Source organism: Pseudonocardia alaniniphila, assembly GCF_022524485.1.
Classification (GTDB): domain Bacteria; phylum Actinomycetota; class Actinomycetes; order Mycobacteriales; family Pseudonocardiaceae; genus Pseudonocardia; species Pseudonocardia alaniniphila.
In genome coordinates, this window is the sequence record NZ_JAKXMK010000032.1 from 1 (window position 1) to 114171 (window position 114171).

The window sequence follows — 114171 nt, forward strand, 5'->3', positions numbered from 1 at the left end:
AACTGGGATGCGAAGAACACCGAGAACGTGGCGTAGACGTTCCAGTCATACCATTCGAACGCATTTCCCACGCCGATCGTGGCCAGCAGGGCGAGTGTGTGTTGTGACCGGCACGTCCGATTCTCACGGACCTTCACAAATTCCTCCTCACGAATGACTGCCGGCAAGTGTAGGTCAGGTCCGCACTCCGGTGGACATGAGGAAATCCGGTCCAAGGCTTCGCTGATCATTCGTTATGGCCTGAATCTCGGTGTACGCGCAGCCGGTGCGCGTCGGGCTCGAAGAGCCACCGGAGCAGCGGATACCTGCTGGACCGAGCCTTGCGCGCGGCACCGCACGTGTGCGGCCGCGCTCAGTTGACACGGGCTGAACCACCGGAAATCGATCACCGTTCCGGTGTGCTGTAGCGCACTGGAACATCCGATTTCGACTGCATTTCGGGAGTGGCGGGATTTGCTCTACCGCTCCTTCCGCGGGGTTGTGTGCCAGGGTTTCATTCGTGACTGTCGCCGGTTTTTCGACATTCTTCGGCCGCTTCCCGTTGGGTATGGGGCGATCTATCCGAGCGGACCTGCCGGGAGGCCGGCGAGCGGCACCACTTCGGCCACGTGACCTCATCCCGCGCCCCGGCATGGGAACTGATGGCCGCGGACCGGGTCCGCAGTCGTCTGAACCGTCCGTCGGGTGCGCGGCGGCCGGTCGTCCTCCGGTGGGTTGAACTGGGGTTTCTATCGAATGATTGCTGTGGCGCGGCTCGATCGCATGCGCAGGCTCGTGATTAGCGTGCTCGTCCTACACCTGATCGCGGGCGTGCACCGTCTGCACGACCCCTGGAACTGAAAGACGGTCCTTCATGCGCGCTCGTCGATTCCTGGCTGGGACGGTGGTGATGGGCGGGGTGTTGGTGGGCCTGCCCGCGACCGCGGCGGCACAGACTCTGGTGCCGTGCAATGCGGCCGCGCTGCAAAGCGCGGTCGCCGCCGCCGACACGGCAGGCGGCGGCACGCTGAATCTCAGCCCTGGATGCACCTACTCGCTCACCACACCGGACAGCGGCGAGACCGGTCTGGCGGCCATCACCACGCCGATTCGCATCAACGGCAACAGGGCGACGATCACCCGTTCGTCCGCCACCCCCTTTCGGTTCTTCAACATCGGGGGAACGGGCGACCTCACCCTGAACGCTCTGACACTGAGCGGCGGCCTCGCCACCAACGGCGGTGCGATCTTCGTCAGCACCGGCGGCCGCCTGAGCCTCTTTGCCAGCACCATCACCGGCAACACCGCCACCTCCGTGGGCGGCGGCGGGATCCTCAACCAGGGCAGCACCGTCGTGATCGACAGCAGCACCCTCAGCAACAACACCGGCGGCCAAGGGGGTGCCTTCAACAACCAAGGAAATGGCACAGCCACCTTCACCAACAGCGTTCTGACCGGCAATCACGCGACCGGCGGGATCGCCACATCTGCGGGCGGCGGAATCGTCATCCTCAACGGGTCGGTCACGCTGAACGGGACGCGTCTCGACGGCAACGACGCGACCGGCCCGAACGCGTTCGGCGGGGCGCTCACGAACGCCGGCACCCTGAACCTGACCGGCAGTCCGGTCCTCAACAACATCGTCAACGGCTCGAACTCGAGCGGTGGCGGGTTGTGGAGCAGCGGCACGCTGAACGTCACCAACAGCCAGGTCCTGGGTAATACCGCAACCGGAACGAACGCCCGTGGCGGCGGCATCCTCAGTGGGGGCACCACGACCCTGCAGGGAGTCGCGGTGATCACCAACCGAGCAGTGGGAACCGGCGCCGACGGCGGCGGCATCGTCCGGACCGGCGGCACGGTCACACTCACCAGCAGCACCGTGGCGGCCAACCAGCCCAACAACTGCAGCAACGTGGCCGGCTGCTCCTGAGGCCGTGCACCTGAAAATGCGACGGTGATCAGCCCGAAAGGCTCGGCTCCGGGGCGCGACCCGTAGCCGTCGCGCAGACGAGAAAGCCCCTGCCGGGGCGGTCATCCCGGCAGGGGCCTTCTGCGCTCATCAACGACCGTGCGGTCAGAGCGTCGTGCTTGCGAGACAACGCCGCCGACCTACCGAAACGGCAGGTCGGCGGCGGTTCGATCGAGTGTGTCAGTCCAGGTAGTCGCGCAGCACCTGCGAACGCGAGGGGTGGCGCAGCTTCGACATCGTCTTCGACTCGATCTGCCGGATCCGCTCGCGGGTGACCCCGTAGACCTGACCGATCTCGTCGAGGGTGCGCGGCTGGCCGTCGGTGAGACCGAACCGCAGCCGGACGACACCCGCCTCGCGCTCGGAGAGCGTGGCGAGCACCGACTGGAGCTGGTCCTGCAGCAGCGTGAAGCTCACCGCGTCGACCGCGACGACCGCCTCGGAGTCCTCGATGAAGTCGCCGAGCTGGCTGTCGCCCTCGTCGCCGATGGTTTGGTCCAGCGAGATGGGCTCCCGGGCGTACTGCTGGATCTCCAGCACCTTCTCCGGGGTGATGTCCATCTCCTTGGCCAGCTCCTCCGGGGTGGGCTCGCGGCCCAGATCCTGGAGCAGCTCACGCTGGATGCGGCCGAGCTTGTTGATGACCTCGACCATGTGCACCGGGATGCGGATGGTGCGGGCCTGGTCGGCCATGGCGCGGGTGATGGCCTGCCGGATCCACCAGGTGGCGTACGTGGAGAACTTGTAGCCCTTGGTGTAGTCGAACTTCTCGACCGCGCGGATCAGACCGAGGTTGCCCTCCTGGATGAGGTCCAGGAACGCCATGCCGCGGCCGGTGTAGCGCTTGGCCAGCGAGACGACGAGTCGCAGGTTGGCCTCGAGCAGGTGGTTCTTGGCGCGCTCGCCGTCGCGGACGATCCAGCGTAGATCACGGCGCAGCTGAGGGGAGACCTTCTCGCCTGCGTCGATGGAGCGGCGCATGCGCTCGGCGGCGTAGAGGCCGGCCTCGATGCGCTTGGCGAGCTCCACCTCCTCCTCCGCGTTGAGCAGAGCGACCTTGCCGATCTGCTTCAGGTACGCGCGCACCGAGTCGGCGGAGGCGGTGAGCTCGGCGTCCTTGCGGGCCTGCCGCAGGGCCTCCGACTCCTCCTCGTCCCAGACGAAGTCGCCCGACTTCTGGGGGGTGGAGGACCGCTCCCGCTGGGCAGGGCTACGACGGTTGGCGCCGGTGTTGGCGACCTCTTCGTCGTCGTCCTCGTCGTCGTCCTCGTCGTCGTCCGCCGCGGCGTCACCGCCCTCGGCCACGTCGCCGACCAGGTCGGCGTCGAGCTCGACGTCGACCTCCTCGAGGTCGGTGGGCTCGCCGTCGAGTTCGACGTCGGCGCCCTCGAGGTCGGTGGGCTCGCCCTCGCCCGCGGGATCGCCGGCCGCCTTTCGGGCGGGGCCCCCGTTCTTTTTCGCCGGGGTACCCGTGCGTGACCGCGGCGACTTCGTCGCGGTCTTGGCGGACGCGCCCGTCCGTGAACGGGTACGTGCGGGTGCGGGACTCGTCGTCTCAACTGACGAGTCGATGCGGGTTGCGGAGTCTGCGGCTGCCACTAGGCCCTCTCGCTACGGTGCGCTCTGCGGTGCGCCGGGACGCGTATGAGATCCGGCTGCAGGTCGAGATGTTGTCGGATACCGCGCCGGATCGCCGTCCTGGTGCTTCTTGGAGGCCATCCCGCATCGGGGTACCGCGTCATTGTAACTGCGTGTGCTCCGGACGTCCGCGCCTCGCCACGCGAATCGTCAACGATCCGTGTCTGCCCGGGTACAACCACGTCACTCTGACGTGCCGTGTGGTCGGATGATGTCCGTGAACGAGGCCCGTCCGACCGCACCGATCGATCCCGGAACGACGTCCGCCGACGACCCGGAAGAGTTGCGCCGCATCGCCGAGCGCCTCGTCCGGGAGGCGGCGCAACACCTACGTGGGTTGCCCCGTCCGTGGGACGAGGACGGTTTCGAGGGGTCGGAGCGGAGTGTTTCCACGAAGAGCACGCCCACAGACGTGGTCACGGCGTCCGACCATGCCTTGGAGACCCTGATCCGGGACCGGGTCGCGCAGCTGCGGCCCGGCGACGCGGTGATGGGCGAGGAGCACGGCGGCGGCACTGCCGACGGCTCGCGGACGCTCTGGGTCGTCGACCCCATCGACGGCACCGTCAACTTCCTCTACGGCATGCCCTGGTACGCGGTGTCGGTTGCGGCGGTGCGCGACGGCGAGTCCCTCGCCGGGGCCGTGATCGAGCCGGCGTCGGGGCGCCTGTGGAGCGCGGCGGTCGGCGGCGGTGCCACCTGCGACGGAAAGCCGCTGCGGGTCTCCGGCGCGTCCGACGTCTCGCTCTCGCTGCTCGCCACCGGCTTCTCCTACCGCGCCGAACGCAGGGTGCGCCAGGTGCGCATGATCGGTGAGCTGCTGCCGCTCGTGCGCGACGTGCGGCGCACCGGCTCGGCGGCGCTCGACCTGTGCGCCGTGGCGGCCGGCTGGGCGGATGCGTATCTCGAGCACGGGTGCAACTGGTGGGACTGGGCGGCGGGCGCGCTCATCGCTACCGAGGCGGGCGCTGTGGTGCGCACCCCGGGCCCGACCGGCAGCGTCCCGCCCGACGACGGGCTCGGTGCCGATGCCCTCTTCGCCGCGACCCCGGGGATCGCCGAAGAACTCGCCGCGCTGGTCCGCAAGCACGGAGCGGCGTCGGTCTGACGTCACTCGGACCCGGCCCGAGGAGCGCGTTCCTAGCAGCTGGCGCTGCGGGCTTCCTCGAGCAGCGTGGGGTCCACCTGCGGCGCCGGAGGCGCGTCCGCCGCGTTCGGGTCGGCGTTCGGGTCGGCGTTGGCGGAGCCGTCCGTGCCCCCGGTCGGGGCCACCGCCAACTGGTCCAGCACGTCCTGTGCCTGCGTACTGGGGTTGATGTCGCCGAACGCGGTGCCGACCGCGACGTCGACGGTGTTCTCGGTGCGCCCGTCGCGCACCATCTCGGCGCACGGCAGCACCAGCGCCAGCGTGCTGGCCGCAGCCTCGCCGGTGGGGCCGAAGCGCAGCTGAGCGCTGCACTCCAGGTTCTCGTCCGGATAGAAGGGGTCGTTGGCGGGCGGCGCGGCCTCTCCGAAACCGAGGTCGCCCAGCTGCGCGGCCACCAGGTTGGCCTGACCCCGCTGCCCGCCCGCGTTCAGCACCCGCACGTGAACGGACGCCGGCGGGACGGGCGGAATGGCGATGATCTCGTCGGACGACACGACCTGGCCGGGAAGCGGGCCGGTCGCCGGCACCGGGCACTGCGCGGTGCCCGCCGGACCGGAGGCGTTCACCAGGACCGTGGTCCACACGACCACCGCGGCGACCGCGAGCACCGACACCACGATCACGACGGGACCGCGTCTGCGTCGCTGGTAGGGCCGCAGGCGGCGCGCCGTTCCGCCCGTCATCACGTCAGACCCTCCGCGAGCACGTGGTGTCCCAGCGCCACCAGGGGGTCGACGCTGCCTTCCAGCCCGGCACCCATGGACACCGGCACCATCCCCGCGCGCACCCGCGCCAGGATCCCGGCCAGCACGACCGCCAACTTGAACGCGCCGAACGCCACGTACCAGGGCAGCGGTTCCAGATCGAGGCCCGATCCCGCGGCGTATGCGCGCGCGACGTCGGAGCGATCCAGGAACCCTGGCAGCTGAGTAGGGCTGGGAATGTGCCGCGACGCCTGCCAGATCGGGTGCTCGTCGGCATCCCGCCAGTAGACGAGGAGCAACCCGAGGTCGGCGAGGGGGTCGCCGAGCGTCGACAGCTCCCAGTCGAGCACGGCCCGGATCCGACCGGGGTCGGCGGCGTCGAACAGGCAGTTGTCGATGCGGTAGTCGCCGTGCACGATCGTGTGACGTTGGGTGGCGGGCAGTGCGGCGGCCAGGGCGTCGGCGAGCCTGGTGAGCTCCGCGACCGTCTCCTCGGTCACCGGGATCCCGGCGGACCGGGCCTGCTCCCACTGGGTGTTCCAGCGCCGCACCTGGCGGGCCATGAAGCCCTCCGGCCTGCCGAAGTCACCCAGCCCCACCGCGTTGTGGTCCACGGCGTGCAGCGCGACCAGCACGTCGACCAGCGCCTGGCTCGCGCGCCTGCGCTCGTCCTCTGTGGTGGCCCAGCCCGGCGGCAGCTCGCCGAGCGGGACGATCCCGTCCACGAGCTCCATCACGAAACACGGCGCGTCCACCGGCGGCCCGCCCGCCGAGGTCGCGAGCACCCGGGGGACGGGAACGGGCGTGCCCGCCAGCGAGGAGATCACGCGCTGCTCACGACCCATGTCGTGGGCTGTGGCAGCAACCTCTCCGACGGGCGGGCGGCGCAGCACCACCGCGCCCGCCGGGCTGTCGACACGATAGGTGAGGTTCGACCGGCCGGCACCGATCGGGCTCAGGCTGCTCTGCAGCCACGCGGAGTCGCCGAGGTGTTCGGCCAGCCAGGCGCCGACGACAGCCGCGTCTGCTCCGGGATGGGCGTCGGGGACGGACCGCGTGCCGCCGGTGACGCCGCGGTCGGAGGGGAGTGCCACGACGGGCACCCTAATGGCCCTGCGTGTGCACGGCGGGGCAGCGGGCGCGTGTCGACACCCTGGGCTACCCTCTGCGCCCCGGGGCAGTCCGAGCACTTGACGGCGTTATATCCGATCCAGTCATGGCCCGGGTTCAGCTGAGACGCGCGTCACTCCAATGCTGGGCACAAAGCTCAGCGCTGCCGCGTTGTCCAGCCGCACGAAGACGACAGGTGTGTTAAGAGGGTGGGAACGATGGCGACCGACTATGACGCGCCCAGGCGCAACGAGACCGACGATCTGGCCGAGGACTCTCTCGACGAGCTGAAGGCCCGTCGCAACGAGGCCCAGTCGTCCGTGGTCGATGTCGACGAGTCGGACACGGCGGAGAGCTTCGAGCTGCCCGGCGCCGACCTGTCCGGCGAGGAGCTCACGGTCAAGGTGCTGCCCAAGCAGGCGGACGAGTTCACCTGCGCAAGCTGCTTCCTGGTGCACCACCGCAGCAGGCTGGCCGAGAGCAACGGCTCGCAGTACATCTGCCGCGACTGCGCCGCCTGACGAACTGGGCCGCCCGACGATTCGGGCTGTCTGATGACTCAGGCTGCGTGACGACGAGGCACAGCGTCCGCTCGACGGGCTTCGACGGCCCGATGTAGTGGCGCCGGTCGACCCGGCGCTCAACGGGCGGCGCCACGACACCGGCGCCGCCCGACCGACACGGCCCCGAACCGGAACTCCGGTCCGGGGCAGCGTCGTTTCAGGGGCAGCGTCGTTTCGGGGGTGGCGTTGCGATGCCGGACGCAGCGCGTCCGCACCTCGTCTCACCGCTGGAGTGCCGCGACCAGGGCCTCCGGGTTGCGGACGCTGAAGACCCAGTACGGGGTGGCGTCGTCCGGATCGGTGACCTCGACCCGCACGACGGGAGCCACCCAGGCGCGGAGCATGAGGAACGCGGCGGGATCCAGCTCCGGTCCGAGCGCCATCTGCTTACGGTCCTTCGGGACGATCTCGATGCGGCCGATGGAACGCAGCGGGAGCCGCGCATCGCCCACCTGCAGTTCGGTGTCCGTCACCCGCAGCCGGATCCGGCCGAGCCAGAACAGCGCGATCACGAACAGCGGGATGAAGATCGCGTAGCCGATCCACGACCGGATGCCCGGGTATCCCATGTGGATCTCGGCGCCCAGCAGGATCGCCACGCCGATCGCCGGCAGGTACCACCACAGCGGCACCGACAACCGCTCGTCGAACCGGAAAGTGCCGGACGTCGCAGGCGCGCCCGGCGACGGATGCTCGTTCACGGGAGCCGAGGGTAGCCTCGCCCGTCGTGCCCGGCCCCGTCGATGCTCCCCAGCACGAGCCGCCCACCGCATCGCCGGCAGCATCGCTGCCCGGGTGTCCGGTCGAGGTGCTGCTCACCCGGCTGGACCCTGCTCTCCCGGTGCCCTCCTACGCACGTGCGGGCGATGCCGGAGTCGATCTGCGGTGTACGACCGACGTCGTCCTCCCGCCCGGCGAGCGCGCGGTCGTCGGCACCGGCGTCGCGATCGCGCTGCCGATGGGCTTCGCCGGGTTCGTGCATCCGCGGTCCGGGCTCGCGGCACGCACAGGGCTGTCGATCGTCAATGCACCGGGCACTGTCGACGCCGGATACCGGGGCGAGATCCTGGTATGCGTGATCAACCACGATCCCCGCGAGGAACTGCGGCTGCGCCGCGGTGACCGGATCGCACAGCTCGTCGTGCAGAAGGTCGAGCACGTGCGGTTCGTCGAGGTGGAGGAGCTGCCCGCCTCCGAACGCGGGACGGGCGGGCACGGGTCCACGGGAGGACACGAGCGGCTGGGCGTCGGAGAGGCGCGCTAGTGGCGCGCCGGAACCGGTTGGCCGTCGCCACCGAGCAGGCTCTCGACGAGCCGCGCGGCGGTGGGGCGCTCGCCCTCGACCAGCGCGAGGACGGCGTCGACGACGTTGACGACATGTCGCCGGGCGTAGGCCCGTACGACGGCGACGACCTCGACCCGGAGGCGACCGACGCGAGCGGCGTCGTGGACTTCGGCGCGGTGCAGGTGCCGGTGCCGAAGCGCGGCACCGTGGCCGTCGAGCCCACGGCCAACGGGCGTATGCAGGCCGTGCACGTCGCACTGCCCGAGGGCCGGCTGTCGGTCAGCGCGCTTGCGGCGCCGAAGTCGTCCAAGCTGTGGCCCGAACTGGCCCGCGAGATCGACACGTCGCTGCGCGAAGGCGGGGCCACGGTCCGGTCGTTCCCGGGCCCGTGGGGCCGGGAGCTGCACGCCAACTCCGGTGGGGCGAAGTCCGTGTTCATCGGCGTGGACGGGCCACGCTGGATGCTCTACGGCGTCGCCACCGGGCCGGCCGACCACGCCGAGACGCTCGACTTCGAGCTGCGCCGGATGCTGCGTGCCACGGTCGTGGTGCGCGGGAGAGCGCCCTATCCGGTGCGCACGGTGCTGCCACTGGTGGTGCCCGAGCCGCTCGCCGAGGCCATGGCTGCCGCGGCAGCCGCCAAGGCAGAGGCGGAGGCCGCGCAGGCGCAGGAGGAGGCCGCGGCTGCTGCGTCCCCGCCGACAGCCGCCTCCGCGCCGTCCGGCGCTGCCGCCGTACCGTCCAGCGCTGCGGAACGTCCGGTGCAAGCGCAGGCGCCGGCTCCGCCGGCCACCGAGCAGTCCGGCGCTGTCCGGCTCGGCGAGCAGTCCGGTGCGGTCCGGCCGGCTCCCCGCCCGCGGCAGCCCGGCCGGCCCGGTCCCGCTCCACGCGAGGTTGCTCAGCCGGCCGCCTGGAACCAGAACGGTTACGCCCCCCAGCCGGATGCGGAGATCGCTCCGGCACCGGGGCGCGATCGCAACGGGCAGGCGCCGCGGCCGGACGGCGGGGCCGGCGCTCCGCTGTGGGCAGATCCGGTCCAGCGCATCGCCGACGTGGGCGACGGCGTCGCCGCCGGCCGCGAGCCGGACGACTTCGCCGACGCCCCCACCGAGATCTGGGGCCCGCTGCCCCCCGACCCGGCCGAGCAGGCCACGGCGGACCGGGCCGGTACGGGCTCCTGGCGGGCGGCCGGGCGGCCGGACCGGGTGCAGGAGTCGGGCGGCCACAAGCGCACGCCCGGGTCCGTGTCAGGCGGCTTCCCGACCCAGCCCTGGGCGCTCGACCCGCGCGTGGACGACGCTCCGGAGTCGTGGGCGGCCCGGAGCGACCGGCCCGAGCTCGCGCGGGGTCGTGCATCCGACCCCGGGATGGACGCGCCGACCGACCCCTGGCCGCTCGCGGACGGCTACCACGCGGGTCCTGTGGCCGACGGGCCGGCGGAGGCGTCGCGGTCCCGCGGCAGGAACGGCCACGTCGACGGCGACGTGGCCGCGCCCCGGCGGCGGGCCGCGGAGAGCGAGCAGTCCCGCCCCGACCTGCGGGCCGTCCCCGAGCCGGTCGACCCGGCGCCGTCAAGCGGCGGGCGCCGGGCGCTCCGCGAGGATCGCCTCGTCGAGACGGGCGAGTACGCCGCACCGTCCTCCTCCGGCTACTACGAGACGCCGGGATCCGAGGCGCGGTCCGAGTACGGCGCATCCCGTGGGCACGGCGATCGGCCGGAGTACGCCGGGTCGCCCGGGTACGGCGAGCAGCCCGACCCGACCGGGCAGCGCGAGTACGGCAGGTCGTCCGGCTACGCCGCGGAGTCCGAGTACGCGGCGCCGTCGAACAGTGGCAGGTGGCGGGCCGTCGAGCCCTCCGACGACGTCGTGGACGGCGCAGCAGGCGGCGAGTGGCACACGGAGGTGCGCGAGGCTCCGTTCACCCAGGAGTTCTCGTTCGTCACGGACGCCGATCCGCCTGCGGCCTCGGCCGAGTTCGCCCGTCCCGGTCGGGGCAGGCATGCCGCCCCGGAGGCGGGCGACGGCACGCCGGTGACCATGCCGCTGAAGGTCTTCGTGCCGCCTGCCGACCCGGACCGACCCAGCGGTCGGCACCGCAGGCCCGACTAGGAGCGTTCAGCGCGCTCCTGCGCCCCGCCGTGGGCCGCGCGCAGATATCCGAGCACGGCGGCGCGGCCGAGCACGGCGGGGTCGGCGCCGAACGCCGCGAGTGGCGCGCTCACCAGCGCCGCGCGCGGCATCTGAGCGCACCAGTGCTCGGCCACCGAGAGCGGGTGCACCGGGTCGTCGACGAGCGCGGCGATCCCGGCGGGGACGGTGAGCGAGCGCAGGCCGGCCGCGTCGGGCGCCGGCTCGCTCGCCGCCGCATCGAGCGCGTCGGCGAGCCCCGTGCCGTAGCGCGGCCATGCCCTGGCCAGCTCTGCCGCCAGCCACGGCGGCGAACCTGCACGGGCCGCAGCCACCGCGGCCTCCACCCCGCCGGCGCGGGCGTATGCCGCGGTGGCCCGGGCGGTCAGCGCTGCCGGGGCGTCGCGTGGTGGCCCGGTCCAGGCCGGCAGTGCGAGAAGCAGGCCCGCGGGTCCGGCGCCTGAGGACTGTTCGGTCGCCCACACCGCGGCCACGTGCGCGCCGAGTGAGATACCACCCACCAGGACGGGTCCGGGACCGGCCAGTGCGGCGTCCAGCTCGGCCCGGTAGCCGGCGACCACGTCGCCCCCGGGACGTGGAGCCACGGTCTGCAGGTCAATGCCGAGCGCGCGCAGCGGTGCGGCGAAAACAGCCCGGACGAACACCTCGTCCGAGCCGGATCCGGGCAGCACGACGGCCCGCGCGGGGCCCCCATGATCAGCGCGGGGACGCGGGGGCCGATACGGTGATTCAGCGCAGGGCTCGGACACGTCGCGAATGTTTCTCGGGGGTTACTCTGATGACGTTAGCGGCGCCCGACGATGGGTACCGACCGAGCTGGGGGAGACATGGCCAGCAACGATGGTGGAGCGTTCCGCCGCATGCTGCGCAAGTTGACGAGCGACGTCGAGGTTCTCGACGCCGTGGACCTGTCCGAGGACGCGGAGAAGTCCGGGGCGCATCGCGCGTCGGAGTGCGCCCGCGGCCAGGAGGTCACCATGTTGGGTAGGTTGCGGAGCGTCGAGTTCTGCCCCCAGGATGCGGAGGCATCCCTTCAGGCGGAGCTCTTCGACGGCACCGAGGGCGTCACCTTGATCTGGCTCGGTCGCCGGCGCATCGCGGGCATCGAGCCGGGCCGCACGATGCGTGTGCGGGGCCGGATCGCCGTGCGCGACGGGCACAAGGTGCTCTACAACCCGTACTACGAGATCTGCCAGGCCCAATGACCGTAGGAGCCCGATGACCCTGGAAGCGCAGTGACCGCAGGTCCACCGCCGGAGCAGGAGCCCGGCGCAGACAGGCCGCAGCGCGAGTTCCCCACCCTGCTCGAGCAGATGGGGGGCGTGCAGGGCATCGTGGCCTCCACGATCCCGGTCGCCGTCTTCGTCGTCGTCAACCTGCTGTTCGCGCTGCAGGCTGCGCTGATCGCGGCGCTGGCGGCCGGTGTCGCCATCGCGATCTGGCGCGTCGCCCGCAAGCAGGCGCTGCAGCCGGCCGTGTCGGGGCTCTTCGCCGTGGGCGTCGCCGCGTTCATCGCCTACCGCACCGGGGAGGCGCGCGCCTTCTACCTGCCGGGCCTGCTCTTCAGCGCGGCGCTCGGCCTCGCGTTCCTGGTGTCGGTGCTGGTGCGCTGGCCGCTCGCGGGCGTGATCTGGCACGGAATCAACGGCGACGGTCAGTCCTGGCGCCGCGACCGGCGCCTGCTACGGGCCTACACGCTCGCGAGCCTGCTGTGGACCCTGGTCTTCGTCGCCCGGGTGGTGGTGCAGGGCCTGCTCTACAACGCCGACGAGGAGACCTGGCTCGGCGTCGCCCGGCTGGCGATGGGCTACCCGCTCGTCGGGGTGGCGCTGCTCGGCACGTTCTGGGCGGTGCGCCGCGCGCGTCGCGCCCCGGAGCCCTCTACGCCCTGACCGACCTCGCCGGCACTAGTAGCCCAGCGCCGCGCGGATGTCCTCCTCCACCGCGGACGTGGCCACGAACAGCAGTTCGTCGCCCCCCTCCAGCGCATCGTCGGCCTGCGGCACGATCACGCGGCCGCCGCGCAGGATCACCACCAGGGCCGAGTCGGGGGGCAGCTTCAACGACCGCACCGGCTGGCCTGCCAGTGGCGTGTCCGGGGTGAGCGTGACCTCCACCAGGTTGGCCTGCCCCTGGCGGAACGTGAGCAGCCGCACGAGGTCGCCGACCGCCACCGCCTCCTCCACCAGCGCGGCCAGCAGGCGCGGGGTGGACACGGCGACGTCGACGCCCCAGTTGTCGCTGAACAGCCACTCGTTACGAGGGTCGTTCACCCTGGCGACGACCCTGCGCACGGCGAACTCGGTCTTCGCGAGCAGCGAGACCACCACGTTGACCTTGTCGTCACCGGTGGCGGCGATCACGACGTCGCAGCTCTCCAGGCCTGCCTCTTCGAGGGAGGCGAGCTCGCACGCGTCGGCGTGCACCCACTCGGCACCTTCGACGGACTCGGGCTCGATGTTGGCGAGCTCGCGCTCGATGAGCATCACCTGGTGCTTGCTCTCCAGCAGTTCCAGGGCGATCGAACGGCCGACGGCGCCGGCTCCCGCAATCGCGATGCGCATCGTCCTCATACCTCCTGCGGCGGAGCAGCCGCAGCCGCCGTGACGTCGCTGACCGTGCCGGAGACGGCGGCGACGTAGACCGTGTCCTCAGCCTGCACCGCCGTGTCCCCCTTCGGGAGCACTCCCGTGCCGAAGCGCACGATGAAGGCCACGCGGGACCCGGTGGCCGCTTCGAGCTCGCGTACCGGCCTGCCGACCCAGTCCTCGTGGACGGGCAGGGGCAGGATCGCGACGGTGCCGGTGGGCTCGCGCCACGCCGACGCCACGCCGTCGGGAAGCAGCATCCGCATCAACCGGTCGGTGCTCCACGGGACCGTGGCCACGGTGGGGATGCCCAGCCGTTCGTAGACGGCGGCCCGCTTGGCGTCGTAGATACGGGCGACCACGCGCTCGATCCCGAACGTCTCGCGGGCCACGCGCGCGGAGATGATGTTGGAGTTGTCCCCGCTGGACACCGCCGCGAACGCGTCGGCCCGCTCCACCCCTGCCTGGATGAGGACGTCGCGGTGGTAGCCCTCGCCGACCACCTGCTTGCCACGGAAGTCGGGGCTGAGCCGGCGGAACGCCTGACGGTCGTGGTCGATCACCGCGACCTCGTGCCCGAGGCGTTCGAGCCCGTTCGACAGCGAGGACCCGACGCGACCGCACCCCATGATGACGACGTACAACGCAAGCCTCCCCGGATCGCGGAAGGAACGCTATCGCGTGGCCGCGTGGTCCACCGCATAGGCTTTGTACGTGTCCAAGCTCGGCGTCGCCGTCAAGCGCGTCCTTGTCGGGAGGCCGCAGCGCAGCGACCGCCTTGCCCATACGCTCCTACCGAAGCGCATCGCGCTGCCCGTCTTCGCCTCCGACGCCATGTCATCGGTCGCGTACGCGCCGGAAGAGATCTTCCTGACGTTGTCCGCGGCGGGTGTCGCCGCGTACGCCTTCGCCCCCTGGGTCGGCCTCGCCGTCGTCGTCGTCCTGCTCACCGTCGTCACGAGCTACCGGCAGAACGTGCACGCCTATCCGTCGGGCGGCGGCGACTACGAGGTGGCCACGGTCAACCTCGGGCCCAAGGCCGGGCTGACGGTGGCGAGCGCCCTGCTCGTCGACTACACGCTCACGGTGGCGGTGTCGATCTCGTCGGCAGCGGCGAACATCGGCGCACTCGTGCCGTTCGTGGGCGAACACAGGGTGCAGTTCGCCGTGGTGGCGATCCTGATCCTCACGGCCGTCAACCTGAGAGGCGTCCGGGAGTCCGGGGCGGCCTTCGCGATCCCCACCTACGCCTTCATCTTCGGCGTCGGCGCGATGATCATCTGGGGGCTGACGCGGATCCTGCTGCTCGGGGAGAACCTGGAAGCCCCCAGCGCGAACCTGCACCTGGTGGCGGAGGGCGATGCGTTCACGGGCCTCGCGCTCGTGCTCCTGGTGCTGCGCTCCTTCACCCAGGGCGCCGCGGCGCTCACCGGAGTGGAGGCGATCAGCAACGGCGTGCCCGCGTTCCGCAAGCCGAAGTCGCGCAACGCCGCCACCACCCTGCTGCTCCTCGGCACCATCTCGGTGGCCATGTTCTCCGGCATCATCGCGCTCGCGGTGCTCACCCACGCGAAGATCGCCGAGTTCCCCGCCACACAGTTCGCCGACGCGCCGCCCGGCTACACCCAGGAGACGCTGGTCGCGCAGCTCGCCGAGGTGGTGTTCAGCAACTTCGCTCCCGGGTTCTTCTTCGTGGTCCTCGTCACCGCACTGATCCTCGTGCTGGCTGCCAACACCGCCTACAACGGCTTCCCCGTGCTGGGCTCGATCCTGTCGCAGGACCGCTACCTGCCGCGGCAGCTGCACACCCGCGGCGACCGGCTCGCGTTCTCCAACGGCATCCTGGTGCTGGCGGGCGTCGCGATCGTGCTGGTCGTCGGGTTCCAGGCCGACGTCACCCGGCTGATCGCGCTCTACACGGTGGGCGTCTTCACCTCGTTCACCCTCAGCCAGTTCGGGATGCTGCGGCACTGGAACCGGCTGCTCGCCACCGAGACCGAGCCCGCGATGCGCCGCAAGATGCGTCGCTCGCAGGCCATCAACGGGTTCGGTGCGGCGATGACCGGCACGGTGCTCGTGATCGTGCTCATCACGAAGTTCACCCGTGGCGCCTGGATCGCGATCGCGGGCATGGCCGTGTTCTTCGTTCTGATGCAGGCCATCCGACGCCACTACGACCGGGTCTCCGAGGAGCTCCAGGCAGGCGAGACCGACGCCGTGCTGCCCTCGCGCAACCACGCCATCGTGCTGGTCTCCACGCTGCACAAGCCCACGCTGCGGGCCGTCGCCTACGCGCGGGCCACCCGGCCCGACGTGCTGGAGGCGGTCACCGTCAACGTCGACGACAGCGATACGAAGAAGCTGATGCGCGACTGGGAGAAACGCAAGTTGCCGGTGCCGCTCAAGGTGGTCGAGTCGCCCTATCGCGAGATCACCAAGCCCGTGCTCGACTACGTCAAGCGGATCCGCTCGGACAACCCGCGCGACGTGGTCACCGTCTACATCCCCGAGTACGTGGTGGGGCACTGGTGGGAGCAGATCCTGCACAACCAGAGCGCGCTCCGGCTCAAGGGCAGGCTGCTGTTCCAGCCCGGGGTGATGGTCACGAGCGTGCCGTGGCAGCTGGAGTCCTCCGAGCGCGTCAAGCGCCGTCCCGAGACACCGCCCGGCTCCACCCGGCGCGGCTACGTGGCCGTGCCGCCGAGCGACGACACCCCGTCGGCCGCGTCGCCCGCGACGCTGCCCGAGCCCGCCGCGCCCTCCGCACCCGCGGAGCCGGCTCGTCGACGCCTATGAGCAGCGCGACGGCGCTCGGGACGGACTGGACCGACCGCATCCTCGAACTCGAAGTGGGACCGATCGCCCACGGCGGCCACTGCGTCGCGCGTTCGGACGGCCGTGTGGTGTTCGTCCGGCATGCGCTGCCGGGAGAGCGCGTGCTGGCCGTGGTGAACGAGGACGGTGGCGGCTCGTTCTGCCGCGCGGACGTCGTGGAGGTGCTGGAGGCGTCGCCGTTCCGCGTCGAGGCCCCGTGCTCGTGGGCCCGTGCCGGTGGGTGCGGCGGGTGCGACCTGCAGCACGCCGACCCCGCCGCGCAACGCTCCCTCAAGGCCGACGTCCTGGCCGAGCAGCTGCGCCGGCTCGCCGGCATCGAGCGGCGGGTCCCCGTCGAGGAGCTACCCGGGGGGCCGCTGGGCTGGCGGCACCGGGTCCGCCTCGCCGTCGACGAGCAGGGGCGGGCCGGGCTGCGCGCGCACCGCAGCCACGACGTGCTGCCCATCGCGGACTGCCCGCTCACACCGCCCGGAACCCTGCCGCCCGTGCTCGAGCACGGCTTCGAACCGGCCACAGAGGTCGAGGTCGCGGTGGACGCCGACGGGCTGGTCCACGCCGGGGACGACGGTCCGGTGATCCAGCGGGCCGCAGGCCGGCGCTGGGAGCTCTCGCCCGGCGTGTTCTGGCAGGTCCACCCGGCGCTCCCGGACACCCTCGCCGCCGTGGTGGGCGAGTGGGCGCACGCGCCGCGGGGCGGCATCGCATGGGACCTCTACGGCGGCGTCGGGCTCTTCGCCTCCGTGCTGGCCGATCAGGTCGGACCCAACGGCATGGTCACGGTGGTGGAGTCCTCACGGCAGGCCGTCGCCGACGGGAAGGCTGCTCTCGCCGACCTGCCCCAGGTGGGATGGCGGGTGGGCCGGGTCGAGCGGGTCCTGGGCAGCCTGGGGCCGCGTCCGGACGTCGTGGTCGCCGACCCGCCGCGCCGCGGGCTCGGCCGTGAGCTGGTCGACGCGCTGTGCGCCCGGGCTCCCGACCGTGTGGTGCACGTGGCATGCGATCCCGCCGCGCTGGCCCGGGACGTGGCGCTCTTCGCCGAGCGCGGATTCCGCCTTGCGGAGCTGCGCGCGTTCGACGCGTTTCCGATGACGCACCACTTCGAGTGCGTGGCGCTGCTGGTGCGCGACTGACTCTTTCCTCGGCCGTCGTGTCCGGCTCGCCGCGATCACGTGGGTGGCCCGCTCGGCGGCCGATCGGCGAGGATCGGGACGTGGACCTCGCTGAGCACCTGACCGGATGGGCGCCCGAGCCCGTCGAGACCACGGCGCGCATCGACGCCTGGCCCTCCGAGGCGTTCGCCGCCCTGCTGGACCAGCCGATCCCCGTGGGCAAGGCCGGTGACCCACTGCCTCCGCTGTGGCACGGGTTCCACCTGCTCGACCACCCCGCGCAGGCCGACCTCGGCGAGGACGGTCACCCTGCTCACGGCCGGTTCCTGCCGCCGTTGCCGCACCGCCGCCGCATGTTCGCGGGCGGCCGGCTGGACGTGCGGGAGCCGCTGCGCGTCGACGACGTGGTCACCCGCCGGTCGTCCCTGGTGTCGGCCGTCCCCAAGAGCGGGCGCAGCGGGGAGATGGTCTTCGTGACGGTGCGCCACGAGTTCGAGCGCGACGGTGCGCTCGCGCTGGTGGAGGAGCAGGACTTCGCCTACCGCTCCCAAGCGGCCGGTGAGGCCCGCGGGCTGCCGGAGAAGGCCCCGGCCGCGAGCGAGGCCGCTGATGCCCCGCCGGAGGGCCGGCGGCTGCGGGTGGACCCGGACGAGGCGATGCTCTTCCGCTTCAGCGCGTTGACCTACAACACCCACCGCATCCACTACGACCACCCCTACGTCACCGGGGTCGAGGGCTACCCCGGCCTCGTCGTGCACGGGCCCCTGCTCGCGCTGCTCCTGCTGGAACTGCCCCGGCGATTCGCCCCGGAACGGCAGGTCAGGACGTTCTCCTACCGGCTGCAGCGGCCCGCGTTCGCCGGCACGCCCGTGGTCGCCGACAGCACGCCGGACGGAACGCAGCTGACCGCCGGGGTGGCGGGGCAGCCGCCGTCCGCCTCGGGCACGGTCACCTTCGCCTGACGGGGCGGGCCGCGACATGGACACGTGTCGCTGTCCGACGGCCCGGGGTTGAGCGAGGTGTGTCCATGTCGCGCAGGTGGAGTGCCCCCGGTCAGGCCCCGCGGAGGAAGGAGCGCACCACGTCTGCGACGAGGGTGGGCGCGGTGGCATGGGCGAAGTGCTCCTGGCCGGGAAGCTCGACGAGCGTGGCGTGGGGCAGGCGTTCGGTGAGGAACCGCGTGGCATCGACGTGGTGCTGTGCCGTGTCGGAGCCGAGCAGCAGCAAGGTGGGCTGCCGGATCGTCGTGAACCTGTCGACGTCGCCTGCCAGCCCGTCGACGACCCGCAGTTCGCGCTCCAGCGTGGGGGCGAGCGCGACCATCTCGGCCCACATCGTGGTCTGCCGCAAGGCATCGACGTCGGCCTCCGGCGTGTGCACGATGTCGGTCAGCATGATCGACAGCACCCGCTCGTTCTCACCGGCCGCGACAGCCGCGGCGAGAGGAGCGAGCGCGGTGCCGAGGAACGACCCGTTCACCGGCAGCGGGGGCTCGTACAGCACCAGCGCCGAGACACCGGCCCCCGCCGCGACGGTCGCCGCCGCGGTGATCGCGCCGTAGGAGTGCCCGAGCACCGTGGCCCCGGGCCCGGCCACGGCGAGGACGGCCTCGAGGTCGGCCACCTCGGTGCTCAGGTCGTAAGCCTCGGCGTCACCGCTCAGGCCGCGGCCCCGGCGGTCGACGAGCAGCATCGTGTACTCGTCGGCGAGAGCGTGGGCGACGGGAAGCCACTGCTCGCCGGTGGCGATCGCGCCGTGCATGACGACGATCGCAGGACCGCTGCCGAGCTGCCGCCACCCGATGGTGGTGCCGTCGGAGGACGTGGCGTGCCTGATCGTGATCGTTGCCGGCGCGTCCTGTGCCATGACCGCGACGCTAACCCCGCCCCCGGCGCCGGGGACCCGCGAAGTCGCCCCGGTCACGTGCCTTCGAGTCACAGGTCGCGGCCCTGCCGTCGCCGAGTGCCCCCGCGCTCTCGCCCGGGGACACTCGGCGGTGGCTGGTCAGCTGTGGCAGTGGGGCGTGGTCGGCGGGAGGTCCAGGGCGGGGTTGCCGTCGAAGAACCCGGTGGGCTTGAGCATGAAGCCCACCGTGCTGACCGGCATCACCGGCCAGTCCTCCGGTCGCACGACGTGGTGGGCCCCGAACGTGTACCAGACCACCACGTCCGTGCCCTCCAGCGGACGGTCGCCCGCCCCGTACACGGGCAGTCCCTGGCCGCCCGGGTGCTGGGCGGGGTAGTCGCCCGCAGCGAAGCGCTGCGAGTCGTCGTGGGCGGTGACCCACAGCTGGTGCTCCGTGAACCCGGACCGCGGGGCGTAGAGCGCGTCGGGCGAGTACATCGGGGGCACGTTCGATCCCGGCATCAGCGCGTAGGCCGTGGGCGCGCCGAGAGCGGAGGTCTTCTCGGCGCTCTCGATCCGCCAGTGCCGCGCCCGCGCCGCGTCGGTGTCGCGTTTCGCGACCGACTCGCTCGCGAGCACGGTGCGCTGCACCTCCCAGGCGTTGCCGTGCGGGTTGTCCGGGCCTGGTGGGCTCGGTGCCGAGTCGATCTCGACCACGGTGTTGGCGCGCCCGTCCACGCTCATGTCGAGCCGCACGCAGAAGAAGTGCTGGTGGTTCGGCCCGTAGAGGCCCGGGGCGACGAGCGTGCCGTGCTTGGGTGTCTCGCCCGGCGCGATGGCCCCCGTGGAGATGACGCCACTGAGCTTGATCTCGTACTCGATCAGCCCGTCGTTGTAGAGGTACCAGAAGTACCCGTACTCGTAGTTCCCGACGGTGACGATCGTGGAGATCACCAGGCGCCGCCTGCGCCGCACCTGCACCGCGCCGGTGCGGAAGTCGGTGTGCTTCCAGGCGATGCCCGCGTCCTCCTCGTGCATGCAGACGGCGTTGTTGATCGTGACCGGGGCGCCGTCGTTGTCGTTGACGACCGCGTCGAAGTACTCGATGTGCCCCACGCAGTCGCAGCCGAGCGTCAGCTGGTTCGCCAGCCAGCCCACGCCGTACTCGCCCTGGTCGAACACGTTCTTGAAGCGGTGCGTCGGTGCCGGGTCCCCGTAGGGCACGTACATCTCGGCGAGCGAGGCCCGGTAGACGATCGGTCGTCCGTCATAGCCGACCTGGTGCAGCACCAGTCCCTCGCGCGGGGTGAAGCCGATCCGCAGCTGCCATTTCTGCCAGGCGACCGCGTGCCCGTCCACCGTGAAGCTCGGGCCCTCCGGCTGCGTGATCTCGATCGGCTTGACGTCGTCGCGGTAAGCCTCGACAGCGGGGACGTTGCCCGGCTCGAAGATCCACGGCTCCTCGTAGTTGCCCGGCGCCTCGGGGATCGGGACGACGCCGTGGTCGTTGACCTCGATCACCTCGCCTGCGTCGAGGTCCACCACCACGACCAGGCCCTCGACGGGCCGGGCGTACCCGTGCTCGCCCGGCGCCGAGCGCACCCAGGTCAGCGGACGCGCGATCCGGCGCACGGACGGGTGGTCCTGCGGGCCCGTCCAGCTCGACGCCCACGGGTCGATCATGGTGAGCGAGAAGTCCTCGACGCCGCGCAGCCGCATGGCCTCCTGCCAGCGCGGGTCGGCCTGCACGATCTTCTCGCAGGACTCGAACTCCTCCGCCATCATCGGCGCCTGCACGCCCTCGATGGCCTCGAAGGACAGGACCGCCTCGTCGGTGAGCGAGACGACCGCCTCGTACGTGGTGCGTTCGCCGCGCTCGTAGAGCACGATGTGCGCTTCCCGTGGTAGCGGCTCGTCGCCGGGAGACCAGTCGAACACCGCGGCCTTCGACGGTTCGTGCAGCGTGACGAACACGAACCTGGTCGTCCCCGTCATCCCCCTGGCGCTGCGCAGCACCTGGACGGCGGCAGTGACTTCGTCGCCGGTGAGCGGCTCCAGCGGATGGCCCGTGCTGGTTGGGGCGACGGTATGGTCCTCGACGGCGGTCATGCTGTGGCTCCCTGCGGTGTGTCGGATGGGGCGTCCACGCTTTCGGCGACCTCGAACTGGCCGATCCGGGAGTACCTCGTGGGATAGCGGCTGCGCAAGACCACGGCCACTGCCATTCCCGCGAGGAATACCGCGAGCACCACCCACGGCAGCAGCCTGATGTAGGTGGCGTCGCCCGCGCCGGCCAGGTCATAGCGGTTGACGACGAGCAGTACGCACGCCCCCGCCATGGCCGTGAAACCGAGTATCGGGGCGACGAGCGTGGACCACCAGCGGAACTCGGAACGGGCGGCGGTGAGGAAGTAGCGGATGATCGCGATGGAGACCAGCGCCTGCACCGCGAGGATCCCCAGCACACCGAGCAGGGGCGACCACGTGCCGAGCTTGAGCAGCGCACCCTCGTTGCTGGGGTCGTAGATCACGAACGCGAGGCAGTAGAGCCCGACGAGCACCGTCACGGTCATCGCGGCGATCACGGGGCTGCGCCGCGAGGACGTACGGGCGAGAGCGCTCGGCAGCACCCCCTCGCGGCCGAGCGCGAACAGGTAGCGGGCGCTGGTGTTGTAGAAGGCCATCGCGCAGGCGAACGAGCCGGTGACGATGAGGATCTCCATGAGCACGGTGGCCCACGACCCGACGTAGCGGTCGGTGAGCGGGTAGAACGCCGACGCCGTCTCGCCCGCGTACTGCGCCTTGATCGCCTCGGCCGAGCCGTTCAGGCCCCAGCCGGTGACGAACACGTAGGAGATGACGGTGTAGAACACGCCGAGCCCGATGACCGACCCGTACGTCGCGGCCTTCGCGATCCGGTGCGGGTCGCGGGTCTCCTCGGCGTAGTTCGGGGCCATCTCGAAGCCCACCCACGACCAGAACGCCGCGAACAGCGCGACGCCGGCGGCGCCGGTGCCGAAGACCTGGATCGCCGCGGAGTTGCCGAAGATGTTCACCGGGTTCAGCGGGGCGACCGAGAACCCCTCGGCGCCACCGGCGGCGAACACTCCGACGGCCAGCACGATCAGCACCAGCAGCTCGGCGATGAGCGCCACACCGAGCACCTTGGCCGTCAGCTCGATGTGGAAGACGGCGAAGAGACTCATCAGCGCGAGCCCGACGATCATGTAGGCCCAGGCCGGGAGGGCCACTCCGGTGAGGCTCTCGACCGTGGTGGAGGCGAAGTAGCCCATGGTCCCGGTCACCGCGGCGGCGAACACCATGTAGCAGATCGCGATGAGCAGCCCGGATCCCAGGCCGACCACGCGGCCGAGGCCGCGGGTGACGAACGTGTAGAACCCGCCGGCTGAGGTGACGCGGCGGCACATCGCGATGTAGCCGACCGAGAAGATCGTCAGGGCGACGGTGGCGACGATGAACGCGGCGGGGGAGGCGTACCCGCCGCCGAGCGTGGCGACGGGGACGTTGAACAACATCGCGGCCAGTGGCGCGGCACCGGTGACGATGCAGAAGAGCACGGAGGGCAGGCCGAGTACTCCGTCGGCGAGGCGGCCCGGAGCGGTGGTCTCGGGGGGTGCGGCGCCGGCGACCGTGCCGGCGGGCGGTGCGGCGGTCATGAGCGGCTCCCGGAGGTCTAGGGGTGCAGTCGCGGGTCGAGCCCTGTGGGTCTCGAACGAGCGTGAGTGGCGCTCGTGTCATCTGCGTCACATCCGTATGACATGACCTTCGCCCGGGATTCGCGATCTCCGCAAGGGCTGTTGACCACGTTCCGCACTGCGTATCGACGCACGATGGGACGACGGGAACCGGATCCGGCACATCGGGCAAGGAGAGGTGTGACCGCACCCCGGCTCGTAGGAAACGATCCACCGCAGCCGCCCCCGCTCCGGCTCGTCCCGTCCGAGGAGGACGTCTCGCAGAACCCGCAACCGGCTGTCGCGGACGACAGCGCCGTGCTCGTCGCGTCGCTGGCCCGGCCTGATGAGTTCGCGCTGATCTTCGACCGGCACGCAGCCGCCATCCGCAGCTACTGCGCCCGCCGCGTCGGCGCGAGCACGGCAGAGGACCTGGTCGCAGAGGTCTTCCTGACCGCGTTCGAGCAGCGCGGCCGGTTCGATCCCGCTCGGGCCGTCGTGCCATGGCTCTTCGGGATAGCGACCAACCTGCTGCGCCGCTTCCACCGCCAGGAACAGCGCGGCTTCCGCGCCATCGCCCGCACCGGGCGCGACCCCGTCATGGAGGGCATGGCCGAGCGCATCGCCGAACGGGTTGACGCCGGCCGGTTCTCCCGCGAACTGGCCGCCGCGCTCGCCGCGATGCCCGGCACGGAGCGCGACGTCCTGCTGCTGTTCGCGTGGGCCGACCTCGGCTACGCCGAGATCGCCGAGGCACTGAGCATCCCCGTCGGGACTGTCCGCTCCCGGCTGAGCAGGGGCCGCGCGCGGCTCCGTTCGGCACTTCCGGCGCAGTCCGACCCGCACAGCGAGAAGAAGGAGACACCGTGAACGAGATCGAGCTTCTCGCCGGGATGCGGGCGGAGACACCCGAGGACCCTGAGGCGTTGGCGCGCGCCCGGCAGCGGCTGCTGCAGCGAGCCGCTGACCCGGCCGTGAGGCGCGCACGTCCACAGCAGGCACAGCGGCGGTGGGTGTGGCCCTTGGCGGGTGTGGGAGGCCTCGCCGCCGCCGGGCTCGTGGTCACCGTGGTCCTCGGGGGCATCACGCCGGCCGCGCCGGTCGTGAACGCGCCGGTCGGTGCCGTTCAGCCCGGCGGGCAGAACATCCTCCTGGTGGCCGCGGAGCGGGCGGAGGACGCCGCGCCGGGAAGTGGCCGGTACTGGGTCAACCGGACCGAGTCGGGAGTGATCAGCGAGGTCGGTCCGGCGGACAACCGGTACCGGGTGGTCGAGCGTGGCCGGGCCGAGACCTGGGTCGCGCAGGCGCCCGACGGGACGAGCTGGTGGATCAGCCAGTCGCTCGGCGCGCGGCCCTTGGGGCCGGCCGACCGTGCCGCGTGGCAGCGGGACGGCGAGCCGGACAGCTGGACGGTTGACGCGCCTGCCGGCAAGCGCGGCTCGCTGGAGATCTCGGCTGCCGAACGCCCGCCGTTCGGCAATCCCATCGGTACCGGCTCGGAGTCGTTCGCCCTCGGGGACCGCAACGTCACCCAGCAGGAGATCGACGCGCTTCCCACCGATCCCGCTCAGCTGCGGTCCGCACTGCTCGACCGGTTCCACGGCGGCGGCGGTGACATGCCCACCGACCAGGATCGCTGGCTCTTCGCCGTCGGCAGCAACATCATCACGGACATGCCTGTCAGCCCAGGAGTGCGGGCGGCGGCCTACCGGATGCTCGACGACCTGTCCGGGGTGCGGGACCTCGGTTCTGTGCAGGACGCACAGGGGCGTACCGGCCAGGCCGTGGCGGTGATCGACGAGAGCCGCAACGGGACGTTCGAGTCGCGCCTGATCATCGACCCCGACTCCGGCAGACCGCTTGCCCGGGAGACCCGGCTGGTGCAACCGGACGGGAGCGCCGAACTGACCAACTACGAGCTCGTGGTCGGCACCGGGTACACCGACGACTCGCCGCCACCCGTGCCTGCCCCCCGGTAGACCGTGACCGGAGGTGACCGGCCGCTGTGACAAGGGCGACCCCCGCGCGGACGTGCGCGGGGGCGCCCGCGACGATGTTCCCGTGACAGGCACGCAGTCTCCGTCGACAACCCCGGTCCACTCGATCCAGCAGCGCATCGCCGACGAGCTCGGCGTGCGGACCCACCAAGTGGCCGCGGCCGTCGACCTGCTCGACGGTGGCGCCACCGTCCCGTTCGTCGCCCGGTACCGCAAGGAGGCCACCGGGGCCCTCGATGACACGCAGCTGCGCACGCTCGAGGAGCGCCTGCGTTACCTGCGCGAGCTGGAGGAACGCCGCACGGTGGTCCTCGACGAGATCCGCAAGCAGGGCAAGCTGGACGAGGCGCTCGAGGCGCGGATCATGGCGGCAGAGTCGAAGGCCCGCCTCGAGGACATCTACCTGCCCTACAAGCCCAAGCGCCGCACCAAGGCGATGATCGCGCGCGAAGCCGGGCTGGAGCCGCTGGCCGACACCCTGCTCGCCGACCCCTCGCAGGACCCGTCCACCGTCGCGGCCGGGTTCGTCAACGAGCAGGTCGCCGACGCGGCCGCCGCGCTGGAGGGCGCCAGGTCGATCCTCGTCGAGCGCTTCGCCGAGGACGCCGACCTGATCGGTGGCCTCCGCGAGCGGATGTGGACGCGAGGGCGCCTGGTCACGAAGGTCCGCGAGGGCAAGGAGACCGAGGGCGCGAAGTTCGCCGACTACTTCGACTTCACCGAGCCGTTCACGAAGCTCCCGTCGCATCGCATCCTGGCCGCGTTCCGCGGTGAGAAGGAGGAGGTGCTCGACGTCTCCCTGGAGCCCGACGACGGATCCGAGGAGCCGGTGCCCGGCGCCGTCACCGACTACGAGCGCACGATCGCCGTCGCGTTCGGCGTCTCCGACCAGGGCAGGCCGGCCGACAAGTGGCTCGGCGACGCCGTGCGCTGGGCCTGGCGCACGCGGATCCTGCTGCACCTGGGCATCGACATCCGGGTGCGGCTGCGCACCGTCGCCGAGGAGGGCGCCATCGGCGTCTTCGCGTCCAACCTGCGCGACCTCCTGCTCGCCGCTCCCGCGGGCAGCCGCGCGACCATGGGGCTGGACCCGGGCCTGCGCACCGGCGTGAAGGTGGCCGTCGTCGACGCCACGGGCAAGGTCGTTGCCACCGACACGATCTACCCGCACGAGCCGCGGCGTGACTGGAACGGCGCGCTCGCCACCCTCACGAAGCTCGCCGCCGCACACGACGTCGACCTCGTCGCGATCGGCAACGGCACCGCCTCGCGGGAGACCGACCAGCTCGCCCGGGAGCTCGCGGCGAAGAACCCCGGCCTCAAGCTGACCCCGGTCGTCGTCAGCGAGGCAGGCGCCTCCGTGTACTCGGCGTCGGCCTTCGCCTCGGCCGAGCTGCCCGGACTCGACGTCTCGCTGCGCGGGGCCGTGTCGATCGCACGGCGGCTGCAGGACCCACTCGCCGAGCTCGTGAAGATCGACCCGAAGTCGATCGGCGTCGGCCAGTACCAGCACGACCTGCCCGAGTCGTCGCTCTCCCGCTCGCTCGACGCGGTGGTCGAGGACTGTGTGAACGCGGTCGGCGTCGACGTGAACACCGCGTCGGTACCCCTTCTGCGCCGGGTCTCCGGGATCACCGAGGGTCTGGCAACCCAGATCGTGCAGCACCGCGACACCAACGGGCCCTTCCGCACCCGCCGCGCCCTGGCCGACGTGCCGCGGCTCGGCCCGAAGGCGTTCGAGCAGTGCGCGGGCTTCCTGCGGATCCGCGACGGCGAGGACCCCCTCGACGTCTCGGGTGTGCACCCGGAGTCCTACCCCGTCGTGCACCGGATCCTGCAGCGGGCGAAGACCGACATCGCGACGTTGATCGGCAACGCCCAGAAGATCAAGTCACTGCGCCCGCACGACTTCGTCGACGGGACGTTCGGCCTCCCGACCGTCACCGACATCCTCACGGAGTTGGAGAAGCCCGGCCGCGACCCGCGCCCGGAGTTCCGCACCGCCACGTTCGCCGAGGGCGTCCACAAGATCGCCGACCTGCGGCCGGGGATGCTGCTGGAGGGCCAGGTCACCAACGTCGCCGCGTTCGGTGCGTTCGTCGACGTGGGCGTCCACCAGGACGGACTCGTGCACGTGTCGGCGATGTCGAAGAACTTCGTGAGCGACCCGCGCGAGGTCGTCAAGTCCGGGGACGTCGTGCGCGTCAAGGTGCTGGAGGTCGACGAGGCGCGCAAGCGGATCTCGCTGACCCTCCGCCTCGACGACGAGGTGAGCCCCAAGCAGCCGCGCACCGGCGGTGATCAGAAGGGCGGCGACCGTGGCCCTCGTGACCAGAAGGGCAGGCCCCGCGACCAGAAGGGCGGACCGCGCGACCAGAAGGGCACCCAGCGAGGCGGCGACCAGCGCGGCCGCGGCGGCGACCGGCGCGGTGGGGGCGGCCGGCAGGGCGGCGGTTCGGGTGGTTCGGGCGGTTCCGGTGGGGGTCTGGCCAACAGCGCCATGGCCGACGCTCTGCGCCGCGCGGGGCTCACGGGCGACCGCAAGGACTGACACCATCCGCTGACTCGCAGGCCGGGTGCCGAGGACAACGGCACCCGGCTGTTGCGAGTTGCGAGGTACGAGCGCTCGGTGGGCCGGCCTTGTCGATCGGGAGCGCCGTTCACCCGGAAAGCCGGTCACCCGGAAAGCCGGTCACCCGGAAAGCCGGTCAGCCGGCCAGGAGCGCGACGACCTCCTCGACGTCCCCGAGGTCGTCGAGCACGTGGTGGGCGCCTGCGGCGGTGAGGGCCGCCGCAGGCGTCGCGCCGGTGGCCACCCCGACGGCCATCACGCCGGCGGTGAGGGCAGCGGCGACGTCGTGCACGGTGTCACCGATCACCACGACGTCCTCGTCGGCGAACGGCCCGTGCGCGGCCTCGGCCCGCTTCCTGCAACGCCATACGAGCTCGGAGCGCACCGCGTGGTCGTCGCCGTATGCCCCGATGGTGGTGTCGAGGTACTGCTCCAACCCGAACACCCCCACCTTCGCGATCCCGATGGCGGTGATGTTGCCGGTGACGAGCGTCTGCACGACACCGGGACGGGCGTGCAGCGCGGCGAGGACGTCGGCGACGCCGGGCAGCAGCCGTCCCTGCACGCGCATGAGATGGCTGCGCGCATCGAACTCGGACGCGTAGCGCGTGAAGAACCCGTCGATGTGCGGGGTCGCGTCGGGGATGCCGTGCAGTGCGAACAGTTCCGGGGTGATCTCGAGGTCCGTACGGCCGGCGGCGACCAGGGCACCGGCCCACGGCAACCCCGTGACGGCGGTGAAGGCGGCCGCATAGGCCTCGACCCCCACCCCACCGCCGACGAGCAGGGTGCGGTCCACGTCCCACATCAGTAACCGCACCATTCGATCCAACCACCACACTTCCACCGCCCGGCACGCGCCCAGGCGCTGCCGGCGTTCCGTTGGGCGCAGAGCGGGGCGGGTGCGCGGGTTGATCGGGCACCTGGGACTATGTTCAGTCGGTGGCGCGTTGAAGTCCACCAGAGACCGCACCGGCCAGGTAGTTATCGTGCCGCAGGCCCCGCGGGCTCGCCCGCGGGAGTGCCGTTCGCGCTCCCGTTTCACTGCGACGGAAGACGATCTGTGACCCTGCCCCTCGACGGGACCTTGCAAGACAACCAGCCCGACCTCCCCCGATTCTCCGACCTCCCTCTGCGTGCCGAGCTGCTGGCCGCGGTGGAGGAGCTCGGCTACACCCACCCCAGCCCCATCCAGGCGGAGTCCATCGCGCCCCTCGTCGAGGGCCGCGACCTGCTGGGCCAGGCCGCCACCGGCACCGGCAAGACCGCCGCGTTCGCGCTCCCGATGCTCGAGCGGCTTGCCGAACAGCGCCCCGAGCGGGCCCGCGGCGAGGCGCCGTTCGGGCTGATCCTCGCTCCCACACGTGAGCTGGCGCTGCAGGTGTCCGAGGCCGTGAGCCGCTACGGCGCCCGGCTCGGCGCGCGCGTCCTCACCGTGTACGGCGGTGCGCCCGTCGGCCCACAGTGGAAGGCGTTGCAGAACGGCGTCGACGTCGTCGTGGCCACGCCGGGTCGCGCGATCGACCTGATGAACCGTGGCGCGCTGCGCCTGGACGACCTCGAGATCGTCGTGCTCGACGAAGCCGACGAGATGCTCGACATGGGCTTCGTCGAGGACATCGAGACACTGCTCGATGCCACTCCGGACACCCGTCAGGCGGTGCTGTTCTCGGCCACCATGCCGCGGCGCATCGAGATCCTCGCGCAGAAGTACCTGCGCGAACCGGTCACCGTCCGCATCCGTCGCGAGGCCGTGGCCGAGGGCGAGGCGCCCAAGGTGCGCCAGACCGCGTACCTCGTCCCGCGCACCCACACCACCGCCGCGCTCGGGCGCATCCTGGAGGCCGAGCGGCCCGCCGCCGCGATCGTCTTCTGCCGCACCCGCCTGGACGTCGACGCCGTCACCGAGATGCTCACCGCCCGCGGCCTGCGCGCCGAGGCCCTGCACGGCGGCATGGACCAGGAGCACCGCACCCGCGTGGTCGAGCGGCTGCGCAGCGGGCGCACCGAACTGCTGGTCGCCACCGACGTGGCCGCTCGCGGCCTGGACATCGACCTGCTCACGCACGTGGTGAACCACGACGTGCCGCAGTCGTCGGAGGCCTACGTCCACCGGATCGGCCGGGTCGGCCGGGCCGGACGCGAGGGCGTCGCGATCACGCTGGTGCCGCCGTCGAAGGTGCACGCGCTGCGTGCCGTCGAGCGGCTCACCGGCCAGCCCATCGCGTTCGCCGCGGTGCCCACGGCCGCAGACCTGCGGGCCGCCCGCTTGGACCGCACGGCCGCGGCTCTGCGCGAGCGGCTGATCGCCGACCTCGACCCCGACGCCGCCGACCCCGCCGCCACACCCGCCGACCCGGACGGGGTGCGGGCGATGCTGACCGGCCTCACGGCCGAGTTCGACGCCGTCGACGTCGCCGCCGCCGCGGTCCGTCTCATGCAGGAGGCCGCCGGCTCGCCGGAGGACGGCGAGGACATCCCGGTGGTGAGCATGCCGCGCTCCGGTGGACCGCGGGAGTCCCGCGGTCGCGGTGGCGCGGCGGGCACACGCCCGCCGAAGGCCGGCACCACCCGCCTCTTCGTCAACGCGGGCCGCGCCAGCGGCGTCCGGCCGCAGGACATCGTGGGCGCGCTCGCCAACGAGTCCAACCTGTCGGGCCGCGACATCGGCGCGATCCAGATCCACGAGCGGCACGCGCTGGTGGAGATCCCCGAGCACGCCGCGGACGATGTGCTCCGTAGCCTGCGCGGCAGCACCACGCTGAAGGGCCGCAGGGCCAATGTCCGTCGCGACCGCGGGTTCGCCGGGGCCGCCGCCGGCGGCAGCCGCACCCGCCGCGACTGATCCAGCTCACCGACCGGCCGGCGGCGCGGATCTCCGGTCTGCCGGCCGGGCAGTGTCTGAGCCGGGGTTTCGCACGAGCGGCGCCTTGGTTCAACAGGTCTGGACGGGCGGGCCGCTCGCCCGGCGGGGCTGCAGGCCCTGGGTGCACCGCCGGGCCGGCGCGGTTTGTACGAGTGGCGCGTTGGTCCGGTAGGTCTGGACGGGCGGGCCGCTCGTCCGGCCGGGCTCGGGTTCTGCGTGCGCTGTCGGCTCGCGCGCCGATCGCATCAACGGCGCGTTCCTCCGTTAGGGCTGGATCGGCGGGCCGTTCGTCGGCGTGGGGTGCTGCCGCGGGTCGCTCAGGCGAGGGCGCTCCGGAGGTTCTCCGCCACCGTGGCCAGGAACTCCTCCGTGCTCTGGTGCGGCGTGCCCTCGCCGATCAGGCGTGCGAGGTCCTGGGTCATGCGCCCGCCCTCCACGGTGTCGATGACCACGCGCTCGAGCGTCTCGGCGAAGCCGATCAGCGCCGTGTTGCCGTCCAGCTCGCCGCGGTGGGCGAGGCCGCGGGTCCAGGCGTAGATCGACGCGATGGGGTTCGTCGAGACCTGTTCGCCCTGCTGGTAGCGGCGGAAGTGGCGGGTGACGGTGCCGTGGGCGGCCTCGGTCTCGACGGTGCGCCCGTCGGGTGAGACCAGGATCGACGTCATCAGGCCGGGGGAGCCGAAGCCCTGCGCCACGATGTCGGACTGGACGTCGCCGTCGTAGTTCTTGCACGCCCAGACGTAGCCGCCCTCCCATTTCAGGGACGAGGCGACCATGTCGTCGATCAGGCGGTGCTCGTAGGTTATGCCCGCGGCGGCGAAGCGGTCCTTGAACTCGGTGTCGAAGACCTCGTCGAACAGGTCCTTGAAGCGGCCGTCGTAGCGTTCGAGGACGGTGTTCTTCGTGGAGAGGTACACCGGGTAGCCGCGGCCCAGCCCGACGTTCAGGGAGGCGCGCGCGAAGTCGCGGATCGAGGAGTCGAGGTTGTACATCGCGAGCGCCACACCGGCGCCGGGGGCCTGGTAGACCTCGTGCTCGATCGGCGCGGAGCCGTCCTCCGGGGTGAAGGTGACGGTCAGCCTGCCCGGACCCGGGAAGCGGAAGTCCGTGGCGCGGTACTGGTCGCCGAAAGCGTGCCGCCCGATGATGATCGGCTTCGTCCAGCCCGGCACGAGCCGCGGTACAACGGGGACGACGATGGGCTCGCGGAAGATCACCCCCCCGAGGATGTTGCGGATGGTGCCGTTGGGGGAGCGCCACGACTGCTTGAGGCCGAACTCCTCCACGCGCGCCTGGTTCGGTGTGATCGTGGCGCACTTGATGCCGACACCGTGCTTCTTGATCGCCTCGGCTGCCGCCACGGTGGCCTGGTCGTCGGATGCGTCCCGCTCCTTGATGGCCAGGTCGTGGTAGTCGATCGGGAGGGCGAGGTGGGGGAGGATCAGCATGTCCTTGATCCAGTGCCACATCACCCGTGCCATCTCGTCGCCATCGATCTCGACGACCGTGCCGTCGACCGTGATCTTCGCCATTCGGCAGCCTTTCTATTCGTGTCGTGCCGGTCCTGATCAGGTGCGGGAGAGCGGAGCGTGGGGCCCCGGCGTGGCCTCGTACTCCTCCACGGCGTGGGCGATCCAGCCGGCGCAGCGCGCGATGACGAGGACCGCTTCGCCCGCACCCCGTGGCATGCCGTGCACGAAGCACATCGCTCCGAGCGCGAATTCCGCGTTGGGCGCGAGGCCCCGCCGCTCACGCACCGCCGCCACGACGGCCGTGACGATGCGCTGGCGTTCCGGGTCGCCCCGGCTCGCCGCCAGCAGTTCGAGCAGCAGCGCGGCCCGCGGGTCGGGAACGCGGTAGCGGGGCTGGCCGAAGCCCGACACCTTGTCGCCGCGCAGCAACCGGTCCGCGAGCACCCGGGACACCGCGGCCACCGTGTCGATCTCCTCCAGCCAGGCCTGGACCGCCAACGACGACCCGCCGCCCAGGAGCAGGCCGCTGGCAACGCTCATTCCGGCGAGCACCACCGAGTAGGGGTCGGCTGCGCTGGCGGCGGCTTCGCGGGCCGCGCGCGTGGACGGGCCGAGGCCGTGCTCGGCGAGCAGCACGAGCGCCGCCGAGAGCAGGGCCAGCTGAGCCTCGCCGGGCGGGGCAGGAGTGAGCCGGGACCACAGCCGGGTGGCGAGGTCGTCCCCGCTGTCGGTGTCACGGCCGTCGACGTCGCGGCCGTCGGTCGCCTCCGCCGCGGCGAGCAAGGGCAGCGACTCGACGAACGCGGGGGCGAGAGTGCGCGCCGCGGAGAGGACCGCGGGGCGGGACAGGTCATAGCGGAACGGGTCGGCGGCCCCGAGCAGGATCGCGGTGGCCTTCAGACGGTCCAGCGGGAGGCTCGATTCGGGCATCGCCGCCTGTGTGCGCTGGATCGAGCGGCGCAGCCGGGCGTCGAGGCGGTGGAGCCGACCGGGAGCGATGGCGCCGGTCCACAGCAGCTCGGCCACCTCCGCGTACGGGACGGATACCGCGAGCCCGGTGGCGTCCAGGCCGCGGAAGAGCAGCCGATCGTCGGCGATCCAGCCGACGGACGTCCCCGCAGGCGCGCTGCTCGCGGCCTCGGGTAGTCGAAGGTCGAGCGGGAGCGGAACCGCCAGCGGCCGGGCGCCGCGCCGCCGCGCGAACTCCTCGACCTCGGTGCGCGAGAGCCAGCTGCGCCGGTCGTCGGGGAGGCGGCTGCTGCTGAGCTGGCCGCGGCTGATGTAGGCGTAGACGGTGGCCGGCTTGACCCCTAGCAAGCCGGCCGCCTGGGCGATCGAGATGACGTCGCTGCGCGGACCAGCGGAGGTTGACAACAGTGGCCTCCTTCGTCGGTCATAGGTTGATTAATCAATATAGGATTATGCACTCCTCGCCGAGTCGGCTCGCGTTGACACTCGCATGAGCAGGTGCCTACGGTCGACACATCAGCATTACTCAATGTTGATTGTGTTGATTGTGGAGGTTCAATGCCACGGCACGAGGTCGCCGTGATCCGCGGCGACGGCATCGGCCCCGAGCTCGTCGAGGCTGCGCTCACCGTGCTCACCGCGGTGGGGGATCGGGCCGGGCTGGAGTTCGCCCTCACCGAGGTGGACGCGGGGGCGGCCGCCTACCGCCGGACCGGCGCCGCCTGCTCGCCACAGGATCTCGAGCTCATGCGCACCGGCGTGGAGGCGACACTCAAGGGACCGGTCGGCCTCCCCGACGTGCGGCTCCCCGACGGCACCGAGGCGGGGCTGCTGGGTGGCATCCTGCGCGGCGGGCTCGACGCGTACGCCAACGTCCGGCCGGTGCTCGCGCTCCCCGGGATCGAACCGGTCCTCGCCCGTGCCGGGCACATCGACTACGTGCTGGTGCGCGAGAACACCGAGGGCCTCTACGCATCGAGGGGCAAGGGTGTCGGCAACAGGTGGGCGGTGGCCGACACCACGATGACCACCCGCGAGGGAACCCTGCGCGTGTGCCGGCGCGCGTTCGAGATCGCTCGCGCCCGCACGGGCGCCCCGGCCGATGGCGTCCAGCGGGTCACCTGCGTCGACAAGAGCAACGTGCTGCGCAGCCATGCGCTGTTCCGCGAGATCTTCGGCGAGGTCGCCGCCGAGTTCCCGGATATCGCCACCGAGTACCTCTACGCGGATGCCGCGGCTCAGGCGCTCGTCCTGCGGCCGGGGGAGTTCGACGTGCTGGTCATGGAGAACCTCCTCGGTGACGTGCTCAGCGACCTGGGTGGGGCGACCATCGGGGGGATCTCGCTCTGCCCGTCGGGCAACATCGGTGACGGCGCCGCCTACTTCGAGCCCATTCACGGAAGCGCCCCGTCGATCGCCGGTCGGGATCTGGCGAACCCGGTCGGGCAGATCCTCGCCGCCGCGATGATGCTCGACCACCTCGGTCACCAGCGTCCCGCCGCCGATGTACGTGCGGCCGTGACAGCCGCTCTCGCCGCGGGGCAGGCCCGTATCGGCTCCGACGGATCGGCTCGCGGCGGCCCGGGCGCTATCGCCGCCGCCGTGGTCGAACACCTGCCCGATTCGTCCTGACGGGCGCGGCTCTCCCCGCCGCCCCGTCCGCTCCCCGTCCGAAGGAGACGACTCGACGATGAGTTCCCCAGAGCTTGAGTTCACCGGTCGCCGCAGACGACGCATCATTCTCGCCGCGTCGGCCGGGAACTTCGCGGAATGGTACGACTGGGGCGTCTACGGAGTGGTCGCGACGATCATCGCGACGCAGTTCTTCCCACCGGGCGATGCCGTGGTGGGGCTGCTCAGCACCTACGCCGTTTTCGCGCTCGGTTATCTGGCACGGCCGTTCGGCGGGATCGTGTTCGGCCGCATCGGCGACAAGTTCGGGCGGAAACGGGCTCTGTCGCTGACGATCCTGGTGACGTGCGGCGGCACCGCGGCGATGGGGGTGCTCCCCACCTACGCGCAGATCGGGTTGGTGGCCCCGGTGCTGCTGGTGATCTGCCGGATGGCCCAGTCCATGGGCGCGGGCGGTGAGTACGCGAGCGCCATCAGCTTCGTCTACGAGCACAGCCCGCTCGGACACCGGGCCCGCAACGTCGCCCAGCTCGTGGCCACCACGTTCGTCGGCATCATGACCGGCACCGTGCTCGCACGTGTCGCCTCGGCCGTGATGAGTAAGGAGGCCTACAACGCCTACGGCTGGCGGATCCTGTTCTTCGTCGCCGTCCCGCTCGCGGCGTTCGGCTTCTACCTCAGGTCCCGGGTGGAGGAGACGCCGGAGTTCGAGGAGCTGGCCCGCGTGCGCCGCGAGACCGCGTCGGAGGCGTCGCCGGTGCGCTCGACCCTGCGCCGGCAGTGGCCCGCGATGACGGTGCTCCTGGTCTGCACGGCGAGCTATGCGCTGATCAGCACCACCATCACCTCGTACCTCACCACCTTCCTGATCGACGTCAACGGGCTCTCCACCGGCGACGCCTACAACGCGACGATCCTCAGCAACATCGCGGTGATCATCGCGACCCTCGTGATGGGCGTCGTCTGCGACCGGATCGGGCTCCGTCGCACCCTCACGATCGCCGGCGTCGTGGTCGCCGTCGCCGCGGTGCCCGTGCTGGCACTGGCGGCCCACGGTCTCGCGGGTGGGCTCATCGGTGGGTTCCTCATCGGCGCCTGCAAGGGGCTGCTCGCGGTGCCGGCGCTGCTCGCGCTGAGCGCGATCTTCCCCTCGTCGGTCCGGGTGACGGCCGGTGCGCTGGCCTACAACGTCGCCCAGTCCCTGTTCGGCGGCACCGGCCCGTTCATCGGCGTCTGGCTCAACGACACCACCGGCAGCCCCTACGGCTTCGGCGTCTACCTCGCGGTGCTCGCGCTGGTCACCGTCGTCGGGTCCGTCGCGGGCCGCCGGGTGTTCGACCGCCGGTACTCCTCGTCGCGCGACACACTCGACGCGTCGGGCCGCGGTGGTCCGGCGGCACAGCGGATGGCGGACACGGCATGAACAGCGACACCTTCGAGGTCATCGAGATCGTCCAGGGTTTCCCCGGACGCAGCACGCGGCACGGCGGGCTCGGCTGGAGCAGCGTCACGCTCCTGCGCGGGACGGACCGGCTGGTGCTGGTCGACTCGGGGAGCTTCGGGATGCGACCGATGCTCGCGGGGCGCCTGCGTGAGCACGGCGTCGACCCGGCGGAAGTGACCGACGTGCTGCTCAGCCACGCCCACTACGACCACGCGGCCAACTACCTGCTGTTCCCTGAAGCCGCGGTGCACATCGGCGCCGACGAGCTGACCTGGGCGCTGGCCACCGGGGCTGCGTTCATCCCGCTCCCCGAGCTGTACGCCAAGGATCTGGCCGAGAACCCGCGCACCCACCGGATCCAGCCGGGACCGGACGGACGTGCGGAGGTCCTGCCGGGGATCACCGCCGTGGCCGCCCCCGGGCACACGCCGGGCAGCCTCGTGTTCCGGGTGAGCGGTTCCGCCGGCCCCGTCCTGTTCACCGGCGACGCCGCGAAGAACCGTGCCGAGCTGTTGTCCGGCGACGTCGACATGACGCTCGACCGCGATGCCAGCAGGAACACGCTCGCGATCATCCGCGGCCTGTGGCGCGAGCTCCCGGGCACCGTCGTCGTCCCGGGGCACGACGTGCCCATGACCTGGCCGGAGGGGAGCGAGGGCCCGCAGTACGAGGGCGTGCGGGATGCGGGGATCCAGGCGTGGTTCGGCGACGACCTCGAGAGCACCCACGACGTCGACCTGAGCCGCACCGAGGAGACCTGATGAACGAGACCACGATCCTGCCCGTCGACGAGCTCGGAGAGCTGGCCGCGGCCGCCCTCCGGGCGTCCGGTGTACCGGCCGGTGACGCCGCTGAGATCGCGCAGGTGCTGGTGCTGGCCGACCTGTTCGGGATCCGCACCCACGGCGTCCAGCGGATTCCGCAGTACGTCGACCGCGCACGTCTCGGCGGGCTGTCTCCTGCGGCGACGGTCACCGTGGAACGCGTCGCGCCGGCGCTCGCCCGGGTCGACGGGGGCAACGGGATCGGTCCGCTCGTCGGTGCGCGGGCTCTGGCGGCGGCCGTCGAAGGGGCGCGCAACGCGGGCATCGGTGCGGCCTTCGCCCGGCACAGCAACCACTTCGGGCCGGTGATGCCGTACCTGTTCCAGGCCACGGAGCAGGGCTTCGCGGCGATCATCGCCAGCAACGCCACCACGACCATCGCCCCGTCGGGCGGCCGCGAGGCGCGGGTCGGCAACAACCCGCTCGGCATCGGCGTCCCCGCGCCGGGCGGCGAACCCGTCCTGCTGGACATGGCGATGAGCGTGGTCGCCCGGGCCAAGATCCGGCAGGCCGCCAAGGCCGGGGAGAGCATCCCGGCCACGTGGGCGACCGACCGCGAGGGCGCCCCGACCACCGACCCCGCGGCCGCGCTCGACGGCTTCCTGCTCCCGATCGGCGGGTACAAGGGCTACGGGCTGGCGCTGATGGTCGACCTGTTCGCCGGGCTCCTGTCCGGTGCCGCATACCTGGACCACGTCAGCTCCTGGAGCGCCGACCCGGGGCGCGCCCAGGACCTCGGGCACGTGTTCATCCTCATCGACACCGCGCGCCTGATGGGTTCCGGCGACCTGGCCGGACGGATGTCGGACTTCGCCGGAATCCTCCACGACACACCGCCGTCCGACCCTGCCACGCCCGTACGGCTCCCCGGCGAGGCCGAGCTCGCGGCCTATCGCCGGCAGCAGCGCGAGGGCGTCGAGGTGCTGCGCGAGGACGTGGCCGCGCTGCGCGAGATGGCGGCGCGATCGGCGTGACGGCGCCCGCGCCGCCGCCGGGCGCGTTCGACTGCCACACCCACGTCTTCGGGCCCTTCGACCGCTTCCCGCTGGCTGCCGACCGCGCGTACACGCCCGGTCCGGCAGGTGTGGCACAGCTGCGCACCCACCTGGACGCCCTCGGCATCGAGCACGTCGTGCTCGTCCAGCCCAGCCCTTACGGGTCGGACAACTCCTGCCTGGCCGACGCGCTTGCCCGGCTCGGGCCCCGCGCCCGCGGGGTGGCGGTGATCGACCTCGGAGCGACGGATGCCGAGCTGGGCGACCTGCATCGGGCCGGCGTCCGCGGGATCCGGGTCAACCTGCACAGCCGAGGGAACGACCGGCCGATCAGCGACCTGCTGCCCGCCGCCGGTGAGCGCGTCGCACCGCTCGGATGGCACGTGCAGGTGTTCGCCGACGCGGAGACGCTGCTCGACGCGGCCACGACCATCGCCGGGATGCCGGTTCCGGTCGTCATCGACCATCTCGGGTTGCTCCCGGGACCCGGCCGGGCGCTCGACGGGATGTGCGAGCTTCTGGCCGAGCAGCACGTCTGGATCAAGCTGTCCGCGCCCGAACGTGCCACCGGCAGCCCGGACGGTCCCGACGCGGCCGCGGTTGCGCGTGCCCTGCTGGCAGCCGCCCCCGACCGTACGGTGTGGGCGTCGGACTGGCCGCACACCGACGGGCGGGACCGGCGGGATCCGCTCGCCGTCGAACCCTTCCGTGCGGTGGACGACCGGGCGGCTCTCGACCGGCTGTGGCGCTGGTGCGGCGGCGAGCAGGCCTGGCAGGCCGTGCTCGCCGACAACCCGAGGTGCCTCTACGGGAGCTCGATCCCGGGCTGATGCCGGTGCTCGGGCCGCCCGCTCGCGCCCATCGGTTGTCGTTTCCCGGTGGCCGATGTAGGAGTTGACCTTCGCGAGCTCGAGGGGGAGAGATGGCCGAGGTGGACGCCGCGACGGACCGGGTGGTCGAGGGGGCGGTGCGCAAGGCCATGTGGCGGCTGCTGCCCTTCCTCGGCCTGTGCTACCTGCTGAACTACGTGGACCGCGTGAACGTCGGGTTCGCCGCGCTGACGATGAACCCCGACCTCGGGCTCTCCGCAGCCGCGTACGGCCTCGGCGCCGGGCTGTTCTTCATCGGCTACTTCTTCTTCGAGGTGCCCAGCAACGTCATCCTGCACCGCGTCGGCGCCCGCATCTGGATCGCGCGGATCATGATCACGTGGGGCGTGGTCGCGTCCGCCACGGCGTTCGTGCAGGGCGAGATCAGCTTCTACATCGTGCGCTTCCTGCTCGGCATCGCGGAGGCAGGCTTCTTCCCGGGCATCATCCTGTACCTGACCTACTGGTTCCCGCGGGCGCAGCGGGCGAAGGTCACGGCGCTGTTCTTCCTGGCCGTGCCGCTGTCGTCGGTGCTCGGCGCGCCGATCTCCACACTGCTCATCCAGAACGGCGACGGGATGCTCGGGTTCGACGCCGGGTGGCGGTTCATGTTCTTCGTCGAGGGCATCCCGGCGCTGCTCGTGGGCGTGCTGGTCCTCGTGCTGCTGCCGGACCGCCCGAGCAGGGCCCGCTGGCTCTCCGGAGCGGAGCAGCAGGCACTGGAACAGCGGATCGCCGACGAGGACGCCGCCCAGGTGCCGCAGGAGACCGGGCTGCTCGCAGGCCTGCGGGACCGGCGGGTCGTCGCGCTCTCGGTCATCTACTTCGGGGTCGTGTTCGGGCTCTACGTGCTCGCCTTCTTCCTCCCGCAGGTGGTGTCGGACCTGCAGGAACAGTTCGGTGTCCGCTTCTCGCTCGTCGAGATCGGGCTGATCACCGCCGTGCCGTACCTCGTCGCGTCGGTGGTCATGGTGCTGAACGCCCGGCACTCCGATCACACCGGCGAACGGCGGCTGCACGTCGCTGTGCCCGCGTTCCTCGGGGCGGCGGGCGTCGCGGTGGCGCTCTACCTCGACTCTCCCTACCTCGTGATGGCGGCGATGACGCTGTGCGCGGTCGGCGTGTACTCGGCGATTCCCGTGATCTGGCAGCTCCCGAGCGCGTTCCTGACCGGCGTCGGGGCGGCGGCGGGGATTGCGCTGATCAACTCGTTCGGCAACCTGAGCGGCTTCGTCGGCCCGTACCTCACCGGCTGGCTGCAGGACCTCACGGGGAGCTTCCGCGCGGGCATGTTCGTCGTGGCCGCGTTCATGGTGCTGGCCGGGGTGATCGTCCTGCTGGTCGGGCGTGAGAGGAACGAGGGGGCCGCCGGTGCGACCCGCGGGGCGGTGGGGCGAGGATGACGGCGGGAGGGCCGCCACCACCACCGCACGGGAGGACCAACCGATGACCCAGACGTCCGATCTCCAGCCGCGTAGCCGCGATGTCACGCACGGGCTCGAACGCGCGGCCGCGCGCGGGATGCTGCGCGCCGTCGGTATGCGCGACGAGGACTTCTCCAAGCCGCAGATCGGGATCGCCTCGAGCTGGAACGAGATCACGCCCTGCAACCTCTCCCTGCAGCGCCTCGGCGTCGCGTCGAAGGAGGGTGTGCACCGGGCGGGCGGCTTCCCGATGGAGTTCGGCACGATCTCGGTGTCCGACGGCATCTCGATGGGCCACATCGGCATGCACTGGTCGCTCGTGAGCCGCGAGATCATCGCCGACTCCGTCGAGACCGTGGTGCAGGCCGAGCGGCTCGACGGCACGGTGCTGCTCGCCGGGTGCGACAAGAGCCTGCCCGGGATGCTGATGGCGGCAGCGCGGCTCGACCTCGCTGCGGTCTTCGTCTACGCGGGCTCGATTCTCCCCGGCTACGTGAACGGCCGTGAGGTCAACATCGCCGACGCGTTCGAGGCGGTCGGGGCGTGTGCCCGCGGCCTGATCTCCCGCGAGGAGGTCGACGCGATCGAGCGCGCGATCTGCCCTGGCGAGGGCGCCTGCGGCGGGATGTACACGGCCAACACCATGGCGTCGGCCGCCGAGGCGCTCGGGATGGCCCTTCCCGGTTCGGCGAGCCCGCCCGCCGTCGACCGGCGCCGCGACGGGATCGCCCGCGCGTCCGGTGAGGCGGTCGTCGCGATGATCGAGAAGGGCATCACCGCCCGGCAGATCCTCACCCGCGAGGCCTTCGAGAACGCGATCGCCGTGGTGATGGCCTTCGGCGGCTCGACGAACGCGGTGCTGCACCTGCTCGCGATCGCCCACGAGGCAGGCGTCCCGCTGGAGCTCGGCGACTTCAACCGGATCGGCGACCGCGTGCCGCACCTGGCCGACGTCAAGCCGTTCGGAGCGCACGTCATGTCCACGGTCGACCAGGTCGGTGGCGTGCCGGTGGTGATGAAGGCGCTGCTGGAGGCGGGGCTGCTGCACGGCGACGCGCTCACCGTCACCGGCGCAACGCTCGCGGAGAACCTCGCCGCGATCGACCCACCCGACCTCGACGGCACCATCCTGCGGGCCCTCGACAACCCCATCCACCCCACCGGCGGCATCACGATCCTGCGCGGCTCGCTCGCCCCGGAGGGGGCCGTGGTGAAGAGCGCGGGCTTCGACTCGTCGCGGTTCGAGGGCACGGCGCGGGTGTTCGACGGGGAGCAGGGCGCGATGACGGCCGTCGAGGACGGCACGCTCCGGCCCGGCGACGTCGTCGTGATCCGCTACGAAGGTCCGCGCGGAGGCCCGGGCATGCGCGAGATGCTGGCCGTCACCGGTGCGATCAAGGGGGCCGGGCTGGGCAAGGACGTCCTGCTGCTCACCGACGGCCGGTTCTCCGGCGCCACCACCGGGCTCTGCGTGGGGCACGTGGCGCCGGAGGCCACCGACGGCGGCCCGATCGCCTTCGTCCAGGACGGCGACAGGATCGTGCTGGACATGGCGAAGCGCACCCTGGACCTGCTGGTGGACGACGAAGAGCGAGCGCGCCGCCGGGAGACGTGGTCACCCCCCGAGCCCACGCTGCGCACCGGGGTACTGGGCAAATACGCGAAGCTGGTCGGCTCCGCAGCGCAGGGAGCCATCTGCACCTAGTCGCACTGTGGAGCCGTAACGCTGCGACGGGCCGCGTCCCAGCAGCACTACGGCTCCACAACGCGGGGTCTGCTCAGATGGTGCAGGAGCCGTCCGCGCATGCTTCGCCCGCTGCCGGGGTCAGTACCTCTAGCGGGTGGGTCTTTGCCCACGCCGTGTCCAGCACCTCGACCAGCGTCTCGGACGGCTGGGCGCCGGACACCCCGTACGTCCGGTCGATCACGAAGAACGGCACCCCATTGATGCCGAACGCCTGGGCTTGGCGTTCGTCGGCGCGCACCTCGTCGGCGAAACGGTCAGAGGCGAGGACCTCCCGGGCCTCGTCGGCGTCCAGTCCGGCCTCGGCGCCGAGCCGCACCAGCGTCTCGGGGTCGCCGATGCGCTCGCCCTCGGTGAGGTAGGCGCGGAACAGGCGCTCCTTCACGGCGTCCTGGACGCCGCGCTCCGCGCCGAGGTGGATCAGCCGGTGGGCGTCGAAGGTGTTGCCGCTGCGGGCGTGCTCGAAGTGGAACTCCCAGCCGTCCGCCGCGGCGGTCTCCGTCATCTGGCGGTGCATCCCGTCGGCCTGCTCCCGCGAGACGCCGTACTTCGACGCCAGGTGCTCGGCCAGGTCGCCCTCGCGCTCCTGCGGTGCGCCCGGGTCGAGCTCGAAGCTCCGCCAGGTGACCTCGACCTCGTCGCGGTGCGCGAACTGCGCGAGCGCCTTCTCGAATCGGCGCTTACCGATCGCACACCACGGACAGACGACGTCCGACCAGATCTCCACCTTCATGCCCGGGTCAACCAGACGTGGCGGACGCTTGTTCCAGTACGTCCCGCGCGACGAGGGTGATCGCCCGGCCGTCGACGAGCACCAGTACCGGGCCGTCCCCGTCCAGTCGTGCCCTGGCGTCCACGAGGTTCTCACCGGCGCCGACCAAGGCGGGTGCGGGTCCCGCGTGGGTGGCCACGTCGTCGCCGGCGCGGGCGGGGTCGGCGGCCACGAGCGTGCGCAGCTGGGCGGCCTCGACCACACCGAGCACCTCTGGTGCGGAGCGCGTCGGCGCGTCGGACTCGCGCGCGACGACGACGGCGACGAGGCCCTCGGGGTGCGCATCGAGGACGGCCGCGACGGTGTGGCCCGCGTGCGCGACGGCGAGGCCCCGCTGCGGCACGACGTCGCGTACGAACGGACCCTGCGGGGCGTCCAGGAATCCCAGGTGTGTCATCCAGTCGTCGTCGAAGTACTTGGACAGGTAGTTGCGTCCGGAGTCGGGCAGGATCGCCACGACCAGGTGCTCGGGTCCCAGCTCAGCCGCCACCCGCAGCGCCGCGGCCACCGCCGTGCCGGCCGAGCCGCCGACGAGCAGCCCCTCCTCGCGCGCGAGCCTGCGCGCCACCATCAGCGACTCCCGGTCGGGGATGCGCTCGAACCTGTCGAGTACGCCCTGGTCGTAGGCGGTGGGCCACACGTCCACCGAGCTGGCGGGGTGCAGGTAGTGGCCGATGCTCTCCACGAAGTACGGGCTGCCGTCGCCCCCGGAGTACACCGAGGTTGCAGGGTCCGCGCCGATCACCGTGACCCCGTGCTGCTTGAGGTAGCGCCCGGTGCCGCTGATCGTGCCGCCGGTGCCCACACCCGCCACGAGGTGCGTGACCCGCCCGCCGGTCTGCTCCCAGATCTCCGGGCCGGTGGTCAGCTCGTGGATCCGCGGGTTGGCCGGGTTGTCGTACTGGTTGGCGTGCCACCCACCGGGCGTCTCCTCGGCGATGCGCCGCGCCATGTTGTTGACGTGGTCGGGGTGGTCGCGCGGCACCTTGCCGCTGGTCTGCACGACCTGCGCGCCGTACGCCCGCAGCAGTGCCACCTTCTCCCGCGCGATCGTGTCGGGAGTCACCACGATCGTCCGGTACCCGCGCTGGGCGGCCACCATGGCGAGCCCGACACCGGTGTTGCCCGACGTTCCCTCGACGATCACGCCGCCGGGCCGTAGGTCGCCGAGGCGCTCGGCCTCGCGGACCATGGCCAGCGCGGCCCGGTCCTTGACGCTGCCGCCGGGGTTGGCGAACTCGACCTTGACGTAGACAGCGGCCGGGAGCCCCTCGGTGATCCGGTTGAGCCGGAACAGAGGGGTGTCGCCGACGGCGTCGAGTACGGACTCGTGAACGCTCACGATGGCCGATTGTCCCTCCGGATGGACTCCGCGGGCCGCCGTAGCCTGGAAAAGGTGAGTCAACTTCCCGGGGACTGGGACCAATGGCGTAAGCAGGTCGACCTCGACCGCTATGACGATCGCTGGCAACGGATGGCCGCTGCAGGGGAGAACCCGCACGGCGAGGCAGACCTGATCGCGTCCTTCGAGCCGACGTCCGTGCTGGACGGTGGCTGCGGCACGGGCCGCGTCGGCATCGAGCTCGCGCGCCGCGGGATCGCGGTGCTGGGCGTGGACGTCGACGAGGACATGATCGCCGCCGCGCGGGCCAAGGCGCCCGACCTGGAATGGGTGGCGAGTGACCTCGGCGCGCTGGCGCGACCGGAGCGGTTCGACGTGGTCGCCCTGGCCGGCAACGTCATCCCGTACGTCGCGGCCGGTGGCCATGCGGACGCGGTGCGGGCTTGCGCCCAGCACCTGCGGACGGGCGGACGGCTCGTCGCGGGTTTCCAGCTCCAGGACGGGTGGCCTACGCTCGCCGACTACGACGGCTGGTGTGAGGCGGCCGGCCTGGAGCTGGACGAACGGTTCGCGACGTGGGACCGGGAACCGTACGCGGAAGGGAACTACGCGGTGTCGGTGCACCGGCGCCGCTGAGCGCCGACCCGCCGAGAAGTTCGATGGGTCCTGTTCGTCAGGTTCGGACGGCGACCGCTGCGTCCAGGGCCGCGCGCATCTGGTCCACCGGCCCGGGGTGGCCGGTCATCAGCTCCACCTGGGCGACGGCCTGGTGCAGCAGCATCTCCAGCCCGCTCACGACGTGCGCTCCGGCGGCTGCGGCGGTGGCAGCGAACACTGTGGGCCAGGGCGCGTAGACCACGTCCAGCAGCACGGTGCCCGCGCCTGCCCCGGCGAGGTTGTCGGCGGCTCCGGCCGGCAGTGTGGAGATCACGACGTCGGCGCCGGTGATCGCGGCGCTCGTCAGGGCCGGGTCGGCCAGCGTGGCGCTGATGGCGGGGGACACCCCGATCCGTTCGGCTGCGGCGCGCAGCTCGCCCGTCCTCTCGAGGGAGCGCACGAGCACGTCCACCTCGGGGATTCCCAGTTCACGCAGCGCGGCGAGCGCGGCCTGGGCCGTGCCGCCCGCGCCCAGCACCACGGCCCGCCGGGCAGGCCCCACCTCGCCCACACCCGCTCCGCGCAGAGCGGCGACGAGTCCGGCCACGTCGGTGTTGTCGGCGAACCGGCGGCCCTCGCGCAGGACGAGGGTGTTGGCGGCGCCGGTGGCCGAGGCCAGTGGCGAGACCTCGCCGGCGACCTCCAGGGCCACCCGCTTGAGCGGCATCGTCAGGGACAGCCCGGCCCACTCGCCGTCGAGACCGGCGACGAAGCCCTCCAGTCCGGCCTCGTCGCATTCGTGCAGCTCGTAGTGCCAGTCGTCCAGCCCCAGTGCGGCGTAGGCGGCGGTGTGCAGCACGGGCGACAGCGAGTGGGCGACCGGAGAGCCGAGGACGGCGGCGCGCATCGGACCAGTATCTGGCAGCCGCCGGCCGGGGACCACGCGGGTCGACCGTTCCCGGCGCGCCGGGCCGCTGCCTCCGGGCGAATTCGGTCACGGGACGAGAGTCGCCGGCCGCCGGCATCTCCTCGGCGATGAGGGACGGCGACCCGGACAGCCGCTCCAACCTGCCGGGGGGATCGGAGCCGAAGGGGCGTTTCGGGCATTCGTCAACGCTGGATCGGCGCTGTCGCGGCGATATGTCAGGCTGCGCCGATGATGGGGGAGACGATTCTCGTCCTCGGGGGACGGAGCGAAATCGGACTGGCCGTGGCGCGCAGGCTCGCGCCCGAATCGACGGTCGTGCTGGCCGCGCGCCGAAGCGCGGACCTCGACGCCGAGGAGAAGTCGCTGCTCGATGCCGGGGCCGCCGCGGTGGACCGGGTCGAGTTCGACGCCGACGACCTGGCGTCGCACCGTGCGGTGCTGCTCGACGTCGTGCGCCGCCACCACAGGATCGACACCGTGGTGGTCGCGTTCGGCGTGCTCGGCGACCAGGCGCGCGCGGAGCTCGACCCGGATCACGCGGTGGAGATCGTGCACACCGACTACGTGGCGCACGTCGCCGTGCTCACGCAGCTCGCGGCCGTGATGCGCACGCAGGGGAAGGGCACGCTCGTCGTCTTCTCGTCGGTCGCCGGCGCGCGGGTCCGCCGCGCCAACTACGTCTACGGCTCGGCAAAAGCAGGCCTGGACGGGTTCGCGAGCGGGCTGTCCGACGCGCTGCACGGCAGCGGCGTGCGGCTGCTGCTGGTGCGGCCGGGGTTCGTGGTGGGGCGGATGACGGAGGGGATGGCGCCGGCCCCGTTCTCGTCCACACCGGACCAGGTCGCGGACGCGACGGTGCGTGCGCTGCGCCGCGGCCGGGGCGAGGTGTGGGTGCCGGCTGTGCTGCGGCCGATCTTCGCAGTTCTGCGGCACGCACCTCGCGCGCTGTGGCGGCGTATGCCCCGCTGAACGGACGTAGGGCGGGCGCCCGGCGGCTGCGGTCCGGCACGGGGTGCCCGGCGGTACCGTCGACCGTCATGGGAGCCGACGGGTCGGCCACCACGAGCCCGATCCAGCCGATCGCGGCCGCGTGGCTCGCCGATGTCGACGTGCTCACCGACCGGCTGATGTCAGCGATCTTCACCGACAATCCCGAGTGGACCGACTATGGATCGGTGCCCCATGAGGTTCTCCGGGACGGTAGCCGGCGCTACCTCACACGGGTCCTGGAGATCCTTGGCGGTGCCCGATCCATGGCCGTGGACGACGATGTCGCCGCGCAGATCGGACGTCAACGCGCCGAGCAGGGCGTTTCGCTCGAAGTGATACTGCGGACGTTCCGGCTCGGCGGCCGCATCGTCTGGGAGGCGTTGCTGGAGCGGGCGAGCGGCGCGGAGATCGAACCGGGGGCCATCGGTGCCACCGCAACAGCGATGTGGACGGTCGTCGATGGCCTGTCGTCGGCGCTGTCCACCTCGTATCGGCAGGCCCAGCTCGAACGGCTGCGTGGCGACGAACAGCACAAGCACGCGCTGGTCGAGGAGGTCCTGGCCGGCCGGGCCATGGACGGCGGGTTCGGTCAGCGGGTCGCCGACCAGCTCGAGCTCCCGGTCGGCGGTGGCTACCTGGTCGTCGTCGCCGACCTCGGCGCCGATGGCTCCGCTGCTCTGCGCAATCCGCAGACGGCGCTGGCCGCCGTGGGCGTCCGGTCGGTCTGGCACGTCCGTGCGGACACGCTCGTCGGTCTGGTCCCGCTGGACGGTCACGATGTGCAGTTCGTGCTCGATCGGCTCGGGCCGCTCGCGCGTGGGAGGGCAGCCGCTGCGTCGACGTCGCGTGGACTCGCCGACGTCGGGCTCGCACACCGGCTCGCCGTCGTCGCATTGGGCACTCTGCCCACAGGAACCGTCGGGCTGGTGCCCATCGAGGACCGCTACCCCGAGTCGCTCCTCCTCAGCGAGCCGGAGCTCTGCAGGCGGTTGGTGCGCACGTGGCTCGGGCCGATCCTCGACCTCCCGGCCAGGGAGCGCGACCTGCTGCTGGAGACGCTCGCCGGCTGGCTGGACGCGGACAGATCGGCAGGAGCCGCGGCAACGCTGCTCTACTGCCACCGCAACACCGTGCTCAACCGCCTGCAGCGGATCTCGACGCTCGTCGGGCGCGACCTGTCGGGGCGCCAGGCCTACGTCGAGCTCTCTCTGGCGCTCACCGCGATCGGCCTGCCCGGCGACGTCCTCTCGCGTTGACCGCTGAGGGTTGGGCAATCTGCCCAACCCGGTGCCTCCAGACGTGGGCGTCCGATCATGGTGCCCCGCGCCACCGCCGACGACAGTGAGCTGTGCAGGCGCTGATCGAAGGAGCGGGTATGGCAACGAGGACGTCCGAACGTGCGCGAGGCACGTCGGCGAAGACAGGCGCCCCTCTCGACGCCGAGGATCCGGAGACGCTGCGCGAGTACTTCCGCCGGATGGTCCTGATCCGGCGGTTCGAGGAACGTGCCGCCCAGGGCTACACCCAGGCGAAGATCGGCGGCTACTGCCACCTGAACCTCGGTGAGGAGGCGACGGTCGTCGGTCTCATGGCCGCACTTCGGCCCACCGACTACCTGTTCGCGAACTACCGCGAGCACGGCTATGCCATCGCCAAGGGGATCGCGCCCGGCCGCGTGATGGCCGAGCTCTACGGCCGCACCACCGGCACCTCCAAGGGGTGGGGCGGGTCAATGCACATGTTCGACCGCGACACACGGCTGCTCGGCGGCTACGGCGTCGTCGGCGGCCAGGTGCCGCTCGCGACCGGCGCCGCTCTGGCGATCGACTACCGCGGCGGCGACGAGGTCGTCCTGTGCCAGATGGGCGACGGGACCACCAACATCGGTGCCTTCCACGAGTCGCTGAACATCGCCGCGCTCTGGAACCTCCCGATCGTCTTCGTGATCGTCAACAACGGGCTCGGCATGGGCACCGTCGTCGAGCGGTCCTCCGCCGAGCCGGAGCTCTACAAGCGGGCGGCCGCCTACCGCATGCACGGCGAGCGCGTGGACGGCAACGACGTGCTGGCCGTCCGGGAAGCGGCCCACCGCCTCGTGGAGCGGGCCCGGACCGAGGGACGGCCTGCCCTGCTCGAGACGGTCAGCGCCCGGCTCAAGGGCCACTCGGTCGTCGATCCCGCGCGGTACCGCACCGAGGCCGACAACACGGCTGCGCGCGACGCCGACCCGGTGGCGCGGCTGCGCGCAGCGCTGATCGCCGCGCAGGTCGCGGACGAGGACGAACTGGCCGGGATCGAGGCCGACGCGCGGGCCGAGGCCGATGCGGCCGTCTCCTTCGCCGAGGCGAGCCCGCACCCGGACGTCTCGACGCTCTTCGACCACACCTACGCCACCCCGGTCGCCGGTGACTCCCGCCGGCTCCCCGCCGACCCCCTCTTCCGATGATCGAGGACGACCAGTGCCCGTCATGACCTACCGCGAGGCCCTCCGCAGCACCCTGCGAGAGGAGCTGCTCCGCGACGACGACGTCTTCCTGATCGGGGAGGAGATCGGCGTCTTCGAGGGGTCCTACAAGATCACCGCCGGCCTGCTCACCGAGTTCGGCGAGAAGCGGGTGCGTGACACCCCGATCGCCGAGGAAGGGTTCGTCGGGGCGGCGATCGGCGCCGCCATGCTCGGCCTGCGACCGGTCGTCGAGATCATGACGATCAACTTCTCGCTGCTCGCGCTCGACCAGATCGTCAACCACGCGGCGAAGATCTACGGCATGTTCGGCGGCCAGACGAGCGTCCCGATGGTCATCAGGACTCCCGGCGGAGGTGGCCAGCAGCTCGGCGCCACGCACTCGCAGAACATCGAGCTCTACTACGCGTTCGTCCCGGGGCTGAAGGTCGTGGCGCCGAGCACCCCCGCCGACGCGAAGGCGCTCCTGCTCGCCGCGATCCGCGACGACGATCCGGTGCTGTTCCTGGAGAACCTCGCGCTCTACAACTCCAGCGGAGAGGTGCCCGACGACCTCGGTCCGGCCGAGATCGGTCGCGCGGCGGTGACCCGCGAGGGCACGGACATCACGATCGTCGGGTACTCCCGGATGGCGGCGGTGGCCTACCAGGTCGCCGAACAGCTCGCAGGCTCCGGGATCTCCGCCGAGGTCGTGGACCTGCGCAGCCTCCGGCCGCTCGACCGCGACACGATTGTGGCGTCGGCACGCAAGACCGGATGCGCCGTGGTGGCCGAGGACGACTGGCTCACCTACGGGATCGGTGCCGAGATCGCCGCGACGATCTCGGACGGTGCGTTCGACCACCTCGACGCCCCGGTGCGCCGCGTCGCCGCGGCGGAGGTGCCGCTGCCATACGCCAAGCCCCTCGAGCAGGCCGCGCTGCCCTCGGCCGACTCCCTGGTGACCGCCGTGCGGGAAACCCTCGCCGCGGTGGGCCGACGCCGCTGACCAGACCCGACGCCACCCGGAACGGACCCGCCCGATGCCCGACATCACCATGCCCCGCCTCTCCGACACGATGGAGGAGGGCGTCATCTCGACCTGGCGCAAGAAGGTGGGCGACACGATCACCGCCGGGGACGTTCTCGTCGAGATCGAGACCGACAAGGCGATCATGGAGCTCGAGGCCTACGACGACGGCGTGCTCGAGCGCGTCCTCGTCGGAGACGGCGAGAGCGCACCGATCGGCACACCGATCGGCGTGATCGGCGACGGCTCCGGGACCGCGGCCACACCGGCCGAACCCGCGCTCGCGGCCGCTCCCGCTCCGGATGCACCGGAGGCAGAGGTACCGGTGGGAGCGCGGCCGGTCGAGCCGGCTCCGGAGCCGTCTGCCCTGCCCCGCGACGGGCGCCTGCTCGCGTCGCCGCTGGCTCGCCGACTCGCTCGGGAGCGCGGCGTCGACCTGCGCAACGTCCGCGGGACGGGTCCCCACGGCCGCGTCATCCGGGCCGACATCATCGCTTTCGCGGAGGCCACTCCCGGGACGGCCGCGGAGACGCCCGGAGCGCAGGCGACCTCCGGCGCAGCCGGCCCGGGTCCGGTCGAGGTCGCGCCGGTCCCGGCGCCCGCGGGTGGATCCGAGGCGGAGCAGGACGTCGTCGAGGTGCCGCTCTCCACGATGCAGCGCGTCGCCGCCGCCCGGCTGACGCGCAGCATGCAGGAGGCGCCGCACTTCTTCCTGATAAGCGCCGTCGACGTCACCGATCTGATCGAGTTCCGGACCACGCTCAACGCGACGCTGGCGGCCGCCGGTGGGCCGAAGGTCAGCCTGAACGACCTGGTGGTGAAGGCAGTGGCCACGGCCGTGCGGGCGCGCCCGGAGGTCAACGTCTCCTTCGCGGGTGATTTCCTGCGCCGCCACCTGCGGGTCAACGTCGGCGTGGCGGTCGCCGTCCCGGCAGGCCTGCTGGTGCCGGTCGTCCGCGATGCAGACCGCAAGAGCGTGTCGGAGATCGCCGCGGAGACCCGCGAGAAGTCGGTCCGCGCCCGCGACGGCGGGCTCCGGGCCGACGAGATGAGCGGCGGGACGATCACCGTCTCGAACCTCGGGATGTACGGGATCGAGCAGTTCACCGCCGTCATCAACCCGCCCGAGGCGGTGATCCTCGCGGTCGGTGCTGCGGCCGAGGAGATCCGGCCCCGGGGCGGTGAGGCCGTCGTCCGGTCGATCCTGCGGCTCACGCTCTCCTGCGATCACCGCGTGGTCGACGGGGCCACGGGTGCGTTGTTCCTGCAGACGCTCGTGGCACTGCTCGAGAACCCGCTGCGCATCCTGGCCTGACCGAACCCGCGCGACCGTCTGCCGAGCCGTCCGAAAAGGAGCGAATACGACTGCTTCGGCTGGATGCAGCATTGCTCCCGTAACGCTACGGTCATCCGCGTTTCGCAGTATTGCCTTCCGCCGGGGAGCCACCGGGCCGGTCGAGCGTCAGGAGCGTGCGGATGGGAAGTCGGTCGCGCGCGGTTGCCACCACCGTCGCGGCGTTCGTCCTGCTCATCGCCGTGTGGGAGCTGGCGAAGCTCGTGCTGCCCGCCACCGGTGTGACGATCGGCGACACCAGGGTGCTGCCCCGCACCGACGACTCGGCGATGCCCCACGTCTGGACGGTGCTCGGGCGGCTCACCGAACCTGAGGTCGCCGGAGCCGCCACCACGCGCAGCGTCGCCGCCGCGGTGGCCTCCGGTGCGCTGTTCACCCTCGGTCTCGCCCTCGGTGGGCTCCTGATCGGAGGCGTGTTCGGGGTGCTGCTGGCGGTGGCGATGCAACGGTTCGGGCTCCTGGAGCGGGCCGCGCTGCCCTACGTGGTGGCGTCGCAGACCGTGCCGCTGATCGCGATCGCCCCGCTCGTGGCCGGATGGGGCGGCAACATCGCGATTCTCGGGTGGTCGTGGCAACCGTGGGCCAGCGTCATGGTCATCGCGGCGTACCTGGCGTTCTTCCCGATCGCCGTGGGGATGCTGCGGGGACTCACCTCGCCTGCCCGGGCCGACGTGGAGCTCTTGCGCACGCTGGCGGCCGGCTGGTGGACCACGTTGCTGCGCCTGCGGCTGCCCGCTTCGGTCCCGCACGTCGTGCCCGCGGTCCGGCTCGCCGCCGCGGCCGCCGTGGTGGGCGCGATCGTCGCGGAGATCTCCACCGGCACGCGAGGAGGGATCGGCCGGTTGATCATCGAGTACGCGCAGTCCGCCACCGGCGACCCATCGCGCATGTACACGGCGATCCTCGGCGCCGCGGTGCTCGGGCTCGTCGCCGCGGGAGCAGTGGGGCTGCTGGACGCCGGCTTGCGCCGCTACCGCGGGAGCGTCCGATGACCGCGGCCGTCTCGCTCGGCGGCGTCGGCAAGCGGTTCGGCGACGTCCACGCGCTCGACGGCATCGACCTCGACGTGGGGGCAGGCGAGTTCGTGTCGCTGATCGGGCCGTCGGGCTGCGGCAAGTCGACGCTGCTGCGGATCGTCGCCGATCTCGAACGGCCCACCGGCGGCGCCGTTCTCGTCGGGGGCAAGTCACCCCAGCAGGCCCGGCTCGACCAGGACTACGGGATCGCCTTCCAGCAGGCCGGGCTCCTGGAGTGGCGCACGGTCGCCGAGAACGTCGAGCTGCCGCTGCACGTCCACCGCGTCGGCAAGGCGGAGCGCCGGGCGCGGGCGGCGGAGCTGCTGGCGCTCGTCGGGCTGGACGAGTTCGCCGGGGCCCGGCCGAGCGAGCTGTCCGGCGGGATGCAGCAGCGCGTCGCGATCGCCCGCGCGCTCGCCCCCAGCCCCCGGTTGCTGCTCATGGACGAGCCGTTCGGGGCGCTGGACGAGATGACCCGCGAACGGATGCAGGCCGAGCTGCTGCGGATCGTGGGAGAGACCGGCGCCGCCGTGCTGTTCGTGACCCACTCGATCCCCGAGGCCGTGGTGCTCTCGAACCGGGTCGTCGTCATGTCCCCGCGGCCGGGCCGGATCACCGAGATCGTCGACGGACGCAGGCCCGGCACCGCTGTGGTCAGCGATCTCGAGCCCGAGGACGTCGAGGACGTCCGCGAGTCCGGGTCGTTCTTCGCCGCGATCACCGCGGTGCGCGAGGCGCTGCGCAAGGGGCACGAGTGAGCCGGGCAGGCGCGGTGCCCGGCGCGGCGGGCGTGGGTGCAGGTCCCGGGGAGCGGCGGGGCGGGCTGCACCTGGCCCGGGTGTGGCCCGCCGTCGCGTTCGGGATCGCGGGGCTCGTGCTCTGGGAGCTGGTGGTGGTGCTGGGCCGCGTGCCCGCGTTCCTGCTGCCCCCGCCGAGCGCGATCGGGGCGCAGATCGTCGCTCAGGCCCCGGTCATCGTCTCCACCGCCGCGGTCACCGGCGGCAACGCGGCGGTCGGTCTCGTGGCCGGGTTCGTGCTCGGCGTGGCGCTGGCGCTGCTCGCGGCGCGGTCCCGGCTGGTGCAGGAGCTCGCCACCCCGGTGGTGCTCGCCGCGAGCGCAGTGCCGATCGTGGCGCTCGCGCCCGTGTTCACCACGATGTTCGGCTCCACCACGGAGGTCGCGCGCCGGCTCGTCGTCACGGTCGTGGTGATCGTGCCCGTGTTCGTCTCCACGATGCGCGGCCTGCGTCAGGTGCAGCCCGTGCACGCCGAGCTGATGACGGCGCTGGCCGCCACGCCGTGGCAGCACGCACGGTTCGTCCGCTTGCCCGGTGCTGTGCCCTACATCATGACGGGCCTGCGGCTGGCCGCACCCGCCGCGGTGATCGCGGCGATCGTCGCGGAGTACTTCGGCGGCCTGCAGAACGGCTTGGGCAGCCGGATCTCCGCCGCCGCCGCCAACACCGCCTACGCGCGAGCGTGGGCCTTCGTCGCCGCCGCCATCGCTGTGGGGCTGCTGTTCCATCTCGCCGGGCTGCTCGCCGAGCGCCTGGTGACCCGCGGTCGGTCGTGATCGACAACCCCCGGAGGTCCTCATGAACGGACGAGCAACGGTCGCACGGCCGCCGTCTCGACGACTGCTGCGATCGCTCGCCGTGGTGGCTGCGCTCGCGCTCTCCGTCGCCGCGTGCACGACGACGGGGCCCGGCACCTCGACCGGTGACGGCCCGCAGCGGGTGACGTTGCAGCTGCAGTGGTCCACGCAGGGGCAGTTCGCCGGCTACCTGGCCGCCGTCGACCAGGGCTTCTACGCGAAGCGCGGGCTCGACGTGCAGATCAAGGAGGGCGGTGTCGACATCGTCCCGCAGACGGTGCTGGCACAGGGCCAGGCCGACTACGCGATCGCCTGGGTGCCGAAGGCGCTCGCCTCGCGGGAGCAGGGTGCCGCGATCACCGATGTCGCCCAGATCTTCCAGCGCTCGGGCACCTACCAGGTGGCGTTCGCGGACAAGGGCATCACGTCCGCGGCCGATCTCCGCGGCAAGCGGGTGGGCAACTGGGGCTTCGGCAACGAGTTCGAGCTCTTCGCGGGCATGACCGCGGCCGGGCTCACCCCTGCCAGTGACGTCACGCTGGTGCAGCAGCAGTTCGACATGCAGGCGCTGCTGTCCGGCGAGATCGACGCCGCGCAGGCCATGTCCTACAACGAGTACGCGCAGGTGCTCGAGGCGCAGAACCCGGCGACCGGTCAGCTCTACACGCCGGCGGACTTCTCGGTGATCAACTGGAACGACACCGGCACCGCGATGCTGCAGGACGCCATTTGGGCGAGCACGGAGCGGCTCTCCGACCCCGCCTACGAGGACACCACCACCCGTTTCATCGCCGGCTCGATCGAGGGCTGGGCGTACTGCCGGGAGAACGTCGAGTCGTGCCGCGACATCGTCGTCAAGGCGGGGTCGACGCTCGGTGCCAGCCATCAGCTGTGGCAGGTGAACGAGGTGAACAAGCTGATCTGGCCCTCGCCCGCCGCGGGCGCAGGCACGATCGACCCCGCGGCCTGGGAGCAGACGGTGCGGGTGGCGCGCACCGCCGTGAACGCCGACGGGCAGACCGTGCTCACGCGCGACCCCGACCCGGAGGCCTACACCAACACCTACGTCGAGCGGGCGGTCGGGATGTTGACGTCGGAGGGCGTCGACGTGGTGGGCGCCGGCTACACGCCCACCACGGTCACGCTCAACCCCGGGGGGTCGTGAGCGCGGGCGCCTCGGCGTCGGCGAGCCGCTCGTACCACGCGCCGTCGTCGACCGTCCGGTTCTCGCCGTAGCCGATCATGCCGTCCTGGTGGGCGCGGCCGACGAGGGTGAACCCGGCCCGCTCGGCGACGTGGCGGCTGGCCGTGTTCGACCACGCGGCGCCGATCTGCAACCGGTTCCGGCCGAGTCCACCGGCCGTCACGGGGGCGAACGCGTGGGCCACCACAAGGTCGACGGCCTCGCTGACGATCCCGCGGCCCCGCGCGTCCGGGTGCGCCCAGTAGCCGATCTCCCCGCCGGTGGGACTGAAGGGGTCGTCGAGCCCGAAGACGCCCACGTTGGCGAGCAGCCGGTCGTCGTCCCGGTCGGCCACCGCCCACGTCACCGTCTGTCCGAGCGACGCGCCGAGCTGCTTCCCGCGGACGAACTCCCGCGCCGCCTGCTCGGTGTACGGGTGAGGCAGCGCGGCCAGCCAGTAGCGCGACCGCTCGTCCGAGCAAGCCTCGACGATCCGCGGTACGTCGGCTTCGGTGAAGGCCCGCAACCGGACGCGCTCGCCGTCCAGCACGGGCACGGTCCACCAGGTCGTACGCGGTGACTGCGCATCGCCGGGGCGCAGCGAGGCGTACCAGCCGTCGTGCAGCAGCCCGCGCTGCGGCAGTGCCAGCGGCCGCTCGCCGTGGAAGGTGAAGCCACAGGCGTGGGCAACCCGCCAGGACGCGAGGTGCCCGGCGAAGGCCGACCAGTGCACCACCGGCAGCTCGGCCGTGTCGAACGCCCAGCGGGTGGCCAGCCGCACAGCACGCGTCATCAGGCCGCGCCGCCTGGCCCACGGTGCCGCGGCGAATCCGATCTCCGCAGGCGGGCCGGTGCGGATGTCGACGTTGCCGGCGAAGCGCGGCGCTCCTGCGTCGTCGGCCGCCTCGATCGCCCAGCCGAACGACGTGCCCTCGTGCCACCCGGCCGGCATCTTCTCGAGCACCCAGTCCTCGGCGTGGTGGTGCTCGTAGGGCGCCGGCACGGTCGTCCAGCGGACGGTCTCCGGGTCGGTCCCCATCGCGACCAGAGCCTGGATGTCGGCGGTGGTGTGGGGCCGCAGAGTGACGACGTCGTCGGTCAGGACCGGTGTGATGGGCACACGGCATGATCGCCGGGCCGGGAGGGCGGCGGCGAGCGGATTACACCGCACCTTCGCGCAGGTGCAGGCTCAGGTCGCGCTCGGTGATGCCTGCGAGGCCGTCGCGCTCGATCCGGCGGGCCAGCGCGTCTGCGTGGGCCAGCAGGCCGCGGACGTCCAGTCCGGCGGGCACCGGGCCCACCCAGCGGGCGAGGTTGCCCGCCCCGCGGTCGAGCAATGCGACCGCTCCGCGGGCGTTGCCGCGCTGGGCGTGGGTCAGACCGACGGCGAGCTGCGCGAGGGCGCGCCACAGCTCGCGGTCCGGCTCGTCGGCCGCCTTCCACGCACCTTCGAGCACCTCGTGCGCGGTGAACGGGCGGCCCGCGTCGAGGAGCTCCTGGGCCCGGGTCACAGCCTCGTCGGGCGTGAGGACCAGGTCGTCGGGCACCCGCTCGACACCCTCGGCGGCGCCGCGGGGGAGCGGGCGCCCGGACGCGTCACGGGGACGGGCGTTGCGGGCCCGTCCCGCGGCGTCACGGTCGCGCGGGGTGGTCACGAGATGAACGGTGCCACGTCGGAGCACCGGCCGGGGCCCGGGGGTGATACTCGGGTAGTGGATCAGCGCGCGATCGACCTGCTCACACGTCACCCTCTCGTCGACGGCCACAACGACCTGCCGTGGGCGCTGCGGCGCCTCGCCGGGCCCGACCCCGCCGACGCCGTCGCGGGCACCGACCTCACCGCCGGGCTGCCCCAGCTGCAGACGGACCTGCCGCGGCTGCGTGCCGGCCGGGTGGGCGTCCAGTTCTGGTCGGTGTACGTGCCGTGCTCGTTCGAGGGGGCCGACGCCGTCACGGCGGTGCTGGAGCAGGTGGAGCTGGTGCACCGGCTCACCGAGCGGTACCCGTCGGACCTCGGGGCGGCCACCACCGCCGACGACGCGGAAGCGGCCTTCGCGGCGGGGCAGGTGGCTTCGTTGATGGGCGCCGAGGGCGGCCACTGCATCGGCGACTCGCTCGGCGTGCTGCGGAGCCTGCGGCGCCTGGGCGTCCGTTATCTGACGCTCACCCACAACCTGAACACCGCCTGGGCCGACTCGGCCACCGACGAGCCGGTGCACGGCGGGCTCACCGACTTCGGGCGCGCCGTGGTGCGGGAGATGAACCGGATCGGGATGGTCGTCGACCTCTCCCACGTGGCGGCCACGACGATGCGCGACGCGCTCGCCACCACCACCGCCCCGGTGCTGTTCACCCATTCGTCGTGCCGCGCGGTCACCGACCACCCCCGCAACGTGCCCGACGACGTACTGGGCGCGCTCGCGGCGAACGGCGGGGTCTGCATGGTCACGTTCGTCCCGCGGTTCGTCTCGGCCGCCGCCGTGGAGTGGGACGCGCAGCTCCAGGACGCCATGGCCGCCGCCGGGCTGGACCACCGTGACCTGCGGGCCCGCGACAGGTTCGCCGCCGACTGGGACGGGCCTGCGAGCCCCGTCGCCACGCTCGACGACGTCGTCGCGCACGTGGAGCATGCCCGCGAGGTGGCGGGCATCGACCACATCGGCATCGGCGGGGACTTCGACGGCACCCGGGAGCTGCCGGTCGGGTTGGAGGACGTCTCCCGCTACCCGGCGCTGTTCGCCGCGCTGCTGGAGCGCGGCTGGAGCGAGGACGACTGCGCGAAGCTCGCAGGCCGCAACGCCCTGCGCGTGCTGCGGGCGGTCGACGACGTCTCGACGGCCTGACCCGGGCTTCTCAGCCGACCACCACGTCGATGTCCGGCGGCTCCGCCAGAGTCCGCGTGACGTAGCAGACGCGCTGGGCCGCCGCGATCACCGCGTCGAGTTCCGCACCGGGCGCGACGTCGGTGTGCACGACGATCCGGAACGCCGTGAATCGGGGGCCGTCGTAGGAGCCGGTCACCTCGACCCGCAGGTCGGTGACGGTGACCCCGCGCTTGGCCGCGCTGTGGGCAACCGCGAGGGTGAAGCAGGACGCGATCGAGGCGAGCAGCAGCTCGGTCGGCTGTGGGCCGCTCCCAGTACCGCCGAAGGTTTCCGGCTCGTCGGCGACCAGGGGAAAGCCGCCCGCGTCGACCTCCGCGCGCATGCCACCGGTCCACCGGGCGGTCACACTCCGCTGGACGGCTGTCATCCCTTCAGTCCGTCTGCAACACCGGTGCAACCGGAAACGGGCAGAGTGCTCCATATCACAGCGCCGAAGCGCGCAGCTTCGGCGGCGATGTCCGAAAACGCCGGGAGCATCCGATGACCGCTGTCGCTCACGCACCGCTCCGCTTGGTCACCTGCCGGCAGGGTTGCCCGGCCGATTCGCGCCGTGCGCATCACGACAGGTTGCTTCGCGTCGACAGAGATCCCGATGCGCTGCTGGAACTCGTCGAGCTCGCGGTGACATGGCACGAGCTCGACTACTCGCACGAGACGCTCGTGCCGCCGAGCGAGTGGTCCTGCTTCGTCGAGCGTCACGACTGGGAGCGCCCCGACCGGGCGGGGGCCGCCTTCATGCTCGCGCTGGACATCGTGCACCGGGGCGCGCGCCGCGCCCGGCCTGCACGTTCCGGCCCGGCAACGATGTTCGACGTGGTGCCGGGCTGAGCGACGGGGCCGGGTCACGTATCGGATAGTAGAATTCCGTTGCCGATCAGATCTAGGGTGGGGATCGTGCCCGTCGCCGACTTCCTCGATCTCGCGGCCCGCCCCGCCCGGCCCCGCACCGCCGGGCTCACTCACGTGCTCGATCCCGGTATCGGTCCGGGCGCGCTGGCGGACGTTCTGGCCGGGGCAGGCCACCTGATCGACATCTGGAAGGTCGGGTGGGGCACCGCCTACGTCGATGCGACCCTCGATGCGAAGGTGGCGGGGCTGTCCGCTGCCGGCATCGACCTCTGCCTGGGCGGCACGCTGCTGGAGATCGCCTGGGCACAGGGCCACACCGAGAAGTGCCTCGCCTGGGCCAAGGACGCCGGGTTCACCCTCGTCGAGGTCTCACGCGGAACCGTGCCGATGACCCTCGCCGAGAAGAGTGCCCTGATCGCCCGTGCCGCGCGCGACTTCGCCGTGCTCGCCGAGGTCGGGTCGAAAGCACCCGGTGAGATGCACCCGGCCCGCCACTGGCCCGCCGAGTGCTGTTCGGACCTGGACGCGGGCGCCTCGCTGGTGGTCACCGAGGGGCGCCAGAGCGGCACCGTCGGAACGTTCGACGAGCAGGGCCGGGTGCGGCCGGAGGTGGTGGAGTCCGTCGTCGCGGCCGTGGGCGTCGAGCGGGTGGTGTTCGAGGCGCCCCGGTCGACCCAGCAGGCCTGGTTCGTGCGCCGCTTCGGGCCGGAGGTCAACCTCGGGAACGTCGTTCCCGGCGACGTCCTGTCGGTCGAGACGCTGCGCCTCGGCCTGCGTTCGGACACGGCCGTGCTGGCGGTTCCTTCCCTGGCCGGTGCGGAGCCCGCGTGACCGACGGGCGGGAGCGGCCAGGGCCGAACTTCGTCCCCCTGCGCTACCGCGGGGTCTCGGTTGCGACGGTCCCGCCGGACGTCGCGCTCGACGAGGCTGCGTTGCGCGATCACTTCACAGGTCGCGACGCCTATCGCCGTACCCGGTTCGTCGTGGCGCGCCGCGATCCCGACACTCCGGGCCCGACCGCGCTGCTACGGATCGGCCGCGCCGCGGAAGGCCCCCTGTTCTCGCCGGTCGTCGCCGTGTCGATGCTCGCCGGACCGCAGGAGTGCGCCTACGTCGTCGAGCCCGACGCCGACACCGGCATCCCCTCCGTCCTGGCGGCGGTGGCGGCCGAGCGGGCGCCCGGGGTGTACGCGGTGGTGGTGCAGGGCCGGTACTCGCACGTCAACTTCATCATCGACCCGCAGCCGTTGCGCATCGCCGTGCGCGATGTCGTGCCGCCGGAACCCGCCAAGCTCGTGGACCAGGCCCGGCGGGTCGTCGCGGTCACGGAGGACCTCCCACCCGTCGAGATCGTGCCGGAGCCGGTGCGGTTGGCCGACCTGGCCGGGCAACGGCCGGCCGGTCACTACCTGCTGCCGTGCCGGGGCTCCGGTGCGGAGGTGCCGGGAGCGCAGGTGTCCTACCTCGACGAGCACCCGGAACGCGCGGACTGGACGTTGCTCGGGTGCACACGGTCGCAGCAGATCCACCGGCACTTCTACGGTGGCGACGTACCGACCGTCGACTTCTGCCCGAAGCAGACGCTGGCGGGCTCCCGCCCTCCGCAACCGGTCCTCGCCAAGTGCTGCCTGCAGGAGGAGCACATCGAGATCGGGGACGGCTGGGCGACGGTGCCGTGGGGGTCCTCGCTGGACCTGGTGCGTGAGGCGCTCCGCGGCCTCGCCGAGCGGGAGGCCCCGCCGTGGCGACCAGGCTGAGCTCGTCGCGCCTCTACGGGCACCTGTGGGGCACCGCGGAATCGGACGCCCTGTTCGACGAGCCGGCGATGCTCCAGACGTGGCTCGACATCCTCGCCGCGCTGGCTCGCGCCCAGGCCTCGCTCGGCATCGTCCCGGCCGCTGCGGCGCGGGAGATCGCGGCCCACGCGCGAGTGGAGGCGCTCGACCTGGAGTACGTGGCCGAGCAGACCAGGCTCACGTCGCACTCGACGCTCGGCCTGATCCGCGGCCTGCAGCGCGTGCTGCCGGAGGGTGCACGCGAGCACGTCTACGTGGGCGCGACCGTTCAGGACATCACCGACACGTGGTTCGGCACGCTGATGCGCGACGTCGGTGCGATCGTCTGGCGCGACCTGCGGGCCTGCGAGGCGCGGCTGCTGGAACTCGCGGCGCAGCACCGCGACACGATCATGGCCGGACGCACGCACGGGCAGCCCGGATCGCCGATCACGTTCGGCTTCAAGGTCGCGTCCTGGGCGGACGAGGTGCGCCGCCACGTCGACCGCATGCGTGAGGGACGGGACCGGTGGTGCGCCGGGCAGCTCGCGGGCGCGGTCGGGGCACTGGCGTTCTACGGGCCTGACGGGCCTGAGCTGCGGGCCCGGTTCTGCGCTGAAGTCGGTCTGCAGGATCCCGGGATCTCGTGGCTCACCGCGCGGGACCGCGTGGCCGAGTTCGGCACGGTGCTCGCGATGATCTGCGGGACCCTGGCGCGGATCGGCGTCGAGGTCTACGAGCTGTCCCGGCCGGAGATCGGCGAGCTGGCCGAGCCCACGCCCAGCGGTGCGGTCAGCAGCATCACGATGCCGCACAAGCGCAACCCGGAGGCGAGCGAGCATCTTGACACGCTCGCGCGGCTCGCGCGGGCCTCGTCCGCGGTGCTGGTGGAGGGCATGGTCGGCGGTCACGAGCGAGACGGGCGTTCGTGGAAGGCGGAGTGGATCGCGCTGCCGGAGGTCTGCCAGCTCACGGCGGTGGCGCTGCAACTGGCCCGGCGCCTGCTGGACGGGATCGAGGTGCATCCCGAGGCGATGGCCGCCGCCGTCGAACGGTTCGGCGGGCTCGGCTCCGAGCGGGTCCTCGCCGGCCTGACCACGCGCCTGGGCAGATACCGGGCCCAGCAGGCCCTGCACGAGGTGTTGCGCGAGGAGGGCACCACTGTCGTGGATCTGCCGGACGCCCTGGCTCGCCGGGGACTCGCCACCACGGAGGAGGTGCGGAGCTGGGGCACCTCGGCAGCCGTCGAGACGGCCGCGCGGATGGTCGACGGCGTGCTCGCCCGGGCTCACGCGGCGCGGGGGGCCGAACCGGAGATCTGGCGATGACCGCGCAGCCGGGAGAGGTACCGCAGCGGTTCCCGCTGGCCGTGCTGCCGACCCCGCTGGTGCGTGCGGAACGGCTGGAGGCCGTGCTGGGCTGCGGGACGCTGCTCGTGAAGCGGGACGACCTGAGCGGGTTCGGCGTCGCGGGCAACAAGGCGCGCGCCCTGGAGTACCTGGTCGGCGCGGCACTCGCGCAGGGCACCGAGGTGCTGGTCACCGGCGGAGGTCCCGGCTCGAACTTCGTGCCCGCCGCGGCGCTCGCGGCCCGGGCCGCGGGGCTGGACTGCGAGATCGTGCTCTGGGGCGACCCACACGGGGCGACCAACGTCGCGATCGCGGAGGCGGCGGGAGCGCGCATCCTCCCCACCGGCCGCTACGACCGCGAGGAGGTCGACGTGCTGGCCGCGCAACGGGCCGCAGAGCTGACGCTGGCCGGTCGGCCCGCCACCGCGGTACCCCGCGGCGGTTCCACGCCGATCGGGGCGCTCGGGTTCGCGGACGCGGCGGCCGAGCTGATGGGACAGCTCTCGGATGCGCCGCCACCCGTGGAGGTCGTGCTGCCTCTGGGCTCGGGCGGCAGCTGCGCGGGGTTGCTCGCGGGCCTCGCCGCCGCCGGTGCCACCTTCCCGGTCGTCGCGGTCTCGGTGAGCCGGCCTCCCGAGGACGTGCGGCGGACGGTACTGGCGATGGCCCGTGAGTGTGCGGCCTTGCGCGGCACGACGGCGCCCACGTCCGACCAGCTCGAACTGGTCGACGCGCGCGGGGAGGGCTTCGGCACGGCGACGGAACAGGAACGGCGACGTGCCCGGCTGGCTCTGCACACCGAGGGCCTGTTCCTCGACACCACCTACGGCGCGGAGGCGTTCAGCGTGGCGGTCGACCGGCTGCTGGGCAGGCCGCCGGGCCCCGTGGTGTGGTGGCACACCGGCGGGCTCGTGCCCGCTGTCGCTCACGTGACGGGCGCAGGGCCGTCCGGAGGTGCCCCGGCGCCCGCGATGGAACTCGACGGAGGAGCACGACGATGAGCACGTCCGCCCGCCCCGTCCGCCGGTCGCGCCCGGAGGGCTTCCCCGAGAACGGCCCGGCGCCCGAGCTGATCGAGTCGGGGTTCGCGCTGGAGAACGCCGACGCGGCCTTCCTGCACCACGGGCTCAACCTCGCCGACCTCGCGCACGTGCTCGACCTGGCCCGTCGCGGCATCATCCCGGCCGACGCACGGCGGGCGTTGCTGGCCGCGCTGCTCGACGTCGTCGAGATCGCGCCGGAGGACTTCCCCTACGACCCCGCGTACGGGGAGCCCTACAACTCACGCGAGCGCTATCTCGTGTCCCGGCTCGGCGACGTCGCAGGCTGGCTCCACGCCGGACGGCCCCGGCGGGAGGCGGCGCGGGTGGCGTTGCGGCTGCACCTGCGCGCGCAGCTCGCCGATCTCGTCCGGCTGACGGTCGGCACTGTTTCGGACATCGTCGACCGGGCCGAGGAGCACGCTGCCACGCTGCTGCCGGACCAGACCTACCTGCAGCAGGCGCAACCGTCGACGTTCGGGCACTACCTCCTCTCCTTCGCCTATCCCGCGGTGCGCGACGCCCGCCGCCTGCTCGACGAGCTGGACGGAATCGACACCAGCCCGGGCGGCGCAGGCTGCGTGAACGGCACCCGGCTGCTCGACGACCGCGATCCGGTGGCGGCCGCGCTGGGTTTCCGCGAGGTCATCGCGCACACCCGGGACGCGATGTGGCAGGTCGACGGCCTGATCCACATACTGGCGACGACGTCGAGCCTGCTCTCGAACTTCTCGAAGGTGGCAGAGGATCTGGAGATCTTCTCCTCGAGCGAGTTCGACTTCGTCGACCTCGACGACGCCTACAGCCGCTCCAGCATCCTCATGCCACAGAAGCGCAACCCCTACTCGCTGGCGATCATCCGGGGCGCGTCCGGCGTGGTCATCGGCAGGCTCACGGGCTTCCTGGCGGTGACCAAGAGCCCGTCCGCACGCAGCGACAACCTGATCTTCGCCTACGGCGAGGTGCCGCGCGCGCTCGACCTGAGCCAGCGCATCACCAGGCTGACCGGGGGAGTGATCCGCACGCTGCGGGTCAACCCGGAGCGGATGCGGGAGGAGCTCGACCGCGGCTACACGCAGGCCACGGACCTGGCCGAGCACCTGGTCGGGCTGGTCGGGGTGGACTACCGGACGGCGTACGTGGTGGTCGGCAACGCGGTGCGGCAGGCGTCACGCTCGGGCATCCCCGGCCACGCGATCACCGGGGCGATGCTCGACGAGGCCGCGGTGGCGCACACGGGCCGCGGCTGGGGGCTCGCGGACGTCGATCTGGCGGATGTCCTCGATCCGCGGTCGATCGTCGCGTCCCGGCAGGCCGAGGGCGGCGCCGCGCCGGCAGCGCTGGCCGCGATGATCGCCGGCCTGCGGGAGGTGCTCGTGGAGCTCGGGGCCGCCGCCGACCAGCGGACCGCGGGCTTCGCGGCGGCCGAGACGGCGCTCCTGGCGAGTGCGCGAGCTTCTGCGGCGGAACCGGCCGGCTGACCGCTCAGACGTCCGGCACGTCGACGGCGACGATCTCGGCCGTCGTCTCGCCGGAGTTGCGGCACCGATGTTCGAGCCACGAGGGGAAGTGCAGCGCCTCGCCCGCCGAAACGGTGTAGCGGGCCTCGGCGACCTCCACGTCGAGGCGACCCTCGAGGACCACGAGCAGGGTCTCGCCTGCCCGGCGCAGGCCGGGGCGCTCCTCGCCCGGTTCCAGCCGGGCGACGGTGCCGCTCGACCGGAAACGGTCGGGCGGGCCGGTGATGACGACGGGCCCCGTCCGGACGGCATCGCCGAACCGGGTGAGCACGGCGGCGTGCGTCGGCTCGCTGTCCTCGACGAAGAACCGCACCGGTACCGCGAGGGCTCCGGCGATCTTGAGCAGCGTGGTGACGGTGGGCACCATGTCGCCGCGTTCGACCTTGTGCACCGAGGCCGTGGACACGTCCGCCGCGTGCGCGAGCTGCTGGAGCGTCAGGCCGCGCTCCCGGCGCAGCGCGCGGACCTTCGGGCCGATGGAGCCCACCACGGCCTCCCACCCGGCTGACGCGTCCCGCGCGGTGTCGGGAGCGGCGAGCGGGTCGGTGGACATGGGTCCTCCAAGGTTTGACACGGCATTCCGTTTGAGTATCGTAGAATTTTGTTTCCCATAGTGCGTGCCGGTAGTGAAGCCTGTCCAGCAGGCGACCATGGTGAAAGGTTGCCACGTTGTCCCCAGCGCCGCGTAAGACGGTGATCATCGGTGGAGGAGCGGCCGGTCTCGGTGCTGCGGGTGGCGTGAAGGCCGCCGACCCGAGCGCCGACGTCGTGGTCTACACGGAGTACGAGGACGTCGCCTACAGCCCCTGCGGAATCCCCTACGTCCACGGTGGAGAGATCCCCGACTTCGAGCGGCTCTTCCTCGCGGGCAAGCAGGCCTACGTGGACGCCGGGATCGACGTGCACTACGAGACCGCGGTGACCGCCGTCGACACCGCCGCCCACACGGTCACCGTGGAGGGGGAGGGCACGGTCCCCTACGACACCCTGATCATCGCCACGGGCTGGAACTACGCCGACCCCGGCGTGCCCGGTGGTGACCTCGAAGGCCTGTACTACGTCAAGAACATCCGCAAGGCGATGGAGTGGGACAAGGTCATCTCCGAGACGAAGTCCGCCGTGGTCGTCGAGGCCGGGCCGCTCGGGCTGGAGATGGTGACGGCACTGGCGCACCGGGGAGTCGAGACCCACCTCATCGACCCGAACCCGTACGCGCTGGCCATGATGGCCGACCCGGACATCATGGCGCCGGTCGAGGACTCCTGGCGGGAGCTGGGCGCGCACCTGCACTTCAACACCACGCTGGAGGGCTTCGTCGGGAACGGGTCGGGCAAGGTGGCGGCCGTCGCCACCTCGGGCGGGGAGATCCCGGCCGACCTGGTCGTCATCGCGACCCACAAGGTGCCCAACAACGCCCTCGCCCACGCCGCCGGGCTCAAGATCGGCTCGACCGGCGGGATCATCGTCGACGAGCGCATGAAGACCTCCGCGCCGGACGTGTGGGCCGCGGGTGACGCCGTCGAGATCCCGCACGGACTCACCCGGACCCCGCTCCAGGGGCTCACCGGATCGCACGCCTACGCGCAGGGGAAGACGGCGGGAACGAACGCCGGTGGTGGCGACCGTGCCTACCGGGCGGTGTACGTGCCCTGGGCGACCCCGGCCGGGAAGTGGGTGATCGGTGGGGCCTCGTTCGGGGAGACGACCGCGACAGCGCTCGGGATCCCTTACGTCCTCGCGGTCGCCGAGGGGATCTCGCGGGCCCGCTACTACCCGGGCGTGCAGAAGGTGAAGATCAAGCTGCTGGCCGAGCCGGGCACGCTGCGCCTCATCGGCGCCCAGATGATCGGCGGCGGCGAGGGGATCAAGGAGCGAGCGGACTTCCTCGCCCAGGCCATCCGGTTCGGGATGACGCTGCACGACCTCGCCACGATGGAGAACGTCTACTCGCCCGCCATCGGTGCGCTGAACGAGCCCATCGTGCTCGCGGCCACCAACGGCCTCACCGCGGGGAGGTAGGCCTCGATGGCGTCCTTCTTCGGCTGGCTCCGTGAGAACTCCGAGCACTACCTGCTCGTGGCAGCACACCACAAGCTCGCCCGGACGCAGGGAGCACCGGCACCGCGGCCCCCTCAGGGGGCGAAGGAGTTCTTCTGGCTCCGGGTGTTCGCGCCGACGTACGCCGCCCTGCCCTGGCCGCTGCGCAACCGCATCATGCGCGCCATGCCGGGCAGCCACCGCCGGACGTGGGCGCCGCCGCCCCGTCCCCCAGGACCCGCGGTCTGACCGCGGAAGATCCACCGAGATTCAAAGGAGAACATCGTGGCCCAGATCGTCGGACAGCGTGCCCACCAGGGCGACGCCATCGTCGACTACGACGAAAAGCTCTTCGAGGACATCCAGGCCAACGAGGGCGAGAAGGCCTACGTCTTCATGCACACCGTTCCCTACGAGGGCTCGGTGGGCCTGGTCAACATGCTGACCACTACCCGTATCAACCGGAAGGGCTTCGACACCACGCTCGTGCTGTACGGGCCCGGCGTGCTGATGGCCTCGGCCACGCGCGGTTTCCCGACCGTCGGCGCGGAGGCCTTCCCTGGACACATGGCCTACAACAACCAGCTGCAGACCTTCCTGAAGGAGGGCGGCAAGGTCCTGGCCTGCCGGTTCGCGATGGCGGCTCTGTACGGCATGCGCGAGACCGACGTGATCGAGGGCGTCCAGCCGATCCACCCGCTCGACGTACTGGACTGCCAGCTCACGGCTCGCCGGGAAGGCGCGCTGGTCCTGCAGACCTGGACGCTGTAGCCCGGTCCCGCGCGCTCCGCGTACGGGCCGCGGCTCCGCGGCAGCCAGTTCGGACCGGGACCCGCCGCAGCCTGTGGCTGGTCCCGGTCGGCGAGGCAGAGGAGCAGGAGATGAACCCGTTCACGGTGACGCCGCCGCCCGACGGGGAACAACCGACCGTCGAAGTGGCGCGCCGCCGCGAACAGTGGCGGGCCGCCGGACAGTCGTTGTTCCCGACGCTCGTCGCCGACCCCGTCTCCTACGCGCGCGCCGTCGAGACGATCGGGGTGCTCGCCGCCGAGCTGGGGCGCCGCCGCGCCGGGCTGGAGGATCTCGCTCAGGTGATGGCCGACCCCGAGGGCTTCGTCGCCCAGGCCGGCCAGACGCCGCCGGGCCCCGTCCCGCTCTCGCTGCTCGTCGGGGTCGCGTGCGGGATGCGCGAGCGGGAGCTCATCGCGGAGCAGGTCCGTTGCGGCCATCGAGCCGCGATCGAGCGGGCCCGGGCGATCGGCAGCGAGTGGGCCGTGCTCAACGGACCGGAGTGCATCGAGGATCTGACGGGCGGGACGACCGGCGTCGGCAGCTGCACGCATCTGCACATCCCGTCGGGCACCGAGCTGCGGGCGACTCTCGACGCGTGGTCGCCCGAGCCGTACCGGGTGGATGTCATCGGACCGGCGGGCGTCTCGCCGGACGGCGGCTCGTTCACCCGCCGTGAGCCGTGGATCGAGCGGTTCCGGCGCTGCCGGGCCGAGATCGGCGGCGGGTCGTGACGGTCCGCGAAGACACGCGGCGGACCGGGCCGGTCCGCGGCCGGGAGACCTGCCGCATCGCGGTCGAGCCCGCTGAGCTGACGGCACACCACCTCGTCCGGGAAGCGGTGTTCGTGCACGAGCAGCGCCTCTTCCCCGGCTCGGACCGGGATGCCGTCGACGACGACCCCGCGACGCTGCACGTCCTCGGGTTCGTCGACGACCATGCTGCGGGCAGCGTGCGTCTCTACGAGCGCGGCCCGGGCGAGTGGAAGGGTGACCGCCTCGCGGTGCTCCCCGGCCGCAGGGCCGGCCACCTCGGCGCGACGCTCGTGCGGTTCGCGGTCGCGACGGCCCGTGAGCGCGGGGGCCACGTCATGATCGCCTACGTGCAGCAGCCCAACGAGCCCTTCTTCCGGCACCTGGGGTGGACGCGGGTCGGCGATCCGTTCGACTACGTCGGGCAGCCGCACGTCCGGATGGACATCGCCCTGCGCTGACGAGCTGCGGGACCCATCGGATCGGTGGGCACGTTCCTACGGTGCCGAGGTGCCTCAGCTCTCGGCGAGTGCCTTGATGCCGGCGAGGGTGGCGGCGATGTTCGTCCGGATGCAGCGCAGCCGCCCCTCATAGATCGACTCGATCTGCTCGGGATTCTGCCGGGCGACGATCGACGTGCCGGATTTCCCGGGCCCGACCAGCATCGAGTGGGTGATTCGGGTACCGCCACCGAGCATCGGTTGCAGGCGGAACGCCCAGCGGGCCGACGGGCTCTCGGGGTCTCCGACGCAGTAGCTGAACTCGTGCGGGGGCTCCCACCGCTCGACCTGGCAGGACGTGGTCCAGGACAGCCTGCCTTCCATCAGATGGTTGAGCGCCGGGTGCCCGGCGTCATCGCACGCGTTCGAGCCGTGAAAGCGCGCGCCCGGACCGGGTTGCTGATTCTCGTCCCAGATGGCGCCCGCGGCCTCGGAGCTGAACCGTGACGGCATCGAGATATCGCTGACCAGCGGCCACAGTCGTTCGGGCGGAGCGTGCACGTCGATATCGAGGCTCACCCCGCGTCCCTCACCGGGATGGGTTCGCTGCGGCTCAGGCACCGTGCTCGTGGTGAATCCCCATTGGTCGAAGAATGTGATCTCACCGGCCGGACGCCGGGGGGCGGGCCGGAAATCGCCGCCGGTCGTATAGGCCACCGGGAGCAACACGATCTGCGTGACGCCGTCCGGAATTCCCAACAGTTCGGCCACCTCCTGCGCGCGCTGCAGGTGCAGCGTCGTCCACGAGGTCCCGATACCGCGGGCCCGGGCGGCGAGGCAGAAGCTCCACGCCGCCTGGATCACCGAATCGAAGAGGCCGGGCCTACCGCTGCCGTCGTGCGTGCCGTAGATCGTGGCGATGACCAGTGCGGGCACCCGCTCGAGGTTCTCGGCGAGGTGGATCGCCGACTCGAACACCCGCCGGCGGCGCTCGTCCTCCTCTCCGGCCACCAACCCGGTGAGCAGGCCGGATCCGGCCTCTCGGTACAGCTGTGCGATGCGCTCCTTGGTGGCCAGGTCGCGCACGACGACCCACCGCCTGCTGGCCTGGTTGGAGCCGGACGGCGTCTGTTCGGCGAGGTCGATCAGTCGCAGCACCACGTCGTCGGGCAGCGGCCGGTCGAAGTCGAGGCGTTTTCGCACCGCCCGCGTGGTGCTGAGGAGGTGGTCGATCTGGTCGAGGTCGAAGGACGTCATCCGATCCACTCCCGAGGGGTGCTCAACTGGATGACCGCGACTCTGGCACTCCTGATCCGCCTCCTCAATGTGATCCGACCGCCTGCTCGATGATTGATCACGCATTTATTGCGTATAACGCGTGAAAAGGCGTTTTCTGGCGCCGGACGCGTCAGCGAAGGGGTCGCGGTGGTGTGACGAGCCGGCCCGAGGTGACGAAGGAGTGCCGCAGCGCTGTCGGTAGTGACCCGGCGATCCGGTCCCTGGCCCTCGTGCGGTCCTCGGGATGCCCGAGCTGCGCGATCAGAAGATCAGAACGCGTACCGGCCGCCAGCGCGGCCGCTTCGTGGGGTCTGTCCAGGTGGCTCAGGGCGAGCGCCTCGTACTTCGGCGATGAGCTGCTGCGGGCCAGCACCAGCAGCCGCTCCGCCTCCGTGCGGTCCCAGCGGGCCCGCATCTCCACCAGTCGCATGGCGGCCCGCGGCCGGAACGGCAGCGACCGCTCCAGCATCGGGGTGGCCGTCTCCACCGCCGCGGCGGCGTCGTCGGGGCGGCCGAGGAGCAGATCGCAGTCGGCCACCGCGAGCAGGGCGTGCAGTTCCTGCTCCAGCTCCAGCGCGCCCCCGCCCCGGTGCGCGAGCTCGACGCCCAGTGTCGCGTGCTCGCGGGCCCGGTCGACCTCGCCGAGCTCCTGCCAGATCCACGACGACGTCGTCTCGATCCCGGCCCGGTAGAAGCTGAGGTTCTCCGCGTCGATGAGCCGCCGGGCGCTGTCGAGCGCGCGCAGCGCCCCGGCGAACTCGCCGGAGTCGCCGCGCGCGAGCGCGGTGAAGAACAACGTCTGCAGCAGCGGCCGGAACTCCCCGTTGCGCCTGCAGAGGACCGCTGCCCTGGCCAGCACCTTCTTGGCCTCGTCGAACCGGTCCTGGTGCTGGAGCAGGGCACCCCGGTAGGCGAGCGCGACCGCCGTGATGGCGTTCTCGGGAGAGGCGCTGAGGACGTCGTCGTACGCCGCCGCTGCCGCGGCGTAGTCGCCGTCCCAGTGCCGGACCCGCCCGAGCAGCAACGTGGCGCTCGGCGCGGCCCCCGGTGCGGCCGCAGCGGACTCGGCGAGATGCGTGGCCTGCTCGGCGAAGTCGACGGCGACGGGCGCGTCGCGGGCGTAGAACGCCGTCCAGCCCAGCTGTTCCAGCGCTCGTGCTTCGAGTTCGAGGTCGCCGAGCTCGCGGGCCAGTTCGAGCGCCGTCTGGTGGTCGTCGTGGGCGTCGGCGTGCCGGCCGAGGTCGCGGCGCACCTGACCGCGCCGCAGGTGGGTGGTGATCTGCTGGGCGACATCGCTGCCGCGCCGGGCAGCTTCGACGGCCCGGTCGAGCAGGCGTTCGGCGTCGATGTGGGCGAAGGACATGTGGGCGGCACGGGCCGCCTCCAGCCAGGCGTCCGCCGCGCCGCGCGCGTCCCCCGCAGCCGTGAGCTGCTGGGCCGCGGCCTCGGGGCGGCCGGCGAGCAGGCGCGCCGCACGGCGGTGGCGGCTGACCCGGATCGGCTCGGGAACCGACTCGTAGGCGACGAGTCGCACGATGTCGTTGGCGAAGCGGAAGTTCTCGCCCTGCGTCGTGAGCAGCCCCGCCCGTATCGCCCGGGCGGCCCGGGCGGCGCACTCCTCCACGTCGAGCCCACCGAGGGCGGCCACGTCGTCGAGGGAGAAGCTGGTGCCGAGCAGCGCGCCGTGGGACAGCAGGTAGGCCACGGCGTCCCCGACGTGGTCGATGCGGGCGGCGACGGCGTCCTGCAGCGTCGGCGGCACGGTGGGCGGGTCGCCGGGTGCCCGCGATCCCGCTGGTAGGCGCAGCACCTCGGTGAGGAACAGCGGCGAGCCCCCGGTCCACGACCAGATGACATCCGGGTCGTTGCCGGGCGCGGAGCGTTCCACCAGCTCCGCGACGTCCGAGCGGGACAGCGGGCCGAGCCGCAGACACGTGGCGACATCGCGCAGCTGCGCGGTGACCACCGGGGTCTCCGTGGTGCGTTCGGTCAGCACGACCATCGTCCGGCTGCCCTGCCAGTGTCCGGCCAGGACGTGCAACGCCTCCATGGTCGACTGCCCGGCGTGCTGCATGTCCTCGACGATCAGCAGCACGGGCCGGCGCGCTCCCAGGCGGGCGACGAACTCGGCGAAGGCGTCGAGGCTGCGGCGGTGCTCGACCTCCGGCCCCGCGCGCTCGTACGGGACCGGGGTGACGAGATCGGCCAGCTCCGGCACGAGCTCGGTGAGCGTCCCCATCCTGCTGCCGGCGAGCTCCCGGATCTCCGCGGGCGGGATCCGGTGGATCACCGAGCGGACGAGGTCGACCAGCGGCTGCAGGTACAGCGACCGTTCCGCCTCGAAGCAGGCAGCTTCGAGGACGAGGGCTCCGGTGCGTCTGATGTCCGCGACGAGCGCCGCTACCAGCGCGCTCTTTCCGATGCCCGCCTCGCCCGTCACCACGGCCAGCGCGGGGCTGCCCGCCGCGGCCGCGGACCAGAGCCTGCGCAGGTGGGCCAGCTCCCCGGACCGGCCGGTGATGGTGGTGGCCGCGGCCTCTGCCTCCGCGGACGGCGTGAGCGGGCTGTCGTCGGCGCGCAGCACGGCGAGGTGCAGTGCCTGGGTGGCGGGGGAGGGGTCGATGCCCAGGTGCTCGGCGAGGGACTCACGCAGCGACCGGTAGGCCTGCAGTGCGCTGCCCGGACGGCCGGCGCGCTGGTGGGCCAGCATGACCGTGCGGCAGGCGTCCTCGTCGAACGGATCGACATGGAGTGCTGCACCGGCGACCTGAACCGCGGTGTTGAACGTCTCCAGCTCCAGCGCTGCCGCACTCCACACCGTGCGCGCGCGGCGCAACAATGTGCCGGCCGACATCCGCAGTTCCCGCACCCAGCGGTCCTCGCGTTCCCCGGCCATCGCCACGTCGGCGTCGAGGAGCTTGGCCGCCATCTCGGCGCTGGTGGAGCTGAGCGCGAAGCGGCCGTGGCCGAACTCGAACTCGGCCGTGGCGACGAGGTCCGCGGCCTCGTGCAGGTCGACGGACGCGGCGTCGGAGGGCATTCGATACCCGGCGGTCGAGCCCTCGATGAGCTCGCGTCCCAGCGCTGCACGCAGGCGGCTGATCAGCGCAGCGATGTTGCGCTCCGCCCGGGGCGGCGGACGGTCCTCCCAGAGGACGTCGATCAGCGCGTCGATGGTGACGAACTCGCCACGGCGCTGGGCGAGCACCGCCAGCACGCGCCGTGCCTTACCGGTGGGCGTGGTGACGGCCACCTCTCCCACGACGGTGAAGGAGCCGAGCAGGCAGAGCCGCAGGGGCGGACTCACCTCTGTGATTCTACTCGCACCCTTCCCTCGGGCCAGGTGAACTACCAGGCATATCTATTATGAGAGAAATCTGTCTCCTATTATAGAGAGCGTCGTCAACTTCCGGGAGGCTTCGGGCACATGCGGAAGACCGTCGTCGTCGCCCTCGGAGGCAACGCCATAACACGCAGCGGTGAGGCAGGAACCCATGCCGAGCAGGCTGCGAACGCCAGGCGCATGGCCGACTCGGTCTGCCGTGCACGGGACGCGGGCTGGAGCGTTGTCATCGTCCACGGCAACGGACCGCAGATCGGCAACCTCTCCATCCAGCAGGACGCGGGTGCGAGCCAGGTTCCCGGGCTGCCGCTGTTCTGTCTCGGCGCGATGACCGAGGGACAGCTCGGCAGCCTGCTGAGCCTCGCCCTGCGCGAGGCCGGCGGAGAACGGCTCCCCGGGATCGTCTCGGTCGTCACCCACACCGTCGTCGACGCCGGCGATCCGGCGTTCGCCCGGCCCACGAAGCCCATCGGCCCGTTCCTCGACGAGGACACCGCGCGCCGTCGGGCGCAGGAGATGGGCTGGACCGTCGGCGAGGACGCGGGCCGCGGCTACCGGCGGCTGGTCGCGTCGCCCGAGCCCCGCCGGATCGTCGAGCTCGACGACATCCGCTGCCTGGTCGACCACGGATCCGTCGTCGTCGCCGCCGGTGGCGGTGGGGTGCCGGTCGTCGAGGACGGGCACCTCCTGCGGGGGATCGACGCCGTGATCGACAAGGATCTCGCTGCCGAGCGGCTCGCCAGCGCGCTCAACGCGAATGCGTTGGTGCTGGTCACCGGAGTGCCGCGGGTGGTTCTCGACTTCGGCACGCCGGACGCGCGTGACGTGGCGGAGATGACGGTCGACGAAGCCGATGCCCACGCATCCGAAGGCCAGTTCCCGGAGGGGAGCATGGGCCCGAAGGTGCGGGCCGCGATCCGCTTCGTCACCAGCACGGGGGGCACCGCGATCATCACCGATCCCGAGCGGGTCTGCGCCTCGCTCGATCCCGGCGGCGGCCACGGGGCCACCGGCACCCGCATCGTCCCCAGCCTGTCCCGGCTCGGAGCCGCATCATGATCCACGCTCTGAAGCTCTACCCGGAGACCTACGTCGACTCGATCGTCCAGCTCTCGGGCACGCGCGCGCTGTTCGCGGTGGACGGCGTCGACTGGGCCAGCGCGGCGATGGCGACACCCGCGAACGTCGAGACGCTGCGCGGCGAGGGCTTCGACGACCCGGCGCTCGCCACCGGTGGCGCCAACGACCTCGTCATCGCGGTCCGGGCTGTCTCGCACGAGGTGGCGGACGCCGCCAGGGAGGCCGGGGAGAAGGCGATCTTCGCCGCGCCCGACGCGTCCGGCGCCGTCGGACAGCGACCTGCTCGCACGCTCGACGAGGCGTTGCGGTGCCAGCCCGCCAGCAGCGTCGCGATCGTGTCCGTGCCCGGCGACTATGCGGCCCTGGAGGCCCACAAGGCGCTGTCGGCCGGGCTGCACGTCCTCCTGTTCAGCGACAACGTCTCCGTCGAGGACGAGATCGTCCTCAAGGACCGCGCGCGGGATCTGGGCCTGCTCGTGATGGGCCCCGGCGCCGGCACGGCGATGCTCGGGCAGACCTGCCTCGGCTTCGCCAACGTCGTTCGCCAGGGACGCGTGGCTGTCGTCGCGGCCGCGGGCACCGGCGCTCAGGAGGCCGCGGCGTTGCTCGATCGCTGGGGCGTCGGGGTCGCCCATGTGATCGGCCTCGGCGGGCGTGATCTGAGCGCGCGGGTCCGCGGCCGCATGGCGATAGCGGCTGTGCGCGCCCTCGTCGCCGACGAGGCCACCGACGCCATCCTGCTCGTGTCGAAGCCGCCGGATGCCGAGGTGGCTCGCGAGGTCGTGGCGGCAGCCGCCGGGAAGCCGCTCGTCGCGGCACTGATCGGCGTCCACGACGACGTGAAGGTGCCGCCGGACGTGACGGTCACGCGGACGCTCGAGGCGGGCGCCGTGGCGGCGGTGCGGCTGATGGGCGGGCGGGAGCCCGACGTCTCGGCCGGGCTGGCGGAGCGGGTTCGCGTGGCGGCCGCCGATCTGCCCGGCCGGAGAACCCTCGTCCGCGGGCTCTTCTCCGGCGGAACGCTCTGCTACGAGTCGCTCGTCGTGCTGGCCGACGTCCTCGGCGATGTGTACTCCAACACCCCGCTGCGTCCGGAGCTCGGCCTGCCTGCGCCCGCGCAGGCGCACACCTGCCTCGACCTCGGCGAGGAGGAGTACACGAAGGGGCGGCCGCACCCCATGATCGATCCGCAGGCGCGGATCGAGCTGCTCCGTGAGCAGGGGGCGGATCCCACGGTGGCCGCGATCGTGCTCGACGTCGTGCTCGGGCACGGCGCCCATCCGGACCCGGCCGCCGAGCTGGCGCCGGTCTGCGCCGAGATCACCGCCGCCCGCGGCCCCTGCATCGTGGTGTACGTGCTGGGCACCGACCAGGACCCGCAGGGACTCGACCGCCAGCGGGACGCCTTCCGGCGGGCCGGATGCCTCGTGACCGAGACGGCCGCGCGCGCGTCACTCGCGGCCGCCGCGCTCGCCCGCCGCGAACCCGCGCTCGCCGAGAAGGCCCCCATGAGCGAGCTTGTGAGCGAATCGTTGTTGCAGCGCTTTCGCGAAGCGTCGGCCGAGCGTGGCGAGGGAGTGCGGTGAGCGCGCGGGTCGCCCTGGTCACGCACTCGGTGAAGCCTCGCGGGGGGTTCATCCACACGGTCGGTCTCGCCGAGGCACTGCACCGCGACGGGGTCGAGGTCCATCTCGTGGCGCTGGGCGACCCGGCGGCCGGCCTGCCCCTCGACGCCGCGGTGCCGCACACGGTCCTGCCGGGCCCGTCCCATGCGGGGACATCGCTGGAGGACCGGGTGTTCGTCGCCATCGACACCTTGGAGAAGGGGCTACAGGAACTGGCCGGCCGGTTCGACATCCTGCACACGCAGGACTGCATCGCCGCGCGTGCCGCCGCCCGGGTGCGGGACGCCGGTGCACCGGTGACCGTGGTGCGGACCGTCCACCACGTCGACGACTTCACCACCCGGGCCCTCATCGACTGCCAGCGTGCCGCGATCGCCGAACCCGACCGGGTGCTCGTCGTGAGCGAGCAGTGGCGCCGGATCCTGCTGGACGACCACGGGCGCTGCGCCACCGTGGTGCCGAACGGCGTGGACGTCGGCCGATTCCCGGCTCCCGCACCGCAGCGCCGGGCCGAGCTGCGGGGCCGGATCCCCGGCGGTCGTTTCCTGTTCCTCGGCGTCGGCGGGATCGAGCCCCGCAAGGGCACCCGGCACGCGTTCGAGGCCCTGGCGATGCTCAAGCGGCAGCGCGGCCCGGTCGCCTCGCTCGCCATCGTCGGCGGCCACTCGTTCCAGGACTACACGGCCTATCGGGACGCCGCGTTGGCGTCGCTGCCCGCACTGGGGCTCACCCTCGGCGAGGACGTCGTTCTGCTGGGCACGGTCTCCGACGCCGACCTCGCAGGCTGGTACCACACCGCCGACGCTCTCTGCTTCCCGTCGGTCAAGGAGGGCTGGGGCCTCGTCGTGCTGGAGGCCATGTCCGCCGGGATCCCCGTGATCGCCTCCGACCTACCGGTCTTCCAGGAGTACCTGGTCGACGGGGTCAGCGCGCTCCTGCCACGGGCCGGGGACCCTGCCGCGATCGCGACGGCGATGGAACGCCTGGTCGTCGACGACGCACTGCGGCGACGGCTGGTCGACGGCGGCAGGGTGGTGCTGCCGCGCTACACCTGGGCGGCCAGCGCGGCGCGCCACCGGGCCGTCTACGAGGAGCTGTGCTCCCCGGTCGCGGGCTGAGTCAGGCCACGGCGCACGAACGGGCCCGGGCCGCGGACGGTTGCGGTGTCGTCAGTGGCCGTGGCCGTGGCCGTGGCCGTGGCCGTGGCCGTGGCCGTGGCCCGCGGACGACGGCGCGTGGTCGTGACCGGCAGGCCGCGCGCCGAGCTCCTCGGCTCGGGTGTCGACCTCCTCCGCGGTGACGGTGCCGTCGGCGCCGAGGACGTCCTCCAGGGCTCCGAGCCAGTGCTCGTAGTAGCTCCACCCCACGCCGTCCGGATGCGCGGCTTCCCACGCGGCGATCCGCCGGATGAGCGCCGACTGGAACACCGGCCACGCGAAGGCACCGGTGTCGTGCAGGGTGACCACCATGCCGAACGCGCGTGACTCCCACGGCTGGGAGAAGACGAGCTCGCCGTTGGACCGGGGCGGCGCGGCCGGGCCGTCGTAGGGCAGCGGCGCGGTGGTCACGGAGCCATCACCGTGGCCACGCCGACCATGGCGTCGCGGGTGATGAGCGGCACCAACTCCTCCTCGGAGAGCTGCTCGGTGCCCGCCGGGCGCTCCGGCAGGACGAGCCAGCGCACCTCGGAACTCGAGTCGCGCACGGTGATCTCGACGTCGTCGGCGAGGTCGAGGCCCATCTCCGAGAGCACCACGCGCGGCTCGCGCACCATCCGCGCTCGATAGGCGGGGTCCTTGTACCAGGACGGTGGCAGCCCCAGCACCGGCCAGGGATAGCACGAGCAGAGCGTGCAGACCGTCACGTTGTGGCGGGTCGGCGTGTTCTCCACGACGACGATGTGCTCACCCTGCGGCCCGCCGAATCCCAGTTCCTTGATCGCGGCGGTGCCGTCGGCGAGCAGGCGTTCCTTGTACTCCGGGTCGGTCCAGGCCTTCGCGACGACCTTGGCGCCGTTGAGCGGGCCGACGTTCTTCTCGTAGTTGGCGATGAAGCCGTCCATCACGTCCGCGGTGACGAGACCTCGCTCGGTGAGCAGTTGCTCGAGGGCCTCGGTGCGCAGGGACGGGGGAAGGCGGTCGGCGGATGTGGTCATGAGGCGGGCTCCAGGTAGCTGTCGAAGAGCTCGATCGTGACGCCGAAGGGCTCGGCCTGCGCGCCCCACAGCTCGCGTGAGTCGAAGCGGACGGTGAAGACGTGCTGAGGGTTCTCCCCCTGGAAGTGGGCGTTGGTGTCGGGGAGCACGTGGCCGGGCTGCACGGCCTCGACGGTGCCGACGTGCCCGCGCACGTACCCCGCCAGCCTCGTGTGGCCGGCGGGGGAGATGTTGCGGGCCCGCACCCGGTCTCCCGGGACGAAGCGCGGTGGCTCGGGCACCTCGCGCAGAGAGCCGGGGCCGGTGGGGGAGTAGTCGGGCTTGGCGGGCTCGGGCACCGCGGGTTCCTCGACCTGCTCCCCGCGGATCTCGCGGGCGCGGGCGTCGACGGCGCCCGGGGCGAGGATCGCGCTGTCGACGAGCATGAGTTCGGCGGCGTTGAGCCAGCGCCCGTAGTAGCCGTCGTCCAGGTATGCGTGGCGGTCGAGGCGTTCCAGCGCGTGCCGGAAGGCGTCGATGTTGCGGCCCGAGACCCGGCCGATCGTCAGGAGCGTCAGTGCGAAGGCGCGTCCCTCCCACGGCTCGCCGAAGACCGGCTCGTCGCGCGCCGGCACCATGGCGGCTCCCCAGCCGTCGGTTCCACCCATGTCGGCGAGGCCGTCCATGAGGGCTCCTCTCGTCACGATGCAGGAAGGATTTTTACCATAGTGTATGGGGGCTCTCCTCAGTCGGCGAGCCGCTCCGCGAGGTCGAACAGCGCGTCGGTGAAGCAGTCCAGAGGTGCGGTGGCGACACCCGCTCCGACCTGACCGGTTCCCGCGCTCGCGTGCAGGATGCCGGTCGTGATCTTCGGGGTCACCCCGGTCTCCACGACCCGACGCACGTCGACCCCCAGCGGGGTGCCGGCGAACTCCATGGGGGGCAGGGTGAACCGGCTGCTCGTGCCCGCGCAGATCATCCGGAACCCCTCGGTCGCGGCGGCCGCGTCGGCCATGCTCCCGCCGAGGAACGCTGCGGCGGCCGCCGAACCGCCTGCCGCCGGTCCGCCCATCCCGGTCAGCTCCAGCACCGCGCTGTCGCCGATGTCGCGCGCGCTCGTCTGGGGGCCGAACCCGGAGTAGTACAGCGCCTCTCCCACCGGCGGCGCCTCGCAGATGTGCCACTGAGCCGACCCCGCGAGCTTGATCCCGAACGTGGTGCCGTTGCGCGACATCGTGGTGACGATGCTCGAGCCCTGCACCTGCTCCGCGTGCAGTTGCAGCGACTTGGCCGCGGCCATCGCGAGGTTGAGGAAGAACAGGTGGTTCCCCGACAGGAAGCCGGCGAAGGGCTCGCGCAGCCCCTCGGGGAGCGCGGCGATGTGCGGCAGCCAGGTGCGGGTGAGCAGGTTGGTGGCGGCCTGCGTGCGCATGTGGAGGTCGTCCCCCATCGTGATGCCCTGGCTCGCCATCGCGAGGACGTCGAGGGGGCCGGCGGCCGACAGGATCGTGGCGAGTGCCGGCCCGGCGACGTCGGCGAGGAAACGGAGCCGGGCGATCGCCGTGTCCGTGTCGCGGCCGAACCAGGGGACCTCTCCCGGTCCCTGGTTGACGGGGGAGAAGGCCTGCGTGCCGCCTTCGGCGTTCGTCACGACGAACACCGGCTGGGACGGGCCGACCGCGCTCGCCATCGGGACGACGGTGTCGTGATGGTTGGCGGCATCGAGGGCGATCTCCCCGCGCTCGAGCAGGGCGTGGGCCGCGGCGACGTCGGTGGCCCAGCCTTCCGCCACGGTGGCCGCGCGCATGGACCGTTGCATCGGGTCGCAGGCCTGGGCGTAGGCGATCGGTGGTCCGCAGTGCAGCAGGGTGCGGCCGCTGTAGCCCGGGACGTCCCCGATCGTCGCCATCCGGACCAGCTGGGGAGAACCCTCGTCCAGCCGGCGCACGACCTCGCGGTTGGCGGCGTCGATCGTGCCGGCATGCGTGCCGTCCAGCAGCGTCAGGGCGCGGACCGCTGCGGGGTCGCCACCGGCGGGGATCCGCCAGTCGACCTGCTGGACCGGTCGATCCTGGTCGCGGATCGCATCGCCGAACATCGGCAGCCCGATGTTCACCACCGCGATCGTGTCGGGAAGGGTCAGCTCCGTCATCGCAGCTCTCCCGTTGTCCACGGTGTGTGACCGGGCATGTTTCTACTATAGTAGAAAGATGGTCGAAGCTCCGAACGACGCGGCATCGGGCCGGACCGAGCCGACCGGCATCGCGGGTGTGGCCCAGCTGATCATGGATCTCCAGGCGGTCGGCCTGCGGATCGACACGGAGCTCGAGACGACCCGCCGGGGTGGAGCGGGACCCTCGGACTCCGGAATGTTGTGGATCGAGGGCGTGCCCGTGACGGTGCCCCCGAGCTCGACCTCGCCCTACCGGCTCCGCGCCGACGACGACGGGCAGAGCATCTACCGCGACGGCGTCAAGCTCGCGTCCGTGTCCGGAACCAGCCGCCCGCGGTTCTACGACCTGACCACCGCCGACGGGATCCCGTACCACCAGATCGCGCTCCTGCACCTGGACTCGCTGGCCTCCACCGTCGTGCAGGTCTGCAACTACTGGGGCAACAGCGACCAGTGCGGCTTCTGCGGCATCGAGCTCTCCCTCGACGCCGGTCGCACGATCGCGAAGAAGACACCGGAGATGCTCGCCGAGGTCGCCGTCGCGGCGAAGGAACTCGACGGCGCGGTCGACGCGACCCTCACCACCGGCTCGTCCGCAGCACCCGACCGGGGTGCGCTCTACGTCTCCCGGTGCGGGCAGGCGGTGAAGGAGGCGACCGGACTGCCGGTCGAGGTGCAGTTCGAGCCGCCCCGGCGCCTGGAGATCCTGGAGCAGGTCCATGACACCGGGGTCGACTCGGTGGGCATCCACGTCGAGACGTTCGACCCGGCGGTGCTGCAGCGCGTCGCCCCGGGCAAGTTCCGCACCGGTATCGAGACGTACTTCCGCACCTGGGAACGCGCCGTGCAGCTCTTCGGCGAGGGACGGGTCTCCACCTACGTCATCCTCGGCATGGGAGAGGACCCGGAGCTCACCGTCGAGATGTGCAAGCGTGCGGTGGACATCGGGGTGTACCCCTTCGTCGTGCCGTTCCGGCCGGTCGCAGGCTCGCTCATGGCGGACCTGCCTGCGCCGTCGCGTGAGTACACGGAGCCGATCTACCGCAAGGTCGCCGCGTTCCTCAGCGAACGGGGGCTCGGGGCGGACACCGCCGTGGCGGGTTGCGCCCGCTGTCAGGCATGTTCGGCGCTGAATCTCGTGCAGCAGGCCGGTGCGGCCTCGCCCTGCGGATCGGCAGGACACAGCGCGGCCGCGCCGCCGCTGCTGCAGATCGGGCGCCGCCCGGCCTGAGCACCACGACCGGTGGTGCCGACGCTCTGTGCCCCCGGTGCGACTCGAACGCACACTGAACGGGACTTGAATCCGTCGCCTCTGCCAATTGGGCTACGGGGGCATGTTGGTGGGCTGATCGTAGCTGGCACCTCTTGGACGGGGCTCAAATCCCTCGCCTCGGCCAATTGGGCTACGGGGGCATGTTGGTGGGCTGATCGTAGCTGGCGCCTCTTGGACGGGGCTCAAATCCCTCGCCTCGGCCAATTGGGCTACGGGGGCATGTTGGTGGGCTGATCGTAGCTGGCGCCTCCTGGACGGGACTCAAATCCCTCGCCGCTGCCAATTGGGCTACGGGGGCAGGTTCGTGAGGAGATCGTAGCCGGAGCCGTCGGACGCCCCCGGTCCGCCCCTGTCCAGTGTCCGCCGAGATCACAGCCTTGTTCCGCGGCCGGCCGGTACCCTGAAGGCTTCTGGTCAGACCCTCCGGCAAAGGAGACAAGCCTCGTGGCGCAGCAGGTTTCAGAGCAGGACACGTCCGCGGGCGAGGCCGCCCCGGGCGTCGGCCTGCGGGTGCTCGTGGTGGAGGACGAGGCGTTGATCCGCCTCGACCTCGCCGAGATGCTCACCGAGGAGGGCTACGTCATCGCGGGCGAGGCGGGCGACGGCGAGCAGGCCGTCACCCTGGCGCGCGAGCTGCACCCGGATCTCGTGATCATGGACGTCAAGATGCCGAAGGTCGACGGCATCACGGCCGCGGCGTCCATCGTCGAGGAGCGGATCGCCCCTGTGGTCATGCTCACAGCGTTCAGCCAGCGCGACCTCATCGAGCAGGCGCGCGACGCCGGCGCCATGGCCTACCTCGTCAAGCCGTTCGCGCGCCACGAGCTCGTGCCGGCCATCGAGCTGGCCGTCTCCCGGTTCGCCGAGAAGCGTGCGCTGGAGGACGAGGTCGCCACGCTCACCGAGCGGCTCGAGACCCGCAAGGTCGTCGACCGGGCGAAGGGGCTGCTGATGACCCGTCAGGGCATGTCGGAGCCCGAAGCGTTCCGCTGGATCCAGCGCACCGCGATGGATCGCCGCACCACGATGAAGGCCGTCGCCGAGGCCGTCGTGGAAGGACTTGCTGCCCCGAAGTCCTGATACACCCTCCGCTGCACGATCGTCACGATCCGCGTTATCACATTGCGGTCCGGTAAAGGACATGGCGCGGATGGTGACGTCGTCTCGGGCTGTCCTTTACCGTCCGCGACGTCTCCCGGCAACTGGGAGTCACGGGCGTGGGCTCGCCTGGGGCACATCGCGCAGTACGGAAGGACAAAAAGCATGACTCGGAGGCGGACAATCGTCACCGCCGCGATCCTCGCCGGGGCTCTCGGGCTCACGGCTTGTGGAACGAACCGCGAGGAAGCGACGGGTACCGGCGGCGGGGCGGCCTGCGACACGAGCAAGGGCACGCTGATCATCGGAATGATCGCGCCCCTCTCGGGTGGCTTGTCCGCTCTCGGTCTCGGTATGAAGAACTCGGCCGACCTCGCCGTGGACCAGGCCAACCAGAAATGCACCGTGCCGGGCTACCAGCTGGCGTTCCAGCCGGAGGATGACCAGGCCACCCCGCAGATCGCAGGTCAGGCCGCCACGAAGCTGGCCTCGGACCCCAGCGTCGTCGGTGTGGTCGGCACGCTGAACTCCTCCACCGCGCAGGTGGTTCAGCCGATCCTCAGCGAGCGCGACATCCCGATGATCTCGCCTGCCAACACCGGGCCGGCGCTGACCATGGGTGAGAACGCCGCCACTGCGCCGAGCCGGCAGTTCGACAACTACTTCCGGGTCGCCACCACCGACCTGATCCAGGGCCCGTTCGCGGCGAACTACCTGGTGCAGACCGCGGGCAAGAAGAACATCGCCGTGATCGACGACGGCAAGACCTACGGCGCCGGGCTCGCGGAGCAGTTCTCGCAGCAGGCCACCAAGCTGGGGGCCACGGTCGTCGCCCGCGAGAAGGTCGGTGAGCGCGACACCGACTTCTCCGGTGTGATCACCCGGATCCGCGCGCTCAACCCGGACGCCGTCTACTACGGCGGTGAGTACCCGGTGGCCGGACCGCTGTCGGCGCAGCTAGCGGCCGCCGGTCTCAACGTCCCGCTGATGGGCGGCGACGGCATCGTGGACGCTCAGTTCGTCGCGCTCGGTGGGCGTGCGGGTGACCTCGCCACCAACGTCGGCGCGCCGGCCGCTTCTCTGCCCAGCGCGCAGCAGTTCATCAAGGACTACGACGCCGCGAACTACCCGGAGGAGTTCAGCGCCTACGGCGCCTTCACCTACGACTCCACCAACGTGATCATCGCCGCGCTCGCCAAGGCGCTCGCCAACGGTGACTACAGCGAGGCCAAGCGGGCCGACATCGTGAAGGCCGTGCAGGACACCCAGATCGACGGTGCCGGCGGGCCGATCTCCTTCGACCAGTACGGCGACACCACCAACAAGGTGCTGACGGTGTACACGGTCGAGGGCGACAACTTCGCACCGGTCGAGGGGTCCACCGGCAGCTTCACGGGCTGACCGACATTCATATCGGCACGACAAGCCGGGGGCGGGGCGACACTCCGCCCCCGGCTCACGTGGAGGGACCACCCGTTTGCTGTCCACGCTGTTGTCCCAGATCGTCAACGGCCTGGTGCTCGGCTCCCTGATCGGGCTGATCGCACTGGGTTACACGATGGTCTACGGGATCATTCAGTTGATCAATTTTGCGCACGGTGAGATCTTCATGGTCGGCGCCTATGGTGGCCTGGCCATGTTCACCTATCTGCTCCCCACGTTCGTACAGCAGCAGTGGTACCTGGCGTTGCCGCTGTTGTTGATCGCAGGTGCCGCTGTCGCGGTCTGCGTGGCGATTGCGATGGAACGGTTCGCCTACCGGCCGCTGCGCAACGCGCCCCGGTTGGCTCCGCTGATCACCGCACTCGGTGTCTCGGTGGCGTTGCAGGAGGCGGTTCGCGTCTTCTACCCGGGCGCCACGGCGGCGATCCCGTTCCCCAACATCTTCGTTCCGGGTACATGGATGATCCCGATCGGTGACGGCGTCCCGATCAAGTACTCGGGACTCCTGCTGATCGTGGTGTCGCTGACACTGGCGATCGGGCTCCAGCTGTTCATCGACCGGTCACGGATGGGGCGCGCGATGCGTGCCACCTCCCAGGACCGTGACATCGCCCGGCTCATGGGCATCGACCCCGACCGCGTCATCGTTCTGACGTTCGTCCTCGGCGCTGCGCTGGCCGGTATCGGCGGCGTGCTCTACGGCGGTTACCTCAACAACATCAACATCGACATGGGCTTCCAGAACGGCATCTTCGCGTTCACCGCGGCGGTGCTGGGCGGGATCGGCAGCGTCCGCGGCGCGGTCGTCGGCGGTCTGGCGATCGGGCTGATCAAGTCGCTCGGTGGCCAGTACCTGCCCGGCGGATCCGCGTACGACTACGTGTGGATCTTCGTGGTGCTGATCGCGGTGTTGGTGTTCCGGCCGCAGGGCTTCTTCGGGGAGACGGAACGGGTGCGGGCATGACCACTCTCGAGAAGCCTCCGCCTGCCCCCGCCATGCCTCCACCTTCACCGAACTCCCGGCTCGCCCCGCTCGCGCGCTACACCACCGCGCTGCGGATCGCCGGTGGGCTGCTCACCCTTGTCGGCGCGCTGCTGCCGTGGGCCACGTTCGTACTGAACGAGGGTCCGTATCCGGAGAAGTCGACCCTGGAGTTCTTCTCCGCCCCGTTCGCCGTCACCGGCTTCCGGCTGCACCTGGTCCTGTTCGGGATCGCCGCGATCGTGATCGCACTGGTCGCGGTGCCCGGGCGGGAGCGCATCCTGCGCGCCGTCGGCTGGGGTGTGGTCGCGGTCGCCGTGGTCAACGGCCTCTACATCGCGGTGGAGGGCGGCGGCCTCGGCGCGATCACCGCCGCCGACGGGGTGGCGTTCGGCGCGGTCGTGGCGCTGATCGGCGGTGTGCTGCTCGTCCTCGGCGCCACTGCGGGCGGGCTGACGCCCGTACCGGTGTGGAAGTGGCGGTTCAACCGCTATCTCGAGTGGCTGATCCTCCTGGTCACCTACGCGCTGCTGCTCCTGCTCGTGTCGGCGGTGCTCACCAGTGGTGGCCAGGGCAGCGCCGCCAACGTCTACGCCGGGGCGGTGTTCCTGTCGTTCCTCGGTGCAGTGGGCGGGCTGCTCGGGGCGCTGCACGCCTCCGGGCTGCTCACCTGGATCGGGGCGGTGTCCGAGCGGCACCGCGTGTTCAGCGTGATCGTGCTGCTCGCCGCCGCACTGCTGCTTCCCCTGACCGGGGCCGGCAGCGAGTACTGGATGACCGTGGCGGCGAACATCGGCGTCTACGCGGCCACCGCCATCGGGCTCAACATCGTGGTCGGCCTCGCCGGCCTGCTGGACCTGGGGTACGTGGCGTTCCTGGGTATCGGGGCGTTCGTCGCCGCGAACTTCTCGGGCGCTGCTGCGTCGCAGATCGGGATCGAGCTGCCGTTCCCGCTGGTGATGGTGATCTCGGCGGTGGTCGCAGGGATCTTCGGCGCGATCGTCGGCTCGCCGACGCTGCGGGTGCGCGGGGACTACCTGGCGATCGTGACGCTGGCGTTCGGCGAGATCTTCGTACGCAGCGCGCAGAACAACATCGGTGGCTTGACCGGTGGGTCGAACGCGATCCCGGGGATCCCGCCGGTGTCGTTGTTCGGCACCGACTTCAACGACGCAGTGCAGATCGGCGGGTTGCAGTTGGCACCCGGCGTCTTGTACTACGTGCTGATCGTGTTGATCGTGGCCGCGGTCATGCTGGTGTTCGCGAACCTGAAGAACTCACGGTTGGGCCGCGCCTGGATCGCGATCCGGGAGGACGAGGACGCTGCCCGGGCGATGGGCATCCGCACCGGGCCGATCAAGATCCTCGCGTTCCTCATCGGCGCGACGCTCGCCGGGTTCGCGGGTGCGTTCTTCGCGCACAAGACCGCCACGGTGTCCTACGAGAGCTTCCGGTTCCTGGAGTCGGTCACGCTGCTGGCCGCTGTCATCCTCGGTGGCATGGGCACGATCCCCGGCGCGGTGCTCGGCGCGTCGATTCTGTTCGTCCTGCCGGAGAAGCTGCGCGAGTTCTCCGACTACCGGCTGCTGCTGTTCGGCATCGCCCTGATTCTCATCATGCGTTTCCGGCCTCAGGGGCTGGTGCCCGACCGGCACCGCCGGGCCGAGTTGGCGCCGGAGAGCGAACCTGTGACGGCGCCGATATCCACCGCGGACGGCGGGAACACGAAGGCGGGTTCGTCATGACCGAGTCGATGACGAGGTCCACACCGCGGCATGCCAAGTCGGAGCCGGTCATCCTGCAGGCCGACGGGGTGACGATGCAGTTCGGCGGCCTCCGGGCGCTGAACGACGTGTCGTTCGGTCTCGCCGAGGGCGAGATCATCGGGCTGATCGGCCCGAACGGCGCAGGCAAGACCACCCTGTTCAACTGCCTCACCGGCCTCTACGCGCCCACGTCGGGCTCGGTGTCGATGCGGGGCAGGACGCTCCCGCAGGATCCTGCCAAGGTCACCGAGCAGGGCGTCGCCCGCACGTTCCAGAACATCCGGCTGTTCCCGAGCATGACCGCGCAGGAGAACGTGCTGGTCGGGCGGCACGTGCGGATGCGGCAGAACCCGTTGTCGTCGCTGCTGCACGGCCCGGGGTTCCGCCGCAGCGAGGCCGAGGCGGCGGCGCGCACGGAGAAGCTGCTGGAGTTCGTCGGGCTCACGCGGTTCTCCGACGAGCTGGCCCGCAACCTTCCCTACGGCGACCAGCGCCGCCTGGAGATCGCCCGTGCGCTGGCCACGGACCCGTCGGTGCTGCTGCTCGACGAGCCGACCGCCGGAATGAACGCGCAGGAGACAGAGGCCACCCGGCAGTTGATCTTCGCGATCCGGGATCTGGGTGTATCAGTGGTGGTGATCGAACACGACACCAAGTTCATCTTCACCCTGTGCGACCGGGTGCTGGTGCTCGTTCAGGGCGAGCTGCTGGTCGAGGGCTCCCCGGACGAGGTCCGCGGCGACCCGCGGGTGGTGGAGGCGTACCTAGGGGCGCCGCCGGACGAGGTCGAGGCCCAACTCCACCGTGGGGAGCAGCAGTGAGTTTTCTCGAGGTTCGTGATCTCACCGTGGCCTACGGGGCGATCCAGGCGGTGCGGGGGGTGTCCTTCTCCCTGGAGCGCGGCCAGATCGTCTCGCTGATCGGCAGCAACGGAGCAGGCAAGACCACCACCCTGCGGACGATCTCCGGATTGTTGCGCCCTGAGTCGGGGGAGATCCTGCTCGACGGCGAGCCGATCCATCGGTTGCCTGCGCACGAGATCCTGGCCCGGGGTGTGGCCCACAGCCCGGAGGGGCGGCGGTTGTTCGCGCGGATGACGGTGGAGGAGAACCTGCTCCTCGGCGCCTACACCCGCCGCGACGAGGCCGGCATCGCGGAGGACCTGGACCGCATCTACACGCTGTTCCCGGTTCTCGGGGAGCGACGGGCGAACAAGGCGGGGCTGTTCTCGGGTGGAGAGCAGCAGATGCTGGCGATCGGACGGGCACTGATGTCGCGGCCGAAGCTCTTGATGTTGGACGAGCCCTCGATGGGGCTCTCGCCGATCATGACGCAGAAGATCTTCGCGACGGTGCGGGACCTGCAGGCCGAGGGCACCACGGTGCTGCTGGTCGAGCAGAACGCCCTCGCCGCGCTGGCGTTGTCCGACCAGGCGTACGTGATCGACCTGGGCCGCACCACACTGTCGGGCACCGGCGCCGAACTCCTCGCCGACTCCCGGGTGCAGGAGGCCTACCTCGGCGAAGGCGTCGCCAGCTGACCCATTGCGACAGCAGGCCCTCGCTCAGGGCCTGCTGTCGCGGTGCAGGCAGGTGAGCTTCGCGGTGCAGATGCGCCTGCCGCTCTCGTCCGTGATGACGATCTCGCTGGTCGAGGTGCTGCGACCGACGTGAATCGGGCGCGCGACACCGGTGACGAGGCCGTCCTTGGCTGCGGCGTGATGGGTGCAGGCCAGCTCGAGCCCGACGGGAAACCGGTCGGGCAGCACGTGCAGCGCCGAGAGTGTGGAGCCGAGCGACTCCGCGAGCACCGCGCTCGCGCCGCCGTGCAGCAGGCCGAACGGCTGGCGGTTGCCTGCGACCGGGAGGGTGCCGACGACCTCGTCGAGGCCCACCTTCACCAGCTCGATCCCCATGCGCTCGGCGAGCTGCTCGACGGTGGAGAGCGGCGGGAGTTCCTCGGGAGCTATCGGCACGATCGGCACCTTAGGACAGGTCGCCGACGAGCCGGGGAGGCCTGGCTCACGCCCGGTCGACCCACACGGCGCCGGCGTCGAGCAGCTCCCCGTGACACTCGTCCGACAGGTCCGAACGAGGGGGCGTTCTCGTCCGTGCGGGCCTGCCGGCGGGGGTCAGGGTTTGTGGCACACGAAGACCGCGGTTCCGGGGAACAGGGCGCCCCGCAGGGGGGACCATTGGCCCCACACCGTCTCCCGGCCCTCCGGCCACTCCGGCTCGACGATGTCGTCGAGGAGGAGCCCGGCGGCCACGACGTCGCGGACGCGGTCGCCGAGCGTCCGGTGGTGCTCGACGTAGGTGGCCCGGCCCGCGCCGTCCACCTCGAGGTAGGGGGTGCGGTCGAAGTACGACTGCTGCACGGTGAGGCCGTCGGGCCCCGGGTCGTCGGAGAACATCCAGCGCATGGGGTGGTTCACGGCGAACACCCAGCGTCCGCCCGGCCGCAGCACCCGGGCGACCTCGCGCATCACCCGCTCCGGCTCCGCCACGAACGGCACCGCGCCGAACGCGGAGCAGGCCACGTCGAAGGACCCGTCGGCGAAGGGCAGCCGCTCGGCGCCTGCCTGTACGAGCGGCACCGGTGTGCCGGTGGCCGCCCCGAGTTGGACGGCGTGGCGCAGCATCGCGCCGGACAGGTCCAGCGCCACCGGCCTCGCCCCGGCGCGGGCGAGCCAGCGGGAGCACGGAGCGGATCCGCACCCGACCTCCAGCACCCGTGCCCCCTCGACGTCGCCGAGCAGGTGGGCGTCGGCCTCGCGCAGGCCCTCGGGGCACCAGACGAAATCGACGTCACCGATGTCCTGTCCGTGCTCGGCCAGATAGTCTTCGGCGTCGGCGTCCCACCACATCCGGCTTGCCCGTTGTGATTCCGCCGCGCCGACGGGACGCCGCGCCACTCCGGCCGTTCCCAGCCGCTCCTCCGCGCTCACCGGTGCATCGTGGCAGTTGAGCGGGGCCCACCCGCATTGCCGTGCTGATCGGGTCGCGCGTAGCATGGTAGGAGCGAAGTGGTCAACGTCGCGGGTTCAGCGCGCGCTTCGACCGGCCACGTCACGCACGTTCTTCAGAAACGATCCATGAGCAAGGGTGACAGCACCACGTCACGAGACACACTCCACCTGGTCAGCACCACCATTCCATCCATAACCGGAGCACCCCACTACATGTCCACCGACACCACCGCCGCCCCGACCACAACGCCGCAGGTCGCCGTCAACGACATCGGGTCGGAGGAGGACTTTCTCGCCGCTATCGACCAGACGATCAAGTACTTCAACGATGGCGACATTGTCGAGGGCACCATCGTCAAGGTCGATCGCGACGAGGTCCTGCTCGATATCGGCTACAAGACCGAGGGCGTCATCCCCTCTCGGGAGCTCTCGATCAAGCATGACGTCGACCCCGCGGAGGTCGTGTCGGTCGGTGAGTACGTCGAGGCCCTCGTCCTTCAGAAGGAGGACAAGGAAGGCCGCCTGATCCTGTCCAAGAAGCGTGCGCAGTACGAGCGCGCTTGGGGCACGATCGAGGCCCTCAAGGAGGCCGACGAGCCCGTCGAGGGCACGGTCATCGAGGTCGTCAAGGGCGGCCTGATCCTGGACATCGGGCTCCGCGGCTTCCTCCCGGCCTCGCTGGTCGAGATGCGCCGGGTGCGCGACCTCCAGCCGTACGTCGGCCGCAAGATCGAGGCCAAGATCATCGAGCTGGACAAGAACCGCAACAACGTGGTGCTGTCCCGCCGGGCGTGGCTGGAGCAGACCCAGTCCGAGGTTCGCAGCGAGTTCCTCAACCAGCTGGCCCGTGGCCAGGTGCGCAAGGGTGTCGTCTCCTCGGTGGTCAACTTCGGTGCGTTCGTCGACCTGGGCGGGGTCGACGGTCTGGTGCACGTCTCCGAGCTGTCCTGGAAGCACATCGACCACCCGAGCGAGGTCGTCGAGGTGGGCCAGGAGGTCACCGTCGAGGTTCTCGACGTCGACCTGGACCGCGAGCGTGTCTCCCTGTCGCTGAAGGCGACGCAGGAGGACCCGTGGCGGCTCTACGCCCGCACCCACGCGATCGGCCAGATCGTGCCGGGCAAGGTCACCAAGCTCGTTCCCTTCGGTGCGTTCGTCCGCGTCGAGGAGGGCATCGAGGGCTTGGTGCACATCTCCGAGCTGGCCGAGCGCCACGTGGAGATCCCGGAGCAGGTCGTGCAGGTCGGCGACGACTGCATGGTCAAGGTCATCGACATCGACCTCGACCGGCGGCGCATCTCGCTGTCGCTCAAGCAGGCCAACGAGGGCATGACGGTCGACACCGAGTTCGACCCCACCCGCTACGGCATGGCCGCCGAGTACGACGACCAGGGCAACTACATCTACCCCGAGGGCTTCGACGTCGAGAGCGGCGAGTGGCAGGAGGGCTTCGAGGCTCAGCGCGAGGCCTGGGAGAAGGAGTACGCCGAGGCGCACGCCCGCTACGAGCAGCACATCACGCAGATCAAGAAGTCGGCCGAGGCCGAGGCCGAGGCGGCTGCCGACGGCGGCGGCACCAACTACTCCTCGCAGGGTGGCGGTGAGCCGGCCGAGTCCGGTGGGTCGCTCGCCAGTGACGAGCAGCTGGCGGCGCTGCGGGAGAAGCTCTCCGGCGGAGCCTGATCGCCCAGCGTTAGATCGAACGGAACAGCCCCGGTGACCGTCCGTCACCGGGGCTGTTCCATGTCTTCAGCCGATCAGTCACGGTTGGGACGCGTTGGCCGCCGAATGGGGGTTCCAGCGCGAGGTCCGGGTGATTTCGCCCTACCGTAGTTCCATGCGGGGGGCAGACCGGCGGTACGGACGTCTCGGCGCCGGTCTGGCCGCCGCGGTCATCACGCTGACCGCGTGCAGCACGTCCTCCGCCGAACGCACCGAGGTGCCGACGTTTCCCTCGGATGCCCAGGTGATGGCCACGGCGGTGCCCGGCGCGGACCAGGGCGTCCTTCCCGACGACTGCACCCGGATCCTCACGGTCGGAGACCTCGAGGCGGTGCTCGGTCTGCCGCTCGGCTCGGTGGACGTGCGTACCACGAGAGGTGTTCCGGAGCCGTCGGTCAGCCGCACGGAACGCGTGGCCTGCTCGTACAACGGCACGGCGGGCGGTCCGGCTCGCGGTCGCACCCTGCTCAGCGTCAACTCGTCGGCCTACGCCGATCCGGACGCCTCCGCCAAGCAGTGGCGCGTGAACGCCGACGCCGAGGACGGCGATCGTCGCGAACTGCCCATCGGCAGCGCGTCCGCCGTGCTCGTCGAACGCCCGGACGAGGCCGTTCTCATGGTGGTCAACGGGGTCACCAACCTGACGCTCGTGCTTCCGAACCAGCAACTGCCGGATGATCGTCCACGTGGGGACGCGCTGGTCGACCTCGCGCTGCGCGTGCTCCCGGCGGTGAGCACGTCCGCGACCGCACCGCCGCCGGCGTCAGCGCCGACGGCCACCGCGGCGGGCAACGCGGCCGGCCCGCAGGGTGCTTCGTCCTGACCGGGTAGCGTGGCCGCCGTGCTGCGGGTGGGGCTGACCGGCGGGATCGGTTCTGGCAAGTCGACGGCGGCCCGGCGGCTGGTGGGGCGCGGAGCGGTGCTGGTCGACTCCGATCTCCTCGCCCGCGAGGTCGTGGCCGCGGGCACCGAGGGACTCGCGAAGATCGTCGCGGAGTTCGGCGACGACATGCTGGCCGAGGACGGGGGCCTGGACAGGGCGGCACTCGCGTCAGTGGTCTTCCATGACCCTGCCGCGCGTGAGCGGCTCAATGGGATCGTGCACCCGAGGGTCCGGCAGCGATCCGAGGAGCTGATCGCGGCGGCGCCGGCCGACGCGGTGGTGGTGCAGGACGTCCCGCTGCTCGTCGAGGGCCGGATGGCACCGCTGTTCCCGCTGGTCGTGGTGGTTCACGCCGATCCGGAGGAGCGGGTCCGGCGGCTCGTGGAGCTTCGTGGCATGCCGGAGTCCGACGCGCGTGCCCGCATCGCCGCCCAGGCCGACGACGCCGCGCGCCGGGCAGCCGCGGACGTGTGGCTCGACAACAGCGGCGATCCGGCCGACCTCGAGGCCGCCGTCGACCGGCTCTGGAGCGAGCGACTCGTCCCGTTCGAGGAGAACCTGCGGTTGCGGCGCACGGTGAAGGCCGGCGCGCCCCGGCTCGTCGCGCCCCGCCCGGAGTGGGCGGCCGAGGGTGCGCGGCTGTGCGCGCGGGTGGCGGCAGCCGCGGGGGAGCGCGGCCGTGGGGTCGCGCACACCGGATCGACCGCGGTGCCCGGCCTGCCTGCCAAGGACGTGATCGATCTGCAGCTCGGCGTGGAGTCGCTCGCGGACGCCGACGCCGTGCGGGATGCGTTGCAGGACGTGGGCTTCCCGTGGCGCCCCGACATCGACCGCGACAACGCCAAGCCGCCGGGCTCACCTGCATGGCCGAAGCGCTACCACGGCTCGGCCGACCCTGGGCAGGTCGTCCACCTGCACGTTCGCGAGGTCGGTTCGCCCGGCTGGCGTTATGCGCTGCTCTTCCGCGACTGGCTGCGGGCCGATGCCGCGGCCCGCGAGGAGTACCTGGCGGTCAAGCGTGAAGCCGAGGCGCGATACGGGGGCGACGCCGACGCGCGCCGCTACGTCGAGGTCAAGGAGCCATGGTTCGACGCGGCCGCTCCACGAGCTGACGCATGGGCCGCATCCTCGGGCTGGGTTCCCTCGTTGGAGTGATCGGTTGCTCCGTCGTAACGGTGCGCCACCGTGACACGATGGAGGGACAGGAAAATCCACATCCGGGTGACCAGCTCGGCTCCGGCGGGCGGGGGGACGTGACGGTGGGCACACCGGTCGATCATCCTCCGGGCTCCGACGACGGCAGCGCGCACGTGCAGTCCAGGTCAGGTTCCACGCAGGTCGTGCGCCACGGTCCCGTGGCGACCCCTGCGCAGCTGCGGGTCGACTTCGGGGCGCATCTCGAGGCCAACTACCAGCGTCTCGTCGCCCAGCTCTACGCGATCACCCTCGACCCGGGTGAGGCTCACGACGCTGTCCAGGACGCGTACTCGCGGGCCTGGCGGAACTGGGCGGTGATCGGCCGCTCGCCGGATCCGAGCGCATGGATCCGGAGGGTGGCGGTCCGATCCACGATCCGGAGCTGGCGACGCATGCTGGCCCGCATCGGCATCGGCAGGCCCCGCTCGGTCGGCGAGGGCGTCGACGCACGTACCGCCGCCATGCTCAAGGCGCTCGGGAGGCTGACGGCAGCCGAGCGGCGGGCCGTCGTCCTGTCCCACATGGCCGGGGTGTCGCTTGCCGAGATCTCCGCAGTGGAGCAGGTCTCGATGGGGTCGGTCCAGGCGAGGCTGGCCCGCGCACGGTTGGTTGTCACCGAGGGAATGGCAGACGTCCTTCCCGAGGTACTGGGAGGTGCGGTCGGCGACACCGTGAGCGCCGGCACGAGTGGCGACACCGCTTTCGACACCTTCGGATCCGAGGGGCACGGATCCCAAGGTCATGGCGCGGGGTACGGGGACTACCGGCCCGGCGATTTCGCGTCCGACGCGTACGACGCCGTGTACGGCGGCTCGGAGCGCCGGACCGGCAGAGACGACCAGAGGGGAGAACAGCGGTGACCGAGGAGTTCGACCGAGTGACGCGGGAGTTCAGGCGGCTCGACGATCAGCTCGCCGCCGCCGTCACCCTGCCCGCAGTGGATTCCGTGATCCGCCGGGCCGGCACGCTCAACCGTGCCAGCACGGCCGCTGCCGCCGCAGTGCTCACGGTCGGTGCGCTCGGCGCCACCACGGCGATCCTCCAGGTCGCGGCACCGGCGTCCTCGGCCGACGCCGCCACCGTCGCCCCTGGCTCCGCGCCGGTCGGCAGCCAGGGCGATGTCGGCACCGAACCGGTCATCTCGCCCGACTCGCCGCAGCCCGTCTCCCACCCGGACGACAACGCGGGCGTCCCTGCCCCGGCCGGTTCGGACGACAGGTTCCGCCGACCCAACGAGGTCGCCCCGCACGAGCAGCCGCCCGTCGTCCCGGGTGCGCCGCCGCCCGTGGTTGTTCCGCCGGGTCCGGCCGGGCCGCCGCCTCCGCCCCCGCCGCCGCCTCCCCCGCCGCCGCCCACCACGTCGCCGGAGCCGTCTCCGACGCGGGAGCCGACCCGGCCGCCGTGGACGCCTCCGCCGCCCACCACAGAGCGACCGGACCCGACGACGACGACCCGGCCGCCGACGACGCGGCCCACGCCGCCGACGACGACGACTCGGCCGACGGAACCACCGTCCACGGAGCCCAGCACTCCGGATGACCCGCCGTCATCCTCGAACAACGCCAGTCCGTCCACCCCGCCCAAGACGACGTCGCCGTCATCCACGTCGCCGACGTCGGACTCCAGTACCAGTCCGGCTGCTGCCTCGACCTCGGGCATCGCCTAGGCCGAGGCAGCGGAGCAGGCGCCCGGACCCCCGCTCGCCCGGGGGTCCGGGCGCTGGTGTCGCACGTGATGGCGAGGTGCCGGACGCCCGAAGCAGGCTTCACGGCCTCTTGTCGTGGCGGCGTTTCCAGGTGAGCGCGATCCCGCGCTCCGCGAGCCAGGCGTCGAGGTCGTGGCCGTGCGAGGCGAGGCCGTCCACCGCGCGGAAGGCGCGGTCCAGTGCCGTCTCGGCTGCATGCGGCTCGAGCAGCCCGAGCGCCACGGCGGTGACGAACTCGTCGATGTCCACCACCAGCGCGCTGCGCCGCTGCTGTACCACCACGTCGAGGTAGTGGTCGGTGAGCGTCCACCGCTCGCCGTCACGCACGATCTCGCACACGTCGAGATAGAAGTCCTGGTCGCGGTGGTGGCCGGGGTTCCACCACCAGTCGGTGACGCACAGGCCGAGGTCCGGAAGGAGCCACGACTCCATCCAGTGGGCAGTGGGCCGGTCGATCATGGGTCTGCTCATGTAGAGCCCGTATGGCGTGACCCGGTACTCGTCGACCGCGCGCGCAACACCCTTGGTGTCGATGTTGATGCGGGCCGGGACGTCGAAGGTGGCGATCTTCGGCGGATGCACCGCCCCGATCCTGTCAGGTCCTGCCGATGTTCGCTGCGCGCTCGGTGTCGATGCCCGATTCGCCGCTGCTCCTCGGGCAGGTTCCGCGAAGTGTCGGTGGGGGCTCGTACCCTGGAACCGTGGCATTCGCGACAGAGGTTCCCGGCAGCGCAGCGAAGCAGGACGTGCCGGTCGCCCACTCAGAGTTCCGTCCGGTGGGGGAGATCCCTCGCACCGGCGGACGGTTCGAGGTCGTCAGCGAGTTCGAGCCCGCAGGCGACCAGCCGGCTGCGATCGACGAGCTGGAGAAGCGCATCACGGCGGGCGAGCAGGATGTCGTGTTGCTCGGCGCCACGGGCACGGGCAAGTCGGCCACCACGGCCTGGCTGATCGAGCGGCTGCAGCGGCCCACGCTGGTGATGGCGCCCAACAAGACCCTCGCGGCGCAGCTGGCCAACGAGCTGCGCGAGATGCTGCCCAACAACGCGGTCGAGTACTTCGTCTCGTACTACGACTACTACCAACCCGAGGCGTACATCGCGCAGACCGACACCTACATCGAGAAGGACTCCTCGATCAACGAGGACGTCGAGCGGTTGCGCCACTCGGCCACGAGCAACCTGCTCTCCCGGCGCGACGTCGTCGTGGTGGCCTCGGTGTCTTGCATCTACGGTCTCGGCACCCCGCAGTCCTACCTCGACCGGTCGGTGCAGGTCGAGGTCGGCGGCAGCGTCGATCGCGACCAGCTGCTGCGTGCGCTCGTCGACGTCCAGTACACGCGCAACGACCTGGCGTTCAACCGCGGCACCTTCCGGGTCCGCGGCGACACGGTGGAGATCATCCCGGCCTACGAGGAGCTCGCGATCCGCATCGAGTTCTTCGGCGACGAGATCGAGGCGCTCTACTACCTCCACCCGCTCACCGGCGACGTCATCCGTCAGGTCGACGACGTCCGCATCTTCCCGGCCACCCACTACGTCGCAGGCCCCGACCGCATGGAGCGCGCCGTCCACGACATCGAGCAGGAGCTGGAGGAGCGGCTCGCCGATCTGGAGCGCCAGGGCAAGCTGCTCGAGGCGCAGCGTCTGCGGATGCGCACGCAGTACGACATCGAGATGATTCGTCAGGTCGGGTTCTGCTCGGGCATCGAGAACTACTCGCGCCACATCGACGGCCGTGGCCCCGGTTCGGCGCCCGCCACCCTCATCGACTACTTCCCCGACGACTTCCTCCTGGTCATCGACGAGTCGCACCAGACGGTCCCGCAGATCGGCGGGATGTACGAGGGCGACATGTCGCGCAAGCGCAACCTCGTCGAGTACGGGTTCCGGCTGCCGTCCGCGGTCGACAACCGGCCGCTGACGTGGGAGGAGTTCGCCGACCGCATCGGCCAGACCGTCTACCTGTCGGCCACGCCGGGCCCGTACGAGCTCAGCCGCACGAGCGGGGAGTTCGTCGAGCAGGTCATCCGGCCCACCGGCCTGGTCGACCCGAAGGTCGTCGTGAAGCCGACGAAGGGCCAGATCGACGACCTGGTCCACGAGATCCGCAGCCGTTCCGAGCGCGATGAGCGCGTGCTCGTCACCACGCTCACCAAGAAGATGGCTGAGGACCTCACCGACTACCTGCTCGAGCTGGGCATCCGGGTGCGCTACCTGCATTCGGAGGTCGACACGCTGCGGCGTGTCGAGCTGCTGCGCCAGTTGCGGCTCGGCGAGTTCGACGTGCTCGTCGGCATCAACCTGCTCCGGGAGGGCCTGGACCTGCCGGAGGTGTCGCTGGTCGCGATTCTCGACGCCGACAAGGAGGGTTTCCTCCGCTCCGGCACCTCGCTGATCCAGACCATCGGCCGTGCGGCGCGCAACGTGTCGGGCGAGGTGCACATGTACGCCGACAAGGTCACCGACTCGATGCAGTACGCCATCGACGAGACCGACCGGCGCCGGGCCAAGCAGATCGCCTACAACGAGGAGCGCGGGCTCGACCCACAGCCGCTGCGCAAGAAGATCGCCGACATCCTCGACCAGGTGTACCGGGAGGCCGAGGACTCCGAGGTACCGGTGGGTGGATCCGGGCGCAACCAGTCCCGGGGCAAGCGCGCGGCGGGGGAGCCGGGCCGGGTCAACGCGAGCTCGGGGGTGGTCGCCGGCCGCGACACGTCCACGATGCCCCGCGCCGAGCTCGCCGACCTGGTGCAGCAGCTGTCCGACCAGATGCTCGCCGCGGCGCGCGACCTGCAGTTCGAGCTGGCGGCCCGCCTCCGCGACGAGATCGCCGACCTCAAGAAGGAACTGCGCGGGATGGACGCCGCCGGCATCCGGTGACGCCCCGCCCGCGCGCGGAGTCCGCGCCGGAGCGCACACGCCGGTGGCACGCCGGCCCACGTTCTGCGGTGTGCCGCGCCGGCCGGCCGGGGTGCGGGCCGGTCTCCGTGTCCGGTCTCTCCGGAGGGGGGCTCGGTGGTGGTGGTCGGGCGGGAGCTACCGTGGCGGGCGATCTATCGGCTGAGGAGAGGGCAGCAGCGTGACGGTTGTCGGCGCATCCACCGCCCGCACCTCGACCGAGCAGCGGATCCTCGATCTGCTCCGCACACCGCGGCGCGTACTGCTGGTCACCGTTCCGCTCCTGGCCCTGGTGCTGGTCGGGGTCGTGATCTACACCGGCGGCCGGCACATCGACCTGCAGGTGTACCGCTTCGGGGTGCAGGCGTGGCTGTCCGGCGGTGGTCTCTACGGGCCGCTGCCCCAGACCGCCGCCCACATCGCGCTCCCGTTCATCTACCCGCCGTTCGCCGCGCTGGCGATGATTCCGCTGGCCGTCGTGCCGTGGGTGGTGGCCTGGACGGGGCTGCTCGCGCTCTCGACGTTGTCGCTCGGCGCCACCCTCTACGTGGTCGCGCGCCGGTTGTGGGAAGCCGGCGGGCGGGCCGGGGCCTTGTCGGTGGCGTCGATCGCGCTGCCGCTGGCGCTTGCCGTGGAGCCGGGCAAGATCATCGACTTCAACGCCCCGGACGCATCGCCGCGGCCGCCGCTGAGCCTCGAGCCGGTGTCCCAGACCATCCAGTTCGGGCAGATCAACCTGCTGCTCATGGCGCTGGTGGCGATCGACTGCCTGGTGGCGCGGCCGCGCTGGCCGCGCGGCATGCTCGTCGGGATCGCTGCCGCCATCAAGCTGACGCCCGCAGCGTTCGTCCTGTACTTCCTGTTGCGCCGTGACTACCGCGCCGCTGCCACCGCGGCCGTGTCCGGTGCGGTCGCCACCGCTATCGGGTTCGTCGTGGCGCCCGGCCAGTCGTGGACGTTCTGGCTGGACAATCCGGCGGGCGGGGTCAGCGGTTCGCCGTTCTTCACGAACCAGACGTTCGAGGCCGTGCTCGTGCGGGCGCACGTCGACGGCTCCGCGCGCACCATCTGCTGGCTGTTGCTGTCCGCCGGGCTGCTCGCACTCGCGGTGCCGGCGATACGGCGTGGTTCCGCGCCGCTTGCGCTCGTCGCCACGGCTGGTGTGGCGCTGCTGGTGTCGCCCACCTCCTGGTCGCACCACTGGGTGTGGGTGGCGCCTGCGTTGCTGGTCGCCGCTGCCACGGCGTGGCGGGCGCGGTCGCGGGCGTGGACGGCGGTCACCGTCGCGATGGGGGCGGTGTTCGTGATCGCGCCCCATCAGCAGGGCCTTCCCCGGGCCGACAACCGGGAGCTGGCGTGGACGCCGCTCCAGCAGGTGATCGGCAGCACCTATGTCTGGTTCACGGTGTTGCTGTTCGTGTTGCTGTGGCTCGCACTGCGGTCGCGGTCGGCGTCCGAGCGCTGGCCGTGAACCACGAGGAGCTGGTCGCCTACTGCCTGGCCAAGCCAGGAGCCACCCCCGACGAGCCGTGGGAGGGCGACCTCGTGGCGAAGGTGGGCGGCAAGATCTTCGCATTCCTCGGAACGGGCGGGCTCGGCGTCAAATGTGGCCGGGATGCCGACGAGGCCGCCGAGCTGCGCCACCGCTACCCCGGCGCCGCCTCGGTGATGCCTTACATCGGGCGGCACGGCTGGAACACCGTGGCGATCGACGGCACGGTCCCCGACGACGAGCTGATCGAGCTCGTCGACGACTCCTACGCAGCGGTCGTCGCGAAGCTGCCCAAACGGCTGCGCCCGCAGATCGCCTGATCGCGAGGACCACCACATTCGCTGGTCTTCGTCGTCCGCAACGCGGAACGTGACATAGTGACCGCCCGCGACCGCCTACTCGCCGCCGTCGTCGCCGTGTTGTGGGGCGCGAACTTCCTCGCCATCCACGTGGGGTTGGAGCACTACCCGCCGCTCCTGCTCGCAGCATTGCGGTTCGCGGTGCTCGCCATCCCAACGGTGCTGCTGGTGCCTCGTCCGCGGGTTCCGCTGCGGTGGCTGATCGGTTACGGGCTCGGCTTCGGCACGGTGCAGTTCCTGTTCCTGTTCGTGGCGATGGACGTCGGTATGCCCACCGGGCTCGCATCCCTGGTGCTGCAGGCGTCGGCTCCGTTCACCGTGCTGCTCGGGGCGGTGCTGCTGCGGGAACGGATGAGCGCCCGGCAGGTCGTGGGGATCACCCTCGCGGTGGTCGGTCTCCTCGCCATCGCCGTGGCGCAGGCGCAGGCCGCGGCGCTGATCCCGCTGGTACTCACGCTGATCGGCGCGTTGGGCTGGGCGTTCGGCAACCTCGCCGCCCGCCTCGCCGACCCGCCGAACCCGCTGCACCTGACGCTCTGGATGTCCGTGGTGCCGCCGCTCCCGCTGCTCGCGGCCTCGTTGCTGACGGAAGGGCCGGTCGCGGACTGGGCGGCCCTGCGCGGCGCCGTCACCCTTCAGGGGGTGCCCGGGGTGCTGTCGATCGCCTACCTCGCCATCCTCGCCACCGTGCTCGGCTCCGGCATCTGGACGACGCTGATGCGCCGCTACCCGGCCGGCGTCGTCGCGCCGTACTCGTTGCTGGTGCCGGTGGTCGGGATCGCGCTTGCCGCAGCCGCGCTGGGCGAGCGGCCCAGCGCGGTGGAGCTGGTGGCGGGGGTGGTGATCGTCGGGGGTGTGCTGCTCGGGACGCCCCGGCCGGTGAGCACTCCCGTCACCGTGGACGTGGGGGAGAGCGGGAGCACGCCGGCGCGGACGTAGCGGCTCCTAGCTCGTGACGTCCTTACGACGGAACTGCCACACCGCCAGCGCGCTGAGCACGGCCGCGTAGCAGAGGGCGGAGAAGACGCCGCGGGTCATGCCGGCCCAGTCGATCTGCTCCGAGAGCAGCCCCACCCACGCGCTGTCGTAATGGGTGGGCAGGTAGTCGCGCAGATCCTCCAGCGCGGTGATCTGGTCGAGGATCTGGGAGACGATCGACACGGTCACCGCGCCGCCCACCGCCCCGAGCGGGGCGTCGGTGCTCACGGACAGCAGCAAGGCGAGCGCGGCCACCCAGCTCAGCTGCACCGCGATGTAGAGGGCTGCGAGGAGCACCCGCCCCACACCGGTCCAGAAGGTCAGGGACTCGCCCGTGGGGCTCACCAGATTCCCGGTGCCGTACGCCAGTGCGCCGACCGCCAGGGACACCACGGGGAGCAGCAGCAGCGCCGCCACCGACAGCGCCGCCGAAACGATCGCCTTCTGCCGCAGCAGCCTGGCTCGAGGGATCGGCGCCGCGAGCAGGTAGCGCAGGCTCGACCAGGACGCTTCCGCTGCCACCGTGTCGCCGAAGAACAGCGCCACCACCACGACCAGGAGGAACGACGACGACGCGAACAGCGCGAACACCGCGAAGTTGCTCCCGCTGCCCTTCGCCAGGTCCACGAGGTTCAGCGAGCCGGTGGTGGTGCCGTCGTCGGCCAGTTCGAACGCGATCCAGAGAATCACCGGGAGCAGGCCGACCAGCGCGAACGTCACCTGCGTGCGGCGGCGCAGCAGCTGACGCCGCAGCTCGACGCGCAGTGGCAGCGTGCGGCCGGGGCGGTACCGGGCGGGCCGGACGTCGTCGGCGAGTGCGCCGACGGTGCCCGTCGTGGTGGACGGACCGTCGTTCAGCGTCACGGCGCACCATCCATTTTTCCGGCGTCCTCTCCGACGAGCTGCAGGAATGCGTCCTCGAGGCGCCGGCGCGGCCCTGCGGACGTGACGTCCACCCCGCCCTCGACGAGCGCCCGCACGGCGGAGGCGCGCGGAGTGCCGTTGAGCTCGGCATGCACCGAGCTGCCCTCGATCGCCACGGCGTGCACTCCGGTGAGCGCGTTGAGCACGGCGGCGGCCTGGTCCGGGGCGTCGACGCCGAACGTGGCCGCTCCACCGCCGGCAATGATGTCGTCGACGGTGCCGTCGGCGACGACCTGACCTTGATGCATCACGACGACGTGGCTGCACGTCTGCTCCACCTCGGCGAGCAGGTGGCTCGAGACCAGCACCGTGCGCCCGCCTGCGGCGTAGCGGTGCAGCACCTCGCGCATCGCGTGGATCTGGGGCGGGTCGAGCCCGTTGGTGGGCTCGTCGAGGACGAGCAACTCCGGGAGGCCCAGCATGGCCTGCGCGATCGCCAGGCGTTGCCGCATGCCCTGGCTGTAGGTGCCCACCCGGCGCTGCACCGACGCCCCGAGCCCCGCGATCTGCAGGGCCTCGTCGAGGTGCGCCTCCTCCGCCGGACGCCCGGTGGCGGCCCAGTAGAGGCGCAGGTTGTCCAGGCCCGAGAGGTGGGGCAGGAACCCCGGCCCCTCGACGAAAGCGCCGATCCGCGCGAGCACCGGCGCGCCCGGCCCGACCGGCTGCCCGAAGGCCGTGATCGTCCCGGCGCTCGGCCTGATCAGGCCCATGAGCATTCGCAGCACCGTGGTCTTCCCGGCGCCGTTGGGGCCGAGCAGGCCCAGCACCATCCCCGCGCGGACGGTGAACGAGACGCCCTTCACCGCGCTGAACCCGCCTCGGTAGGTCTTGGCGAGGTCGCGGACCTCCAGCGGCGGGGCGGCGGGGTCGGCTGCTGCCTCGGCGCCCGCCGCTGCCCGGCGTCCGATCAGCCGCGAGGCACCCCAGGCCAGCAGAGCCAGCGCCAGCACCGCCCCGATGCCGATCAGCGGCACGAGTGGCACGGTGCTCGCGGTGACGGCCTCGCCCGGCACCACCGGCACCGTGAGGGCGTCGTCACCGGTGAGGCCGATCTGCCAGACCGCAGGCTCGGTGGGACCCGCGAAGGCCTGGTCGGTGGTGCTGACCGCCACCACGAGGTGGTTTCCCGCTTCCACCGGAGCCACGACGCCGGGCAGGGCGACGCTGACCCGTGCCGCCGAGCCGTCGGCCGGGACGGGCACCCGGATCGGGGCGACCGCGCTGCCGAGCAGCGTGCGCAGCCCGTCGGGGGACACCTCGAAGGTCTTCGCGAAGAGCACGGCCTCGGCGGGCGCAGGCTGGCCGGGCACGCGCGACACCGAAACGTCGACCCGGGGTACGCCCGCGACCAACGTGGGCGACTCGAGCGCCGCGGTGCGGAACTGAGCGGTCTGCCCGGGAACCTCCGCCGTGACGGCCGAGAGCCTGCCGGCCAGTGAGCCCAGTGACGATCCGACGCCCGGCAGGGACGTGATCGCGGCGGGGTTGCCGCCTGCCGGGTTGACGACGGGCTGGGCAGAGCCCTCCAGCGCGAGCCGGTGCGTCTCCACCGCCGCGGCTCCCGAGATGCCCGGGTAGGCGGTTGCCTCGACGGTGCGGCTGTTGGGCGCGCTGCCGCCCGTGCGCACGCCGCTCTGGACCGTGTAGGCGAATCCGGTGCCCGGGTCGGGGCCGGTGTGGGCGAGGTGGAAGGTGAGCCAGTCGTCGATCGCCTCGCGCACGGAATCGCCGGGAGCGCCGCCGTCGTGGCCGCCCCCGTACCAGAGGACCTTCACCGGGGTGCCGTTCGCGGCGATCTGGCGCGCGTTGGCGTCGGCCTGGTCGAGCCCGAAGAGCGTGTCCTGCTCGCCCTGCACCAGAAGGGTCGGCGCGGTGATCCGGTCGGTCACCGTCGACGGCGACGAGCGCTGCAGCAGGGCGGCGACGGCGGGAGAGAGCCTGCCGGTCGTGGCGACGTCCGTGTAGGCGGCGCAGAGCTCCGCGGTGAACCTCCCGCAGGGAACCGGGGCGCCCGGCGTGGCGGTGGGGGGAGCGGCGCCTGCCGACGAGCCCGGACCCGGGGGCGACGCGTCGGCCGGAGCCGGGCTGCCACCGAGTGCCGCTCCGGTCGGGTTCGCCGGGTCGTCGGACGAGGAGGCGCCCGCGGAGAAGAGCAGTCCGGCCCAGCCGCGCTTGAACACCCCGTCGGATCCGGACGCGCCGTGGGCCGGCGTGTCGACGGGGAGGGCGGCGGTGGTCGCGGCGTTCGGGAAGAGAGCCTGGCCCAGGTCGTTCCAGGTGATCACCGGAGCGATGGCGTCGACTCGCCGGTCGTATCCGGCGAGGAGTAGCGCCAGCGCGCCGCCGTAGGAACCGCCCGTGACACCGACCCGCGGATCCCCGGGGCCGTCCTGCGTCACCTCCGGGCGGGCGGCCAGCCAGTCGATCAGCGCCCGTGCGTCGGCGACCTCGTGGTCGGGGGCGTCCAGCGAGATCTGGCCGGTGCTCGCCCCGAAGCCGCGGGCCGACCAGGCCAGCACGACGAAACCGCTGTCGGCCAGGTCGCGGGCGTCGGCGTCGACCGCGACCTTGCTGCCGCCGAACCCGTGCGCGACCAGCACGGCCGGGGCGGGGGTGGTGGCGGGCAGGTAGAGCGTTGTGTCGAGGCTCACGGGGCCGGTGGTGCCCGGGCCGCCGGGCACCTCGATGCGCTGCTCCTGCGTGCGGACCGACGATTCCGGCGTTGCGTACGCGGTGGCCGTCGGAACCAGCAGCGCGGCCGTGGCGAGCGTGAGTACCGCGGCGAGCGCGCGCAGGGTTCGGTGCACAGGACGACGTTATGCGAAGGTCGGGAACGACCCCTCAGCCGTCTCTCAGTGACGAACCGGGTCGTCGTCGCGTGGGCGGAGCGTCAGCTCAGAGCACGTCGTCGAAGTGCTCGACATGCGGGTTGCCGGCGAAGTAGGGGCTGATGAGCTGGCGCCACCGCGTGTAGTTCTCCGACTTCCGGAAGCCCTCCGTATGGGCCTCGATGCTGTCCCACTCCACCAGCAGGACGAAGCGGGTGGGCGTTTCCGCGCTGCGGGTGAGCCGCGCCTCGCGGAATCCGGGCGTGTCCGACACGAACTTGACGCCCTCACGCACCGCATCGGTGAACTGCTCCTCGGTGCCCGGCTGGACGGCGAAGTCGGCGATCTCCAAGACCATGACGGCATCCTCGCACGGCTTCCGGCACGCGGAGGAATGCGAAAGGTCCTTTGCGGGCACATCTCCGCATGGACCACTTCACGATCGCAAGGGTCGCCGAGCGCAGCGCCGACTTCCGCCGCGTCCTGTGGACCGGCGAGCACACCCAGCTCGTCATCATGACGATCCCGCCGGGCGGGGAGATCGGCGAGGAGGTGCACGACGGCATCGACCAGATCCTCACCTTCGTCAGCGGCACCGGCGAGGCCAGGGTGAGCGGTGAGACGAAGACCGTGAACGAGGGCGACCTCGTCGTCGTGCCGTCGGGCACGAAGCACAACTTCGTCAACACCGGCCCCAACCCGCTGGTTCTCTACACCGTCTACGGGCCGCCCGAGCACGCCGACGGCGTTGTGCACCGCACGAAGGACGAGGCCGACAAGGCCGAGGCGGAGGGCAGGGACGAGCCACCCACGCACTGACCCCGCGACTCGCCCGCTTCACGCGCGCGAGTCGTGCGGACGCCCGCCGGCCGCTCCGCTACTGCCGGCGGGCGCGGGCGCGCCGCTTCCCCTCGTGCATCGCCTGCACACGGGCGATCGGGATGGTGTGCCCCTCCTCGACCAGGTCGGCGGGCAGCACCTGCGGCGCGGGCATCCGCTCGTGCCACGGATCGCCGTCGCCGAGACGTGCGATCGCGGTGTGGACGGTGAAGTCCGCAGGCGCGACGTCGTCGAGCTCGTCCCACGTCACGGGGAACGAGACGGGGACGCCGGGCCGCGCCCGCGGGCTGTACGCCGAGACGATCGTGCCGCCGCCGGAGCGGGTGGAGTCGACGAAGACGCGGCCGCCGCGGTCCTCCTTGATGTACGCCGTGGTGGCCACGTCCGGGTCGAGCCGGGCCGCCCGCGCCGCGAGGGCGCGGGTGGCCGCCGCAGCGTCCTCGAACCCCGTGTGCTCGTCGAGCGGCACACACACGTGCAGCCCCTTCGCGCCGCTGGTCTTCACCACTCCGGCGAGCCCGGAGTCGGCCAGTGCCTGCCGGACGAGCCGGGCGGTGCGCACGACGTGCGGGAACGAGTCGCCTTCGGGGGGATCGAGGTCGAGCACCAGGTACGTGGGGTGGCTCTCTCCGACGCGGAACAGCGTGGGGTGGTACTCCACGGCCCGCTGGTTGGCGAACCAGAGCAGCGTGCGGCGGTCGTTGCACAGCGCGTAGGACACCTCCCGATGCGACGCCTCGGCCCACACGCTGGTGGTCCGGACGTAGTCAGGGGTGTACTTCGGCACGTTCTTCTGCATGAACGGCTGCTGGCCGGGCCGCACGCGGATCACCGACAGCGGCCGGTCGCGAAGCTCGGGCAGGATGCGCTCGCGAACGGCGTCGAGGTAGTCGATCAGATCGCGTTTGGTGGCCCCGGCCCCGTCGAACAGTGGCTTGTCGAGGCTTGTGAGCTCCACGTCGTCGCGGATCTCGTCGGGCTTCGCGGGACTCATGCGGGCACATCGGGCGTGGTCGGCGACACCGTCACCTCCTACCACGTGAGCTGGGCCACGGCCAGGCCGTGAGCGGTCAGCGCCCCGGTCGGGCGCGTTCGCCGGGCCCGAGATGGTGCAGCTCCACCGCGGCGAGCCCACCGTCGGTGGCTTCGGCCGTCATCCACGTGAACGTCGGCTGCCGGCGCCGGTCGGTGGGGGAGCCGGGGTTGAGCAGGCGCAGACCGCCGGGCGCAGTGGTGTCCCAGGGGATGTGGCTGTGCCCGAACACCAGCACGTCGGCGTCCGGGTAGGCGGCGGCGCAGCGGCGCTCCCGTCCGGCGGCGGCGCCGGTCTCGTGCACCACCGCGAACCTGGCTCCGCCGAGCTCGACCTTCGCCACCTCGGGGAGCCGGGCACGCAGCGCGGCGCCATCGTTGTTGCCGTACACGCCGACGACCCGCTTCGCGCGGGCCTCGAGCGCGTCGAGCAGATCCACCGACACCCAGTCGCCCGCGTGGATCACCACGTCGGCGGCGTCCACCGCGTCCCACACCGGTGCGGGCATGTCCTTCGCCCGCACCGGGAGGTGGGTGTCGGAGATCAGCAGCAGTCGCAGGTCAGCTCACGCCCACCAGGTCGACGACGAAGATCAAGGTCTCGCCCGGCTTGATCGCACCACCCGCTCCGCGGTCGCCGTAGCCCAGGTGCGGCGGGATCACGAGCCGGCGGCGTCCGCCGACCTTCATCCCGGTCACCCCACGGTCCCATCCCGCGATGACGCGGCCGGCGCCCAGCGGGAACCGGAACGTCGAGCCGCGGTTCCACGAGGCGTCGAACTCCTCTCCCGTGGAATGCGCCACCCCGACGTAGTGCACCTCGACGGTGTTGCCAGGGGTGGCCTCGGCGCCGTCTCCGGTCTGGATGTCCTCGACGACCAAGTCGGTGGGCGCGGGGCCGTCGACGGGGTCGATCTCGGGTCGTTGCAGTGCCACTTCGGCTCCTCCGATTCGTGTGGTCGTCAGACTGCCAGAGCCTGTGACACCAGGTAGACAGGAGGTATGACCAGCTCATACGGCGCTGGTCCCACCACGGGGCGAGCCGACCTCACCGCGGAAGAACCCGATCCGCGGCGGTGGAAGGCGCTCTCGGTCACCCTCGTCGCCGGGTTCATGAGCCTGCTCGACGTCAGCATCGTGTCCGTCGCGCTGCCCTCGTTGCAGCGCGACCTGGGCACGACCCCCGCCCAGGTGCAGTGGGTGGTCTCCGGGTACGCGCTGACGTTCGGGCTCGCGCTGGTGCCTGCCGGCCGATTGGGCGACGCCATCGGCCGCCGCCGGATGTTCATGATCGCGCTCGCGGGCTTCGTCCTGTTCAGTGCGTTGGCGGGTGCCGCACCGAACGCGACGTGGCTCGTGTTCGCGCGGCTGGCCCAGGGGATCGCGGCGGGTGCGCTCGCCCCGCAGAACTCGGCGCTCATCCAGCAGATGTTCCGGGGTGCGGAGCGCGGGCGGGCGTTCGGCTTCTTCGGCGCCACGGTCGGGATCTCGACGGCGGTGGGGCCTATCATCGGCGGCCTGATCCTGGCGCTCGCCGAGGGTCCCGACGGGTGGCGCTGGATCTTCTACGTCAACGTGCCGATCGGCGTGGTCGCCCTGCTGCTCGCGGCCCGGTTCATCCCGCACAGCCGCCGCAGGTCGCGCGGTCACATCGACGTGGTCGGCACCGGGTTGCTCGGTGGCGTGGTGCTCGCCCTCCTGCTGCCACTGGTCGAGGCCGGGGCGGGCGGGCTCGCGCGGCTGTGGTGGCTCTTCCCCGTCGCCGCGGCGCTGGCGGTGGGGTTCGTCCTCTGGGAACGGCGCGAGGAGCGCCGCGGCAAGGAGCCGCTGCTCGACATCGGGCTGGTCATGTGCACGCCCGGCTACGCGACGGGGGTCGCGCTCGCAACCGTCTACTTCATCGGCTTCAGCGGGATCTGGCTCGTCTTCGCGCTCTACTTCCAGGCCGGCCTCGGCTACACGCCGCTGCAGTCAGGGCTCGCGGTCACCCCGTTCGCGCTCGGGTCGGCGACGTCCGCTGTGGTGGGCGGTCGGCTGGTCGCACGGCTCGGGCGCCTGCTGACGGTGATGGGCCTGACTCTGGTCGTCATCGGCGTCACGGCGGCAGGTGTCGTGCTGTGGCTCGCCCCGCCGCACATGGCGGGGTTGTTCGTGGCGCTCCCGCTGCTGGTGGGTGGCATCGGCGGCGGGTGGGTGATCGCACCCAACACCACGATGACCCTGCGCTTCGTGCCGGTCTCCATCGCAGGCTCGGCAGGTGGGGCGCTACAGACCGGGCAGCGGATCGGCGCTGCCGTCGGCACCGCCACGCTGACCGGCATCTTCTACAGCGTGCTGGCGAGCAGCGGGGGCGACTTCCGCAAGGCGGTGGCGTTCGCGGTCGGTGTGGCGAGCGTGGTCGAGGTCGTGGCGCTGCTCGTCGGCATCCTCGAATGGCGGACGGACCGCAAGCGGGCAGGCCTCGCGCAGTCGCGCGTCGAACTGCCGTGTCCGGAGCTGCACTGACACCCGTCAGGCGACTCCGAGCGCGTCCTTGAGGAACCGCACCTGCAGCAGGAGCAGGTTCTCCGCCACCACTTCCTGCGGCGTCATGTGCGTGACGCCGGAGAGCGGCAGCACGCTGTGCGGCCTGCCCGCGGCCAGCAGCGCCGAGCTCAGCCGCAGGGTGTGGGCGGCCACGACGTTGTCGTCGGCGAGCCCGTGCACCAGCATCAGCGGCCGGGTGAGCCGTGGTGCGTCCTCGACGACCGACGAACGCGCGTACGTGTCCGGCTCCTCCTCGGGGTGGCCGAGGTAGCGCTCCGTGTAGTGCGTGTCGTAGAGGGTCCAGTCGGTGACGGGCGCGCCCGCGACAGCGGCGTGGAAGACGTCGGGACGGCGCAGCACGGCGAGTGCGGCCAGGTACCCGCCGAAGGACCAGCCCCGGATGCCCACGCGCGTGAGGTCCAGGTCGGGGTTCTGCTCCGCGACGGCGTGCAGGGCTTCGATCTGGTCCTCCAGCACCGGGCCTGCCAGGTCGCCGCGCACCGCGCGCTCGAACTCCGGGCCCCGCCCGGGCGTGCCGCGGCCGTCGACGACGACCACCGCGAAGCCCTGGTCGGCGAACCACTGGCTGGTCAGGTGCGTTCCTCGGGCGGCGAGCACCCGCTGGGCGTGCGGGCCGCCGTACGGGTCCATGAGGACGGGCAGGCGCGTGCCGGGCTCGTGCCCCGCAGGCAGGATCAGGGCCGTCCGCAGCTCGCGCGCGCCCGCGGTCATCAGCGTGACCCGTGGCTCCAGACCGGGCAGCTCGGCCAACGACACGATGGTCCGCTCGGCGCCGTTTCTGTGGACGGTGGTGGTGGTGCCGTCGGCGTCGAGGCTCTGGCGCGCGACGACGAGCGTGCCGGCCACGAGCCGTCCCGAGTGCACGCCCGGGTGCGGGGTGAGTTCTTCCTGCCCGTCCGGTCCCCAGGTCCACAGCCCGATCGACGTCGGGTCCTCGCCTGCCCGGAAGAGCACCACGTCGCCGTCGACGTCCAGCACGTCGCGCACCTGCAGCGAGGGCGGGGTGACCGCCTCGCCGTCGACGACGAGCCTGCGCGCGCCGTCGACGTCCGCCACCGTCACCAGCGCGCCGGATGCCGTGTGGGCGGGAACGCCGGGCACGATCTCCACCCAGGCGGGGTCGGTCTGCTCGTGCACGTCCGAGGTCGCGCCGGTGGCCGGGTCGACGCGCAGCACCCGCAGGGCGCGCTGGTCCCGGGGCTGGACGACGATGAGCAGGTCGTGGGCGTCCCACACCGCGTGCACGAGGTACTCGTCGCGGACGTCGTCCCAGCTCACGTCCGTGCTGGTGCCGTCGAGCGTGCGGATCTGCAGTGACACGCGGGCGTTGGCCGTGCCTGCGGCGGGATAGGAGACGACGGCCGGGGTGCGGTCGGGGTTTGCCGGGTCCGCGATGTGCCAGCGGCGGACGGGCGCGTCGTCCACCCGCGCGACGAGGAGCGCATCGCCCTCGGGCGACCACCAGTACCCGCGCATCCGGCCCATCTCCTCGGCCGCCACGAAGTCGGCCAGGCCGAACGTCACGTCCTCGCCGTCGGGAGTGGCGACGGTCGAGGTGGTGCGCGCCGTGAGGTCGTGGACGTGGAGCGCGCCGCCGCTGACGTAGGCCACGAGCCGGCCCGTCGGGTCGGGCCGCGGGTCGATCACCCCGCCGGGTGTCTCCACCAGTCGGGGGGTGAGCCCTGCGGCGAACTCGGTGACGTAGAGCTGTCCGGACAGGGTGAAGGCCGCCATCGTGACGGGACGGTCGGTCGCATAGGCCACCACTCCGCCTGCCTGTTCGCGGCTGCGCTCCCGCCGGGCCCGTTCCTCCGGAGGCAGATCCTCGGCGGAGCTGTCGTCCAGCTCGCGCGGGTCGGCGACCAGGCGCTCGTCCCCCGTCTCGAGGTCCAGGGTCCACAGGCGCGTCACCGGGTCGGTGCCGCCGCGGCTGCGTAGGAACACGACCCGGCCGCCGTCGGGGGAGACCGTGATGCTGCGGGGGGCACCGAGGGTGAACCGCCGGGTACGGGCCTGCCTGCGGGGGAAGCTGTCCGTCACGATGGATCAGTCTGCCTGTCGACCGTTCGGGGCGGGCACCTGACCTGCCCGGCATCCTCCGGGCCCCCTTGGCCGGGCCCGTGGCCGGGCGTGCTCGACTTGTTCCATGAAACGTTCCCTCCTCACGGCCGCCGCCGTCGTCGCCGTGGCCGTCGTCGCCGCCTGCGGCTCGCCCACCGCGCCGGAGGCACCGCCCGCGGCGCCCGCCTCGAGCGCGCCCCCGGCGGCCTCGGCCCCCGCTCCCGCGCCCGGCGTCCCGGCGCTCACCGGCAACCCGACCGACCTGACGGCGGCCACCCAGGCACAGGCCGGCACCGGCCAGCCGCCGTCGAAGCTCGTGACGCAGGACATCGTGGTGGGCAGCGGGCCCGCCGCCACGCCCGCCGACACCGTCGACGTGCAGTACACCGGCACCCTCTACTCCAACGGCACCGTGTTCGACAGCTCCTGGTCACGCGGTGAGCCCGCCACATTCCCCCTCAACGGCGTGGTGCCGGGCTTCGCGCAGGGCATCGAGGGGATGCAGGTCGGCGGCCGGCGCGTACTCGTGATCCCGCCCGACCTGGGCTACGGCAACCGCTCCTCCGGCCCGATCCCCGGCGGCTCGACGCTGGTGTTCGTCGTGGACCTCGTCGGCATCAACACCTGACGCGACCGGCACAGCCGGTCAGTTGACGCAGTGGATCCCGTCGGCCGTGATGGACTCGGGCGGGGTCGTGGCGGGCGTCCTGCGTGATCCCCCTGACGGACCGGTGGGCGCTCCCTCGGCGGACAGGCCGGAGCCCGACGGGCCCGAGCCGGACGGTCCGGTCGATATCGGTGTCCGGCTCTCGTGCCCCGCGATCACCGACCGCACGAACGCGCGCACCGCGGCCTGGTCGATCTGGATGGCGATGCCGTCGTACGGGGTCCGCAGGTCCGGGCGCCCTGTGGGGATCGTGAGGAAGCGCAGGTCGTTGCCCTGCAGGCCCGCGAACTGCGCGAGCGCCTGCTCGACGTTCCATCCGTCGTCGAGCACGACGTTTCTGTTCACCACGGCGACCAGCTGGGCGAGCCGCACCGGGTTGGTGAGCGTGCCCGTCGAGATCAGCCGGTCCGCCAGACCTGCGGCGAAGGCCTGCTGGCGGGCGATGCGGTCGAGGTCGCCGTCCTGCAGGCCGTGGCGCTGCCGGACGAACGCGAGGGCGGTTGCTCCGTTGACCGTCTGCGGGCCTGCTGGGAGGTCGATGCCGGAGTAGGAGTCGTGCACGGGCTTGTTCAGGCAGACCGGGACACCGCCGAGGGCCTCGGTGAGCTGCACGAACCCGACGAAGTTGATCTCGGCGAAGTGGTCGATCTGCACCCCGGTGAGCTGCTCGACCGTGGCCACGAGCGTCGCGCGCCCCGCCTCACGGCCGCGCCGGTCGAGCTCGGGCCCGGTGATGCCCTGCGCGGTGAGCGTGTCCTCGGCGCTCTTCAATCCGGCCTCGTACGCCGAGTTGATCTTGTGCATCCCCCGCCCACCTGCGATCGGGACGTAGGAGTCGCGGGGGATCGAGATCGCCTCGGCGGGCTGGTTGGGATCCGCCGGCACGTGCAACAGGATGATCGTGTCGGTGTCCAGCTGGCCGGCGTCCGGGCCCACGTGCAGGGCGTTGAACAGCTCGGGAGGCAGCGGGTTGCCCGCGGAGTCGGTGCGGGCGTCGAGACCCACCAGCAAGGCGTTGTACGCCTGGCCGGGAGGGGTCGGCGCCGCGTCGGGGATCGCCGCCCTGCTGGTGACCGCCGTGTCGAGCTGCTGCTGCAGCGACCACGCGAGGCCTGCCACGGCCAGCGCCAGGACGGACGTGAGCGCCACCAGCGTGCGTACGCCCAGACGAAGGGCCCGTCTCGCGTCCATCGTTCTCCGGTCGACTGCGCCAGGGCCGGGCCGCGGCGCGACCGCCTGGGATTTCAACGGCCGCCGTCGCGACCCCGATCCACCATAACCGCGCTTCTCCGCAAGGCGTTCGAGAAGCGACGACGAAGCGAATTGTCGGTGGGACGGGTCGGAGCCCGCCGGCCGGGGCCGAAACAACCTCTGATCCGGCGCCCTGGACGTCTCCCACTACGCCGAACAGGCGCACGGATGCGTCGTCACGCCCGCCCGCTGTACGGCGACGGCAGGAAGGTCGACGCCCGCGGCGACCACGCGGTGACCGAGTGGCGGCGTGGCTGCGCCGCGCGCCGCGGCCACCGCCCGTCGCCACCAGATCAGCTTCTCCCTCGACGAGCATCCCGTCGCGATCTTCCGCTGGGCAGGCCGCCTGCCCGATGAACGGCACGCTCGTCCGGTCGTTTCGAACCAGGGGCCGCTCGTGCGATCCAGGATGCCGCTCGCGTCTCGGAGCGGTTCGATCATGTCCTGAACTGCAACCATTCTCGTCCCAGCGACACAGGAGCGTGTGATGCCTTCTCGCCTGAACCCCTACCTCAACTTCACCGGCGATGCGCGGCAGGCCATGGAGTTCTACAACAACGTCTTCGGCGGCACTTTGACGCTGCACACCTACGGGGAGTCCGGCGCGGCGGACTACCAAGAGGCCGACAAGATCATGCACGGCCAGCTCGAGACCGACAGCGGATTCACGCTCATGGCTGCTGACTCCCCGCAGGGAATGGAGCACACCATCGGGAATGCCATCACTGTGAGCCTGAGCGGCGACGACGCCGGCGAGCTGCGCGGCTACTGGGAGAAGCTGTCCGACAGCGGCACCGTGTCGGTCCCACTGGAGAAGCAGATGTGGGGCGACGAGTTCGGTGCGTGCGTCGACCGGTTCGGAGTTCCCTGGATGGTCAACATCGTTCAGCCGCGCTGACAATCCCCGAGGCGCTCGTAGCGCCTCGCGTTACGTGGGGCCACACTGAGGCCATGAAGGTCATCACCCAGCGAGAGTTGCGAAACAACTCCGCCGCCGTCCTGGACTCTGTCGAGGCGGGTGAGACCTACTACCTCACCCGCAATGGGGTCGTGGTCGCCGAGCTGCGTCCGGTTCCACGTCGGCGGGCCCTCATTGCAGAGGAACTCGTCGAACAGCATCGGAGACTTCCGCACGTCGACGCCCGGATGATGCGTCAGGAAGCGGACGAGTTCTTCGGTACGGAGATCTCGGCGATCACGACCTCGCCGTATGGACCTCATGATCGCCGCGATCGCTTCCTCGCGTGACCTTCCCCTCTACACCCGCAACGGTGGCGACTTCGCACACCTGCACGACGCGCTTGACGTCGTGTCCGTCTGATCCGGCTACTGATCCGCGAGGCGGTGCAGCAGCCAGCCCTGGGATGTCCGGATGAGGGCGAAGCGCCGGTCGTCGTCCCTGCCGTGCAGGGTGAGGAGAATCCGCCGCTCGGAGCGGTCGTGCTCTTCCCACCAGCCGATGTCGGCTATCGACTTGTTCTCGTCCTCGTAGGTGAGGTGGTCGAG

105 protein-coding genes and 1 tRNA gene (1 of these 106 only partly in view) are annotated in these 114171 nt (G+C 71.7%); 66 read left to right on the plus strand and 40 right to left on the minus strand.

Annotated elements, in window-relative coordinates; all coding sequences use genetic code 11:
* Window positions 1–883 precede the first annotated feature (883 nt).
* Complete coding sequence (locus tag MMF94_RS31995; protein ID WP_241041160.1) at window positions 884–1912, plus strand: hypothetical protein; 1029 nt, start codon at window positions 884–886, stop codon at window positions 1910–1912.
* 219 nt (window positions 1913–2131) lie between these two features.
* Here the strand turns inward: MMF94_RS31995 and MMF94_RS32000 are convergent, their stop codons facing one another.
* Complete coding sequence (locus MMF94_RS32000) at window positions 2132–3550, minus strand: RNA polymerase sigma factor (RefSeq protein WP_379660310.1); 1419 nt, start codon at window positions 3548–3550, stop codon at window positions 2132–2134.
* A 250-nt stretch (window positions 3551–3800) separates the two neighbouring features.
* On the opposite strand from MMF94_RS32000, the gene MMF94_RS32005 reads away from it, so the two are divergent.
* Window positions 3801–4697, plus strand: coding sequence for an inositol monophosphatase family protein (locus tag MMF94_RS32005; protein WP_241041288.1), 897 nt, complete (start codon window positions 3801–3803; stop codon window positions 4695–4697).
* A 32-nt stretch (window positions 4698–4729) separates the two neighbouring features.
* On the opposite strand, the gene cei is transcribed toward MMF94_RS32005, so the two are convergent.
* A complete protein-coding gene (gene cei, locus MMF94_RS32010) occupies window positions 4730–5419 on the minus strand; it encodes an envelope integrity protein Cei (RefSeq protein ID WP_241041161.1) in 690 nt (229 codons plus the stop codon).
* Window positions 5419–6534 (minus strand): phosphotransferase family protein, encoded by a 1116-nt coding sequence (locus tag MMF94_RS32015; protein WP_241041162.1) that lies wholly within the window; start codon window positions 6532–6534, stop codon window positions 5419–5421. Before MMF94_RS32015 ends, cei begins: the two co-directional genes overlap by 1 nt.
* Before the next feature lie 234 nt (window positions 6535–6768).
* Between MMF94_RS32015 and MMF94_RS32020 the strand changes: the two genes are divergently transcribed.
* Window positions 6769–7071, plus strand: coding sequence for a DUF4193 domain-containing protein (locus MMF94_RS32020; RefSeq protein WP_169396904.1), 303 nt, complete (start codon window positions 6769–6771; stop codon window positions 7069–7071).
* 263 nt (window positions 7072–7334) lie between these two features.
* On the opposite strand, the gene MMF94_RS32025 is transcribed toward MMF94_RS32020, so the two are convergent.
* The gene (locus MMF94_RS32025) at window positions 7335–7814 is read right to left on the minus strand and encodes a DUF3093 domain-containing protein (protein ID WP_241041163.1); all 480 of its coding nucleotides are present in this window, start codon (window positions 7812–7814) and stop codon (window positions 7335–7337) included.
* Between the two features lie 86 nt (window positions 7815–7900).
* On the opposite strand from MMF94_RS32025, the gene dut reads away from it, so the two are divergent.
* Together dut and MMF94_RS32035 are read left to right on the plus strand one after the other, a co-directional pair.
* Complete coding sequence (gene dut, locus MMF94_RS32030; RefSeq protein WP_241041289.1) at window positions 7901–8377, plus strand: dUTP diphosphatase; 477 nt, start codon at window positions 7901–7903, stop codon at window positions 8375–8377.
* Window positions 8377–10509, plus strand: a complete 2133-nt coding sequence (locus MMF94_RS32035; RefSeq protein ID WP_241041164.1) for a DUF3710 domain-containing protein — start codon at window positions 8377–8379, stop codon at window positions 10507–10509. Before dut ends, MMF94_RS32035 begins: the two co-directional genes overlap by 1 nt.
* On the opposite strand, the gene MMF94_RS32040 is transcribed toward MMF94_RS32035, so the two are convergent.
* Complete coding sequence (locus MMF94_RS32040) at window positions 10506–11219, minus strand: alpha/beta hydrolase (protein ID WP_241041165.1); 714 nt, start codon at window positions 11217–11219, stop codon at window positions 10506–10508. The genes MMF94_RS32035 and MMF94_RS32040 overlap by 4 nt on opposite strands.
* Before the next feature lie 156 nt (window positions 11220–11375).
* On the opposite strand from MMF94_RS32040, the gene MMF94_RS32045 reads away from it, so the two are divergent.
* Window positions 11376–11753 (plus strand): OB-fold nucleic acid binding domain-containing protein, encoded by a 378-nt coding sequence (locus tag MMF94_RS32045; protein WP_241041166.1) that lies wholly within the window; start codon window positions 11376–11378, stop codon window positions 11751–11753.
* 30 nt (window positions 11754–11783) lie between these two features.
* Entirely contained in the window at window positions 11784–12440 is a 657-nt protein-coding gene (locus MMF94_RS32050; protein WP_241041167.1) for a DUF3159 domain-containing protein, read from the plus strand.
* Between the two features lie 15 nt (window positions 12441–12455).
* On the opposite strand, the gene MMF94_RS32055 is transcribed toward MMF94_RS32050, so the two are convergent.
* A complete protein-coding gene (locus tag MMF94_RS32055) occupies window positions 12456–13112 on the minus strand; it encodes a potassium channel family protein (protein ID WP_241041168.1) in 657 nt (218 codons plus the stop codon).
* Between the two features lie 5 nt (window positions 13113–13117).
* Window positions 13118–13780 (minus strand): potassium channel family protein, encoded by a 663-nt coding sequence (locus MMF94_RS32060; RefSeq protein ID WP_241041169.1) that lies wholly within the window; start codon window positions 13778–13780, stop codon window positions 13118–13120.
* A gap of 70 nt (window positions 13781–13850) precedes the next feature.
* Here MMF94_RS32060 and MMF94_RS32065 point away from each other — a divergent pair, with 70 nt between their 5' ends.
* From MMF94_RS32065 to MMF94_RS32075, 3 genes are all read left to right on the plus strand, one after another.
* On the plus strand, window positions 13851–15932 hold the full coding sequence (locus MMF94_RS32065; protein ID WP_241041170.1) for an APC family permease: 2082 nt from the start codon (window positions 13851–13853) through the stop codon (window positions 15930–15932).
* Window positions 15929–17101 (plus strand): class I SAM-dependent RNA methyltransferase, encoded by a 1173-nt coding sequence (locus tag MMF94_RS32070; RefSeq protein ID WP_241041171.1) that lies wholly within the window; start codon window positions 15929–15931, stop codon window positions 17099–17101. The genes MMF94_RS32065 and MMF94_RS32070 overlap by 4 nt, the downstream gene beginning before the upstream one ends.
* Before the next feature lie 80 nt (window positions 17102–17181).
* Window positions 17182–18042 (plus strand): HTD2 family dehydratase, encoded by an 861-nt coding sequence (locus tag MMF94_RS32075; protein ID WP_241041172.1) that lies wholly within the window; start codon window positions 17182–17184, stop codon window positions 18040–18042.
* 91 nt (window positions 18043–18133) lie between these two features.
* On the opposite strand, the gene MMF94_RS32080 is transcribed toward MMF94_RS32075, so the two are convergent.
* From MMF94_RS32080 to MMF94_RS32090, 3 genes are all read right to left on the minus strand, one after another.
* Entirely contained in the window at window positions 18134–18946 is an 813-nt protein-coding gene (locus MMF94_RS32080; protein ID WP_241041173.1) for an alpha/beta fold hydrolase, read from the minus strand.
* 138 nt (window positions 18947–19084) lie between these two features.
* Window positions 19085–21034: a primary-amine oxidase gene (locus MMF94_RS32085; protein WP_241041174.1), complete on the minus strand. Its 1950-nt coding sequence runs from the start codon at window positions 21032–21034 to the stop codon at window positions 19085–19087.
* The gene (locus MMF94_RS32090) at window positions 21031–22602 is read right to left on the minus strand and encodes an APC family permease (RefSeq protein WP_241041175.1); all 1572 of its coding nucleotides are present in this window, start codon (window positions 22600–22602) and stop codon (window positions 21031–21033) included. Before MMF94_RS32090 ends, MMF94_RS32085 begins: the two co-directional genes overlap by 4 nt.
* Before the next feature lie 219 nt (window positions 22603–22821).
* Here MMF94_RS32090 and MMF94_RS32095 point away from each other — a divergent pair, with 219 nt between their 5' ends.
* The 3 genes from MMF94_RS32095 to MMF94_RS32105 all read left to right on the plus strand — a co-directional run bounded on the left by MMF94_RS32095 (window position 22822) and on the right by MMF94_RS32105 (window position 27168).
* Window positions 22822–23490 (plus strand): RNA polymerase sigma factor, encoded by a 669-nt coding sequence (locus tag MMF94_RS32095; protein ID WP_241041176.1) that lies wholly within the window; start codon window positions 22822–22824, stop codon window positions 23488–23490.
* Window positions 23487–24599 (plus strand): CU044_5270 family protein, encoded by a 1113-nt coding sequence (locus MMF94_RS32100; RefSeq protein WP_241041177.1) that lies wholly within the window; start codon window positions 23487–23489, stop codon window positions 24597–24599. Before MMF94_RS32095 ends, MMF94_RS32100 begins: the two co-directional genes overlap by 4 nt.
* A gap of 82 nt (window positions 24600–24681) precedes the next feature.
* Complete coding sequence (locus tag MMF94_RS32105; protein ID WP_241041178.1) at window positions 24682–27168, plus strand: Tex family protein; 2487 nt, start codon at window positions 24682–24684, stop codon at window positions 27166–27168.
* Between the two features lie 157 nt (window positions 27169–27325).
* Here MMF94_RS32105 and MMF94_RS32110 read toward each other — a convergent pair whose 3' ends face one another.
* A complete protein-coding gene (locus tag MMF94_RS32110; RefSeq protein WP_241041179.1) occupies window positions 27326–28012 on the minus strand; it encodes an HAD family hydrolase in 687 nt (228 codons plus the stop codon).
* Window positions 28013–28252: 240 nt separating this feature from the next.
* Between MMF94_RS32110 and MMF94_RS32115 the strand changes: the two genes are divergently transcribed.
* Window positions 28253–30034 carry a DEAD/DEAH box helicase gene (locus MMF94_RS32115; protein ID WP_241041180.1) on the plus strand — a complete coding sequence of 594 codons (1782 nt, stop codon included), beginning with the start codon at window positions 28253–28255 and terminating at the stop codon, window positions 30032–30034.
* A 338-nt stretch (window positions 30035–30372) separates the two neighbouring features.
* On the opposite strand, the gene MMF94_RS32120 is transcribed toward MMF94_RS32115, so the two are convergent.
* The gene (locus MMF94_RS32120; protein WP_241041181.1) at window positions 30373–31587 is read right to left on the minus strand and encodes an NADP-dependent isocitrate dehydrogenase; all 1215 of its coding nucleotides are present in this window, start codon (window positions 31585–31587) and stop codon (window positions 30373–30375) included.
* Window positions 31588–31623: 36 nt separating this feature from the next.
* Entirely contained in the window at window positions 31624–32901 is a 1278-nt protein-coding gene (locus tag MMF94_RS32125; RefSeq protein ID WP_241041182.1) for a citrate/2-methylcitrate synthase, read from the minus strand.
* A 153-nt stretch (window positions 32902–33054) separates the two neighbouring features.
* On the opposite strand from MMF94_RS32125, the gene MMF94_RS32130 reads away from it, so the two are divergent.
* The 7 genes from MMF94_RS32130 to ilvD all read left to right on the plus strand — a co-directional run bounded on the left by MMF94_RS32130 (window position 33055) and on the right by ilvD (window position 41389).
* Window positions 33055–34128 (plus strand): isocitrate/isopropylmalate dehydrogenase family protein, encoded by a 1074-nt coding sequence (locus MMF94_RS32130; protein WP_241041183.1) that lies wholly within the window; start codon window positions 33055–33057, stop codon window positions 34126–34128.
* A 58-nt stretch (window positions 34129–34186) separates the two neighbouring features.
* The gene (locus MMF94_RS32135; protein WP_241041184.1) at window positions 34187–35551 is read left to right on the plus strand and encodes an MFS transporter; all 1365 of its coding nucleotides are present in this window, start codon (window positions 34187–34189) and stop codon (window positions 35549–35551) included.
* Window positions 35548–36333 (plus strand): MBL fold metallo-hydrolase, encoded by a 786-nt coding sequence (locus MMF94_RS32140; RefSeq protein WP_241041185.1) that lies wholly within the window; start codon window positions 35548–35550, stop codon window positions 36331–36333. The genes MMF94_RS32135 and MMF94_RS32140 overlap by 4 nt, the downstream gene beginning before the upstream one ends.
* The gene (locus MMF94_RS32145) at window positions 36333–37370 is read left to right on the plus strand and encodes an Ldh family oxidoreductase (protein ID WP_241041186.1); all 1038 of its coding nucleotides are present in this window, start codon (window positions 36333–36335) and stop codon (window positions 37368–37370) included. The genes MMF94_RS32140 and MMF94_RS32145 overlap by 1 nt, the downstream gene beginning before the upstream one ends.
* Complete coding sequence (locus tag MMF94_RS32150) at window positions 37367–38221, plus strand: amidohydrolase family protein (protein WP_241041187.1); 855 nt, start codon at window positions 37367–37369, stop codon at window positions 38219–38221. Before MMF94_RS32145 ends, MMF94_RS32150 begins: the two co-directional genes overlap by 4 nt.
* Before the next feature lie 92 nt (window positions 38222–38313).
* Window positions 38314–39663, plus strand: coding sequence for an MFS transporter (locus MMF94_RS32155; protein ID WP_241041188.1), 1350 nt, complete (start codon window positions 38314–38316; stop codon window positions 39661–39663).
* A gap of 43 nt (window positions 39664–39706) precedes the next feature.
* Entirely contained in the window at window positions 39707–41389 is a 1683-nt protein-coding gene (ilvD, locus tag MMF94_RS32160) for a dihydroxy-acid dehydratase (RefSeq protein ID WP_241041189.1), read from the plus strand.
* 73 nt (window positions 41390–41462) lie between these two features.
* On the opposite strand, the gene MMF94_RS32165 is transcribed toward ilvD, so the two are convergent.
* Together MMF94_RS32165 and MMF94_RS32170 are read right to left on the minus strand one after the other, a co-directional pair.
* Complete coding sequence (locus MMF94_RS32165; protein WP_241041190.1) at window positions 41463–42161, minus strand: DsbA family oxidoreductase; 699 nt, start codon at window positions 42159–42161, stop codon at window positions 41463–41465.
* A 7-nt stretch (window positions 42162–42168) separates the two neighbouring features.
* Window positions 42169–43542: a PLP-dependent cysteine synthase family protein gene (locus MMF94_RS32170; protein ID WP_241041191.1), complete on the minus strand. Its 1374-nt coding sequence runs from the start codon at window positions 43540–43542 to the stop codon at window positions 42169–42171.
* A 54-nt stretch (window positions 43543–43596) separates the two neighbouring features.
* On the opposite strand from MMF94_RS32170, the gene MMF94_RS32175 reads away from it, so the two are divergent.
* Entirely contained in the window at window positions 43597–44178 is a 582-nt protein-coding gene (locus tag MMF94_RS32175; protein ID WP_241041192.1) for a class I SAM-dependent methyltransferase, read from the plus strand.
* Window positions 44179–44215: 37 nt separating this feature from the next.
* On the opposite strand, the gene MMF94_RS32180 is transcribed toward MMF94_RS32175, so the two are convergent.
* Window positions 44216–45046 carry a shikimate dehydrogenase gene (locus tag MMF94_RS32180; RefSeq protein WP_241041193.1) on the minus strand — a complete coding sequence of 277 codons (831 nt, stop codon included), beginning with the start codon at window positions 45044–45046 and terminating at the stop codon, window positions 44216–44218.
* Window positions 45047–45298: 252 nt separating this feature from the next.
* On the opposite strand from MMF94_RS32180, the gene MMF94_RS32185 reads away from it, so the two are divergent.
* The 9 genes from MMF94_RS32185 (at window position 45299) to MMF94_RS32225 (ending at window position 54659) form a co-directional block, all read left to right on the plus strand.
* Window positions 45299–46036: a decaprenylphospho-beta-D-erythro-pentofuranosid-2-ulose 2-reductase gene (locus MMF94_RS32185; RefSeq protein ID WP_241041290.1), complete on the plus strand. Its 738-nt coding sequence runs from the start codon at window positions 45299–45301 to the stop codon at window positions 46034–46036.
* 68 nt (window positions 46037–46104) lie between these two features.
* Complete coding sequence (locus MMF94_RS32190; RefSeq protein ID WP_241041194.1) at window positions 46105–47313, plus strand: PucR family transcriptional regulator; 1209 nt, start codon at window positions 46105–46107, stop codon at window positions 47311–47313.
* 119 nt (window positions 47314–47432) lie between these two features.
* Window positions 47433–48503 carry a pyruvate dehydrogenase (acetyl-transferring) E1 component subunit alpha gene (gene pdhA, locus MMF94_RS32195; protein ID WP_241041195.1) on the plus strand — a complete coding sequence of 357 codons (1071 nt, stop codon included), beginning with the start codon at window positions 47433–47435 and terminating at the stop codon, window positions 48501–48503.
* 13 nt (window positions 48504–48516) lie between these two features.
* Complete coding sequence (locus MMF94_RS32200) at window positions 48517–49509, plus strand: alpha-ketoacid dehydrogenase subunit beta (RefSeq protein ID WP_241041196.1); 993 nt, start codon at window positions 48517–48519, stop codon at window positions 49507–49509.
* 34 nt (window positions 49510–49543) lie between these two features.
* The gene (locus MMF94_RS32205; protein WP_241041197.1) at window positions 49544–50845 is read left to right on the plus strand and encodes a dihydrolipoamide acetyltransferase family protein; all 1302 of its coding nucleotides are present in this window, start codon (window positions 49544–49546) and stop codon (window positions 50843–50845) included.
* A 161-nt stretch (window positions 50846–51006) separates the two neighbouring features.
* Window positions 51007–51876 carry an ABC transporter permease gene (locus MMF94_RS32210; RefSeq protein WP_241041198.1) on the plus strand — a complete coding sequence of 290 codons (870 nt, stop codon included), beginning with the start codon at window positions 51007–51009 and terminating at the stop codon, window positions 51874–51876.
* A complete protein-coding gene (locus tag MMF94_RS32215; RefSeq protein ID WP_241041199.1) occupies window positions 51873–52658 on the plus strand; it encodes an ABC transporter ATP-binding protein in 786 nt (261 codons plus the stop codon). Before MMF94_RS32210 ends, MMF94_RS32215 begins: the two co-directional genes overlap by 4 nt.
* Window positions 52655–53473, plus strand: coding sequence for an ABC transporter permease (locus tag MMF94_RS32220; RefSeq protein ID WP_241041200.1), 819 nt, complete (start codon window positions 52655–52657; stop codon window positions 53471–53473). Before MMF94_RS32215 ends, MMF94_RS32220 begins: the two co-directional genes overlap by 4 nt.
* A 22-nt stretch (window positions 53474–53495) precedes the next feature.
* Window positions 53496–54659 (plus strand): ABC transporter substrate-binding protein, encoded by a 1164-nt coding sequence (locus tag MMF94_RS32225; RefSeq protein ID WP_241041201.1) that lies wholly within the window; start codon window positions 53496–53498, stop codon window positions 54657–54659.
* On the opposite strand, the gene MMF94_RS32230 is transcribed toward MMF94_RS32225, so the two are convergent.
* Together MMF94_RS32230 and MMF94_RS32235 are read right to left on the minus strand one after the other, a co-directional pair.
* Entirely contained in the window at window positions 54640–55797 is a 1158-nt protein-coding gene (locus MMF94_RS32230; protein WP_241041202.1) for a GNAT family N-acetyltransferase, read from the minus strand. The genes MMF94_RS32225 and MMF94_RS32230 overlap by 20 nt on opposite strands.
* A gap of 40 nt (window positions 55798–55837) precedes the next feature.
* Window positions 55838–56332 carry a DUF309 domain-containing protein gene (locus tag MMF94_RS32235; protein ID WP_241041203.1) on the minus strand — a complete coding sequence of 165 codons (495 nt, stop codon included), beginning with the start codon at window positions 56330–56332 and terminating at the stop codon, window positions 55838–55840.
* Window positions 56333–56389: 57 nt separating this feature from the next.
* Here MMF94_RS32235 and MMF94_RS32240 point away from each other — a divergent pair, with 57 nt between their 5' ends.
* Window positions 56390–57520 (plus strand): dipeptidase, encoded by a 1131-nt coding sequence (locus MMF94_RS32240; protein ID WP_241041204.1) that lies wholly within the window; start codon window positions 56390–56392, stop codon window positions 57518–57520.
* A 10-nt stretch (window positions 57521–57530) separates the two neighbouring features.
* On the opposite strand, the gene MMF94_RS32245 is transcribed toward MMF94_RS32240, so the two are convergent.
* The gene (locus MMF94_RS32245) at window positions 57531–57929 is read right to left on the minus strand and encodes an OsmC family protein (RefSeq protein ID WP_241041205.1); all 399 of its coding nucleotides are present in this window, start codon (window positions 57927–57929) and stop codon (window positions 57531–57533) included.
* Window positions 57930–58042: 113 nt separating this feature from the next.
* Between MMF94_RS32245 and MMF94_RS32250 the strand changes: the two genes are divergently transcribed.
* The 6 genes from MMF94_RS32250 (at window position 58043) to argH (ending at window position 64056) form a co-directional block, all read left to right on the plus strand.
* A complete protein-coding gene (locus MMF94_RS32250) occupies window positions 58043–58390 on the plus strand; it encodes a hypothetical protein (RefSeq protein WP_241041206.1) in 348 nt (115 codons plus the stop codon).
* A 66-nt stretch (window positions 58391–58456) separates the two neighbouring features.
* On the plus strand, window positions 58457–59242 hold the full coding sequence (locus MMF94_RS32255; RefSeq protein ID WP_241041207.1) for a phosphosulfolactate synthase: 786 nt from the start codon (window positions 58457–58459) through the stop codon (window positions 59240–59242).
* Window positions 59239–60168: an XcbA family protein gene (locus MMF94_RS32260; protein WP_241041208.1), complete on the plus strand. Its 930-nt coding sequence runs from the start codon at window positions 59239–59241 to the stop codon at window positions 60166–60168. Before MMF94_RS32255 ends, MMF94_RS32260 begins: the two co-directional genes overlap by 4 nt.
* Entirely contained in the window at window positions 60153–61514 is a 1362-nt protein-coding gene (locus tag MMF94_RS32265) for a class-II fumarase/aspartase family protein (protein WP_241041209.1), read from the plus strand. Before MMF94_RS32260 ends, MMF94_RS32265 begins: the two co-directional genes overlap by 16 nt.
* Complete coding sequence (locus MMF94_RS32270; protein WP_241041210.1) at window positions 61511–62536, plus strand: 1-aminocyclopropane-1-carboxylate deaminase/D-cysteine desulfhydrase; 1026 nt, start codon at window positions 61511–61513, stop codon at window positions 62534–62536. Before MMF94_RS32265 ends, MMF94_RS32270 begins: the two co-directional genes overlap by 4 nt.
* On the plus strand, window positions 62533–64056 hold the full coding sequence (gene argH / locus MMF94_RS32275) for an argininosuccinate lyase (RefSeq protein ID WP_241041211.1): 1524 nt from the start codon (window positions 62533–62535) through the stop codon (window positions 64054–64056). The genes MMF94_RS32270 and argH overlap by 4 nt, the downstream gene beginning before the upstream one ends.
* A gap of 4 nt (window positions 64057–64060) precedes the next feature.
* Here argH and MMF94_RS32280 read toward each other — a convergent pair whose 3' ends face one another.
* Complete coding sequence (locus MMF94_RS32280; protein ID WP_241041212.1) at window positions 64061–64648, minus strand: helix-turn-helix domain-containing protein; 588 nt, start codon at window positions 64646–64648, stop codon at window positions 64061–64063.
* 116 nt (window positions 64649–64764) lie between these two features.
* On the opposite strand from MMF94_RS32280, the gene MMF94_RS32285 reads away from it, so the two are divergent.
* The 5 genes from MMF94_RS32285 to MMF94_RS32305 all read left to right on the plus strand — a co-directional run bounded on the left by MMF94_RS32285 (window position 64765) and on the right by MMF94_RS32305 (window position 68134).
* Entirely contained in the window at window positions 64765–66114 is a 1350-nt protein-coding gene (locus tag MMF94_RS32285; protein WP_241041213.1) for an FAD-dependent oxidoreductase, read from the plus strand.
* Window positions 66115–66120: 6 nt separating this feature from the next.
* Window positions 66121–66381 (plus strand): hypothetical protein, encoded by a 261-nt coding sequence (locus MMF94_RS32290; protein WP_241041214.1) that lies wholly within the window; start codon window positions 66121–66123, stop codon window positions 66379–66381.
* 36 nt (window positions 66382–66417) lie between these two features.
* Window positions 66418–66903: an MSMEG_0572/Sll0783 family nitrogen starvation response protein gene (locus MMF94_RS32295; RefSeq protein ID WP_241041215.1), complete on the plus strand. Its 486-nt coding sequence runs from the start codon at window positions 66418–66420 to the stop codon at window positions 66901–66903.
* A 110-nt stretch (window positions 66904–67013) separates the two neighbouring features.
* Window positions 67014–67655, plus strand: coding sequence for a hypothetical protein (locus MMF94_RS32300; RefSeq protein ID WP_241041216.1), 642 nt, complete (start codon window positions 67014–67016; stop codon window positions 67653–67655).
* On the plus strand, window positions 67652–68134 hold the full coding sequence (locus MMF94_RS32305) for an MSMEG_0567/Sll0786 family nitrogen starvation N-acetyltransferase (protein WP_241041217.1): 483 nt from the start codon (window positions 67652–67654) through the stop codon (window positions 68132–68134). The genes MMF94_RS32300 and MMF94_RS32305 overlap by 4 nt, the downstream gene beginning before the upstream one ends.
* A gap of 54 nt (window positions 68135–68188) precedes the next feature.
* Here the strand turns inward: MMF94_RS32305 and MMF94_RS32310 are convergent, their stop codons facing one another.
* Together MMF94_RS32310 and MMF94_RS32315 are read right to left on the minus strand one after the other, a co-directional pair.
* Window positions 68189–69370: a nitroreductase family protein gene (locus MMF94_RS32310; RefSeq protein ID WP_241041218.1), complete on the minus strand. Its 1182-nt coding sequence runs from the start codon at window positions 69368–69370 to the stop codon at window positions 68189–68191.
* A 151-nt stretch (window positions 69371–69521) separates the two neighbouring features.
* Window positions 69522–72698, minus strand: coding sequence for an ATP-binding protein (locus MMF94_RS32315; RefSeq protein WP_241041219.1), 3177 nt, complete (start codon window positions 72696–72698; stop codon window positions 69522–69524).
* A 120-nt stretch (window positions 72699–72818) separates the two neighbouring features.
* On the opposite strand from MMF94_RS32315, the gene MMF94_RS32320 reads away from it, so the two are divergent.
* Genes MMF94_RS32320 through MMF94_RS32330 form a run of 3 tightly spaced genes read left to right on the plus strand, consistent with a single transcriptional unit; the run spans window position 72819 to window position 76557 of the window.
* Window positions 72819–73793 carry a carbamate kinase gene (locus MMF94_RS32320; RefSeq protein ID WP_241041220.1) on the plus strand — a complete coding sequence of 325 codons (975 nt, stop codon included), beginning with the start codon at window positions 72819–72821 and terminating at the stop codon, window positions 73791–73793.
* The gene (locus MMF94_RS32325) at window positions 73790–75400 is read left to right on the plus strand and encodes a protein FdrA (protein ID WP_241041221.1); all 1611 of its coding nucleotides are present in this window, start codon (window positions 73790–73792) and stop codon (window positions 75398–75400) included. The genes MMF94_RS32320 and MMF94_RS32325 overlap by 4 nt, the downstream gene beginning before the upstream one ends.
* On the plus strand, window positions 75397–76557 hold the full coding sequence (locus tag MMF94_RS32330) for an MSMEG_0565 family glycosyltransferase (RefSeq protein ID WP_241041222.1): 1161 nt from the start codon (window positions 75397–75399) through the stop codon (window positions 76555–76557). The genes MMF94_RS32325 and MMF94_RS32330 overlap by 4 nt, the downstream gene beginning before the upstream one ends.
* Before the next feature lie 51 nt (window positions 76558–76608).
* On the opposite strand, the gene MMF94_RS32335 is transcribed toward MMF94_RS32330, so the two are convergent.
* Genes MMF94_RS32335 through MMF94_RS32350 form a run of 4 tightly spaced genes read right to left on the minus strand, consistent with a single transcriptional unit; the run spans window position 76609 to window position 79725 of the window.
* A complete protein-coding gene (locus MMF94_RS32335) occupies window positions 76609–77007 on the minus strand; it encodes a nitrile hydratase accessory protein (protein ID WP_241041223.1) in 399 nt (132 codons plus the stop codon).
* Window positions 77004–77594 (minus strand): nitrile hydratase subunit alpha, encoded by a 591-nt coding sequence (gene nthA, locus MMF94_RS32340; RefSeq protein WP_241041224.1) that lies wholly within the window; start codon window positions 77592–77594, stop codon window positions 77004–77006. Before nthA ends, MMF94_RS32335 begins: the two co-directional genes overlap by 4 nt.
* Complete coding sequence (gene nthB / locus MMF94_RS32345; protein WP_241041225.1) at window positions 77591–78259, minus strand: nitrile hydratase subunit beta; 669 nt, start codon at window positions 78257–78259, stop codon at window positions 77591–77593. Before nthB ends, nthA begins: the two co-directional genes overlap by 4 nt.
* Before the next feature lie 59 nt (window positions 78260–78318).
* Window positions 78319–79725 carry a YlbE family protein gene (locus MMF94_RS32350; protein ID WP_241041226.1) on the minus strand — a complete coding sequence of 469 codons (1407 nt, stop codon included), beginning with the start codon at window positions 79723–79725 and terminating at the stop codon, window positions 78319–78321.
* Between the two features lie 58 nt (window positions 79726–79783).
* Between MMF94_RS32350 and MMF94_RS32355 the strand changes: the two genes are divergently transcribed.
* On the plus strand, window positions 79784–80977 hold the full coding sequence (locus MMF94_RS32355) for an MSMEG_0568 family radical SAM protein (RefSeq protein ID WP_241041227.1): 1194 nt from the start codon (window positions 79784–79786) through the stop codon (window positions 80975–80977).
* A 29-nt stretch (window positions 80978–81006) separates the two neighbouring features.
* Here MMF94_RS32355 and MMF94_RS32360 read toward each other — a convergent pair.
* Window positions 81007–81080 (minus strand) — tRNA-Leu (locus tag MMF94_RS32360).
* 383 nt (window positions 81081–81463) lie between these two features.
* Here MMF94_RS32360 and MMF94_RS32365 point away from each other — a divergent pair.
* The 6 genes from MMF94_RS32365 to MMF94_RS32390 all read left to right on the plus strand — a co-directional run bounded on the left by MMF94_RS32365 (window position 81464) and on the right by MMF94_RS32390 (window position 87848).
* The gene (locus MMF94_RS32365; protein ID WP_379660311.1) at window positions 81464–82099 is read left to right on the plus strand and encodes an ANTAR domain-containing response regulator; all 636 of its coding nucleotides are present in this window, start codon (window positions 81464–81466) and stop codon (window positions 82097–82099) included.
* Window positions 82100–82282: 183 nt separating this feature from the next.
* Window positions 82283–83518 carry a branched-chain amino acid ABC transporter substrate-binding protein gene (locus tag MMF94_RS32370; protein ID WP_241041228.1) on the plus strand — a complete coding sequence of 412 codons (1236 nt, stop codon included), beginning with the start codon at window positions 82283–82285 and terminating at the stop codon, window positions 83516–83518.
* A gap of 76 nt (window positions 83519–83594) precedes the next feature.
* On the plus strand, window positions 83595–84524 hold the full coding sequence (locus MMF94_RS32375) for a branched-chain amino acid ABC transporter permease (protein ID WP_241041229.1): 930 nt from the start codon (window positions 83595–83597) through the stop codon (window positions 84522–84524).
* On the plus strand, window positions 84521–86287 hold the full coding sequence (locus MMF94_RS32380) for a branched-chain amino acid ABC transporter permease (protein WP_241041230.1): 1767 nt from the start codon (window positions 84521–84523) through the stop codon (window positions 86285–86287). The genes MMF94_RS32375 and MMF94_RS32380 overlap by 4 nt, the downstream gene beginning before the upstream one ends.
* On the plus strand, window positions 86284–87129 hold the full coding sequence (locus tag MMF94_RS32385) for an ABC transporter ATP-binding protein (protein ID WP_241041231.1): 846 nt from the start codon (window positions 86284–86286) through the stop codon (window positions 87127–87129). The genes MMF94_RS32380 and MMF94_RS32385 overlap by 4 nt, the downstream gene beginning before the upstream one ends.
* Entirely contained in the window at window positions 87126–87848 is a 723-nt protein-coding gene (locus MMF94_RS32390; protein ID WP_241041232.1) for an ABC transporter ATP-binding protein, read from the plus strand. The genes MMF94_RS32385 and MMF94_RS32390 overlap by 4 nt, the downstream gene beginning before the upstream one ends.
* Before the next feature lie 24 nt (window positions 87849–87872).
* Here the strand turns inward: MMF94_RS32390 and MMF94_RS32395 are convergent, their stop codons facing one another.
* Window positions 87873–88223, minus strand: coding sequence for a PaaI family thioesterase (locus MMF94_RS32395; protein ID WP_241041292.1), 351 nt, complete (start codon window positions 88221–88223; stop codon window positions 87873–87875).
* A 216-nt stretch (window positions 88224–88439) separates the two neighbouring features.
* Window positions 88440–89321, minus strand: coding sequence for a class I SAM-dependent methyltransferase (locus tag MMF94_RS32400; RefSeq protein ID WP_379660312.1), 882 nt, complete (start codon window positions 89319–89321; stop codon window positions 88440–88442).
* 168 nt (window positions 89322–89489) lie between these two features.
* Here MMF94_RS32400 and rpsA point away from each other — a divergent pair, with 168 nt between their 5' ends.
* From rpsA to MMF94_RS32420, 4 genes are all read left to right on the plus strand, one after another.
* Window positions 89490–90959, plus strand: coding sequence for a 30S ribosomal protein S1 (gene rpsA, locus MMF94_RS32405; protein WP_241041234.1), 1470 nt, complete (start codon window positions 89490–89492; stop codon window positions 90957–90959).
* A gap of 154 nt (window positions 90960–91113) precedes the next feature.
* Complete coding sequence (locus tag MMF94_RS32410; protein WP_241041235.1) at window positions 91114–91821, plus strand: hypothetical protein; 708 nt, start codon at window positions 91114–91116, stop codon at window positions 91819–91821.
* 18 nt (window positions 91822–91839) lie between these two features.
* Window positions 91840–93036 carry a dephospho-CoA kinase gene (coaE, locus tag MMF94_RS32415; protein ID WP_241041236.1) on the plus strand — a complete coding sequence of 399 codons (1197 nt, stop codon included), beginning with the start codon at window positions 91840–91842 and terminating at the stop codon, window positions 93034–93036.
* 38 nt (window positions 93037–93074) lie between these two features.
* A complete protein-coding gene (locus MMF94_RS32420) occupies window positions 93075–93938 on the plus strand; it encodes an RNA polymerase sigma factor (RefSeq protein WP_241041237.1) in 864 nt (287 codons plus the stop codon).
* A gap of 46 nt (window positions 93939–93984) precedes the next feature.
* Here the strand turns inward: MMF94_RS32420 and MMF94_RS32425 are convergent, their stop codons facing one another.
* Window positions 93985–94737, minus strand: a complete 753-nt coding sequence (locus tag MMF94_RS32425) for a hypothetical protein (RefSeq protein ID WP_241041238.1) — start codon at window positions 94735–94737, stop codon at window positions 93985–93987.
* Between the two features lie 106 nt (window positions 94738–94843).
* Entirely contained in the window at window positions 94844–95374 is a 531-nt protein-coding gene (locus MMF94_RS32430) for a ribonuclease FAU-1 family protein (protein WP_241041293.1), read from the minus strand.
* Between the two features lie 110 nt (window positions 95375–95484).
* Here MMF94_RS32430 and uvrB point away from each other — a divergent pair, with 110 nt between their 5' ends.
* From uvrB to MMF94_RS32450, 4 genes are all read left to right on the plus strand, one after another.
* Window positions 95485–97668 carry an excinuclease ABC subunit UvrB gene (gene uvrB / locus MMF94_RS32435; RefSeq protein WP_277398868.1) on the plus strand — a complete coding sequence of 728 codons (2184 nt, stop codon included), beginning with the start codon at window positions 95485–95487 and terminating at the stop codon, window positions 97666–97668.
* A gap of 199 nt (window positions 97669–97867) precedes the next feature.
* A complete protein-coding gene (locus MMF94_RS32440; RefSeq protein WP_241041239.1) occupies window positions 97868–99157 on the plus strand; it encodes a glycosyltransferase family 87 protein in 1290 nt (429 codons plus the stop codon).
* Window positions 99112–99498, plus strand: coding sequence for an MmcQ/YjbR family DNA-binding protein (locus MMF94_RS32445; RefSeq protein WP_241041240.1), 387 nt, complete (start codon window positions 99112–99114; stop codon window positions 99496–99498). The genes MMF94_RS32440 and MMF94_RS32445 overlap by 46 nt, the downstream gene beginning before the upstream one ends.
* 57 nt (window positions 99499–99555) lie before the next feature.
* The gene (locus MMF94_RS32450; RefSeq protein WP_241041241.1) at window positions 99556–100476 is read left to right on the plus strand and encodes an EamA family transporter; all 921 of its coding nucleotides are present in this window, start codon (window positions 99556–99558) and stop codon (window positions 100474–100476) included.
* Between the two features lie 6 nt (window positions 100477–100482).
* Here MMF94_RS32450 and MMF94_RS32455 read toward each other — a convergent pair whose 3' ends face one another.
* The 3 genes from MMF94_RS32455 to MMF94_RS32465 all read right to left on the minus strand — a co-directional run bounded on the left by MMF94_RS32455 (window position 100483) and on the right by MMF94_RS32465 (window position 104625).
* Window positions 100483–101373 (minus strand): ABC transporter permease, encoded by an 891-nt coding sequence (locus MMF94_RS32455; RefSeq protein ID WP_379660314.1) that lies wholly within the window; start codon window positions 101371–101373, stop codon window positions 100483–100485.
* A gap of 2 nt (window positions 101374–101375) precedes the next feature.
* Window positions 101376–104246, minus strand: a complete 2871-nt coding sequence (locus tag MMF94_RS32460; RefSeq protein WP_241041242.1) for an alpha/beta fold hydrolase — start codon at window positions 104244–104246, stop codon at window positions 101376–101378.
* Between the two features lie 88 nt (window positions 104247–104334).
* Complete coding sequence (locus MMF94_RS32465) at window positions 104335–104625, minus strand: antibiotic biosynthesis monooxygenase family protein (RefSeq protein ID WP_241041243.1); 291 nt, start codon at window positions 104623–104625, stop codon at window positions 104335–104337.
* Window positions 104626–104693: 68 nt separating this feature from the next.
* On the opposite strand from MMF94_RS32465, the gene MMF94_RS32470 reads away from it, so the two are divergent.
* Window positions 104694–105086 carry a cupin domain-containing protein gene (locus MMF94_RS32470; RefSeq protein ID WP_241041244.1) on the plus strand — a complete coding sequence of 131 codons (393 nt, stop codon included), beginning with the start codon at window positions 104694–104696 and terminating at the stop codon, window positions 105084–105086.
* Window positions 105087–105144: 58 nt separating this feature from the next.
* On the opposite strand, the gene ligD is transcribed toward MMF94_RS32470, so the two are convergent.
* The 3 genes from ligD to MMF94_RS32485 form a co-directional block, all read right to left on the minus strand.
* Window positions 105145–106101 (minus strand): non-homologous end-joining DNA ligase, encoded by a 957-nt coding sequence (ligD, locus tag MMF94_RS32475; RefSeq protein WP_241041245.1) that lies wholly within the window; start codon window positions 106099–106101, stop codon window positions 105145–105147.
* Window positions 106102–106177: 76 nt separating this feature from the next.
* Window positions 106178–106699 carry a metallophosphoesterase family protein gene (locus MMF94_RS32480; protein WP_241041296.1) on the minus strand — a complete coding sequence of 174 codons (522 nt, stop codon included), beginning with the start codon at window positions 106697–106699 and terminating at the stop codon, window positions 106178–106180.
* 1 nt (window position 106700) lies between these two features.
* The gene (locus tag MMF94_RS32485) at window positions 106701–107075 is read right to left on the minus strand and encodes an FKBP-type peptidyl-prolyl cis-trans isomerase (protein ID WP_277398869.1); all 375 of its coding nucleotides are present in this window, start codon (window positions 107073–107075) and stop codon (window positions 106701–106703) included.
* Window positions 107076–107141: 66 nt separating this feature from the next.
* Between MMF94_RS32485 and MMF94_RS32490 the strand changes: the two genes are divergently transcribed.
* The gene (locus tag MMF94_RS32490; protein ID WP_241041246.1) at window positions 107142–108644 is read left to right on the plus strand and encodes an MFS transporter; all 1503 of its coding nucleotides are present in this window, start codon (window positions 107142–107144) and stop codon (window positions 108642–108644) included.
* A gap of 6 nt (window positions 108645–108650) precedes the next feature.
* Here the strand turns inward: MMF94_RS32490 and MMF94_RS32495 are convergent, their stop codons facing one another.
* The gene (locus MMF94_RS32495) at window positions 108651–110726 is read right to left on the minus strand and encodes a S9 family peptidase (RefSeq protein ID WP_241041247.1); all 2076 of its coding nucleotides are present in this window, start codon (window positions 110724–110726) and stop codon (window positions 108651–108653) included.
* Between the two features lie 106 nt (window positions 110727–110832).
* Between MMF94_RS32495 and MMF94_RS32500 the strand changes: the two genes are divergently transcribed.
* Window positions 110833–111375 (plus strand): FKBP-type peptidyl-prolyl cis-trans isomerase, encoded by a 543-nt coding sequence (locus MMF94_RS32500; RefSeq protein ID WP_338104386.1) that lies wholly within the window; start codon window positions 110833–110835, stop codon window positions 111373–111375.
* An 18-nt stretch (window positions 111376–111393) separates the two neighbouring features.
* Here the strand turns inward: MMF94_RS32500 and MMF94_RS32505 are convergent, their stop codons facing one another.
* Window positions 111394–112605 carry an LCP family protein gene (locus tag MMF94_RS32505; protein WP_241041248.1) on the minus strand — a complete coding sequence of 404 codons (1212 nt, stop codon included), beginning with the start codon at window positions 112603–112605 and terminating at the stop codon, window positions 111394–111396.
* Window positions 112606–113152: 547 nt separating this feature from the next.
* On the opposite strand from MMF94_RS32505, the gene MMF94_RS32510 reads away from it, so the two are divergent.
* Window positions 113153–113563 (plus strand): VOC family protein, encoded by a 411-nt coding sequence (locus MMF94_RS32510; RefSeq protein ID WP_241041249.1) that lies wholly within the window; start codon window positions 113153–113155, stop codon window positions 113561–113563.
* 53 nt (window positions 113564–113616) lie between these two features.
* Window positions 113617–113913 carry a type II toxin-antitoxin system Phd/YefM family antitoxin gene (locus tag MMF94_RS32515; RefSeq protein ID WP_241041250.1) on the plus strand — a complete coding sequence of 99 codons (297 nt, stop codon included), beginning with the start codon at window positions 113617–113619 and terminating at the stop codon, window positions 113911–113913.
* A 78-nt stretch (window positions 113914–113991) separates the two neighbouring features.
* Here MMF94_RS32515 and MMF94_RS32520 read toward each other — a convergent pair whose 3' ends face one another.
* A protein-coding gene (locus tag MMF94_RS32520) for a DNA polymerase ligase N-terminal domain-containing protein (RefSeq protein ID WP_241041251.1) crosses the window boundary here: on the minus strand, window positions 113992–114171 show its 3' portion. The gene runs 174 nt beyond the window's last position; the window shows 180 of its 354 coding nt (coding positions 175–354); the start codon falls outside the window, past its right edge; the stop codon is at window positions 113992–113994.

Bases quoted from the DNA above. Each gene is read 5' to 3' on its own strand.
- MMF94_RS32185 (WP_241041290.1), top strand. From the start codon at position 45,299: ATGGGGGAGACGATTCTCGTCCTCGGGGGACGGAGCGAAATCGGACTG.
- MMF94_RS32490 (WP_241041246.1), top strand. From the start codon at position 107,142: ATGACCAGCTCATACGGCGCTGGTCCCACCACGGGGCGAGCCGACCTC.
- MMF94_RS32135 (WP_241041184.1), top strand. From the start codon at position 34,187: ATGAGTTCCCCAGAGCTTGAGTTCACCGGTCGCCGCAGACGACGCATC.
- MMF94_RS32410 (WP_241041235.1), top strand. From the start codon at position 91,114: ATGCGGGGGGCAGACCGGCGGTACGGACGTCTCGGCGCCGGTCTGGCC.
- MMF94_RS32425 (WP_241041238.1), bottom strand. From the start codon at position 94,737: ATGCCCGAGGTCGAGGCAGCAGCCGGACTGGTACTGGAGTCCGACGTC.
- MMF94_RS32245 (WP_241041205.1), bottom strand. From the start codon at position 57,929: ATGACAGCCGTCCAGCGGAGTGTGACCGCCCGGTGGACCGGTGGCATG.
- MMF94_RS32270 (WP_241041210.1), top strand. From the start codon at position 61,511: ATGACCGCGCAGCCGGGAGAGGTACCGCAGCGGTTCCCGCTGGCCGTG.
- MMF94_RS32215 (WP_241041199.1), top strand. From the start codon at position 51,873: ATGACCGCGGCCGTCTCGCTCGGCGGCGTCGGCAAGCGGTTCGGCGAC.
- nthA (WP_241041224.1), bottom strand. From the start codon at position 77,594: ATGACCACATCCGCCGACCGCCTTCCCCCGTCCCTGCGCACCGAGGCC.
- MMF94_RS32280 (WP_241041212.1), bottom strand. From the start codon at position 64,648: ATGTCCACCGACCCGCTCGCCGCTCCCGACACCGCGCGGGACGCGTCA.
- MMF94_RS32205 (WP_241041197.1), top strand. From the start codon at position 49,544: ATGCCCGACATCACCATGCCCCGCCTCTCCGACACGATGGAGGAGGGC.
- ilvD (WP_241041189.1), top strand. From the start codon at position 39,707: ATGACCCAGACGTCCGATCTCCAGCCGCGTAGCCGCGATGTCACGCAC.
- MMF94_RS32370 (WP_241041228.1), top strand. From the start codon at position 82,283: ATGACTCGGAGGCGGACAATCGTCACCGCCGCGATCCTCGCCGGGGCT.
- MMF94_RS32385 (WP_241041231.1), top strand. From the start codon at position 86,284: ATGACCGAGTCGATGACGAGGTCCACACCGCGGCATGCCAAGTCGGAG.
- MMF94_RS32350 (WP_241041226.1), bottom strand. From the start codon at position 79,725: ATGACGGAGCTGACCCTTCCCGACACGATCGCGGTGGTGAACATCGGG.
- MMF94_RS32250 (WP_241041206.1), top strand. From the start codon at position 58,043: ATGACCGCTGTCGCTCACGCACCGCTCCGCTTGGTCACCTGCCGGCAG.
- MMF94_RS32130 (WP_241041183.1), top strand. From the start codon at position 33,055: ATGCCACGGCACGAGGTCGCCGTGATCCGCGGCGACGGCATCGGCCCC.
- cei (WP_241041161.1), bottom strand. From the start codon at position 5,419: ATGACGGGCGGAACGGCGCGCCGCCTGCGGCCCTACCAGCGACGCAGA.
- MMF94_RS32190 (WP_241041194.1), top strand. From the start codon at position 46,105: ATGGGAGCCGACGGGTCGGCCACCACGAGCCCGATCCAGCCGATCGCG.
- MMF94_RS32055 (WP_241041168.1), bottom strand. From the start codon at position 13,112: ATGCGCATCGCGATTGCGGGAGCCGGCGCCGTCGGCCGTTCGATCGCC.
- rpsA (WP_241041234.1), top strand. From the start codon at position 89,490: ATGTCCACCGACACCACCGCCGCCCCGACCACAACGCCGCAGGTCGCC.
- MMF94_RS32005 (WP_241041288.1), top strand. From the start codon at position 3,801: ATGTCCGTGAACGAGGCCCGTCCGACCGCACCGATCGATCCCGGAACG.
- MMF94_RS32310 (WP_241041218.1), bottom strand. From the start codon at position 69,370: ATGACGTCCTTCGACCTCGACCAGATCGACCACCTCCTCAGCACCACG.
- MMF94_RS32110 (WP_241041179.1), bottom strand. From the start codon at position 28,012: ATGGTGCGGTTACTGATGTGGGACGTGGACCGCACCCTGCTCGTCGGC.
- MMF94_RS32515 (WP_241041250.1), top strand. From the start codon at position 113,617: ATGAAGGTCATCACCCAGCGAGAGTTGCGAAACAACTCCGCCGCCGTC.
- nthB (WP_241041225.1), bottom strand. From the start codon at position 78,259: ATGGACGGCCTCGCCGACATGGGTGGAACCGACGGCTGGGGAGCCGCC.
- MMF94_RS32395 (WP_241041292.1), bottom strand. From the start codon at position 88,223: ATGGGGATCGAGCTGGTGAAGGTGGGCCTCGACGAGGTCGTCGGCACC.
- MMF94_RS32085 (WP_241041174.1), bottom strand. From the start codon at position 21,034: ATGACCGCCGTCGAGGACCATACCGTCGCCCCAACCAGCACGGGCCAT.
- MMF94_RS32470 (WP_241041244.1), top strand. From the start codon at position 104,694: ATGGACCACTTCACGATCGCAAGGGTCGCCGAGCGCAGCGCCGACTTC.
- MMF94_RS32045 (WP_241041166.1), top strand. From the start codon at position 11,376: ATGGCCAGCAACGATGGTGGAGCGTTCCGCCGCATGCTGCGCAAGTTG.
- MMF94_RS32070 (WP_241041171.1), top strand. From the start codon at position 15,929: ATGAGCAGCGCGACGGCGCTCGGGACGGACTGGACCGACCGCATCCTC.
- MMF94_RS32320 (WP_241041220.1), top strand. From the start codon at position 72,819: ATGCGGAAGACCGTCGTCGTCGCCCTCGGAGGCAACGCCATAACACGC.
- MMF94_RS32225 (WP_241041201.1), top strand. From the start codon at position 53,496: ATGAACGGACGAGCAACGGTCGCACGGCCGCCGTCTCGACGACTGCTG.
- MMF94_RS32145 (WP_241041186.1), top strand. From the start codon at position 36,333: ATGAACGAGACCACGATCCTGCCCGTCGACGAGCTCGGAGAGCTGGCC.
- ligD (WP_241041245.1), bottom strand. From the start codon at position 106,101: ATGAGTCCCGCGAAGCCCGACGAGATCCGCGACGACGTGGAGCTCACA.
- MMF94_RS32400 (WP_379660312.1), bottom strand. From the start codon at position 89,321: ATGCTACGCGCGACCCGATCAGCACGGCAATGCGGGTGGGCCCCGCTC.
- MMF94_RS32080 (WP_241041173.1), bottom strand. From the start codon at position 18,946: ATGGCACAGGACGCGCCGGCAACGATCACGATCAGGCACGCCACGTCC.
- MMF94_RS32380 (WP_241041230.1), top strand. From the start codon at position 84,521: ATGACCACTCTCGAGAAGCCTCCGCCTGCCCCCGCCATGCCTCCACCT.
- argH (WP_241041211.1), top strand. From the start codon at position 62,533: ATGAGCACGTCCGCCCGCCCCGTCCGCCGGTCGCGCCCGGAGGGCTTC.
- MMF94_RS32465 (WP_241041243.1), bottom strand. From the start codon at position 104,625: ATGGTCTTGGAGATCGCCGACTTCGCCGTCCAGCCGGGCACCGAGGAG.
- MMF94_RS32505 (WP_241041248.1), bottom strand. From the start codon at position 112,605: ATGGACGCGAGACGGGCCCTTCGTCTGGGCGTACGCACGCTGGTGGCG.
- MMF94_RS32020 (WP_169396904.1), top strand. From the start codon at position 6,769: ATGGCGACCGACTATGACGCGCCCAGGCGCAACGAGACCGACGATCTG.
- MMF94_RS32120 (WP_241041181.1), bottom strand. From the start codon at position 31,587: ATGGCGAAGATCACGGTCGACGGCACGGTCGTCGAGATCGATGGCGAC.
- MMF94_RS32510 (WP_241041249.1), top strand. From the start codon at position 113,153: ATGCCTTCTCGCCTGAACCCCTACCTCAACTTCACCGGCGATGCGCGG.
- pdhA (WP_241041195.1), top strand. From the start codon at position 47,433: ATGGCAACGAGGACGTCCGAACGTGCGCGAGGCACGTCGGCGAAGACA.
- MMF94_RS32090 (WP_241041175.1), bottom strand. From the start codon at position 22,602: ATGACCGCCGCACCGCCCGCCGGCACGGTCGCCGGCGCCGCACCCCCC.
- MMF94_RS32140 (WP_241041185.1), top strand. From the start codon at position 35,548: ATGAACAGCGACACCTTCGAGGTCATCGAGATCGTCCAGGGTTTCCCC.
- MMF94_RS32300 (WP_241041216.1), top strand. From the start codon at position 67,014: ATGAACCCGTTCACGGTGACGCCGCCGCCCGACGGGGAACAACCGACC.
- MMF94_RS32420 (WP_241041237.1), top strand. From the start codon at position 93,075: ATGGAGGGACAGGAAAATCCACATCCGGGTGACCAGCTCGGCTCCGGC.
- MMF94_RS32210 (WP_241041198.1), top strand. From the start codon at position 51,007: ATGGGAAGTCGGTCGCGCGCGGTTGCCACCACCGTCGCGGCGTTCGTC.
- MMF94_RS32355 (WP_241041227.1), top strand. From the start codon at position 79,784: ATGGTCGAAGCTCCGAACGACGCGGCATCGGGCCGGACCGAGCCGACC.
- MMF94_RS32290 (WP_241041214.1), top strand. From the start codon at position 66,121: ATGGCGTCCTTCTTCGGCTGGCTCCGTGAGAACTCCGAGCACTACCTG.
- MMF94_RS32155 (WP_241041188.1), top strand. From the start codon at position 38,314: ATGGCCGAGGTGGACGCCGCGACGGACCGGGTGGTCGAGGGGGCGGTG.
- MMF94_RS32325 (WP_241041221.1), top strand. From the start codon at position 73,790: ATGATCCACGCTCTGAAGCTCTACCCGGAGACCTACGTCGACTCGATC.
- MMF94_RS32165 (WP_241041190.1), bottom strand. From the start codon at position 42,161: ATGAAGGTGGAGATCTGGTCGGACGTCGTCTGTCCGTGGTGTGCGATC.
- MMF94_RS32180 (WP_241041193.1), bottom strand. From the start codon at position 45,046: ATGCGCGCCGCCGTCCTCGGCTCTCCGGTCGCCCACTCGCTGTCGCCC.
- MMF94_RS32500 (WP_338104386.1), top strand. From the start codon at position 110,833: ATGAAACGTTCCCTCCTCACGGCCGCCGCCGTCGTCGCCGTGGCCGTC.